The following is a 109,587-nucleotide window of genomic DNA, read 5'->3' as shown; positions in this document are numbered from 1 at the left end:
GTTCGGTGGGCAACTCGGTGGTTTCGGATGCCCCGGCGAGAGCGTTCCAGACGGTGTAAGCGGCGTGCAGTTTGTGGGTGTCGCCGTTGGGGGTGGGTATAACGATCTTGCGGGCGAGGTCGAGTCCGTCGTCGACCAGGCCGGACGCAGGGCCGCCGCCGACGGAGGGCGGTGGTGGAGACCGAGGAGCGAATATCAGGGGCGGATCGGCTGGTTTCGCAGGCGGTGGTGTGCCGGAGACCGGATCGTGGTCGGCCAAGGCGTAGAGGTGGCCGATCTGGTTGAGTGCGGTGATGTACCGGTCGGCAACGGTGATCAGGGCGGTGACGAGCTGGTCGGTGTCCTGGACGTGCTTGTTGTAGTGGTCGCCCCAGTGCTTTCCTGGGCCGATACTGCCGGCCATGGCCGCGGTTCTTTCGAGAGCTTTCAAGTGGAATGTGTAGGTGGTGAAGAATTCGCCGGCGGCGTGGTTGATGCCGGCGGCGGCCGCGTAGTAGGTGGCCGGGTCGACGTTGATGTAGTTCATCGGCCGTTATCGGCGGCCGAGGATGCGTTGCACGGTGTCGATGGCGGTGGTGTAGCGGGTGTGGGCGTCGAGGGCGGCTTGGCGCATGGCGTCGATGCCTTCGCTGACATCGGTGGCGCCGGTCGCCCATTGGCGGTACGCGTCGGCTTGGGTTCGGGCGGCGTCACCGGTCCAGGTGTGTTGCAGGCCGTCCATGCGTTGCTGGAGGCTGGTGAGGCTGTCGTTGAGGAAGCCGACGAAATTGCCTGCGCGGGCAGTGAGGTTGTCGAGTTGGTCGAGGTCGACTTGAAAGGCTTGTGAATCGTCGGGCACGATGGATGCCCCGGGGATATGGCTAAAGGTTCAGCGATGGGTAGCTCTGGGAATTGGTGTCGTCTTGTTCGACGAACCACGCGGTGGTGATGCCCAAGAGTTCGGCGATGGTCGACAACGCTTCCAGTACCTCGACCGCGCCTTGTTTGGTTTCGTCCCAGCCAACGCGGTAGGCGTTGGCCGAGTGTCCTTTCCATACCCCGAGTACGGCATCGATCTCGGTGTCGAGAGTGTGTAGGGCGTTCACCAGTTAGTCGGCGGTGAGCTGCATGAACTTACCCGCATCCAAGACGTGGCCAGGAACAACCTGCAAGCCCGGATCCGCTGTCTCCTCTGACAAAACGTCCCCCCGGACTCATCGAACAATCGCTGTACCAACAGCCCTGGCGCATGGTGCTCTGTCAACCGAGCGGATGCGACGTAAGGACGGTCTGCTGTAGATCACATTTTTTGATCTTCGCGGTGGTCATGAGAGACGGTCGGCTGGATTCTCCATGCAGAGGCCTGGTTTCCCGGCGGCCTCGAAGTACACCTATGGCGGCATTTTCTCCGGCTGGCGCGCGGTCGCAGCGCGGCGGATGCCAACACCTCGACGGCTTCGCCGGTTACCGCTCCTCCTTCCATGGACTGACGAGGGCGGATGCTCGCCGTCCAGGGTCGAATAGGCACGCAGACCGGTCGCTCAGCCGGACCGGATGGGCACCGCGGTCCGATCCCATACCGGGCAGGCCGTGTTTCATCAGTCCGTCCAGAGAGGGGGTGCCGAACGGGCCGTACGCGGGCTCCGGAACGGAGTCCACGAGATGAGGTTCCGGTGCCGCTGGTTCGCTCCGTAACTCGGCTGGTACCCGGGCCGATGCTGGTGCGAGGACACCTGCCATCGCGAGTTGGCTGGTGGCCGCTGCGGTGTGGAACCCGTCGTCATCACCGAACACCTCGGCGATGAGCGAGGGGGTCACGGCGCCGAACTCGGCGGCGCACACCATCGTGACCGCCGCCGCCCGCCGTTGCTCACCGACGATTGCTACGACAGTGTCGACCGCCTCGTCTGTGGCCCACACACTGGGGATCGCCGCCGCGCACTGATCGGCCGCCAGGGACTGATCGGCCACATACCAGCGGCCGGCCTCCCATCGGAAGCCGAAGGGCCGGACCGTGCCCTTCCCGGCCGGGCCCGTCACGGTTTCTCCCCACAACACTGCCCGTCCGCCAGGGAGTGAGTGCAGCACCGCCCCGCTGTGGTGACCGTTCTGGAACCACGCCAGCAACGGCAGGATACGGGGGCCGCGCAGGTCTCGCGCCGCGGCGAAGGCGGCCGCAGTCACCGTCCACCGGGCCCACAACTGTGGATACGGCGGCAGCGTATCGGGTCGCTGGGGAATGTGGCTGTTCATAGCGAGAGCCGTTCGGTTGATTGTCGGTTTCGGACACCGGCGTGCCGGTCGCGGAATCAGATGGGCGCGGTGAGTTCGAGTTGGATGCCGTCGGGGTCGGCGAATGCGAGAATCGCTATCCCGAACTGGTCCATTTCAGTGATCTTCCCGGGTGTTACTCCGGCCGCGGCCAGCCGGGCCGCCGCCGCGACGAGGTCCTTGCGGCTGTCGACCGTGAAACTGAGGTGATCGAGCCCGACCCGGTCGGGGTCGAATCTGTCGGTCGGCGCGGCCACCGGGCGCAGGCCCAACAGCATGCCGTTCGCCTGGAACACGACCCCGCCGTAGAGGGCGAAGGGGTCGGTACGAACTGCCGGGTCTTCGGGGCTACCGGCGGATTCCGCGGCCACCGCAAATCCCAGCACCTCTCCGTAGAAGCGACGAGAACGCTCTATGTCGGTGACGGTCAACCGAATGTGATGGGTACCAGTGGTCGAAACAAGCGGCGGCATCTTGGGCTCCGGGGTAGCGCGAGGTCGTCCGGGTGGTGCCCGGTGACCGGGATATGACGACAGTAGGACCGTTTCCCACCGATTTGAAGTGTCGGATACGACATGTTCAGTACTGTTTCCGACATGGATGTGGCAATTGTCGCTATGGACGGCGTCGCCGACCTCGGCCTCACGGCGGTGCTGGAGACGTTTGCCCTCGCCGATAGGCTCCGACACAGGCTCGTGGCGCCCCCATCACCGTGGCGGGTACACACAGTGTCGACCGGTAGCAGTATCCAGTCCGGCAACGGCTACACCGTGCCCACTGTGGCTCTGGGCGATCTGCAGTTCCACTCCGATGCGGCGGCCGTGCCCGGTGTGCTGATCGTGCCCGCCGTGCAGATCGGCGATCCGCAGGAACTCATCGCTCATGTATCGGGCGTCGGAAGCCGGCCGATACTGGACTGGATCGGCCGCGCACACTCCGCGGGGGTACATATCGCGGGCGCTTGCGCCGGTACATTCTTCCTGGCCGAAGCCGGTGTGCTCGACGGATTGCCGGCGACGACCAGCTGGTGGCTCGGTCCCGCCTTCCGCAAACGGTATACAGCAGTCGACCTGGACGAGAGCTTGACCGTGTGCCGCACCGAATCGGTTGTCACCGCCGGCGCATATCTCGCCCATGTCGATCTGGCATTGTCCCTGATCCACACGGCCAGTCCTGCCTTGGCCGAAAAGACCGCGCGGTTTCTGGTGACGGGCAGTGCCCGCGCTCAGGCCGACCATATCGTTCCCGAAGTAATGGCACAGGGCAACTCGCTGCTCGCTGGTTTCGAACACTGGGTCCGCCGGAACATCGGCGAGCAGTTCCGCATTTCGACTGCCGCACACGAGCTCGGCATAACCGAACGGAGTCTGCAACGGATCACCCAGGCGGAGCTGGGAATGTCGCCGAAGGATTTCGTTCACGATATCCGGATCGCGCACGCGGCACATCTGCTGCGAACGACATCGCTTTCATTGGAGTCGATCGCATCGCGAGTCGGGTACTTGAACGCTGGCACGCTGCGAAACTTGGTACGCCGCCGACGTGGTATGAGCGTTGCCGAATTGCGCGCGATACCCAACGTATGGTGACGCCGCCGCGCGCTTGTCTCGCTGATCAGGAACGGATCTGGCCGCTCTCGCGCCTCCAGCGCTGCTCTCGAACCCGGCGCGAAGTCGATATCTTCCCCTGGCGAACACATCGGCCGCCGGGCACGAGGATCCGAACATCTCACCCATGCTCACCGCGGCGATCGAGCCCCTGTACCCGGTGGCTGCTTACAAGCGGACGTTCGCCAGTAAACGCGACCTCGGGCGGGACTACGTCGTGGTGCCACTGGAGGGGCTGTGGTGGGCTGGCCATATGGATTCCTTCACGACGGCGCGGGACACATCCCGGTGGAACCGGACGCTGATTTCCGCCGGGTGGCGCCGGAGGAACAGCGGACGATCCTCCGGCAACCGGCCGGCTCCGCCGCTCCGGTAGTCGCTGCCTCGTATATCCGTTTGTGCGCAACGGCATTCGTCATTTCGGTTCGATCGCGTCGATACCGGCCTCGCCCCTGCTTCGCGGCGGAACCGGTTGCAGACCGCTCATGTCCGCATCGAGGAACCTGGTCCCGCGCGAATCGGCTCGTACAGTGGCGCGGCGTGGCTATACGACGGAACGGACCCGACGGATCGATGCGCCGGTTGGCGGAGCGTGAGATTGCCCGCGGATCGGGCGGCCGAGTACGCCGGCCCGCAGGTTCCACCGAGGTCGATATCGCCTATCTCCGGCCGGCACCGTCCGGCGGGATTCCGCTGGTGGTGATCCCGCACGAACTTGCCGGCTCGGACGGCGTCGACTGTGAATGCGGTGACAAGGTTGTTGGTGCCGCAGACCTGCTCGTCGTACGAGATGGCCCAGTCCTTGCCGGGGTCGGCGCTGCCCGCCATCTTGCTGGTGGATTCCAGGCCCTTGAGCTTCCCGGCGTAGGTGGCGAAAAACGCGGCCGCGGACTGGTTGCCGATTTTGGCGGCTTCGTAATACGTCGCGGGGGGTTGACGTTGATGAAGTTCATCGACCGCTATCGGGGCCCGAGTACGAATGCTGGATGCGCACGTAATACGTGCGCATCCAGCTGTGCATCGGTGCACGCCTCCTGCTGAAGCCGGAAAATTCGACTTAGGAAGTGGGATCACACGATCGGATGTCGGTGGTGAAGCTTGCCCACGCTTCGGGGGTGAAAGCCAGGGCGGCACCCGTTGGGTTCTTCGAGTCACGGACGCCGACTTGGCCGTCTTTCAGCCATGCCACCTCGACACATGCACTTTGACTGCCGCTGCGGCTGCTCTTGAACCAGGATGCTCCCGATAGATCAGGCTTGGTCACGCTCGAACTCCCTCGTAGCCCGGCGAATCAGCTCCCGGGACTGGCTTTCATCCAACGATGTGCTTCTGATTGCAGAGGCAAGTTCACTATAGAGGCGGACTTCTTCGGGCTTTTCGAGGTAAACATCCTGCGACGGGCCGCCTTCCAAGAAGACGATCGGTGGCTCAACAGATTCCCCACGGCCATCCGTGGCGAAAGACAGGATTGTGAACATGCCGTGTGGCATTCCCCATGTCATTCCTTCCTCGTATGGATGTACCTGCAGAATTATGTTGTCGCGCTTGGAGATTTCCGCCAGGTGACGTAGCTGCCTCGCCATGACCATCGAGCTGCCGATTACCCGATGGAGTGCCGACTCGTGTAGTAGAACCTCGAACATCATCGGGTTTGTCCTGCGGGTAATAATGGACTGGCGTTTGAGGCGGTGTTCCACGCGGCGGTCGATATCGTCACTACTCGTGAAACCGGGATAGGCGCCGATGATGGAGCGGGCGTACTCCGGGGTCTGCAACAGGCCAGGAACGTGCTCGTGATACGTCGTCTGCTGCTGCGCCGCTGCCTCGAGCCCGACATGCATGTTGTACGCGTCAGAGTACAAGCCGCCGTAAGCGTGGTACCAGCTCTGCGATCTGGCCAATACCGCAAGGTCCATCGCTGCGCGGGTATCGACATCGTCGACGTCGTACAGCTCGCAGAGTGCGCGGACGTCCTGCTTTCGGACCTTCTGAGTCTGTCCGGCTTCGACGCGCTGTAACGCCGAAGAAGATAAGTCGGCGAGTTTGGCCGCAGCAGCGAGCGTGAAGCCGTTCGCGTCGCGGCGTTCGCGTAGGAAACGACCGAGCTGACGTCTGGGCAGCGTCGAGGTCGGCGCCGCCTCTGCGTCGCCGTCCAGTTCTGTCATCATCAACCCCCTTGTTGCGGAATCGGGTCGGATTGACCACACAATCGGGTCAGTTGTATCTCATATCCGGTTGGCTTCGTGGGCTTTTCGGTAAGTTAGAATCGGGTACCCGATTTTACTTGGCCCGAAGTCGGTTACATGGTGTTCTGAGGTCAGCCTCCCGGCAGCTCCCGAACCGGAGCGCACGGCGCCGAGAATGACCGGCGCGGTCACCAATTGGTCAGCCCGAAGCTTCCACCTGGCACCTAACCGGGTATCGGTCTGTCGTGTCGGGAGGTCTTTTCCATCCACCGATCAGGTTCTGGAGGAGATCATGAGTCTTGCGCGCGTCAGGTGCGTTCGGACCGAAAATGGATCGCTGGCCATAGGCTTCGTGCGGTTACAGGTATCTGTCGATCGCGCACCGTGTCATGTCCGCGAGATCGAGCGTCACGCTCGCGGATCCGGCTATCGCTATCTGTCCACTATGCACCCGCCGACCAATGAACCGAACCCGCTCGCATATATCCGCGCCCGTGCAACCGAACTCGATGCCGAGGTGATCGTCGTGTTCGATCTCGCCCACGTCGACAACCAACCGCACTTGTTTTGTGACCTCGGATATCGCCTGGAAACCGTGTGCCCGCAACAGGTATGGGAGTCCAGCGTCCCATCGGCCGTAGCGGAGGTCCCGGTCATATGAGCACCTGGAACATCCTGCATTCGATCGTCCTGACCGCCGTGCTGTCCGGGATCGCCGCCACGGTTCTCGGCTGCGCGTGGCCCGCCGATCCGCCGCGCTCACTCCAGCGACTCGAACACCGCCCGCACCGCCGGCACCCATCGCACCGGCCGATCGGCGCCCTCCCCACACCGATCGCCTGGACCTGCGGGCTGCCGGGGGTACCGCTGAACCTCGACGACGCCCACGGCGCCATGCGCCGCCACCGCAATCACGACTGTCCCCGTAAGCGCGCCGCCTACGCCACCCTCGTCGCGTACGGCTGCGTGGTCCCCGATTCCGCTCGTCGTCACTACCGGCAGAAAGCCAGGTCATGAACCATATCGTCGTCACCGGCGCCGCGGGTTTCCTCGGCTCGCACCTGTGCCGCGCCCGGCTCGCGCGTGGCGACCGGGTCACTGCGATCGACAATCTCAGCACCGGTCGTATCGCCGCCGTCGCCGACCTCACCGCGCACCCGCGCTTCTCCCTGCGTATCGCCGACACCGCCGATATCGGCACCTTCGCCGACCTCGGCACCGTCACTCATATCGCGCACCTCGCCTGTCCCGGCAGCCCGCTCGCCGCGGCACGCGTAACCACCGCCACCCTGCGCTCCGCCGTCACCGGCACGCTCGCCGCTCTCGATGTCGCCGCCGCGCACGACGCTCGTTTCGTCCTCGTCACCGGGTGCGGACCGCACCAGATCGAGTCGGGAGGCATCCGGGAGCGGGCGGCGCCGTGCGTGCAGAAGGCCGCGCACCTGCTCATGGAAACCGCGACCCGCAATTTCCCCGATACCCGCATCGCAATCGTGCGGCCCTTCGAGGTCTACGGCCCGCAGCTGCGGCCGGGTGACGGTCGCCTCACTGCCCACCTTTGCGCCGCCGCGCTACGTGACCAGACAATCAACCTCACCGATCCCGGTTTCCGGTCGTTCGTTTACATCGCCGATGCGACCGAATGCTTGTCGGCAATCCTCGATTCCGATATCTCCGGTCCGATCGACCTCGGCGGTCCGTCCGCATCGATCGCCGACTTCGGCCGCACCGCATGCGAACTCGCGGGTACAGGCTGGGTCGAATTTGCTCCCGTCGACCCTGCCACCATTATTCGCCCGCCGGACCTCACCCGCACGCGCGCCGAACTCGGCTGGTACCCCACCACGGCACTACCCGTCGGCATCCACCACACCCTCGACTGGATGCGCTCCGCACTGCGCACCTGTGGGTGAGGGCGAGTGCGCTGGATACCGGAAGTCGGCTCACCAACCGTCCGGATGGCTGCCGAGGCCACTGCAAAAGGTGCTAGCGGCGTGCTCCCGAGAGCATAGAAGACCTGACCGCCGCTTTGGCGGAGTTCGAAGCGGTCGCGGCGGCGTTGGAGCAGGGTGGGGCAACAGGGTCGCCGAACTGATAGTGCGGCGCTCGGGTCAGGTGGTTCTGTCCTTATTGAGGACGAGAATTGGCCGGAAGACCCGCTACCTTGGTGTTCGTGACGGAAACCGCCCCCGCCCAACTCCTTCCCGACGACCTCGTCGCTCGCTACCACCGCGACGGCTACCTCCATGTGCGCAATGTCCTGGACCCCGCCGAGCTGACCGAGTTCCTCGCCGACGCTCGGGCCCAGTTGGACCGGCAACGCACGGTTGCCTGGGATGCCGAGGACGGGAACGTGATGGACTGGGTGGTCGAACCCGAGCGGGTCAGCGAACCGATGCGCCGCTTGGCATTACATCCTGGAATCACCGGGATCGCCGAACGCTTGGCGGGTCGGCCGCTGCGGCTCTACAAATCCGAGTTGCTCCGCAAAGGCACCTCCGGTAGCGCGCCGACCCCGTTGCACACCGATGACCCCGCTTTCCCGCTCGATGCCGCTCCGGTAACTCTCACGGCCTGGGTGGCTCTCGTCGATGTGCCCGTCGAGCGCGGATGTATGACCTTCGTCCCCGGATCGCATCAGTGGCCGGAGGGGACGGTCCCGCAGTTCGAGGACCCGTTCGCAGCCGCACCCGAAGCCCGCTGGTGGCCACAGGTCACCGTGCCGATCCGGGCGGGCGACTGCACCTTCCACAGTTCACGGCTCATCCATCGCGCCGGAGCCAACACCACCGATTCCGCTCGGATCTCGCTGGCGACGGTATACATGGACGCGGCGGCGATCTACCGCCCGATTCCGGGAATGACCTATTACGACCCGGTGCCCGACCGGGAACCAGGTCAACCGTTGGACAGCGACCGCTACCCCCGGGCCGGCTCCGCCGACGGTGCCGGATGACGGGAAAAATCGACTTCAAGAAAACCCTCGACGCCTACCAGGCGAAACGCGACCTGTTCCGGATCGTGGAGGTGCCCGGTATGCAGTACCTCATGATCGACGGCCACGGGGATCCGAACACTTCACCCGTGTTCACCGCGGCTGTCGAGGCCCTTTACCCGGTGGCCTACAAACTGAAGTTGGCCAGTAAACGCGACCTCGGGCGGGACTACGTGGTGATGCCCCTGGAGGGCTTGTGGTGGGCCGACGATATGGATTCCTTCACGGTGGCGCGGGACAGAACCCGGTGGAATTGGACGCTGCTGATCATGGTCCCGGACTGGACCGACCGGGAGATGTTTGCGGCCGCTGTCGAGCAGGCCGGGGCGAAGAACCGCCCGGCTCGGCTGGACGACGTGCGGCTGGAGTCGTTATCCGAGGGGCGTTGTGTGCAGACCTTGCATATCGGTTCGTTCGACGGCGAAGCCGAGGTGCTCGCGCGTATGCACCAGGAATTCATCCCGGACAATGGACTGCGCATGTCCGGCAGGCATCACGAGATCTACCTGAGCGATTTCCGTAAAACTGCACCGGATAAGCTGCGGACCATACTCCGGCAGCCGGTCTCGCTGACATCCCCGACCGGTGCTCGTCATCAGGCGGCGATATCCGGCAATGCCGGGTAGTCGATGTAGCCCTCCGGTCCGCCCACATACATCAGCCGGGACTCACGTATTTCGTTCAGCGGCGCGCCGCTGCGCAGGCGCCGGACCAGGTCCGGATTGGCCAGGAAGGCGCGGCCGAGGGCAATGAGATCGGCACCCGCTGCGAGCAGGGCTTCGGCCTCGGAAACGATGGCCGCCGGATCGCGGGAATCACCCGAATTCGCGGGGTTGGCGATGAGGGCCCCGGGCCAGCTGTCACGAAGCCGGCGCAGCAGCGGATCGGCCGGGTCGGTCCGGACTGTGTGCAGGTAGGCGAGTCCCCGGTCGGCGAGTGCGGTGGCGAGGGCCGGATAGAGGTCCGCGGTATCCCCTTCTTCGATCCCGTTGACGGGGTTGGCCGGGGAGATACGCAATCCGACGCGGTCCGCGCCGATGGCGGCCGCGACCGCGTCGACTACCTCCACGGTGAATCGTATTCGGTTCGCGACCGTGCCGCCGTAGGCATCGGTGCGCCGGTTGGTATTCGAGGCCAGGAATTGGTGCAGCAGATAGCCGTTCGCGCTGTGCACCTCGACCCCGGCGAATCCGGCGGCGACTGCATTGCGCGCGGCGGCCGCGAAATCGGCGACAGTCCGCTGAATCTCGGCGACGGTCAACTCTTCCGGGACCACGGCTTCCCGACGGCCGTTCGGCGTGTGAATCGTTTCGGGCAGCGCGATCGGCGAGGGAGCGACGGGTATCAGCCCGCTGTTGTCGGGATGCCCGACCCGGCCACCGTGCTGCAGTTGCAGGAACATCCGGCCGCCCCCGTGTTGTACGGCCTCGGTGATCCGTCGCCAGCCCGCGACATGTTCCTCGCGATGGATACCGGGAATGTTCGGGTAGGTCTGGCCGACGGGATTCGGGGTGGCGGCCTCGGCGATGATCAGTCCTGCCGTGGCGCGCTGTGCGTAGTAGGTCGCCATCAGGTCGGTCGGTGTGCCGTCGGCGGCCGCGCGGTTGCGCGTGAGCGGCGCCATCACCAGCCGGTGCGGCAGTTCGAGTTCGCCGAGACGGGCCGGGGTGAATAAACGGCCGGTTGCTGTGGTTGTCATGCCTGGACAGTAAGACTTCACATCAATGTGAGGTTCAAGTCCGAATGGCAAACTGCGAGGTGAGAATGCGGATCGGCGAGCTGGCGCGGCGCACCGGAGTCAGTGAACGGTCACTGCGCTACTACGAGGAACAGAAGCTGCTGACCGCCGACCGCACGCCCGGTGGTCACCGCGACTACGCGGAACCGGCGGTTGACCGGGTGATCCAAATCCAGGAACTTTTCGCGGCCGGGCTGTGCAGTAGGAAGATCGTGCATATCCTGCCCTGCATGCGGGAGTTCGACGGCGGCGCCGGCGAATACGCCACGCCCGAGCTCGTGACCGAGCTGGAGGTCGAGCGGGACCGGATCAACCGGATGATCGCCGACCTCGTCCGGTCCCGGGGTGTGCTCGACGAGGTGATCGAGCGGGCCGGCGCGGGTTATGCCCCCGCAGGGAGGTGACCTGGCTACCAGCCGCCTCCGATACGTCGATCGGACCCGCGTGCCCACCTGTCCGGGCTTCGTCTCGCGGCGGCACCTCCGGAGGGCGTCTGGCGTTCAGCCTGGCTTGTTGGGGCGATCGGTCGTCATCGGGCTGTTCACAGCAGTGATCGGACGACGACGCGGGCAGAGCTGGTAGAGCTGGCCGTCGAAGCCCGCGGCCCGGGACTGTGCCGACTGGTCGGGGAAAGCCCGCCCGGTGTCGGCGGCCGATACGCTGACACCGGGTTCCCGCCGGCCCGGCGCCCTATTCGAGCGGAATATCGACTTCGTTCTCGTGTTCGGTTCGTGGACCGTGGATCCTGCGATCGGATTCGGCTATCGCGACGTCGTTGATACTTGCCTCCCGGCGCCGCATCAGGCCGTGCTCGTCGAATTCCCACAGTTCGTTGCCGTAGCTGCGCCACCATCGGCCCGCGGTGTCGTGCCATTCGTACTGGAAGCGGACCGCGATGCGGTTGTCGCTGTAGCTCCACAAGCTCTTGCGGAGTACATAGTCCAGCTCCCGCTCCCATTTGGCGGTCAGGAACGCGACGATGTCCGCCCGTCCGGTGACGAACTGATCGCGATTGCGCCATACCGAGTCAGGGGTGTAGGCGAGGGCCACTCGCTGTGGGTCGCGGGTATTCCACGCCGCTTCGGCGGCCAGAACCTTCTGGAGCGCGGTTTCCGCGGTGAACGGGGGATACGGCGGACGGTTGTCGGTCATGGGCAAACCTCTCGTGGTGTGGAGCGGTTACGACGGTGGCCGGCCGGTTGCGGCCTGCTGCGCGGCGAGCGCCGCCTCGAGTTGGCTGATTCGTTCTCGTAGTGGTTCGGTGGCGGCCCGCATTTCGTCGACGGTGAATCGCGGGGTGATGAACTTGGGGCAATTCCAGTCGAAGGCCACCACTTCGACGGTCAGAATGCCTTCGAGCCGGCCGGTTGTCCCGAGTCGCTCGAGCACCTCGGGTGCCGGGTCCGGGTCGAACCGGGCGTGGCCGAGTACCTTGAGCCGCTTGCGGTTCGGATAGTCCATCGCGATGATCGCGACCCGGTCGTCGTGGTCGAGGTGCCCGGCGGTGATGTATTGACGGTTGCCCGTGCTTTCGACCCAGGTCAACTGTGTCGGACCGGTGACCTTCACGAAACCTGGTGCGCCACCGCGGTGCTGTACGTAGGGCCAGCCGTTGCTGCCCGTGGATGCGATGTAGAAACTGTCTCGACTCGCCAGGAACTCGGCTTCCGCCGCGCCCAGGCCCGTCGGCCCGGGCGCGGCGGAACGCGCGTGTTCGTAGCGGTCGAACGAGCCCTTGCGGCGCTGGTGCGCCTGCTCCTCCGCTCCGAAGGCGAGCGCGAAGAAATGCTCCATGTCAGAACGTGAGGATCGAGTAACCGTTGTCGGCGAGCAGGCGGAGGCTGGCCACACCGGACGTTCCCGGCAGCGGGTTGTCCTTGATCAGTTCTAGGCCGGCGGCCTGGGCGCCCTCCCCGCCGCCGAAGAGGTCGCTGCAGCCACAGGAGATACCGGCGATTGTGTGTCGTACTGCCTGGTAGACGTCGTAGGCGGGGTGGTCCGGTGATTCCAGCAGTTCGGGCCAGCGGGTGCCTGCGCCCTGGAATTGCACCCGGACTTCGGCGCCTGCCCGGTCGAAGTCGTAGGCGGCGGCGAGGGCGTTGAACATGCGGCCGAGGGCTTCGTCGCCGCCGTTCGGGTCGCTCAGTACGAGAACTGCGGTCTTGGTCGCGGTGTCGGAACTCATTGTTGTCTCCTTCGGGGCCTCGATGAGAACGATCGTTCTCACCGGCGTCTGTAGTGTAGGAGAACGAGGGTTCTCAACGCAAGGAGGTCGCTGTGGCGGCGGAAACGGAAGCGGCGCAGGTGCTCGCGGCAGCCGATCGCCTGTTCAACGATCGCGGGGTACAGGCGGTCGGAATGGACAGCATCCGTGACGCCGCGAATGTGCCGCTGAAAAGGCTCTACCGGCTCTTCCCGTCCAAGTCCGCACTGGTCTGCGCCGTGCTCGAGCAGCGCGACCGGGACGTGCGCACGGCCATCGCCGACTATGTGGGTGCGCGGGCCGAGACACCGCGCGAGCGGATCCTGGCCGTATTCGACTACCTGCTCGAATGGTTCGCCGACCCCGCGTTCCGGGGCTGCCTGTTCATCAACACTGTCGGGGAACTGGGCGGTACCTCCGACGATATCGGCCGGATCGCCCGCCGGCACAAACTGGCGATGCGCGATTACCTGGCCGAACTCGTCGCCGAATGCTCATTTCCCGCAGAGCTGGCCGATCAGCTGATGATTCTCGCCAACGGCGCTATGGCCACGGCCGCCGTGCAGGGCGACGGTCCACGCGCGGCGCAGCACGCGCGCGCCGCGGCGGTAACCCTGCTGGCCGCGGCCGAATATCGCGAGATTTCGTGAACGCTCTGCGGTCCAGGCCGATGCAGCGGATCGGTCGCCGGAACTAGAGCCAGGTGTCCAGGGTGGTGGTGGTGAGGAAATCGTCCAGGTCGGCGCGCCAAGGGGCCGGGGTGGTCTTCTCCGGTTCGATGGCGGTGTACTGACCCCGGTAGAACAGCAGCGGGCGGCCGTTCGCCGTCGCGGCGGTTTCCGTCATGGCCAGGACCCGGCCGATGACGATGTAGTGGTCGCCGCCGTCCACCACGCGGTCCACTTCGCATTCGAGGGTGGCCAGCGAGTTGTCGAGCCGGGGGAGGCCGAGTTCGGATGTGTGCCAATCGGTTCCGGTGAATTTGTCCGGTTCGCGGGACCCGAATTTCGCGCAGACAGGTTGTTGTTCCTCGGCCAGGACGTTGGCGCAGAACCGGCCGTTGGCCTCGATCGCGGCCCAGGAACGTGAGCCCTTGGTCGGGCAGAACAGAACCAGCGGCGGGTCGAGGGACAGCGATGCGAAGGACTGGCAGGCGAAACCGATCGGGGTGTTGTCGTCGGTGAATGTGGTGATCACCGTGATACCGGTGCAGAACTGCCCGATGGTATTACGGAACTGCCGGGGGTCGATGGCGGGCTGGGCAGCCGCTTCGGAGGCGCCGTCCGCCGGATCCGCTGATGCCGTCACGTTCATACCGTCCTTGCTGGTTCGCGAAAAACTGCCGGCGGGCGGGACCGCCGGATTGCGGCCGGCCCGGGGCGAGTATCGCACCGGGCCGGCCGTGGATCACTTGAATCCCACGGAGAAGTCGTGTCCCCACAGGCTCACGGCGGTGGATTCCCGCGCGATCCAGCTGTGGTCCTCGACTTCCAGTCCTTCACAGCCGAATTCGACATCGAATCCGCCCGGGGTCTTCATATAGAACGACAGCATCTTGTCGTTGATGTGCCGGCCCAGGGTGGCCGACATCTTCACCTTCTTGCGCTGCGCGCGATCCAGGCAGAGGCCGACATCGTCGGAGTTCTCCACCTCGACCATGAGGTGCACGATGCCGGTCGGGTTGGGCAGCGGCAGGAACGCCAGCGCGTGATGGCGGGGGTTACAGCCGTAGAACCGCAGCCACGCCGGATCCCCGTCCTCCGGGCGACCCACCATCTGCGGTGGTAGCCGCATGGAGTCGCGCAGCCGGAAACCGAGGATGTCCTGGTAGAACGCCTGTGCGGCCGCATCGTCGGTGCAGGTCAGGACGACGTGTCCGAGGCCTTGCTCTGCGGTGACGAACTTGTGACCGTACGGGCTGACGAACCGGCGGCCGAGGTACTGCGCGCCGTAGAACGCCTCGAGGGTGTTGTCGGAGGGGTCCTGGAACCGGATCATGCCCTCGACGCGGCGCTCGTCCAGCTCTTCCTTGGTGCCCTCGGTGTAGGGGATGCCCTCCTTTTCGAGGGTTTCCCGGAGCCGCTGCAATGCCGGACCGTCGGTGACCTCCCAGCCCGAGACCAGCAACCGGTCCTTATCGCCGGGCACGATCACCAGACGCGCGGCGAAATCGTCCATGCGCAGGTAGAGCGCATCGGGATTCGCGCCGGAGCCTTCCATCATGCCGAGCACTTTCAGCCCGTACTCGCGCCAAGCCGCCATATCCGTGGCTTCGATGCGCATATAGCCGAGCGCCTTGATACTCATTGTCATTTCTCCTTGACGCCGAGCAGGAAATCGGTGGCGAGCCGGTTGAATTCCGCGAACTTCTCGAGCTGCGCCCAATGCCCGCAGCCGCCGAAGACATGCAGCTGGGCGCGCGGAACCGACTTCAACGCGACCAGCGCACCGTCGAGCGGGTTCACCCGGTCCTCGCGACCCCAGATGAGCAGTACCGGCTGACGCAGCTTGTACGAGTCGCGCCAGAGCATGCCCTTCTCGTAATCGGCACCGGCGAACGATTTGCCCATCGCACGCATCGCCGCAATCGATTCCGGCTTCTTGGCTGCTTCGAAACGTTCGTCGATCAGCTCGTCGGTGATCAGCGCCTGATCGAACACCATGATCCGCAGGAACGCCTCGATGTTCTCTCGCGTCGGCTCATAGGTGAACTTCGACAGCAGCCGTACCCCTTCAGTGGGGTCGGGTGCGAACAGGTTTGTGCTCAGGCCGCCGGGACCCATCAGGATCAGCTTCCCGGCCCGGTCGGGATAGTCGAGCGCGAACCGCACCGACGCACCGCCGCCGAGCGAATTGCCCAGCAGGTGAACACGGTCGGTGATGTCCAGCGTGTCCAGCAGATCCTTCAGCGCCGACGCGCTGTGCGCGAAGTACTGCGGATGCTCGGTGGGCTTGTCGGACTGCCCGTATCCCGGCTGGTCCACGGCGATCACGTGGAAATCGCGGGCCAGCACCGGGATATTGCGGGAGAAGTTCGACCAGGACGACGCACCCGGCCCGCCGCCGTGCAGCAGCACGATGGTGGGGCCGTTACCGACCCCGGCCTCGTGATAGTGCAGTTTCAGATCCGGCCGGACCTGCGCGAACTTCGAGGTGGACTCGTAGGTGAGTTCGGCGGTCGAGGTCATCACACCATCCCGTCCGAAACCGGCAGGCCGAACTCGTGGGTGCCGTACATGAGGTAGGCGCGCTCCGGATCGTTGGAGGCGTGCACCCGGCCGGCGTGCGCGTCGCGCCAGAACCGCTGCAGCGGGGTGCCGTTGACCAGGGCGGTGGCGCCGGAGCTCTCGAACAGTTTGTCGATCGAGGTGATGGCCCGTCCGGTCGCGCGGACCTGGTCGCGCCGGGCACGGACCCGCAGGTCGAACGGGATTTCCTTACCTTCGAGCAGCAGTGCGTACTCGTCGGCGACATTGCCCGACAGCTGCCGCCACGCGGCGTCGATATCGCTGGACGCCTCGGCGATCCGCACCTTGGTGAACGGATCCTCCTTGGCTTTTTCGCCGGCGTAGGCGGCGCGGACACGCTTGCCCTGGTGCTCGACGTGCGCCTCGTAGGCGCCGTAGGCCATACCGACGATCGGCGCGGAGATGGTGGTGGGGTGGATGGTGCCCCACGGCATCTTGTAGACCGGATCGGTGTTGCGCTCCAGACCCGGCGACGTCAGGTCGTTCATGGTCTTGTAGCTCAGGAACCGGTGTGTGGGCACGAAAACGTCCTTCACCACGAGGGTGTTGGATCCGGTGCCGCGCAGCCCGACCACGTTCCACACGTCGTCGATCTCGTACTCCGAGCGCGGGATCAGGAAGCTGCCGAAATCCACCGGCTTGCCGTTCTTGATCACCGGTCCGCCGACGAAGGTCCAGTCGGCGTGACCCGAACCCGACGACCAGGCCCAGGATCCGCTGACCTGGTATCCGCCGTCGACCACGGTGCCCGCGCCCATCGGCGCGTAGGAGGAGGAGATCCGCACATCGGTGTCCTCACCCCAGACCTCTTCCTGGGCTTGCTGGCCGAAGAGGGCCAGATGCCAGTTGTGCACGCCGATGATCCCGGCCACCCAGCCGGTGGAACCGCAGGCGCTCGCGATTTTGCGGACCGTGTCGTAGAAGACGACCGGGTCGGCCGCCAGCCCACCCCACTGCTTGGGCTGCAACAGCCGGAAGAATCCGGCTTCCTGCAGGTCTTTGATCGATTCGTCGGGAATCTGCCGAAGATCTTCGGCTTCCTGTGCGCGGGCGCGCAGCGTGGGCAATAGCGCTTCGACCCGTTCGGTCACATCTCGCGTCATCTCCGGCCCTGCTCCTGCCTGGTCGTTTGCTAACCGGTAGTTATCTGCTCACCGCAGAATTTACCTCTGAGACTAGAACAGGTTCTTGTTCATGTCGAGAACCGGTGTCTGTATGCGGCCGAAATGGGACTTGTGCTGGAAGTGACGCGAATAGGCTGGCGTTCGGGGCGCCAGTTTTGTAACGTGTTCTAGTACAGCAGGAGGAGGAATCGCGATGGCAGTAACCCCGGCAAGCGGTGGTGCGAAGGTGCGGGAGCTCGACGTCGGTTCGGCCCCCACCCGGTACGCGCGTGGATGGCATTGCCTGGGCCTGGCGCAGAGTTTCCGGGACGGCAAACCGCATTCGGTTCAGGCATTCGGCACCAAGCTCGTGATCTGGGCCGACAGTAACGACGAATTGCACGCACTCGACGGCTACTGCCGTCATATGGGTGGCGACCTCAGCATGGGCGAGGTGAAGGGCGACGACATCGCCTGCCCGTTCCATGACTGGCGGTGGGGTGCGAACGGTAAATGCACCTCCATTCCGTACGGTCGGCGGGTGCCGCCGCTGGCACGGACACGGCGCTGGACCACCCTGGAACGGAACGGTCAGCTCTTCGTCTGGCACGACCACGAGGGCAACGAGCCGCCGCCCGAGGTGACTATCCCGCATATCGAGGGCCCGTACACCGATGCCGACGGCAATCCGGTCGAGGAACTCGACAGCGGCTGGACGCAGTGGACCTGGAACTCGTTGCTGATCGAGGGCGCGAACTGCCGCGAGATCATCGACAACGTGGTGGATATGGCCCACTTCTTCTATATCCACTACGCCTTCCCCACCTACTTCAAGAACGTTTTCGAGGGGCATGTCGCCACCCAGTTCCTGGAGACCAAGGGGCGTCCCGATATCGGGATGGGCGCCAAGTACGCCGGTGACCAGCTTCTGAAATCGGAGGCCTCGTACTTCGGGCCGTCCTACATGATCAACCCGCTGGTCAACAGCTACGGCGGCTACGAGATCACGGTCAACCTGATCAACTGCCACTACCCGGTGTCGCAGGATTCGTTCATGCTGCAGTGGGGTCTGACCGTCGAGAAGCCGAAGGGCCTCGACGACGATACCGCGCAGAAACTGGCGATGACCATGGCCGATTTCTTCGGCGACGGCTTCTTGCAGGATGTGGAGATCTGGAAGCACAAGTCCAAGGTCGAGAATCCGCTGCTCTGCGAGGAGGATGGCCCGGTCTACCAGCTGCGGCGCTGGTACGAGCAGTTCTACGTCGACGCCGCCGAGGTGACCGACAAGATGACCCAGCGCTTCGAGTTCGAGGTCGATACGACCAAGGCGAATGAAGCCTGGCAGGCCGAGGTCGACGAGAATCTGCGGCGTAAGCGGGAAGAAGAGGCCGCGGACGCCGACCAAGCGGAGGCGGGAGTCTGACATGCCCAGCTGGGCGAAAGCACCCGACTTCGCCGATCAGCCCGCGCGGCGGGACGCGGTGCGGGCCCAGACGGTCGTGGACCGGGAGCGGTACCTGGAGGAAGGTCTGACGCCGTTGCGGTGTCAGACCTGCCATACCGAGGTGCTGGTCCGTAAGAGCAGTTCCCGGCAGACCTCGGTGCAGTGGACCGGCGATCCGGCCGCCCAGTGCCCGGTCTTCGCCGAGATCAGCGCCAAAGGGCGCGGCCCGGGGCGCCCGGACACCTGCGAACGTTTGCAGAAGACGATCAAATGGGCCGTCGACGAGGGCGTGCTCGACGTCCCGGAGTAGCGGCCCGGCGCCGCCTGCACCTTTTCGGCCGGACGGTACCGAGATGATGCGATTCCCGCCGAACTAGAACGGGTTTCACTAATATGCCATCATGCGTACTGCCCGTTCCGTTGTGCGAGCGCTGCCGGTGCTCGCCATCGCGCTCGCACTGACCGCGGTACCGGCGAGTGCCGTGCCGAACTGGGGTCCGCTGGGGCCGGCGAATCCACATCTGGGTCCGCTCGGCACCGCGACCATGCACGGCGACGCGGGTTCATCGGACGTGACTCCACTAGCCGGACCGGGCGCGGACCTGGTGGTGCCCGCCGGTGATCCGATGGCGGCGGCCTGCCCCACGATTCTGCAAGGGGCGGACGGAATGATCGTCGCGCTGTGCACGGCGATCATCGATCGCGCGCCCACCGTCTATCTGTTCGATCCCGCGAAAGGTCCCATCGGTCCGGCGGCCGCGAAGATGAGTCTCACCAAGGGCAGTCTGCTGGGCGGTGTCTATGCCTATCTCGACAACGAGAACCGCTTGGTGGTCGTCGACGGGGAGCGGCGGCTGCTGCGGATTGCGCACAATCGTGACGCCTCCGGCAAATGGGGGCTGACAGTAGCCGAGAACACCGATCTGACTGCGGCGATACCGGCGGGCGACGCAGTCACCGGTCTGGTACCGGACTGGACGGGCAATGTCTGGTTCGCCACCGGCGCGGGGTTGGTCGGCAAGGTTACGCGCAACGGGGCGGTGAACACCCATCAACTGCCGGCGGGCGAGCGAGTGGCCAACAGCATCTCGGCGGCACCTGATGGTGTGGCCGTCGCGACCACCCACGCACTGTACGAATTCGCCGCCGGCGAATCCGGTGCCCCGAATGTGAAGTGGCGCGCCGCCTACGATCGTGGCCCGGCCCGGAAACCGGGCCAGCTCAGCTGGGGGACCGGCTCGACTCCCACCTACTTCGGCCCCGGCGACGGCACCGAATACCTCACGATCGTCGACAACGCCGACGACCAGGTCCATCTGCTGGTCTACCGCGCCGGCACCGGTGAACTCGTCTGCAACCGGCCCGTACTCACCGAAGGCGGCCCCGGCAGCGAGAATTCGCCCATCGGGATCGGCCGTTCGGTGTTCGTGGCGAGCACCTACGGCTACCCGTACCCGACGGTCCCCGACGACGCCGGCCCCGCCGAACCCGCCATCGCGCCGTTCTCCGGCGGGATGACGCGCGTCGATATCGACGACCAGGGCTGCCACACCGTGTGGGAAAACGATGTCCGCAGCGCGGCGGTACCGAAACTGTCCGCCGCCGACGGCAATATCTACACGGTCCTCCGGCTCGGCCTCGGCCTGACCACCCCGCTGGACGGCTACGCCTACGGGGTCATCGATCCCACCACTGGTGAAGTCACCGCCAAACAACCGATGTCGGCCACCATCGTCGCCGACACCCTCCAGATGGCCGGCCTGACAACGACGAACGGCGAACTCTGGCAGGGCACCATCACCGGCATCATGCGCATCCGCTGACCCGGTCCCGGGTCATTCGGTCTCCTTCGGATGCGCGGGTGTGCAGCGTTCCAGAAGAATTATCCCTGCGCATTTCGCACCCTTGGCCCCGGGCTCGACGAAATACCAGATGCGTGCGCCGTCGGTGAGTTTGTATTGGTACCGCTCGAAGGTTTGTCCCCGATACGTGCCGTAGCGCAGATCGCCCCGCAACCGGTAGAGCCGTAGGGATTCTGTCGTCGGCTGTGTGGTCAGCGTGTCCCAGGCATCGACGGTTGCGTTGCGCGCCATCGTCAGACAATCCGTCCAGCCCTTCTGTGCCTCGCGGGAGATGAAGGTGATGGCGTATTCGGAGCGTTTCAGCGGTCGGGGAACATCGCGGTTCTTGCTCACTCGCCGGTCCGCGGGTCCGGAACGGCCTCGGGGGCGTCGAAGTAGTGCAGATCTGAGGCATCGACGGCTACAGCCGGATCCGCGTACGCCTCGGCGGTGCTCTTCCATGCTTCGAGGGTGATCGTGAGCCGGTCGAAACGGCCCACAGCGAGGCAGGCTCGCGCGATGTTCAGGAACTCGGCGACAAAATCCGGGCGGACGTGCGCAGGCAGGAGATCTGCCCAGGGGAATGTGATGGACAGTCGAGTAACGATCCGTTCCAGCATCGCGTCGTCGATCGACAGGGCGAGCAGCTGCGACAGCGCCTCCAGCGTGCGCGTTTCGGATTCCGTATCCGCAGCGTTCGACAAGCGCAGCGCCGGGGCGGAGCGGCGGGTGAGCACGACATCGCCGGATTCCTATCTGATATCGAGATACGGCAGATATTCCTCGGCGAAGCTCTCGGTCCAGCTATAGGGATGAGCAGGTCGTAGTCGACCATGAGACGGTGGACTAATATCTTAGCTAAGGAGGTGGGTATGGCCGCCAACGCAGCAGAACAGTTCAATATCCACGAGGCGAAGACGAACCTGTCGCGCATAGTGGAACGAGTCGAACGCGGCGAGGAGATCGTGATCAGCCGGGCCGGTCATCCGGTGGCCAAGGTGGTGCCCCTGGTGCGACGGGTGAATCGGACTGCCAGGGGTTCGCTGCGCGGTGCCGACCTCGGGGCCGAGTGGGATTCCGACGAGACCAACGCGGCGATCGCGGACGATTTCGGCATTCCCCGATGAGCTTGCTGCTCGACACTCATGTAGTGCTGTGGTGGCTCACCGATGACGCGAGCTTGTCGAACGAACTGAAGGATCGGCTCGACCACGATCCGGACGTATTCGTCAGTGTCGTCTCGATGTGGGAGGTTTCGATCAAGCAGGCCGCCGGAAAACTCGGCGGCCCGCTCGATATGCCCGAGCGCATTCGCGACAGCGGTCTGGTGTCGCTCGAAATCAGCTCCGGCCATGCCATCGCAGCCGGCCGGCTGCCGCTGATCCACCGTGACCCGTTCGACCGGATGCTGGTGGCTCAGGCGAGTGCGGAAGGGCTCACGCTGGTCACCCGTGATCCGTGGTGCCACAAGTACGAGGTGCCGATCCTGGCCGTATGACGGCCGTACGGCCCGGTCGAACTCGGCACCGCAGAGGACAGCGTCGAGGTCGTCTACCGGCAGGCATGCACCGGTGCTGAACAGAACACCCGGCTGGAACCGGTTGCCGGGTGGCGCCGCCGCACCACCGCGGGTCCCGGCAGCCCGGTCAGCTGTGGACCACCGGCCGTTTCGGGGTGCCGAAGAGCTGGGCGTCGCCGTGGGCGCGTTTGAAGTACAGGTGGGCGTCGTGTTCCCAGGTGATGGCGATACCGCCGTGCAACTGAATGGCTTCGGCCGTGATCGTGGAGAAGGCCTCGGTGCACTGGCGGCGGGCGACCCAGACGTCCTCGGCTGCCGAGGGGCTTTCCTCGGCCAGAGCGATGGCGGCGGTCAAGGCCGTCGATTTGGCGGATTCGGCCAGAACATACATATCGGCCATACGGTGTTTCAGGGCCTGGAAGCTGCCGATGACCCGGCCGAACTGCACCCGCGATTTGGTGTATTCCACCGTCGCCTCCAGGCAGTACTCGGCGGCGCCGACCTGTTCGGCGGCCAGCGCGGCCCAGGCGATCTGCCGGAGCCGGTCGGCGACCGGGGCGGGGTCACCGGTGCCGAGCCGGCGGGCCGCGGCGCCGGTGAAAGTGATCTCGGACAGTGCCCGGGACGGGTCCATGGCCGCCACCTGCCGGCGCTCGACCCCGGCAGCTGAGGGCTCGACCTCGAACAGGCCGCTCGCCGTGACCACGATCAGGGTGTCGGCGATGGTGCCGCCGAGGACGTAGTGCGCGGTGCCGTCCAGGGTGTCCCCATCGGCACGCACCCCGAATTCGTCCCAGCCCGTGGCATCGGCCCAGCAGACGGCGAGGGTTCGAGTGCCTTCGGCGATACCGGGCAGCAGCCGTTCGCAGGCTTCGCTGTCACCGGACAGCAGTACCGCCTGCGCACCGAGCACCGCCGAACCCAGCATCGGCACATCGGCGAGGGTGCGGCCGAGTTCACCGACCACCAGCAAGGATTCGGGCAGCCCGGCGCCGAAGCCGCCGTACTCCTCGGGAATCGCCAGGGCGGCCACCCCGACCTGTTCGCACAGCTGTGCCCACAGCTTCGGGTCGTAGCCCAGGTCGGTGTCCATGGACTGGCGAATACCCGCCCGCGCATCGCGTTTGACCAGCAGTCCCCGCACTGCCGACACCAGCTCCTGCTGTTCCTCGCTGATCATCTCTTCTCCCGTAGGTCTGACGGACGGATGCCGAGGCGCCTACGTCCGGTTGTTGCGGTCGTGTTCTCAGGTGAGCGCGCCCGACGGGTCCACCGCTGCGCCGGCGCGCAATGCCTCGGCGACCCGGCCACGATGCAGATCGGGGGTGCCCCAGGCAGAGCGCAGGGCGGTGACCCGGGTCAGCCACAGCGACACATCGTATTCGGCGGTATAGCCGATCGCGCCGTGCACTTGCAGTGCGGCGCGGGCCGCCCGGTAGGCGGCATCGGCAGCGGCCACTGCCGCCGCGGAGATATCGCGAACCCGGTTCGCCCCTCCGGTGGTGAGCGCGGCCCGGTACAGCAGCGGTTCGGCGAGGTCGAGGCCGATGAACACATCTGCCAGTTTCTGTTTGACCGCCTGGAATTCACCGATCGGCCGGCCGAACTGTTTGCGCTGCTTCACGTATTCGGTCGAGGCGTCGAGCAGAGCCTTGCCGGCGCCGAGTAGCTGGGCGGCATTGGCCAGGGCACCGAAATCGAATCCCGCCGCGATGGCCGCGCGGGCCTGCGGTCCTTCGGCGACGGTCTCGTCGGCCTCGACGACGAACAACCGCCGGGCCGGATCCACCGACCGTATCTGTTCGCCCACTCGGCCCGTCGACAGTCGATCGCCCTGGGCCAGGAGGACGAGGTCGGCGCGGTCCGCGTCTACCGCGACCGCGGTGCCGGTGGCCCCGCCGAAGGAGATGGTGGCCGACAGGGTGCCTTCGGAGATCCCGGGCAGCCAACGTTGCGCGGGCGCGGGGTCGGTCTCGGCCAGAGCCTGGAGCAGCGCCGGTACGGCCGCCGCGGTTTCCACCAGCGGGCCGGGCGCCGCAGCCCGCCCGATCTCGATGAACGCGACCAGCTGGTCGAGCGGTTCGGCACCGAGACCGCCGAAATCCTCGGCGATGGTCAGGCCCAGGGCGCCGGCGGCGGCGAGCTGTTCGATCAGGCCGCGGCCGGGTGCGGGATCCGCGCCGCTCCACGCCCGCACCGCGGCGGGAGTCGAACCGGATTCGAAGAGTTTGCGGATACTGGCACCGAAGTCCAGATGCTCCGGGCTGAGTGCGAATTTCATCGGCTGCCTCCTCGTGGTAGGCCGAGGAGCCGCTCGGCGATGATGTTGCGTTGGATTTCGTTGGTACCGGCGTAGATCGGGCCGGACAGCGAGAACAGGTAGCCGTCGGTCCAGCGGCTCGCCTGTTCGGCGCCGGCACCGAGCAGATCGAGCGCGGTTTCGTGCATGGCGATATCGAGTTCGGACCAGAACACCTTGGTGATCGAGGATTCCGCACCGAGTTTCCCGCCTTCGTTCAACCGGGTGACGGTGCCGAAGGTGTGCAAACGGTAGGCTTCGCTGCCGATCCAGGCATCCACCACCGAATCGCGGGCCGCGGTACCGGTATCGCCGGTTTCGGTCCACAGGTCGACCAGCCGCTGCGCGGTCGCGCTGAACCGGCCGGGGCTGCGCAACGAGAGGCCGCGTTCGTTGCTGGAGGTACTCATCGCGACCCGCCAGCCCTCGTTCGGGGCGCCGATCACATCACTGTCCGGGACGAAGACATCGTCGAGGAAGATCTCCGCGAAACCGGGTTCGCCGTCGAGCTGCGGGATCGGCCGGACCGTCACACCGTCGGCGGTGAGCGGGAACATCAGGTAGGTGAGCCCACGATGCCGTTCGGCTTCGGGATCGCTGCGGAACAGGCCGAACGCCCAGTCCGCGAACGCCGCCCGCGAACTCCAGGTTTTCTGCCCGCTCAGTACCCAGCCGCCGTCGGTGCGGCGCGCGGTGGAGCGGATACCGGCCAGATCGCTACCGGCTTCGGGCTCCGACCATGCCTGCGCCCAGATATCGTCGCCGCGCGCCATCCGCGGCATGATCCGCGCCAGCTGTTCCGGGGTGCCGTGCTCGAACAGAGTCGGGGCGAGCAGGAAGATACCGTTCTGGCTCACCCGGCCCGGCGCGGCCGCCGCGTAGTACTCCTGTTCGAACAGCACCCATTCCAGCAGCGATGCGTCGCGGCCGCCGTATTCGGGTGCCCAGGAGACCACGGACAAGCGGGCCTCGGCCAGCGTGTGCTCCCATTCGCGGTGTGCTTCGAATCCTGCCGCCGTGTCCATCGAGGGCAGCGGTTCGGCGGGGACATTGGCGGCCAGGAATTCGCGGACTTCCCGCTGGAACTCCCGGGTGCTTTCGTCGAGATCGAGATCCATTCAGGCTTTCCCGTCGTTCGTCTCCGCGGCGGTGGTCGCCTGCGCTTTCATAGATTTCGCGTTCAAACCGCCGAGGGAGTCGGTGCCTACCTCGGCATTGTGGGCGTGCGCGAAATGGTGCAGGCCGAAAACCGAGTCCATCCCGGCCCGCATACCCATGAGGTCCTCGGACTGGTTGACCGCCTTCTTTGTCAAAGCCAGGCCGAATTGTGGCATCGCCGAAATCTTCTCGGCCAGGGCCATGGTTTCGGATTCCAGCTCGGCCCGGGGAACCACTCGGTTGACCATGCCCCATTCCTTGGCCTGTGCGGCGTCGAAACGATCGCCGGTGTACAAGAACTCCTTGGCGGCCCGCGGTCCCATCACCCAGGGGTGGGCGAAGTATTCGACACCCGGAATACCCATACGCACCACCGGATCCGAGAAGAACGCATCGTCGGAGGCGATGATCAGATCGCAGACCCACGCCAGCATGAGACCACCTGCGATACAGGCGCCCTGCACCATGGCGATGGTCGGTTTGGGGATCTCCCGCCAGCGGCGGCACATCCCCAGGTACACCTCCGTCTCCCGGGCGAAGCGCTGATCGCCGCCGGGGCGGTCCACATGGTCCCACCACAGCGCGGCCTTGTTGTCGTACTTCACGTGATGGTCGCGGCCCGGTGTGCCCAGATCGTGCCCGGCGCTGAAGTGCTTCCCGTTCCCGGCCAGCACGATGACCTTGACCTCGGGATCTTCCACTGCCCGTTCGAACGCGGTGTCGATCGCGTAGGTCATGACGGAGTTCTGCGCGTTGCGGTAGTCCGGCCGGTTCAGGGTGACCACCGCGACGGCGCCCCGGCGCTCATAGGTCACCACATCGGGTTCGTAGGGAATGCTCCCGTCCCCGGCCGGGGATATGTTCTCCGACATTACGAGTTCTCCTCACGTAACTGACGTTTGAGCACCTTGCCGCCGGCGTTGTAGGGCAGTTCGTCGCGGAATTCGACGAAACGCGGCACCTTGAAATTGGCCAGCACCTTGGTGGCGTAGGAGAACACCTGGTCCTCCGTGAGCGTCGCGCCCGGTGTGCGGACGATATAGGCCTTGCCCACCTCACCCATCCGGTGGTCGGGCACCCCGATCACCGCGGAGGTGGCGACACCGTCGAGTTTGGCGAGGGCCTGTTCTATTTCGGCGGGGTACACATTGAATCCGCCGCTGAGGTACATATCCTTGAGCCGGTCGGTGATCTTCAGGTATCCGCGTCCGTCGATCACGCCGATATCACCGGTGTGCAGCCATCCGGCGGAGTCGATGGTGTTGGCAGTCGATTCCGGATCATCGAGGTACCCGAGCATCACATTGGGTCCGCGCAGCAGGATTTCTCCGGCGTCGCTCAGCTTCAGTTCGAATCCGGCAATGGGCCGGCCGCTGGTCCCGGAAATGGTTTCCGCATCGTCGTCGACCCGGCACATGGTGCCGAAACCCGACGATTCGGAGAGCCCGTAGGCGGTGAGGACCACATCGAAATCGAGTTCCGCGCGCATCCGCTCGACCAGCGCGACCGGCACCTGCGCCGCCCCGGTGACCGCCACCCGCAGACCGTTCAGATCGAACTCGCCGCGGTCCGGGAAATCGAGAATGGTCTGGTAGATCGTCGGTGGGCCCGGCAGGACGGTGATTTTTTCTTGATCGATCAGGCGCATGGTGGTCGGCACGTGGAAGACGATCTGCGGCACGATGGTGGCGCCGGTCAGCAGGCAGGTGATGATCCCGGCCTTGTAGCCGAAGCTGTGGAAGAACGGGTTCACGATCAAGTAGTTGTCGGCGCTGTTCAGCGTAGCGCATTCGGCCCATGCGCGGGCTGTCGACAGTGTCTGCCGGTGCGCGATCAGTACGCCCTTGCTGCGGCCGGTGGTACCGGAGGTGAACAGGATGTCGGACAGATCCTCGGCGCTGACCGATTCGCCGCGTTCTATCACCTGCTCCCGGCTCACCGGGGCGGCGGTTGCGGCCAGATCCGACCAGTTCAGGGTGTCTTCGATCCGGTCCTGCGGGCCTTCGACGGGCAGTACCACGACAGTGTCGATATGCAGGTCGGGCGCCGCCGCACGTAGCTCGGCGACCCGATCGCGTTTCAGGAACGTCCCGGCGATGAACAGTGCCTTGGCGTCCACCCGGCGCAGCACGTCGACGACCTCGTCGGCGACGTAGCGGGTGTTGAGCGGAATCAATGTCGCGCCCGCGTAGTGCGCCCCCAGTGCGGCGACGACCCAGTGCCAGGTGTTGGGCGACCAGATCGCCACCCGGTCACCGACCTGGATTCCGCGGGCGAGCAGGGCTCGGGCCACGTCCTGGACCTCGGTGAGCAGCTGGCTCCAGTCGAGCCGGACGGGGCCGTCGCCCAGTGCGGGCGCCGAACCGAAGGTCTGGGCGGCGGCGTGCAGTGCCGCGGGGATGGTCTGTGCCACCGGCGGTGTGTGCGCAGGGGTTGTCACGGGTGTCCTCATGGTCGTGCGGCCGTGTGCGGTGCGCGCGGTCTCGAACGGAGTCTACAAAGCAAGTGCTTGGTAGGTTATCCTACCGGTGTGGGTGCTATCCAGACCTCAGAATCCGGTACCGGTCGCGACGGCGGGCGGCAATCGGCCGAATCGGCCGCTCAACCGCGCGAAACCGTCGAGCGAACCAGCGTGGCCGCGCTGAGCGACAGTGAGTTCGCCGCGCAGGTACGCGGCTGGCTCGACGAACAACTCGACGGCGAGTTCCGGGAGTTGCGCGGGCTCGGCGGGCCCGGCCGCGAGCACGAGGCATTCGACGAACGCCTGGAATGGGACCGCGCCCTGGCCGCCGCGGGCTGGACCTGCCTCGGCTGGCCGGTCGAACACGGCGGCCGGGCGGCGAGCGTAGGCCAGCAGATCATCTTCCACGAGGAGTACGCCAAGGCGAACGCGCCGGCGCGCGTCTCGCACGTGGGCGAGGAGCTGCTCGGCCCGACTCTGCTGGCCTTCGGTACCGACGCCCAGCGTGACCGGTTCCTGCCGGGTATCCGCACGGTCAGCGAACTGTGGTGCCAGGGCTACTCCGAACCCGGCGCCGGATCCGATCTGGCCGCGGTATCCACCTCGGCCCGCCTCGACGGCGACCACTGGTCGATCAACGGCCAGAAAATCTGGACGTCGCTGGCACATGTGGCCGACTGGTGCTTCGCGGTATGCCGCACCGAACCCGGCTCGAAACGCCACAAGGGGCTGTCCTACCTGCTGGTCCCGATGAACCAGCCGGGTATCGAGGTGCGGCCCATCGTGCAGCTCACCGGCACCTCCGAATTCAACGAGGTGTTCTTCGACGACGCCCGCACCGAGGCCGGTCTGGTGGTCGGCGACGCCGGTGACGGCTGGCGGGTCGCCATGGGCACACTCAATGTCGAACGTGGCATCTCCACTCTGGGGCAGCAGATCCGTTTCGCCCGGGAACTGGCGGCCATCGAGGAAATGGCCCGCGAATCGGGCGCCCTCGACGATCCGCTGCTCGCGGAACAGGTCGATCGCGCCTGGGTGGGCCTGCGTGTCCTGCGCGCGCACGCCATGCGCACGATGGCCGAAACCGCCGACGACGGGGGACAGGCCTCGGTCGGCAAACTGCTGTGGGCGGATTGGCACCGCGGACTCGGTGAACTCGCCATGGCGGTGCGCGGCGCGGCCGGCCTGGTCGCCGCCGACGGTGATCTCGACGAATGGCAGCGGCTGTATCTGTTCACCCGCGCCGATACGATCTACGGAGGTTCGAACGAAGTGCAGCGCAACATCATTTCCGAGCGTGTGCTCGGCCTGCCCCGCGAGGCCCGGCAGTGAGCGGGCCGCTGTCGGTGCCGCCGGCCCAGACCCCCGGCCACGGACTGCTCACCGGCCGTCGCGCCGTGGTGACCGCGGCCGCCGGGACCGGAATCGGCTCGGCCACCGCCCGCCGGCTGTTGAACGAGGGCGCGGACGTGGTGGTCTCCGACTGGCACGAACGGCGTCTGGAGGCGACCCGTGCGGAACTGTCCGAGGAGTTCGCCGATCGTAAGGTGCACGCGATCGTCTGCGATGTGACCAGTACCGGGCAGGTCGACGAACTCGTCCGTGGCGCTGCCGCGGCACTGGGCGGGGTCGAAATCTTCGTCAACAATGCAGGCCTCGGCGGTGAGACGCCGGTGGTCGATATGACCGACGAGCAGTGGGACAAGGTCCTCGACATCACCCTCAACGGCACCTTCCGTTGTACCCGCGCCGCGCTCAACTACTTCCGGGACGCGAAGCACGGTGGTGTGATCGTCAACAACGCGAGCGTGCTGGGCTGGCGCGCACAGTACGGCCAGGCACACTATGCCGCCGCGAAGGCCGGCGTAATGGCTCTGACCAGGTGCAGCGCAGTGGAGGCCGCCGAACTCGGGGTCCGGATCAACGCGGTATCGCCGAGTATCGCCCGGCACGCGTTCCTCGACAAGGTCAGTTCCAGTGAGCTGCTCGACCGGCTCTCCGAGGGGGAAGCCTTCGGTCGCGCGGCCGAACCGTGGGAGGTCGCCGCGACGATCGCCATGCTGGCCAGCGATTACACCACCTACCTCACCGGTGAGGTGGTCTCGGTCAGCAGTCAGCGCGCGTGAGCTGTGACCGGCCGGTGCGCGCAGCGTGCACCGGCCGGGTCAGGCCCGGGTGAGCGCGAATATGCGCAGGTCGCGGCTGGTCCGTTCGCGATACGTGGCGTACGCGCTGGTCAATTCGATGAAACGCTGAAAGATCGTTTCCTTCGCCGAGTCGTCGACGGGGGTGGCGGTTACGGGGATCCGTTCGCCGGCGACCGCCACGGTCGCGCCCGGATCGGCCAGCAGGTTGGCGGTCCAGGCCGGGTGGTGGGCTTGCCCGAAATTACTGCCGATGACGTACAGCGTGTCGCCGTCGTGGACGTACAGCAGCGGCTGGGTGCGGGGTGCCCCTGTTTTACGGCCCGTCGTGGTGAGCAGCAGTACCGGTGCCCCGACCGGACCCAGCACGGTGTACTTCGCGCCGGTGCGTTCCAGCACCCGGCGATCCAGGGGTGTGAGCTTGCGGATCACCCAGGAACCGGGGGTGGTGGCGGCGAACCTGCCTGCCACCCGGGACAGGGCGCTGTCCGGTGATCCCCACTGCCACTGTGGAAACGGCTGCGTCATGGGTGGAATGTACCCGCACCGCCTCGATGGAACCGGTTCGCGGATTTGCGCGTCCAATCAGATCGGAAAGTAGTGCGGAAGTGTTGTTCCGTGATTCGGGCCCGGTGGGTCCGGCTCCGATATCCGAGGGGGGAGCCGGAATCGCCGGGCCCTATCGGTTTTCGAACTACCATAGACCCAAGCAAATGCTTGGTTGTATTATGGTCGGGTGACCGCACCCGACCCCACCAAATCGGCCCGGCGAACCGAACTCCTCGACTTGGCGGCCGAGCTGTTCGCCGAACGGGGCGTGCGCGCGACCACGGTGCGAGATATCGCCGACGCCGCCGGGATCCTCTCCGGCAGCCTCTATCATCACTTCTCCTCGAAAGAGGGGATGGTAGACGAGATCTTGCGCGGATTCCTCGACGAACTCTTCGGCCGCTACCGCGAAATCGCCGAGGAAGGGCTGAGTGCCCGCGCCACCCTGGAAGCGCTGGTGCTGGCGTCCTACGAGGCGATCGACCGCTCGCATGCCGCGGTCGCCATCTACCAGTCCGAGGCCAAACGGCTGCAGACCTCTGAACGCTTCGCCTACATCGACGAATACAACCGCGAATTCCGGGAACTGTGGCGGCGCGTGCTCACCAGCGGTGTCGCCGACGGCAGTTTCCGTCCCGAACTCGATGTCGATCTGGCCTACCGCTTCCTGCGTGACACCGTCTGGGTGGCGGTCCGCTGGTATCAGCCGGCCGGCGGATCGGTCACAGTCGACACCCTCGCCAAGCAGTACCTCACCATTGTGCTCGACGGGCTCACCGTGCCGGGCCATACCGATTAGGAGAAAACCTATGGCTACAGCTGCCCGCCGTCCGTACACGCCGTTGAGCGAGGCCTATGTGGTCGACGCGGTGCGCACCCCGGTCGGCAAGCGCGGTGGCGCGCTGGCCGGGGTCCATCCCGCCGATCTCGGTGCGGCCGCGTTGCAGGGCTTGTTGTCGCGTCACTCGCTCGATCCGGCGAAGGTCGACGATGTGATCGTCGGCTGCGTCGACAATGTGGGCCCGCAAGCCGGCAATATCGGCCGGACCATGTGGTTGACCGCCGGATTCCCCGAGGAAGTGCCCGGGGTGACGGTGGACCGGCAGTGCGGGTCCAGCCAGCAGGCGATCAACTTCGGTGCGCAGGCGATCATGAGCGGGACCGCCGAGGTAATCGTGGCCGGCGGTGTCCAGAACATGAGCGCCATCCCGATCTCGGCGGCCATGCTCGCCGGTAAGGAATACGGTTTCGATTCCCCGTTTGTCGGCGCGAAGGGCTGGGACCACCGGTACGGCACCGGCGAGGTGTCCCAGTTCCGCGGCGCGCAGATGATCGCCGAGAAGTGGGGGATCAGCCGCGAGGATATGGAGCGCTGGGCGCTGCGTAGCCACGAGCGGGCCCGCGCCGCCATCAAAGCCGGCCGGTTCGACAAAGAAATCGTGCCGGTGGGCGATTTCTGGATCGACCAGGGGCCGCGGGAAACCAGCCTGGAGAAGATGGCAACGCTGCCCGCTCTGGAGGAGGGCAGCCCGCTGACGGCGGCGGTGGCCTCGCAGATCTCCGACGGTGCCAGCGCGACCCTGCTCGCCTCGAAATGGGCCGTCGAGGAATACGGCCTGACCCCGCGTGCCCGCATCATCCACGTCAGCGCTCGCGGCGCCGATCCGCTCTACATGCTCACCGCGCCGATCCCGGCGACCAAGTTCGCGCTGGAGAAGACCGGTCTGACCATCGACGATATCGATGCGATCGAGATCAACGAGGCCTTCGCGTCCGTGGTGCTGGCCTGGTTCAAGGAGACCGGCGCCGATCCGGAGAAGGTGAACGTCAACGGCGGTGCGATCGCGCTCGGCCACCCCCTGGGCGCGACCGGTGCGAAGCTGTTCGCGACCTTGCTCAATGAGCTGGAGCGGATCGACGGCCGCTACGGCCTGCTCACCATCTGTGAGGGCGGCGGCACCGCCAACGCGACCATTATCGAACGTATCGCCTGACGATTCCGGCGCGGGCGGTGATCACCGCCCGCCGACTGTGGGTGTTTTCGGCCCCCGGCTCCCGGCTCTTTGCCGGTAGTCGGGGGTCTTTCGCGTTGGGGTGATCATTTCGACCGGCATGTGGCCAGGCTCGCAGCGGCAGGGGCTCGAAATAGATAGTTAGCCTATGTAACAATGTTGGAGTGCAGCCGTACCCGGTGACCGAGAAGGACGACACCGTCGTCGACCTGATCGTCACCGCGGGACGGCTCACGCGATCGGTCGGGGAGATCAGCGCCGACGATCTGCCCCGCGCCACGGTGCGTGCCCTGGCGGTACTCGACCACCACGGTGCCCTGCGGGTCGGCGATTTCGCCCGGATCGATCGCTCGTCACAACCCAGCGCGACCGCATTGATCGGCCGGCTGGTATCGCAGGGCTACGCCTCGCGCCACCGCGACCCCGCCGATTCCCGCGGCGTACTCGTAGAACTGACCCCCGCCGGGCGCGCCCGGCTCGCCGCCTTCCGGGCGGCTGTGCGCAATGCACTGCACGATCGGCTCGCCGGATTCGACGCCGAACGACTTGCTCGCCTGGCGAGTGACCTTCGCGAACTGCTGGCGGCGATCGACACCACAGCCGAACAGGATTCGCTACCGAGGACACCTTTATGAGCAACACCACCGATGTGGCCACCGCACCGGCCGATACCGACTCCACACAGCCGAAGGCGGTCTGGGCGGTCGCCTTCGCCAGCGTTATCGCGTTCATGGGCATCGGCCTGGTCGACCCGATCCTCAAACCCATCGGTGAACAGCTCAACGCCTCGCCGTCACAGGTATCGCTGCTGTTCACCAGCTATATGCTCGTCACCGGCGTCGCCATGCTCATCACCGGCGTCATCTCCAGCCGCTTCGGTGCGAAGAAAACACTACTGGCCGGCCTGGCCCTGATCATCGTCTTCGCTGCAGCGGCCGGACTGTCGAATACGGTCGGGCAGATCGTCGGATTCCGGGCCGGCTGGGGGCTGGGTAACGCCCTGTTCATTGCCACCGCGCTCGCCACCATCGTCGGCTCCGCGACCGGTGGAGTCGCGCGGGCCATCATCCTGTACGAGGCCGCGCTCGGTATCGGTATCGCCACCGGACCGCTGGTGGGTGGCCTGCTGGGCGGAATCAGCTGGCGTGGGCCGTTCTTCGGTGTTTCGGTGCTGATGGCTATCGCGCTGGTCGCCATTGTCGTACTGCTGCCCGAAGGGCCGAAGGCCGCGAAACCGACCTCGCTGGCCGCCCCCTTCAAGGCGCTGCGTCATCGTGGACTGCTGGTCGTGAGCATCACCGCGCTGCTGTACAACTTCGGTTTCTTCACCCTGCTCGCCTACACCCCGTTCCCGCTGGATATGGGCACCTACGCCATCGGCTTCATCTTCTGCGGCTGGGGCATCCTGCTCGCGATCTCCTCGGTGTTCATCGCTCCGAAACTGCAGGCGCGGTTCGGTACCCTGCCGATGATCGCGCTCGCGGTCGGCCTGTTCGCCGCCGACCTGGCCGTGATGGCACTGTTCGCCGACCACAAGCCGGTGCTGATCGGCGGCGTGGTGATCGCGGGACTCTTCCTCGGCGTGAACAACACCTTGATCACCGAGGCCGTCATGATCTCCGCGCCGGTGGAACGCTCCACCGCGTCCGCCGCCTACAGCTTCGTCCGGTTCGCCGGTGGCGCCGCCGCGCCGTGGCTGGCGGGCAAACTCGGCGAAACCAGCATCTCCCTGCCGTTCTGGATCGGCGCCGCGTGTACCGCCGTGGGGGTCGTGGTCCTACTGGGCGGCCGGAAAGCACTTGCTCATATCGACGACCACGACCCCGCCCCGCACAGCGTGGAGGAAGCGCAAGCGCTGACGGTCGGAGACTGACCTCACCGAGGTTCCGAAAATGCCCTGCGTCCGCCAAGCATTTGCTAGGTTCCGCACATGAGGAAGCTGCTGGCAGTCTTCGGTGCGGTGGTGACAGGGCTGGCAGTGGTCGCCGGAGCCGGAACAGCGACTGCCGAAGACCTTCCCGTCGATTTCAATTTCTTCGCCGGTATCGCACCGGAACTCCTGAACCCGGGCGGTTCACTGCCCGGATCCAACGACTACGGGTGCGTACCCGCACCCGAGCATCCCGAGCCGGTGGTGCTGGTTCACGGCACCGGAGGGTCGCAACAGACGAACTGGGGTGCCTACGTGCCCCTGCTGAAAAATGCCGGTTACTGCGTATTCTCGATCACGTACGGCGCGCCGTCCGGTCTGCCGTGGCCGGCCACCGCGGTCGGGGGGATGGGCGAGATGACCGAGAGCGCCCGCCAGTTGGGGGTGTTCGTCGACGGTGTTCTCGCCGCGACCGGCGCGGCCCAGGTCGATATCGTGGGCCATTCGCAAGGAACGGTGGTGCCGGCGTACTACGCGAAGTACCTCGGCGGCAGGGACAAAATCGACAAGTACGTTTCGCTGGCTCCCGCGTGGAACGGCACCACCGTGGCCGGCGCGGATGTCATCTTCGAACTCGCCCGGCGGCTCGGGATACAACCGGAGCACTTCCCGATCTGTCACGCATGCGCCGAACTGGACCCTGGTTCGCCGTTCATGCACGCGATCCGGGCAGGCGGGTACTACCTGCCCGAGATCGAATACACCAATATCGCCACGCAATACGACGAACTCGTCGTTCCCTACACTTCCGGACTGCCACCGGGCGGCAGCAACGTCCACAACATCGTGATCCAGCAAGGATGCCCGGTCGACTACACGGAACACGCGGGACTGGCAGGGGCACGCCGTGCGGCCTATTTCGTCCTCAATGCCCTCGACCCCGAACATCCGCAACCCGTACCCTGCGACCGCGCCGCCCCCTTCTCGGGCGCGCCGTTCTGAGCGCCCGGCCGCGAACCCGCGGACCGGCCCCGGACGCGACTACCGGCCCGCGGCCCACACGTCCCCTGCGTCTACCCCGCTGGTTCCTCCCCGTTGACTACCCGGTCGCCGCACAGTCCTGTCCAGTTGCCGGTCACCATCTCGATCGGGAACCAGATTTTCGTTTGGCCGCTACCGTATTGAGCGTGGGAGTCGACACCGCATCGCGGCGGTATATGGTCGGCGGCCGAAGGCAGGAACAGATGTCGTTTCACGGCAATCTGCAAGAGGGGGCTTGATGAGCGGAAATATCGATCTGAATGGGTCGCCTTCGCGAATTTCGTGGATGGCTGGCGCAAGATGTGCTGCCACTGGATGACCGGGATCTGTTCGAACGGTGTCGGGACTCCTGGTGTCCAGCTGCCCGGGTCGTATGCGTTGGCGACGAGCACACCGATTCCGTTTTCCCACTCCTCGATCCGGGCAATCGCGGCATGGATGCTGCCGGGATCGGCAAGATCCATCGCCACCGGCAGCGCGCGGCCACCGGCGGCGATCACCTGCCGGGTGACGTCCTCGGCAGCGGCTCGGTTCTTGCGGTAGGTAAAGGCGACTGATGCACCTCGCGTGCTGCAGGCGATGGCGATTGCCCGACCGATGCCGGTATTGCCGCCGGTCACGAGCACAGTGTGATGCATGTCGAATTCCTTCGGTACACAGGGCCGCATCGGTCAGCCGGCTGTCATGTTCGGTGGTGGCCCGAGGATCTCGACTCCGTATCTGGCCGCCGCGGCGATGAGGGCGCCGACGTCGGGTGGACTGTCCGGAATCGGCGGAAGCGACAGATCACCTGCGGGTTCACCGGTTTCGACGAACCACTGCTCGAACCCGGCAGGCATGATCAGTGCGAGGAAACGGCATTCCTCGGACTCCGCCTGATAGAAGTGCGGCAGCCCACGCGGCGCGAACGTAATCGAACCCGGCCCGGCGCGAAAGTCCCTGCCATCGATGTGGATAGCGAGTTCGCCCTTGAGCACGATGAACGTCTCGTCCTGTAGCGCGTGACGGTGCAGGGGCGCGGCAGTGCCGCGCCGGCACCTGTGTTCGGTGAGTGCGAAACGGCCGTCGGTTTGCTCACCAGTCAGTCGTAACTGCATCAGCGCGCCCAGGTGCCAGACGGCTCTACCGACATCGTCGGTGGCTTGGAATGGCTGCGACATGAGGTCGACTCCTTCGCTCAGCTGTTGCGGTGTGTTTCCGCGATTCCGGTTACCAATGTCGCGACGACTCCGATAGCGAACTCGCGCGCCTGTTCCCGGTGGGTGTCGGCGTCCGCGACGGCCGCGCCGTGGAAGTGGTGCAGGAATGCTCGTTGGAAGCAGGCGCCCAGCAACGCGGCCGCGGCGGAGTCGGGATCGGCGCCGGAGGACATCCGGCCGCGCGCCTGTTCGGCCCGCAGCAGACCTGCCAGATCCCGCAACGGGAGGTGCGGGCCGGTACCGAGCGCGGACATCGCCTCCCGGTGCCGGCGCAGGAGTGCCGGGTCCGAGAACAGCGATACATTGATCGCGAAACTGCCCTCGTAGAACAGTGTTGCCTCCACGGCGATCTCGACGAGGCAGTCGTGCAGAGAGCGTCCTCCCGGGTCTGTGGTGTACTGCGAGATCAGCGGGCCGAAGGCCGGTAGCCGCTCCTGCAACACGGCGACGACCAGATCTTCTTTGCTCGTGAAATGCCGGTACAGCGCGGGCTCGGAACACGCGGCTGCTCGCGCGATCTCTTTGGTGGTCGTACGCGCCAGCCCGGCCTCCCGCATCAACCGCTCGGCGGCCAGCAGGATGCGGGCACGGGTATCGGCACCTCTGGACATAGCCCTCGATTCCTCACTGTTATGCGTTGTTAGTTAGTGCTCACTACCTTAGCGTAGTGAGCACTAACTAACCAAGAGGAGTGGATATGAAACTCACCGTCTTCGGTGCTACCGGTGGCACCGGCCGTCATATAGTCGACCAAGCGCTCGAAGCCGGTCATCACGTGACGGCAGTGGTGCGCAATCCGCAACGCATGCCGGTATCGCACCCACGCCTCGAGAGGGTGACTGTCGGCATCGCCGATGCCGACGCGCTGGTTCCGGCCGTGCGGGGCCGCGACGCGGTACTGTCCGCGCTGGCCGCGAGCACAAAGAACGGGAGCATCGCGACGACCGGCGTACGAAACATCCTGCACGCCATGGCCACAGTCGAAGTGCGACGATTTGTCGTCGTGAGTGCAGTCCCTGTGGGCCCCGTACCGGAGGGCGAGACGTTCGTGATGCGGGCGGTGGTCACGCCGATCATCAGCCGCGTGTTCCGCGACGTCTACACCGACCTCGCCCAGATGGAAACCGGCATCCGCAACAGTTCAGCCGAATGGACTATCGTGCGACCACCACGTTTGCTCGATACGCCCGCCACGGGCGACTATCGCGTGAGTATCGGTTCGAACGTCCCACGCGGACACCGTATCGGTCGCGCCGATCTTGCGCACGCAATGCTGTCCAGTCTCGAGAACATCGACACTGTTCGGCAGATCATCGGAGTCGCCGACTGACAGGCCAACCGACCGCCCCGGCCCCTGGCGAGCTACCCGGACCAGGCTGGATAAGTGCCATCGGTTTGAGACGCCCACCGCCGGCTCAGGACGTGAGACAGCACGATAGGAGCAGGCATTCTGCCTGATCACACGTCCCGGATGACGACCCGGTCGCCACAGAGTTTGTTCCAGTCGTCCCGGTCGGAGGTGAGTACCAGCGCGGGGCCGGGGGCCCGCAATGCCATAGCGGCGACCAGGGCGTCGATGGCGTATTTGTGGCCGTGCAACCCGCCTGCAGCGCGAAGTAGTTTCACTGCGGCCAGCGAGTCGTTCGGTAGTGCCGGTTCGACTCGCAATCGCGAAAGGTACCAATTCAGGCGGGCGATATCGGTTTTTCCGTGGGCCGCCTCGACGATCGTCAGCACCGACACACGCACTACGATTCCCGCTCGGCGAGCAGCCTCCACCCGAGCGGTGAGCGCCCGGTCCTGCTGTAACAGCAGGCCGAATGCCTGGCAGTCGAGGACGATCGATTGGACCTGGGGCTCGTTCACGCGGCGCCGCGGCCGGTGGTCGCGCCGGCCGGACCGAACATATCCCGTGCCGCCGCCACGATCTCGGCTTCGGTGAGCGGTTCGTGAGTGGATTCGTACTCTGCGACGATCTCGGCCAGTCCGTCCATTTCCAGCTGGTGGCGCACCGCTTCGGCGATATATGCCGACACATTGCGCTGACCGGCACGTTCGCGGACGGCTGTCAGCAGATCGGTGGGCATGGACACCGAGACATTGGAGGTCGAGCCTGCGCGTGTAGTCGACACCCGGCTATTGTACGACAAAAACTATTACACTCGACCTGCTTACTCGAGTCGAGAGCCTCCGGCCGCAGGGGGTGATTCGACAGGAAGAAGGCCCGCCCACGCGTGGTGGGCGGGCCTGGCGTGAATTCGATCAGTTAGCGGATTCGGCGCCCTGGGGGAGCGCAGCGAGAGTGCCGATCCGGGCGACCGCGTCCGTGACGACCCGGTCGATGAGTTCCTGGCAGGTCGGTAGATCGTCCAGGATGCCGCTCACCTGGCCGGCAGCGAGCACACCGGCTTCGGTATTGCCCTCGACCAGCCCGGCGCGCAACAGCATCGGAGTGTTGGCGGCCATGATCACCTGCGACCAGGTGAGGTCCTTGGCCTTGCGCATGGCCAGGCCGTCGCGGACGAGGGTCGACCATTTCATGCCGGTCATGCTCTTGAACTTGGTCGCGTTGCCGACCGCCGCGGTGAGTCCGCGGATACGGCCCGAACCCTCCAGCTTCTGCACGAGTTCGGTGTTGAGTACCCGGTGCGGCATACCGTCGACCTTCGTCGAGACCACCGTTTCGCCGAGCCGGCGGCGCAGGTACTCCTGTTTCACCGAATCCGGGACGCTGCTTTCCTGGGTGAGCAGGAACCGGGTGCCCATGGCGACACCTGCGGCGCCGTAGGCGAGGGCGGCGGCCAGCCCGCGTCCGTCGTAGAAACCGCCGGCCGCGACGACCGGGATATCGACGGCGTCCAGTACCGACGGCAGCAGCAGAGTGGTCGCGACCGGGCCGGTGTGCCCGCCGCCTTCGCCACCCTGGACGATCACGGCGTCGGCGCCCCACGAGGCGACCTTCACCGCATGCTTGGCGGCGCCGATCGACGGAACCACCACCACGCCGGCGTCCTTCAGCTTCGCGATGAGATCTTTCTTCGGCGCCAGCGCGAACGATGCGACTTTCACGTTCTCGCGGATCAGCAGGTCGATCCGCTCGGGCGCGTCGGAGGCGTCGGCGCGGATGTTCACGCCGAACGGCTTATCGGTCTGCGTTTTGGTTTTGGCGATGGCCGTTTCGAGCTCGGCGTAGGTCATGGTGGCCGAGGCCAGAATCCCCAGGCCGCCCGCGTTGGAGGTGGCCGATACGAGGCTCGGGCCCGCCACCCAGCCCATCCCGGTCTGCACGACGGGGTGTTCGATCCCGACCAGTTCGGTCAGCGGGGTCCGCAGCCGGGAGGTCACTGCGGAACCTCCTTCTCGCGGATCTTCTTGGGATCCAGGACCTCACGGATGATGCGCAGTTCCTCGGTGCTCGGCAACCGGCTCTCCCCGGCGGTGCCCAGGTCGGCGATTTCGAACGAGGTGTTCTCCGCGACCTCTTCGGCGGTGACTCCGGGGTGCAGGCTCAGCGCGCGCATGGTGTTACCGGGCCCGCCGAAATCGAAAACGCCCAGGTTGCTGACCACATGGTGGACCTTCATGAACCGGTAGGCGGGGTTCTCGGGGTCGATCTTGTCGTAACCGATCCCGGCGACGATATCGACGTTCTCGCAGAACACCCGCCTGGTGTGCCGCGCAACCCAATAGCTCGTCGGGTGGTTGATCGTATTGCCCGGCGCGCCACGGACCCCGAACATCTGCCGGGTCGGCTGCTGCAGCGGTCCGAAGGCGGACAGGTTCTGGTTGCCGAATCGGTCGATCTGGTTGGCGCCCATGACTACGTGGCGTCGGCCCGAGGCCAGGACATCGAAAACCCTGCGGAACGGGATCCAGCCCTCCACCGGTGCCTTACCGCCGATGGGCGGTGTTTCGGCGAGGAAGAACGCTTCGCCGTCGGAGAGCAGCAGGTCGGGTTCGAAGGTGAGTTTCGCGAGCCGGGCGCCCAACTGGGCCATCGGCGTCATCGGGCTGGCGAAGATTTCCCCGGCATCCCGGAAGATCTCGGCGCAGGCGATCGCGCAGACCTCGGCCCGGGTGATGGTTTCGGTGCTGGTCACCGCTGCTCCTCCTTGAATCGCGCGACGGCGGCCTGGTAGTCGTCTTCGGAGCCGCTGAGGTAGGTGTCGACGAAGGTCTGCCAGGTTTCCGGTGACTTGGCGGCTTCGACGTAGTGGCGCTGGAACTTCTCGTCGCGCCCGTAGCTGTCCCCACCGAGGGTGAAGTGCGCGCCGTTCGGTGCCTCGGCCACCGCGTCGACCATCATGCGGTTGAGCAGCAGCGACTGCGTCGGAACGGTTTTGACCAGTTCTTCGGTGTCCACGATGCGCTCCACCGACAGGTACCGCTTCTCGGCGGCCATGCAGAACAGGTCGTCCATATACGGGTCCACCCCCTGGTACGCGGCGTTCCCGTGCGGGTCGCCGAGGTTCAGGTGTACCAGCGCGGCATCGAGGTTCAGTGCGGGCATGGCGATCAGGGTTTCCGCCTTACCACCCGGTCCCGGGTAGGGCGAGGTGACGGTGGTCAGTTCGCCGTCCCAGAAATTCGGCACATCCGAGCCGAGGCCCGCGCGGATCGGCAGGAACGGCAGCCGCGCCGCGGCCGCCTCCAGCCCGCATTTGAGCATGCCCTCGTCCATTTCCCGGGCCACGATCTGCCCCGAGGTGCGGGCTTTGGCGAACCACGGATCGTAGAACGGCGCCGAGTCGAGGGAGACGAAACCGTAATAGGCCTTGCGGACCTTTCCGGCCGAAAGCAGCAGGCCGAGGTCGGGGCCGCCGTAGGTGACCACGGTGAGGTCGGTGACATCCGACCGCAGCAGCGCCCGCACCAGGGCCATCGGCTTACGCCGCGACCCCCAGCCGCCGATGCCGATAGTCATTCCGCTGCGCAGTTCGCCGACGATCTCGTCCAGCGATTTCCGCTTGTCTCGCATGGTTTTCCGCTCCATGTCAGTTCTTGTCTTTTTGCGCTGCCAGGTCGTCGTCGAACCGCTCGCGGATCTCGTCCGAGGCGCCCGAGAGGTTCAGTTCGAAGGTGAAGCCTTGCTCGTAGCGGTAGCTGCGGTGCACGTCCTGCACGTCGATTCCGTTGAGTGCGCGTTTGGCGGCCCGGATCACCCGTCCGTCCTTGGCGGCGATGTTCTCGGCGACTTCGAGCGTTGCAGCGTCGAGTTCGTCGCGGGGCACCACCTTCAGTACCGAGCCGTGATGGTGCAGCTGCTGGGCGGTGGCCGTGGCGGCCGTGAAGAACAGGGCGCGCATGAGGTGCTGGGGGACCAGCCGGGACAGGTGGGTCGCCGCGCCGAGCGCGCCGCGGTCGACCTCGGGCAGGCCGAAGGTGGCGTCCTCGGAGGCGATGATGATGTCGGAGTTGCCGACGAGGCCGATTCCGCCGCCGAGGCAGAAGCCCTGGACCGCGGTGACGACCGGGACCGGGCAGTCGTAGACGGCGGCGAAGGCCTCGAAGCAGCCGTGGTTGGCGTCGATCAGCGCCTGGTGGCCCGGTGTGCGCTGCATTTCCTTGATATCCACGCCGGCGTTGAAGCCCCGGTTCTCCGCACGCAGCACGACCACGCGGGTTTGCGGGTCGCGCCCAGCGGCGCGGATCTCGTCGGCGAGGGTGAACCAGCCGTCCGAGGGTATGGCGTTGACCGGCGGATAGTCGACCGTGACCACGGCGATACCGGCGGATTCCGAATGGCGGGTGATCCCCATCGCGTATCCAATCTCGCATTCTCGAGCATCTTGGCTAAGCAAGCAATTGCTTGGTAGGTTAACACGGTGGCACTCGAAATCGACCTGTCCGATCGCGTCGTTCTGGTAACCGGGGGCGTCCGCGGTGTCGGCGCCGGTATCAGCCGGGTCCTGCTGGCCGCCGGCGCAACCGTGGTGGCGTGCGCGCGCCGACCGGCGGAAACTCCGGTGGAAGTGGGCGGACGCGCTATCGACTTCCTGCCCTGCGATGTGCGTGACGCCGAGGCGGTGCGGGCGATGATCGAGGAGGTCGTGCGCCGGTACGGCCGGCTCGACGCCGCGGTGAACAATGCCGGGGGATCGCCCTATGTGCTGGCAGCCGATGCCAGCCCGAAATTCCATACCAAGATCATCGAATTGAATCTGCTCGCGGCCCTGCACGTCGCGCAGGCGGCACACGCGGTGATGAGTGAACGGGAAACCGGCGGGTCGATCATCAATATCTCCAGCCTGAGCGGTCACCGGCCCTCGCCCGGTACCGCCGCCTACGGTGCGGCCAAGGCCGGAGTGGACGCACTCACCGTCTCCCTGGCCGCGGAATGGGCGCCCCGGGTCCGGGTCAACTCGCTGGTCGTCGGCGCGGTGGAAACCGAGCTCGCCGAATTGCACTACGGCGACGCCGACGGTGTGGCCGCCGTCGGGCAGACCATCCCGATGGGCCGGATGGCGCGGCCCGACGATGTCGGCAACGGGGTGGCGTTCCTGCTCTCCCCGCTCGCGGGATACATCAGCGGCGCCACCCTGCAGATCCACGGCGGCGGCGAACCGCCGGCTTTCCTTTCGGCCGCCAACGCCGCCCATTCCACCGACGCGGCGAAAACCGCACAGCCCTGACGCGCCTCGGCGCCGCCCCGCCGGCGCGACAACACCAGTGACGACCATCGACGATAGGAACGGATATGGCAACCGAGGGCATCTGTGCCGGACGGACAGTCATCATCACCGGCGCCGGCCGGGGAATCGGCCGCGCGCACGCACTGGCCTTCGCGGCCGCGGGCGCGAAGGTCGTGGTCAATGACATCGGCACCAGCCTCAGTGGTGAATCCACCGCGGAGACGCCCGCCGAGCAGGTGGTTTCCGAAATCCGCGCGGCCGGCGGCGAAGCGGTCGCCAACGGCGACGATGTGGCGAGCTGGGACGGTTCGCAGCGGCTGATCCAGCAGGCCGTGGATACCTTCGGCGGCCTCGATGTCCTGGTCAACAACGCCGGTTTCGTCCGCGACCGCATGCTGGTCAACCTCGCCGAAGACGAATGGGACTCGGTGGTCCGGGTTCACCTGAAGGGCCATTTCGCCACCATGCGGCACGCGGCCGCGTATTGGCGCGCGGAGTCCAAGGCCGGCCGCCCGGTCGACGCCCGGATCATCAACACCAGCTCCGGCGCCGGTCTGCAGGGCAGCGTCGGCCAGGGCAACTACGGCGCCGCCAAAGCGGGTATCGCCGGCTTGACCCTCACCGCTTCGGCCGAATTCGGTCGTTACGGCGTCACCGTGAACGCTATCGCGCCCTCGGCCCGCACCCGGATGACCGAAACGGTTTTCGCCGACATGATGGCCAAACCGGGCGACGGTTTCGACGCCATGGCGCCGGAGAACATCTCGCCGATCGTGGTGTGGCTCGGTAGCCCGGAATCGGCCGGGATCACCGGCCGGATGTTCGAGGTCGAGGGCGGGCGTATCGCTTTGGCCGAAGGCTGGCGGCACGGTGTCCCGGTGGACCGCGGAACCCGCTGGAACCCGGCCGATCTCGGCCCGGTGGTGGCGGAACTGATCTCGAAGGGGAACGCGCCGGAGCCGGTTTACGGGGCGTCGTAAACCCTGCCTCGGGCACCCGGCGGGCCGCATAGTCGAGTCTGCGCCCGCCGGGTTGCTCCGGCCACGGTGAACGGTCCGCGACGGATCGTGGTCCAGCACCCTTCCGATCGCCTCGAAGCGATCTGGTGTGGCCATTGCGGAAGCCGGTCATCCAAGCCGAGGCTGCCGGTGTCCCCGGGGTCGTGCCGTTGCCTGCGTTACCGGTTCAGGGGTCCCGGCGGAACTCCACTACTCCGCGGCCGATAGCCGTATCGATCAGCGGAGGAACCGGCGTACCCGGCCGCCTCGGCGGCACGGTATGCATGATCCACATTCACCGCTCGCGGACCCACCCCGATGGCAGGCGAACCCGGATACTCGGCGCTGCGACCGGAGCGGCGCAGGGAGCCGGGATGCTCGCTGTCGTCCGCTGGTGTGGACCGGCCGATGGCGCTTTCGGCCGAGGGCTCGTGTGGGAAGACGGACACCGTTCGCCGCCCGGATCCGCCGGCGTGCAGGTGGCTCAGTTACCGCATGCGCCGAACGGCAACTGTGAATAATCACACGCCCGATTGCGGTATCACCGCTGTGGCCTGTCGCTCCACCTGCGGTGCAGTGCAGGGCAGTTGCCGTCTCGCCGCTTTGTTATGCGGCGGTCAGGGCCCTGGTTTACCATGGGCAACCATCTGTTCGTTCTGCCCGGAAGGCGTCATCACCGGGGGATCCGCAATATCGATCGAGGGGATGGCTGGCGCATGGCCGTTGGTCGCAGCAAGCGATTACTCGCAGTAGCCGGGGCAGCGGGTTGCCTGGCGCTACTCGGGGGGCCGGGATACGCAGCCGCCGAACCGGGCCGCTCACCGAAGGTGGAGCAGGGGCCGACAGGAAGCGGTGGCAACGGGTTCGCGCCGCCCGGTGACGCCGGGCCCGAATCGGGCCCCAGCGCCCCACTCGCGATTCCCGGCCGGCCGAACGAAGCGCCCGGGGCAGTCGCACCGCCCCGGGACGACCGCGCCGGGGCCGGCCTCGGTACCGGCAGTGCGGGCGTTCCCGCACCCGCTGATACGCCGCCCGCGCCGGCCGATATTCCCTCCGCCCCGGAGCTGAGCGGGCCGGGCGCCACCGGCAGAAGTGGGCCGGAGCCCGGCGAGGTCGCGCAATGGCAAACCCTGGATATCCCGGGCCGCGGTAGTTCCGCGGGGGCAGGTCCGGCAACTGAATCCTCGGCGCCTACCGCGCCGGCACCCGCACCCACCGATGTTGCCGAACCCGTGGGCCCCATCGGCCTGGGCACCGCACTCGGCACCATTCTCGGCACCGGTTCGGCAGCGGTCGGTTCGGCGGCGCTCGCCCCCTTGGCCGTTACCGGCTCCGCTGCCGCGGGAACGGGCTCGGCGGCGCTGGGCACCGGTTCCGCCGCAGTGGGTTCCGCCGGCGTGGGGCTGGGAGCCACCGGTTCGGCCGGCCTCGGCACCGGTTCCGCCGTGCTCGGAACAGGTTCGGCCGCAGTGGGTTCCGCCGGAGCGGGTGTGCTGGGCTCCGGTTCGGCGGCGCTCGGTTCGGCGGGAATCGGGGTGCTCGGTACCGGTTCGGCCGGGCTCGGTTCGGCCGCAGTGGGTTCCGCGGCCACGGGTTCGGCGGCCGCCGGTTCGGCAGCGACCGGTTCGGCGGCCCTGGGGTCCGCCGGAGTGGGTTCGGCTGCCCCGTTGCTACTTCTCCTGTTACCGGTGCCGCCGGTGCCGTCGGCTCCGGTCGGGCCGCCGTTGGCGCTGCCGGCGCCCGGTGGTGCCGGTGCGGGCCCCGGCGCACCCAGTGTGGTGGATGTCGCGGTCGGCGGGGGTCTTCCCGCTCCTGCGGCGCCGGCCCCCGCCGCACCCGGTGCTCCGGCACCGAGCGCGCCGCCGGTGGCCGCGGCGCCACCGAGTCACACCGTGCGTCCGACCAGCGCCGAGGGCCTGCTGCCGGAACCGGCGCTGCTGTCGGTGATCGGTGGGCTCGTCGCCTTGGCTATCGCCGGCGGTGGTTCGGCCGTGATGAGCTATCAGAGCGCCGCACAGGCACAGGCGCGTATCGATGCCGCGCGCTCCGAATTCTTCGGAACGGGTGCGTGATCGCGATGACACAGAGCAAAACGCAAAGTACTCGTGCCTACCGTCGCGTCGCGGCTGCCGTGGATGCGGTGTGCGCGATTGCTGCCGACGCCGACGCCACCACGCTGGACCAGGTGGTCGACGCGGTGGCCGCCGAGCGGGGCCGGCCGATCGAGATCACTGATGCCGATCTCGGCCCCGGTGTCTGTGGGCAGCGGCGGTACTACCCGGCCAAGGACATCATCGTGCTGGCCAGCGCGCTGCCGAGTCGCGACCACACGCTCGCGCACGAGCTGGGCCATATCGTCTTCGACCACGAGGGTGCTCCGGCTACCGAGGTGACGCTCGAGGTGAGTGACGATCTGATCGCCTACATGCTGAGTCAGCGTGCACATCAGACCGCCCTCGAGGACGGGGAGAACGACCAGGCCGAATGGGAGGCCGAAACGTTCGCCGCCATGCTGATGACACGTTTGCGCGTTTTCAACAGCCGGGGCGCGGGCGTCTCGGTCCTTCGATTCGATGAGGCTCTGGGATGACCTTCTGGTTGACCGCCCTCCTGGTTTGGGTCGCCGCCGGCGCTCGGGTGGGGCGTGTTCTCGTCAAGCCGGCGACCACCGCCCGAGTGGCGATCGTGGTGGCTGTTGCCGCGGTGGCCCTGGCCTGTACCGCGGCGATTCCTGATGTGGGCCTGGCGATCGACAACTTGCTCCCCGGTGGACTGGCCGGTGAGTTGCTGTCCGAAGGTGTGGTTGTCGGCGCCTGGTTACTGTTCGTCACCGCGACCTCGGTGGTCGCCTCCGCGGCCTGGCCGGTGGTTTCGCGCCGGAATCTGCGCCAGATCGCCTGGGGGATATACGGTCTCGGGATTCTGGCGAGTGTCGCCGCGCTGCTGTGGTCGTTCGTTCTCGGCTGGGCGGTGGTCGCGGCTGCCGGGATTTTCATTGTGGTGACGGGGCTGCGCAATCTCAGTTGGACGGCGCTGGGCCGCGGTATCGCCCTCTACATCGCCGGAACCGCACTGGTGATCGGGCTGGCCGCCGGGCAGATCCAGCGTGGCCTTACCGATGCCCCCGGCGCCGAACCGGGCAAGCCGACGTGGGCGTGGCCGCTGTGGCAGGTCGCCGCGCTGCTGATCGCGTTCGGTGCGGTGTGGATCGTGGTCGAGATGTGGTTGCGGGCGCGGTTGTTGCTGCGGCGCGTGCAGAGCCTGCACAGGGTGATGGTGAAGCGGTTCCCGGAGGTGGTGCAGGAGGAGACCGGGACATCGACCCAGCTCAAGGCCTCGGATCGGGTCGCGCAGATCATGGATGCGCTGTACCTGCAATCGGGCGGTGGAGTGGAGATCGTTGCCGCCGGTGACCCCCCGGCGGCGATCGCCCGGCGGGCCGAGCGTGTTGCGGAGTGGGCCAGGCATCCGCTGGGACCGGCCGTGGTGGATGCCCGGTGGATCGCGCCACCGGAGGGAATCAGCCCGCGAGGCTGGGTGCAGGCGATTGCCCAGGCCTTCGACGCGCTGCCGGAACAGGCCGCGCAACCGGAGCCCGCTTCGGGCTAGTTGCCCGAGGTATGCGGTACGTCCGTTACGTCACTGTGATAACACTCGATGTGGCTCGTGAATCATGCCGAGTGGTCGGTACGGTGATTATCGGACACTGCAAATCTTCAGGCTCGACGATACTGGTGCCGCAGAAATTCTTCCCGGCTCGGCCGCCGGTATGACGGTTACCCCGGACAGAGACAGGCGCGGTGCGATCCTGATGAGGACCGCACCGCGCCTGTTTCCGGTTCTATTCCGTTCCGTCCGGAGGAACTTCGGGCAAACCCTCGCTGGCACGCAGTTTCTCCGCCATGGAGGTCAGCAGGTTCTGCGACTCCTCGGAGAGGTCGAAAGCCCGGCTGGACAGCCGGCGCAGGCCGTAACCCTGTAGCTGCGCTAGGAGTTCGAGGTCGTGATCGATCTTCGCGGCGTAGATGTCGTTGAAGAAGTAGTCGGGCTTCACCTTGAAGAACTTCGCCAGGGCGGCGACCGTCTCATCGGACGGATTCGTCCGCTGGCCCGACCGTAACTGCGACAGATACGGTTTGGAGATCGGATGACCGGATGCCGTCAGTGCGGCCGCTACCTCTGCATTGGTGTGCGGCTTACGCCCCGGGGGATGCACGGTTTCGAACAGCTTGTTCAGCCGCGCCGCGAAATCAGCCATTGTGAGCCGCCCAATTCCCTTCACTGTACTAACAGTCGTTATCTCGGATACCTATCATTGATATTAGCGGCTCAGTAACTGAAAACCTACGCCTGATTCAGGATTTCCTTGAAGCTTCTAGGTTGTATCCGGGGAAGTGGACCGCGGTATCGCGTTTGCGGGTTACCCCGCACGGAACTTGTGGGCTCGTAATACCACCAGGTCGCCGCCCGTCCCGGGGGTCTTCCCGGGCGGGCGGCGAGTAGCCTCCGGATTGCTGATGCCCCTTCTGAAGCACCGTATAGTGCATTGTGTGGTGTACGACACGTCTGGCCAACGGTGAGATGAACGTTCAACCTACGTGTGGAATTTACCGAGATCCGGGGCCCTTGCCTGTGAAGGGGGACTAACGCCCCGGATCCGCTGGATCATCGTCGGCGAATTCGCCGGGCCGTCACAGCCGTTCGATGATCGTTCCCGTCGCGAGTGCGCCACCGGCGCACATGAGAACCATTGCAGTGCTGCGATCGGATCGCTCGAGTTCGTGCAGGGCGGTGGTGATCAGCCGGGACCCCGTCGAGCCGACCGGATGGCCCAGCGCGATCGCTCCGCCGTTCACATTTACCCGGTCGAAATCCGGCTTGTGTACCTGTGCCCACGACAATGCGACAGAGGCGAAAGCCTCATTGATCTCGAAAAGATCAATATCGTCGATGCTCATCCCGGAGCGTTCGAGCAGCCGGCTGCACGCCTGCACCGGCCCGTCGAGGTGGAACTCCGGCTCCGCACCCACGAGGCACTGGGTCACCACCCGGGCTCGTGGCCGCAGGCCCTCGCGTTCGGCGGCCTTCTCGTCCATGAGCAGGACCGCCGCGGCGCCGTCGGAGATCTGCGAGGAGGTGCCGGCGGTGTGGATACCGCCCTCCAGCACGGGCTTCAGCTTCGCCAGGCTTTCCGCAGTGGTCTCCCGCAGCCCCTGGTCTCGGCTCACTTCCTGCTTCTCGCCGGTCGGATTGCCCTCTTTGTCGACGACCGGGGCCGTGATCGTCAGTACCTCGCGGTCGAAGCGGCCCTCGGACCATGCCTGGGCGGCCAGCCGCTGCGATCGGACGCCGAGTGCGTCGATGTCTTCGCGAGTGATGCCGCGCCGTTTGGCGATCCGCTCGGCCGCCTCGAACTGGTTGGGCATATCGATATCCCAGGAAGCGGGGCGCCGCGGGCCTGCCTGCTCGCCGACATTGGCGCCCAGCGGCACCTGGCTCATCGCCTCGACACCGCATGCGACCCCGATATCGATGGCATCGGTGGCGATCAGCCCGGCGATGAGATGGTTGGCCTGTTGAGCCGAACCGCATTGGGCGTCGATGGTCGTGGCGCCGATCTGCCAGGGCAGGCCCGCGGCGAGCCAGGCGGTCCGGGTGATGTTGTTGGACTGGGCCCCGGCCTGGGTGACGCAGCCGCCGATGATCTGCTCGACCTTGGCGGGGTCGAGGTGGGCGCGATCGAGCAGTCCGCGCTGGGCGAGACCGAGGATCTCGGCCGCGTGGAGCCCGGAGAGCCAGCCGTTGCGCTTGCCGATGGGGGTGCGAGCTGCCTCGACGATAACGGGTGTGCCCATCTTGAACCTTTCGTTTCGGACAGAAAACTGGAACGTGTTCCGCACATTGGTGGAGGTAAGTTCAGTCCGGTTTCTTTCCTCGTTCTTACGCCTGTGCTTCAATGATTGTAGAACGTGTTTCAGTTTGTCGAAGGAGACATCTGGTGGTGGATACGCGCATGGGCCGGCCGAACCTGCCGGAGGGGTTCGATGTCACGGACCCCGATATGTACATGCAGCGGGTACCGATCGAGGAGTTCGCCGAACTCCGCCGTACCGCGCCGATCTGGTGGCAGGAGAAATCGCCCGAGGTCGGTGGTTTCCACGACGACGGCTTCTGGGTCGTCACCAAGCATGCCGACATCAAGGAGGTCTCGCGGCGCAGTGATGTGTTCTCGACCTTCGAGAACACCGCGCTGCCGCGGTTCAACGACGATATCGAGCGCGAGCAGATCGAACTGCAGCGTTTCATTCTGCTGAACATGGACCCGCCCGAGCACACCCGGATGCGCAAGATCATCTCGCGTGGCTTCACCCCGCGCGCGATCAACTCGCTGCGGGACGAGCTGTCGAAGCGCACCGAGGCCATCGTCAAGGCCGCTGCCGAGGCCGGGTCCGGCGATTTCGTCACCCAGATCGCCTGCGAACTGCCCCTGCAGGCGATCGCCGAACTGATCGGCGTACCGCAGGAAGACCGGATGAAGGTGTTCACCTGGTCCAACGAGATGACCGGTTACGACGATCCGGAAATCGATGTGGACCCGGTGCAGGCCTCCACCGAACTGCTCGGCTACGCCTATGCGATGGCCGAGGCGCGCAAGGCCTGCCCGGCCAACGATATCGTCACCACCCTGGTCGAGGCCGATATCGACGGTGAAGCCCTCAAATCCGAGGAATTCGGATTTTTTGTGATGCTGCTGGCGGTCGCGGGTAACGAAACCACCCGCAACGCCATCACGCACGGCATGATCGCCTTCCTGGAGAACCCGGATCAGTGGGAGCTCTACAAGAAGGAACGCCCCAAGACCACGGCCGACGAGATCATCCGCTGGGCCAGCCCGATCACCACCTTCCAGCGCACCGCCCTCGAGGACACCGAACTCAACGGTGTCCAGATCAAGAAGGGCCAGCGGGTACTGATGGTGTACCGGGCGGCGAACTTCGACGAAGATGTCTTCGAGAACCCGATGAAGTTCGACATCACGCGCGAGGACAACCAGCATGTGGCCTTCGGCGGTACCGGGGCGCACTACTGCATCGGCGCCAACCTGGCCAAGCTGGAGATCGACCTGATCTTCAACGCGATCGCCGACCATATGCCCGATATCTCCCAACTGGGTGATCCGCGGCGGCTGCGCTCCGGCTGGTTGAACGGGATCAAGGAATTCCAGGTCGACTACAAGACCTGCCCGGTGACGGGGCAGACCGCGAGCTGAGCTCGGCGGAGCAGGCCTCCGGCCCCGGGGACAGCTGGTGTCCGGGGCCCGCAACCGGAATCGAGTGTGCACCGCGCCGTTGTGGCGGCGGCGCGGCCCACAGTTCGGCCCCGCATCCACAGGGTGCGGGGCCGAAGCTTTGCCGGCGGCCCGGGGGGCGTGCCGGGCCGAACCACATGGCAAGTTCGGGCAGGCGACACGAACCGGCCCCGCACCCCTGAGGGAGTGCGGGGCCGGTCCGGTACAGAAGCTGATCGGCAGGCGGGCCGTGAGGGGCAGCCCGGAGCCGATCAGCCGACCGGGGTGGCCGTGGCCATCGCGCGATCTACTTCCCAGAACGCGCGCAGGGCGAGAATCTTCCCGGAGTCGTCCACCTTGTACGTGAAAACACCCTCGGCGTCGATGCGATGCCCGCCGATGGTGCTGCGAATCGTGCCGGTGAACGCGATCTCCGCGCCGCAGGCGAAGGAATCGCCGAAAAGGAACTCGATCGAATCGGTTCCCGCGATCGCCTTGTCCCAGAAGGCCGCAATCGCCGCGGGGCCACGATGGCCCTTGCCTTCGGGGTCGAAACCGGAGGGTCCGATCGGGTCCTCCACGATCCCGTCCGGGGCGAACAGCGCGAGCCAAGCATCCTTGTCCCGGGCGCGTACTGCGGCCTGTGAGGCCAGTCCGGCCGTCCGTGCGGGATGTTCGTCGCTGCTCATGAGTTTTCCTCTCGGCAAGCCTGTGTTGCCGCCACCCCAGCGGGTGGCGGCAACGCTCAGGTGATCGGGTTCTGGATGTTCTCTTGGGCGAATGTGCGCAGCGCGTCCTTCTTCGCCTCGATATCCCCGTCGAATCCGATACCGGCGGCCAGCCAGGGGATCACGATCGCGTCGGTGACGCCGGCGTCGTACTGCTCCTGGTAGCCGTCGCGGCCGAACTTGTCCACGCAGACCGCCTGGATCTCGAACGGCACGTCGGCGCGGTCGTGTTCGGCGCGTAGCTCGCCGAGCCGGGCGATGGTGGTCTGCAGATCGTCGAACTTCATCATCGCCGACGTCCAACCGTCGCCCACCCGGGCCGCACGGCGCAACGCCACCTCGGTATGGCCGCCGATGTAGAACGGCACCGGCTCGCTCGGTGCCGGGCTCATCTGCAGCTCATCGAAATCGAAGAACTCACCGTGATATTCGGTCATGCCGCCCTCGAGGACCTTCTTGATGACCTCGATCATCTCGTCGACCCGGGCGCCGCGGCGCGCATACGGCACCCCGCACCACTCGAATTCCTCCGGCGCCCAGCCGATTCCCACACCGAAGCCGAACCGGTTACCGGAAAGATTCGCAACCGACCCGACCTGGCGGGCCAGCAGCAGCGGATTCCGGGAACCCAGTTTGAGCACATTGGTGTAGAAGCGGAGCCTGGTGGTCACGGCGGCCATGGCGGTCGCGGCGATCAGCGGATCCACCCACGGGGTGTCGGGGCCCCAGAAGCGGGCGCCGTCCGGGGTGTACGGATACTTCGCCGCCTGGGATTTCATATAGAACAGCGAATCCGGCAGTGCGATCGAGCTGAACCCGACCTCCTCCGCCGTTCTCGCCAGTTCGGGCAGTTGTTCCAGCGGGCTGAGCGCGACCCCGAGGCTGAATTTCAGCGTCATCGGCGTTCCGATCCGACGACCCACATCGAGAAGTACTGCGAGCCACCACCGTAAGCGTGACCCAGCGCCTTGCGGGCATTCTCGACCTGGTAGTCGCCGGCGCGGCCCATCACCTGCTTTGCCGCTTCGGCGAAGCGGATCATGCCGGACGCGCCGATCGGGTTGGACGAGAGCACCCCGCCGGACGGGTTCACCGGCAGCGTGCCGCCGATTTCGGTTTCCCCTTTGTCGGTGAGTTTCCAGCCGTCGCCGGGGGCGGCGAAACCGAGGTTCTCCAGCCACATCGGCTCGAACCAGGAGAAGGGCACATAGATTTCGGCGGCGTCGATCTCGGCCAGCGGGTCGGTGATCCCGGCCTGCGCCCAGAGAGCCTTGGCCGCTTCCTGCCCGGCCTGCGGGCTCACCTGGTCGCGGCCGGCGTAGGCCAGCGGTTCGGTGCGCATCGCGGTGGCGTGGATCCAGCCGACCTTCTTACCGGACGCCTCCACCGCGGTGGCCGATTCCTCGCCGCCGATCACCACGGCACAGGCACCATCGGAGGAGGGACAGGTTTCGTCGAACCGGATGGGATCCCACAGCACCTGCGAGGCGAGGACCTCTTCCATGGTCTTGTTGCCCTGCTTGAGATGGGCGTGCGGGTTCTTGGCCCCGTTGCGGCGATCCTTCGCGGCAACCATCGCGCCCACATGCAGCGGCGCGTTCGCCCGGCGGATATAGGACCGCACATGGGGCGCGAAGTAGCCCCCCGCACCCGCGCCCACCGGCATCGTGAACGGCACCGGAATCGACAGCGCCCACATGGCGTTCGATTCCGACTGCTTCTCCCAGGCGATGGCGAGCACCTTCTCGTGCACACCGCCCTGCACCATACTGGCGGCCACGCATGCGGTGGAGCCGCCGACCGAACCGGCGGTGTGCACGCGCAGCAGCGGTTTTCCGGGCGCGCCCAGCGCATCCGCCAGGTACAGCTCGGGCATCATCATGCCCTCGAACATGTCCGGGGCCTTGCCGATCACGATGGCGTCGATATCGGCCATGGTCAGGCCGGAGTCGGCCAGCGCTCGGTCGATCGCCTCCCGGCACATCCCGGCCATCGATACATCGCCGCGTTTGGCGACGTGGTGGGTTTGTCCGGTGCCCAGCACCGCGGCGGGGAAACTCATCGGCGGGCCTCCGAATCCAGGACTGTCACAAGGTTCTGTTGCAGGGCCGGGCCGCTGGTGGCGTGCGCCAGCGTGCGCTCGGCGGTGCCCGCCATGATGGGCAGCGCGGCGTAGCCGATGCGTTCCAGCCCGGTGGCGAACATGGGGTTGGCGGCCAATGCGCCACCGTTCGGATTGACCTTGGTCTCCGGTTTCAGTCCCAGCGCCTCGGCGAGGATGAGCTGCTGGTGGCTGAAGGGTGCGTGCAGTTCGGCCACGTCGATACCGCTGGTATCGCCGTTCGTCACTGCCTGCCCGGCGGTGGCCGCCGAGGGGGAGACTGTCAGATCGCGGGCGCCGAGCACGCTGGAATCGATCCGATGCGACATCCCGGTGATCCACGCGGGACGTTCGCACAGTTCGCGGGCGCGGTCGCCGGCGGCGAGCACGATCGCGGCGGCACCATCGGTGATGGGGGCACAGTCGTGTTCGCGCAGGGGGTCGGCGACGTAGGGCGCGGCGAGCAGATCGTCGACCGATTTACCGTCGACGGTGTGTGCGGCCGAGACGGCGGCCATATCGCGTTCGGTCCAGCGTCCGGCGTCGAGCCCGGCTCGGGCCTGCAACCCGGCGACGGCCAGCGAATCCGGCCACAGCGGAGCGACCAGGTAGGGGTCGAGCTGGGTGGTGAGGACCCTGCGCAGGGTGCTCGCGGAGGATTTCCCGAAGCCGTAGACCAGGGCGGTCTGTACCTGTCCGGAGCGGATTTTCACCCACGCCTCGTACAGGGCCCAGGCGGCGTCCATCTCCACATGGGATTCGTTGATCGGCGGGACGGCGCCGATCGAGTCGATCGCGGAGATGAACGAGAAGGACCGGCCGGCCAGGTAATCCGATGATCCGGAGCACCAGAAGCCGATATCGGATTTGGTGATGCCCAGCTGGTCGTAGAGCTGCTGGAAACAGGGCACCAGCATCTCCACACCGTTGGTGGTGCCATAGGTCTCCGGCACATGCGGTGCGTGCGCGAAGCCGACGACGGCGATCTCGGTGGCGTTATCGTTGGAACGCTCGGTGATGGTCACGCGGGGAGCCCTCTCACAGGTGATGCTTGTAGGTGTCGTAATCGGCATCCGGCTCGCCGGTCGGCTCGAAGTGGTCGATATTGGCCATGGTGTGGCCCCACTCCTCGCGCGGCTTCCAGACCACCTTGACCCGCATACCCATCCGTACCTTGTCGGCATCGATACCGAGAACAAGATGCAGGAAGGGGATATCCGCGCCGTCGAGCAGCACATACGCGGCCACGTAGGGCGGTTTGAGCCGCTGGCCCATGAACGGCACGTTCACGACGCAGAAGGTGGTGACGGTGCCGGACTCGGCCAGTTCCACCATGTCCGCGGTGGACCTTCCGTCGACCGGGTCGACACCGCGCGGCGGGAAATACACCTTGCTGTTCGCGTCGGCACGGCCGCCGATCAGCTTGCCCTCCTTCAGGCCGCGCAGGAACGCGGACTCCTCGGGGGAGGCGGTGTGCTTGTAGTCCATCCCGATCGGGGTGGTGATCATCGTGACCGGTTCGGCGTCCGAGGCCGCCGCCGGCTCCGCCGTCGGGGCGTCGCCGGGTTCGAAACAGGCGATGTCGTGGATCGTTCCGGTGAGCTCTTCGGCCCAGCGAACGGTGACCTGCATACCGGTGCTGATCTGCTCCGGGCTCCGCACGTCCACCGCGTGCAAGAGCGCGGTGTCGGCGCCGTCGAGCTGGATCAGCGCATAGGCGAACGGCCGGTCGAAGGGCTGGCCCGGCAGCACATCACGGACCCAGGTCCAGGATTTGACCGTGCCGGTGGTCGCGACCTCCACGAATTCCGACAGCGGTTCGGAAGTCACCGGGTCGAATTCGGCCGGTGGTACCAGCACCCGGCCGTCCGAACCCCGGTTCCCGAAGATGCGCCGCTCGCGCAGACCGGTGAGGAACTTGCCGATGATGGGTCCCACGGAGCGCGTGTAGTCGAACTCCATTCGCAGGGGCGCACTGAGCACATCGCCCGGTTTCAGTCCCGGCGGGCGTTCCTGCGTAATTACCGTGGGTGGAGTATTCCCATGAGTCACGATATCGAGTAGAACAGGTTCTTATTCTGCTGGCAAGCAGTAGGCCGGAAAGGGGTCGGTTGTGAAGTTCGGATTGCAGCTCGGGTACTGGGGCGCCGCGCCGCCGCAACACGCCGCGGAGGTCGTGGTGGCCGCGGAGGAAGCCGGGTTCGACGCGGTGTTCGCCGCCGAATCCTGGGGATCGGACGCCTTCACCCCGCTGGCCTGGTGGGGTTCGGCAACCGAACGGGTAAGGCTGGGCACCTCGGTGGTGCAGCTGTCCGCACGCACCCCCACGGCCACGGCCATGCACGCGCTGACCCTCGACCATCTCAGCGGCGGCCGGGCCATTCTCGGGCTCGGCGTATCCGGTCCTCAGGTGGTGGAAGGCTGGTACGGGCAGCCGTTTGCCAAACCGTTGCAGCGCACCCGCGAATACGTCGATATCGTGCGCAAGGTGCTCGCCCGAAACGGGCCGGTGACCAACGACGGGCCGAACTACCCGCTGCCCTACAGCGGTGCGGGCGCCACGGGCCTGGGCAAACCGCTCAAGCCGATAACCCACCCGCTACGTGCGGATCTGCCGATCTGGCTGGGCGCCGAAGGCCCGAAGAACGTGGCGCTCACCGCCGAGATCGCCGACGGCTGGCTCGCGATCTACTACACGCCCCGCATGGCCGGCGTATACAACGAATGGCTCGACGAAGGCTTCGCCCGCCCGGGTGCCCGGCGTTCGCGGGAAGACTTCGAAATCGCGGCCACCGCCCAGGTCATCATCACCGACGATATCGCCGCCGAGATCGAACGGATGCGCTGGATCACCTCGCTGTACATCGGCGGCATGGGCGCGCCTGAACTCAACTTCCACGCCCAGGTGTATCGCCGGATGGGCTATGAGAAGGAAGTCGACGAGATCGGCACGCTGTTCCAGGCGGGCAAGAAAGCCGAGGCGGCGGCCGCCGTCCCCGACGAACTGGTGCTGGAGACGGCGATCATCGGCAACGAGGCGCAAGTCCGCGAGCAGATCGGTGTGTGGGAAGCCTCGGGTGTCACCATGCTGCTGGTCTCGGTGCCCGACGTAGATCAACTGAAGCGTGTGGCTCCACTGCTCGACGCCGGGTGAACTTGTTTCAGAAATCGCCCCACGCTACCCGCTGTGCGCGCCTGTGGGGAGCGTGTGGCGAAATCGCCACATCCGAACCAGCCTGTTCGGATGTGGTGATTTCTTGACAGTGGAGCGAACTACCGTCTTCTGACAGGATCGGCCACCGCCCGGACGGTCGCTTACGGGCGGACGAGCCGTTCATAGTGCGGAGACAACCGGTACTTACGGGTTCGGCGGGCCGGGTCTTCGATTTCTAGGAAGTCGGCCTCGAGCCATTCGCGCGCCAGCAGGTTCGCGGTACGCGGTGAAATGCCCAGGTGCGTAGCAATTTCGGGGCCCGTGATCACCACGCTGGTGCGGAACAGTTCGAGCACCCGGCGTTGGCGAGGGTCGAGAGTACGCAGGACTGCCGCGTCATCGGTGTGCCGGGCGGTGGGGGTGGTGACGGTATCGGTTGCGCGGGCTCGAACCGAACTCAATGCGGCCGCCATGCTGTCGCAGAAGAATTCGAGGAAGCCGGTCAGATCGGCTTCGACGCGGCCGAGGTAGTAGTTGTGCGAAGGGCCGACGGTGAGGGCAGCGTAGTACTGGGACAGGTTCCGGGCGTAGTGCTCGTCGAGCGAGTAGATTCCTTTGAGGCCGTAGCCTGCGCGGTGCAGCACGAGGGTTGTGAGTAGCCGGGCCGTCCGTCCATTGCCGTCGTAATACGGATGGATAGTCGCGTACTGGTAGTGCGTGAGCGCGGCAATCAGTGGGGCCGGGAGTTCACGGGTAGCCATCTGGGAGTTGATCCAGTCGAACAGGTCCGCCATCAGAACGGCGACGTCCCCCGCTTCCGGCGGCAGATAGACGACCTTGCCGGTCGCGGCCTCACGGATGACATTCTGGCCGTCGCGGTAGGGAGTAGGTGTCCGCCTACCGTGCATCACGAGCCCGTGTACGCGCCGGAACTCGGTTTCGCTGATCGGGCTGTTCGCTGCTACGATGGATTCGATGTGCTCGAGGGCCTTGTAGTAGTTGCGGACCTCGGCCTCGTCGCGTTCTCGCCCAGGAAAATGGGTGCCTGCCAGCGCTTCGACTACCTGCGCCTGCGTCAGTCGGTTGCCCTCGATCTGGGTGGAGTAGTGGGTTGCCGCGAGCTTTGCTGTCTCGCGGAGGCCGGCAAGGACATCGATATTGATCGGCAACTCCATGATCACCTGGCGGTCGGCCTCGATCGCCATCAACGCCGTCGCGGTCGCGGGATTGATCCCGAAGTTGGGTTCGAACACGCACCTAGTCTACCGATAGATTACTGATAAACCGACATTGAGCTACCGATATTTTGTCGATCGGCTATCTGGCATCGCCGATATGCTCGAACAACGGAACTTTCGCTCTGGAGGCGGTCTCCTGCCCGGGGCGACCACCGTCGGGGGCGGCAGGTCTGCGATCGACGGTCCACTCCGTGCCGTTCCAGTACCTGCTGAGGTGGTTGTTGTCCGGGTCCGGATACCAGCCTGCCGGTGGAGTGGAGTTCATGGTCCCCCTGCCTGTCAATGGCGGTGCGACTCAGCTCGACAGCTGAGTGCCGTGCCGGACAAGTATATCGATGGACTACGAAACCTACATAGCAACAGCGTGATTCGAGGCAGTGTCGTCGACGGTCGGTTCGACAGCTCCACGCCCACCGTTGGGGCGATGGGACGCCGCGGTGGCGGCCCACCGTCGGGAGCGCGGCGCAGCGCGAGTACCGCAGTACCGCACGAAGGAGGGATTCGCGCTCGGTTTCTGGCTCGGCACGCAACAGATCGCCGCGCTCGACGAGCTCGGTATGGGCTGAGGGTCTCACTCCGAGAGATTCCAGGATGGTTCCCGCCGAATAGAGGAAAGCTTCGCTCGGTTCCAAGTCCGTGGAGTGGCTCCGGAACGGGAGGCCGGTAAGGGCTGGTTCTGGTTGCGCACGTGGTCAAATGTCCGATACCGTCGCTGCAAGCTCGCGGGGGCGGAGGAGCCGGTCCAATCCTGCGGTACCAGTTCCGAGATCGGCGCAGGGGAACGAATTGGGCATCTGGCGTAGATCGGCGTATGCGGTGGTGGCCGGGGCGAGTGTCGTCCTGGTGGCGACGGGATGCCAGACATCTGCTGAGGGCAGCGCTGAGCCTTCGGATACCTCGGTGGCGGGGCAGTCTGTGGCGCCGGAGATACCGGACAAGTTCGACCCGTGTGTAGACATCCCCCAGTCGGTTTTGGATACGGAAGGCCTACACGCCGCGGGCAGCGAACCGGACAAGGACGAGATGCGGCGTGGCGATATCGCGTGGAACGGTTGCATCTGGGTGGTGTCCGACGGGTACAGCGCCACCATCAGTGCAACGAACCTGACGATCGACATGGTCCGTGATAAAGCAGTTCCAGGTACGCGGGCAGCCGTCGTGCACGAGCGACCAGTCATCTTCACTCAGCCCAATGGGGCGACATCGAGCGATTGCACCGTGAACGTGGAGCTGGTGGGGGGAAGCTTGGAGTTCCTGGTGGACAATCCGCCGTCTGGCCGTTTGACCGGGGATCAGGATCCGTGTGACATCGCGACGCGATTGGCGGAGAAGGTGCTGCCGCTGGTTCCGGCGGACGCGTAGGGGGAGTGGCAATGATGTATTCGAGCACCACGACAGGGGTGGGCCATGGCGGACGATGGTAAACGTCCCTTTCAGAGTCAGATCGATGCGGCCCGTGAGGGCCAGTTGTCGATGTCGTTCAGCGACGATATCCGGGTGAACGCCGAAGAGTTCGTCTACATGGACCGAGACTGCGCGGCGATGAAAGACAGGATCCGCGTTTACCAGGGCATCGCGAAGGGGATTGCGAACCGCGAACTGTGGGGTTTGGGTGAGGACCCGGCGACGTGGCCCCGGTCGGGAAAAGTCCTGGTCCAGCGGTTCCGTGACAAAGCCATGGGTGATGAATCCGGCAACAGCGTGCACGCCATTCTGGAACGTCACTACCAGATCATCGACGGTATTCAGGAGTTGCATCGGGTGATCGCGCAGCGCTATCTGGACACCGACAGCGAGTTCGCCTCGCGCTACAACGAGGTCATGGCGTCGGCGCCGCAGGGATTTCAGGGGCAGCAGTGAGTGACATCGGCTACGAACAGCCGCAGATCGATAAGCAGGGCGCGCGAGATAATCTCGCGGCGCATTCGCATACCGAGATCATCCGAGCCTTCGACGATATGACGCCCACGGAGGCTTCCGCCGCGAGCGACGACTACGCGAAGATCGCGGACGGTTGGGAAGACGACATCACCACGTTCGCCGCCCGGATCCGGCGTTCGAGTCAATCGGCGTGGGATGGCCCGGCGGGGGAGGCTGCCCGGCAGGCGGTCAACGATTACGCGACCGATGCCACGAACCTGTCGCTGGCGTTGCAGGGTTTGGCGAACCGGGTCGACGATGCGGCGAATGCGGTGTTGAACACCAAGAACGGTATGCCGCCGGTCAAGCATGATGCGCAGAGTTGGTGGAACCCCGGGGACTGGTTCGACGGTGACGGTGGGGTGTCGGAAGCCGAACAGAATGCACGGGTGCATGTCACCAACACCTACGGCGCCGGTATGGCCGCGGCGGACGCCCAGGTCCCAGTGTTGCCGCAGCCGAAGGACCCGGTGGCAGTGGAGCAGCCCGGCACAGGTGATCCAGGAGTTCCGGGTGGTACCGGCCCCGGTGGCCCAGGGACTTCCCCCGCGGGCAATCCGGCCGGCTCGGAGGCACCGGGGCAGGAGCCCCTGGATGAACAGCCCGGCGAACAACAACCGGCCAGTGCGGAGACGACGACCGGCGAGCCCGCGTCGACCGATACCGCAGCCACCACACCGGAACCCACCGTGCCGAGCACCACCGGGAGCCCCGCGGTGACCCCTGCGTCGACCACAACCGGTGCACCGCCGGGTGCCCCCGGGATGCCGTCCGGAACGCCTGGTGCGCCCGGCGGTCCGTCCGGTACTCCGGCCGCGCCTGTACCGGGCCGGACGGTGCCGGGTACGCCCAGTGGTATGCCCGGTGCGCTGCCCGCCTCCGCTGCCGGTGCGCCGTCCGGTTCGTCGGCGGCTCGTGGCGGAATGCCGATGATGGGTGCACCGGGCGCCGGGCGCGGTGGATCGGGAGGCGACGAACATGACCGGCAGACCCCCGATTACCTGATCAACGAGGAGAACACCCACGAACTCCTCGGGGAGGAACCGCGGACGATTCCCGGTGGTGTGCTGGGCGCGGATATCCCCGCCGCGCAGCCCGCCGAAGGGCCTCCCAGTTCCTGACCGGCCGGTCCGCCCGGAACCGCCCGCACCACCGCCGGACCCGCCCGCCGGTCGGTGCGTTGAACGCGCGACCGCAATACCTCGCTTCCCGCACTTACCGGGTGCCGCCCCTTCGGCACCGCGTACCCGCGACCGGCGACCACCCGATAACGCTCTACCGGAACGGATTTCACCCACATGGCCTGGACCTGGGAACCGGATACCTTCGCCGCGCACTGGTTCAGCGAAGGCAACGACCGCATGCCCGCACCCCTGCGCTACCGCAGCCGGTTCCCTACCCTCGACGGATTCGACGCGCACCGCGACGCCGTCCGCGCAGCCCACGACGCCGAGGAACGGGAGCGGATCGCCCTGCTCGTGCACACCCTCGCGCACTGCGATATGCGTATCGAGATCCTGTGCGGCTCGGTGAAACACCGCGGCGGCGACGGCAGCACCCGCAAGGACCTGCGTCTCGTAGGCGCCCGCACTCACGCGCACGCCGCCGTGCTCAGCCAGACGGCGGTGCACGGTACCGATAGCGATATCCGTGCCCAGTTGGTGCGCGCCGACCAGCTTCCCGCCGCGCTCGCCGCCGCCCTTCCACCGTGTGAACCCGGCCGGGACAAGCCTGTCACCTTCGATCTCGGGGATGTGAAGCCCGCCGCGCCCACCGGCTACGTCCCCGACACCGACCCGCGAAACCCGCGCCGGCAATTCTCGCAGCTCGCCCGTCGCCCCGCGGACGGCGGCGGGCACGCGATCCTGCGACTCGGCAATTTCCACGCAGCCCACAACCGGCACCGTGCCCTGCAATGGTTCGATATCACCAGCGACGGCCGTTACCTGGAACAACGTAACCGCACCCATCTCGAGCTCCGGCCCGCGACCGCGCAGGGATTCACCGCCGTGTTCGCCGGATGGATCGAACAGGCTCAGCGAACACTGCGTGAGATGGCGGACGACGCGGCCTACTGACCGCCGGTCGGGGCCGGGCGCGCGCCAGGTGCGTTCGCCGGTGCGCCGGTCGGTGGCTCGGGGACTGTCTCCCGCTCGCATGAGGCTCACCGATAGTCCTGGGCGCACAGTAGCGGTGGATGCAGACCCTGGTCGACCAGGCGGATACCGGTCCAAGGGCAGGGGCGGTATCCGTGTGGGGCGATCCGGCCGGCCTGGATCGGTGCGAATTCCCGGCATCCGCCGGGGCAGGCGATCGAGGCGATCGGCCCCCATGGTGTCGCGCCGGGACGCGTCACGATACGGAGTTGCCGGGTGGTGATGAACGGCGTGCATCCACATGGGGGTGCGGTGTCCCGTACCCCGACCCCGATCCATGGGCACAGACCGGCGACATTCCGGAAATGTGGTGCGATCCGCCCACCGGTGACCAGTGCACCGCGCAGGCAGTGCAGCGACTCGGGGCATCGGATGATGAGTTCGCTGTCGTCGCGGCGGGCGATATCGAGCGCGGTCAGCGGGACCCAGGGTTCGGTGTGCAGATCGCAGGTGTCAACGGCCATATCGCGCCTCGGGGTGGGTCGCGCGGTATCGGGCGATGACCCCGTCGATTTCGTATTGGGTGCGAATCGCGGGTCCGCTGCCGGTGTCGAGATCGCGTAGGCCGCGGGCAACTCGTTCGAGAACGTCGAGATCGGCGCATTCGGCCGCCCGCCACAGCCACGCCGCCGCCCCCGTTGCCGCGCGGCTCGGTCTCTTGCGCTGCGGTAGCGCGGTTGCCCCGGTCTGGGACATTTCGGTGTGGATAGGCGGCATCGGTGCCTCCGATCGTCGGTCGATTCGCTTGGGGCCGTGCTGTTCTGGCCGACTCAGTAGAGCGGATGGATTCGCGGATTCAGCGCCGATGCGGATGATCCGATCGAATCGATCCGCAGGCCGAGGACGTGATCCGGTGGTCGCTCGGCAGTCATCCGTAGATCCGGGTGGTCGTATCCAGAGAGAACGGGGTCGAATTCTGGATATCGACTCGGCGTTTGTTCTCCACCGGGAGCGTCGGGCAGATTCGGCACGATTCTCTGTGAGGCGGTGTTATTTCCGCGGGTAAGGTGCCGGGCATCGGCTGACGACGGCGCCGCGGGCGCACAGTCCGATGAGTTTCTTCAGACCGAATTCGAGGGCGTGATCCGGGGAAGCAGGTTGTCATGGCAGATATCGGCTCGACTCTCCCGCGTCGCCAAGTCGGGCGATACCTGCGAGAGCTACGGCAGGGGGCGGGGCTGACGATCGCGGAACTGGCCCGGCGTATCGAGCGCGGGGCGACCACGGTGCAACGGCTGGAAACGGGGACGGCCGAACGTATCCGGCTCTGGGATATCGACGCCATCTGCCGGGTGTGCGGTGCCGACGAAACTACCGCAGTAGCATTGAAAGGCCTTGCTCAGCAAGGAAATTCCAAGAATTGGTGGCATCAGTTCGGCGACTTGATCCCGCTGAAATTCGACGTATACATGGGCCTGGAAGCGGGGGCCGTGAAACTGGCATACTTCGCTGAACTCGTGCCGGGCCTGCTCCAGATCCCCGATTACGCGCGGACATTGACCCGGCTGGCTCATCCCACCGAACCTGATAGTGAGATCGTTCGACGGGTTGAGATGCGGGTACGGCGTCAGGTTCAGATAACCAAGAAGTCGAGACCGCTGCCGATCGATGTCATCCTGGACGAATCAGCCCTGTACAGGGTTATCGGTAGCCACCGCATCATGGCAGCCCAGCTTCGGCATCTTGCGGACACGGGAACTCGTCCGAATGTTTCGGTCCGCATTCTTCCCTTCGCTGCGGGGCTTCCGTTCGGCGACCTGACCGGACCGTTCATCATCCTTGATTTCCCACCGGGGTCCACGGGAGAGTCAGCAGAGCCGCCGGTGGTGTACGCGGAGGGTTACACAGGGGCGATGTACTTCGATGATCCAGAACTTCTCCACCGGTATCGCACTGCGCATACGAGCCTGCGGCGGGTAGCGTTGGACGAGCAGGAGAGCAGGAAATTGCTTCGTGAGAGGGCAAGGGAGTTCGCAGGGTGAGCACTGATCTATCCGAAACCCGGTGGTTCAAGAGCAGTTACAGCGGCGGCAGCCAAGAGTGCGTCGAGGTGGCGTTTATCGACGGCGATGCAGTAGGTGTGCGCGATTCCAAGGATCGTGGCGGCTCGGCGTTGTCCTTCACCCCTGCGGCTTGGGAAGCCTTCACTGCGAGTGCCCGTTCCGGCCGGTTCGACCGGCCGTAGCCCACTACTGGGCGGTGGAGCCGAACACGGGGGTGCCGACTTCGGGTTCGGCCCGACGAGGCTCGGCCGGGCAGCTTCGTTTCGGTTGAATCGAGCGGTGACCGACTTCCGGCAGCGGGCTTCTCGGTAAGCCCCCGGTGTATCGCGAGGTTGTCCGTATCGAACGCTCATGGTTCACTGGTTCGGCACTATGGGAGGGGGGCAGTGCATGCAGGCGGCGGCGGCACTCCGCGCGCTCGGCGTAATCAAACATGGGATCACTCTGCACGGCCAGTTCGGCATGTGGTTCGCAGCCTCCGAAGGGATCCTTGGGGCAGTGGAGGCAGGTATGAATGCCGTCGTCGAATTCCCTGAGATACCCGGCATCACAGCTGCCGAGGGTTATGACCATCCCGGAGCAATCACGGCATGAATAACCCGGAGCAACCAATATTGGACGTCGCGCACGGCGACAAGGCGCTCTCCCAGCAGGCCACTCGCGCCCTTCGGGTATTGGCCCAGCATTCTTCGGATCCGGACCTGAAGAATCAGATCAGCGATATCGCCAGTGGCCGATCGAGTGCGCGCGAACTGATGAACAACCCGGCTTTCAACCGTATTCTCGATAATGTGGCCCCGGCGGCGATCCGCTGGGCTGCCGAAACACCCGCCGCCGAGCGTGAGCGACTTGCCGAGCAGGGCCAGGCCGATCTCGACCGGCTGAGCACGGAGTCCACGGTCGCTGAAACACAGCAAACACCACCGGTAGATGTAGCTGACCGTCCGTCAAGCGATTCGGCGGGGAATGCCCCGGAAGCGTCCCGTTCCCACAAAGCCGAACCGGTACGCGATCCGAAGAAATCGTGGCGCGATATTGTCGTCACCCCCGACGAACCGGACGAGGACGACCTGTACTTCCAGGAACGACAACGCCGCGGCTGGCTGGAGTGAAGTGAGCATGGCCAGCCGGGGGCCGGTGGCAATCGCGATCCGTCCCGATCGGGTATACGGCGGCAGGACTGACAGAAGTCCGTCGGTCTTCGTGGTGGCCGAATCACTACCGGATCTGTGCAGTCGGCACGGATTCGAAGTGGCGGAACGACTACCGGTCGAAGCGATGTTCGCCGAGCCCGATCCGGAATCCCAGCAATTGACCTTCATCCATGACGTAGTCGACGCCCCCGGCCGCGGCTCGTTGGTGAATGCCTTCCGAGCCCCTGCCGCTGATGCGATGGTTACCGCGGAATGGCCCTGTTGCCCGTCGTGCCTGCGTCATATGCGGTTCTTTCGCTGGACGGGCCGTGTGCTCGTCGGAGTCGCGATGCTGATCCTGATTCTGCCATTCGCCCCGATAGTCGCGCCGGACTGGTTTCGCTCGCTCGCCATCGACGACAACACGGTGGCGCTCCTCCAACTGACTTCGTTCCTTGCGTCTACCAGTGCTGTGCTGCTCATGGCCGCGCGGGGCGCATTCAGCTACACGCGGCCGATACTGCAGGCCCGGCTGAACGAAAACCGGACAAGTCTGATCGTGTCGGCCGCCCACCCGGAATTCGCCGCGGAATTGGATGACCTCCGCGCGCAGCAGAACAGGACGGCGGGGTCGTAAACGAAGCGAGTGATCCTCCGGACGGTGGGTGCTGGTCATTTGGACGGTAGGTTGCTGGTCATTTGGACGGAAACGACCGGCGACGGTGGTGCAGGGCGTTCGGTGTCGGGCCGACACGAGTATGGCCGTTCGGCACCGACTCAGTGCGGTCCGGTCGTTTCCCAAGGATTGATGATGTCGAGACCTAGATCGGTGAAGTCCTTGACGTTGCGGGTCGCCACCGGGCAGTCGTTGGCGAGGCAGATCGCGGCAATCTGTGCGTCCGCGTATCCGATCGGCCGGCCTCGGCGACGGCGTTCGGCGAGAATTCGACCGTAGATACGAGCCGCACGGAAATCGTAGGCCTCGACCTCGTCGCCGAATTCGTCGAACAGTTCCGTCGCCAATGTGGCCAGGCCAGTATGAACAGCTCCGACACCACGGTTGCATCGGCGATGATCACAGCTGTGCTGCCCCGGCTTCGGGCTGCTCCGGGATGTCCAGCTCGGCGGCGTAGGGCCGACTGCGCTCATAGAGCTCGTGCAATAGCCGTTTCGGACGTACTGCCGCGGCAAGTATGGCTCGGGCTTCGGCTTCCATGGTTCGTCCGTGTGCGGCGGCTCGTCGGCGCAGGTGTTCCTTTACGTCGCTGTCCAGGTCGCGGATGGTTATTGTTGCCATGCAATCAATGCAATCAATGATTGCGTCGAGTTGTCACCGCCGGGGCCGGCGATCGATACCGCGGGACCGAGCATTCTCAGGCCGGTTCGCCGGCCGGTTCCTCCGTCCATTCCGGCGGCAGATCGAACAGCGGGAAAAGCCGTTCGGTATCGAGGAAGAAATTCAGGCCCGCGATCACGCCGTCCTGCATTTCCAGCACTGTCACCGACCAGGGCACCCAGCGGCCGGGTTCGCCGCTCGGCTTGTAGTGGCCGAAGGCCGGATGGCCGTTGGCGCCTCCCAGTGGGACCAGCCGGGAATTGCGGCAGGCGGCGCCGGTGCCGAGCATGAAGGCAGCCACATTCTCCGGGCCGGAGATCCAGAGATCGAACGGGGGCATGGACAGCGCCACATCGGTTTTCAGCAGTGCGGTGAGCGCGTCCATATCGTAGGACTCGAAGGCGGTGACGAAATCGTTGATCAGTTTGCGCTGGTCGGTATCGGTTTCGTCGTAGCTGTCGGTGTCGGCCGGTTTGACCTTGCTCATGGTGGCGCGGGCGCGCTGTAGGGCGCTGTTCACCGATGCGGTGCTCATGGTGAGTGCTTCGGCGGTTTCGTTGGCCGAGAAACGCAGCACCTCGCGCATGATCAGGATGGCGCGCTGGGTGGCGGGCAGATGCTGGCAGGCGGCGACGAAGGCGAGGCGCAGGCTGTCCTTGGCGCTGGCGTGATCGGCCGGGTCGGCTCCGAAGGCGAGCGAGTTCGGGATGGGTTCGACCCAGACATAATCCGGTTTCGGCGGGCCGAGTGGGTGATCAGGAGTGCCGGGGCCGGACAGGTCCATCGGCCGGGCCCGGCGCTGCGGCCCGTCGAGCATATCCAGGCAGATATTGGTGGTGATCTTGTAGAGCCAGGAGCGCAGACTGGACCGGCCCTCGAACGAGTCGTAGGACTTCCAGGCGCGGGTGAAGGCGTCCTGGACGGCATCCTCGGCCTCGAAGGACGAACCCAGCATGCGGTAGGCGTAGGCGCAGAGCTCACGCCGATGTGATTCGAAGGATCTCAGTACGTCGGCGTCGATCGTGCCGGTCTGCTCGCTCATGGGTGTCACTTTGACACAAGCCCCCGACATGTGAGCAGAGGATGAAAAAGCCTGTTCACAGGTGCGCCACTGCAGTCCCGTCAGGCACAACCGCCACATGTGTGTCCCCCGTCGAGGCTCGGGTCCGGCGGTATCCCGGTTCGGTGGTTGCGCCGCGAAACTGCCGGTCTCGCGCTTCCTGCGGCGGTGCGACGGGCCGTCCGGCCGCGAGTTGCCTCGCTGAAGTGGCTTGCGGGCCGGAAACCATTCGCGGCCGGTCGTCGTCCACCCCTGTAGACGCGAGGCAGCCCTCGAGCCGGTGCCCGGCGGCCCCTCGGATGCGTGGGCTGCCGGGTGGAGTGGAGAGCGCGGTCCGCCCGGGTTCCGGAGATCGGCGGGGGTTCCCGGACGCGCTGAAAAGTTTCCGTTGGGCGCCGATGACTTTCCGAAGCGGGTGCCGTCTCTATCCATAAGCCGGCCGGAGACCGAACCGCCATTTCGAAAGGACCGAAACCGTGAGCAGCAAAATGATTTTCGTGAATTTGCCCGTGACCGACCTGGTGCGTTCCAAGAGTTTCTACGAATCGCTGGGCTGGAAGGTGAACGACGATTTCACCGACGAGAATGCCGCCTGCATCGTCGTCGACGACAATATCTGTCTGATGCTGCTCACCCACGACCATTTCGGGGTGTTCAGCAAGCGGCCGATCGCCGACACCAAGGCCGCCACCGGAGCCGCTTATGCGCTATCGCTCGGCAGTGCCGATGAGGTGGACCGGCTCACCGATGCGGCCGTCGCCGCCGGTGGTACCGAAGAGGTCAATACCGATAAGCAGGCGCAGGAAGCGCAGGTCGGGATGCACGGCCGCACCTTCCTGGACCCGGACGGACACCAGTGGGAGCCCTTCTACATGAACTACCCCGGCGCCGAATAACAGCGCGTAGCGGAAGAAATGTCCCGGTCGACAGCTGTCGACCGGGACATTTCTGCTGTCTCGCCGGCCGCACCGGGCGGCGGCTATGCGTGAACCTGCAAGTTCACTTTCCGCTGAAGGTGGGCTTGCGCTTCTCCTTGAATGCCTTCGGGCCTTCTTTCGCGTCCGCGGACTGGAAGACCGCCATGCCGAGCTTGGCGTCGATCTGGAACGCCTCTTCCTCGGGCATGGCTTCGGTATCCCGGATGGTCTGCAGGATCGCCTGCACCGCGAGCGGGCCGTTGGCGGCGATCAGGTCGGCCAGTTCGAGGGCCTTGTCCAGAGCCTGGCCGTCCGGGACGACATGGCCGACGAGGCCGATCTCCTTGGCCTCCGCGGCGCTGAGATGCCGGCCTGTCAACAGGATGTCGGCGGCCACGGTGTACGGGACCTGGCGGACCAGCCGGACCGCGGAGCCGCCCAGCGGGAACAGGCCCCAGCGCGCCTCGGAGACGCCGAACTTGGCGCTCTCGGCGGCGACCCGGATATCGGTGCCTTGCAGGATCTCGGTGCCGCCGGCGATGGCAGCCCCCTCGACAGCCGCGATGAGCGGTTTGGTGAGGCGGCGGCCCTTGAGCAGTGCCTCGATCTTGGACAGGTCCCAGCCGCCGCCGGCAAACGAGTCCCCGGGGTGCTGCTGGGTCATACCCTTGAGATCGGCGCCCGCGCAGAACGCGCCGCCGGCCCCGGTCAGGATCGCGACCCGGATCTCCGGATCGTTGTCGACCTGATCCCAGGCGTCGCGCATGATCGCCATCATTTCGCCCGAGAGTGCGTTACGGGCCTCGGGGCGGTTCATGGTGACGATGAGGACGTGGCCGCGCTTCTCGACGAGGCATTGAGGCATCGTTGTTTCTCCTGTTACTCGGACCCTTGCCAGAAACAGTAACACGTTCTATTTTTGACCTTGTGACGTACAACATAGCCGACCTCGTCGAACACACAATCGATCTCGTGCCGGACCGGGTTGCGCTGGCTGACGACCACCGCTCGGAGACCTTTGCCCAACTGGAGGACCGCGCCAACAGGCTGGCGCACTACCTGCTGGAACACGGAGTGCAGCCGGGCGACAAGGTCGGCATCTACTCGCGCAACACCATCGAAGCCGTCGAGTCGATGCTGGCGGTCTTCAAAGCGCGGGCAGTGATGGTCAATGTCAACTTCCGTTACGTCGAGAACGAGTTGCAGTACATCTTCGAAAATTCGGACATGGTGGCGCTGATCCACGAGCGCCGCTACACCGACAAGGTGGCCAATGTCCGGTCGAAGGTGCAGGAGTTGAAGACCGTGCTCGTGGTCGACGACGGCACCGATGCCGCCACCGCCGAAGGCTCGGTGGATTACGAAGCGGCCCTGGCGGAATCGTCCGGCGAACGCGACTTCGGCGACCGTTCCAACGATGACATCTTCATGCTCTACACCGGCGGCACCACCGGGATGCCGAAGGGCGTCATGTGGCGGCACGAGGACTGGTGGCGTGTGCTCGGCGGCGGAATCAACTTCATGACCGGCGAATACGTGCAGGACGAATGGCAGCAGGCCAAGAACGGCGCGGCCGGCGGCCAGATGGTGCGGTACCCGATCCCGCCGATGATCCACGGTGGTTCGCAGACCGCCGTCTTCCACGGTCTGTTCGACGGCGGTAAGACCATCATGATCCCGGAATTCGACGCCCACACCGTGTGGCAGGCCGTCGACGCACACGGCATCAACATGATATTTATCACCGGCGATGCCATGGCCCGGCCGATGCTGGACGCGCTCGAGACCGGCCACCCGGAAAAGGGTGAGCCCTACGCGCACACCACTCTGTGGGCCATGGCGAGCAGTGCGGCGCTGTTCTCGCCATCGCTCAAGGATCGCTACCTCGAGCTGCTCCCGAATACGGTCATCACCGATTCGATCGGCTCGTCGGAGACCGGGTTCGGCGGTATCTCCATCGCCGCCAAGGGCGCTACGCACACGGGTGGGCCGCGGGTGAAGATCGACGCGTCCACCGCGGTGATCGACGACGACGGCAACCCGGTGCCGCCCGGTTCCGGGCAGGTCGGTCTGCTGGCTCGTAAAGGACATATCCCGGTCGGTTACTACAACGACCCGGTCAAGACCGCGGCGACGTTCAAGGAGTTCAACGGCGTCCGGTACTCGATTCCCGGCGATTACGCACGGGTCGAGGAAGACGGCTCCGTCACGATGCTGGGCCGCGGCTCGGTGAGCATCAACAGCGGCGGCGAGAAGATCTACCCCGAAGAGGTCGAGGGCGCGCTGAAATGCCACCCCGAGATCTTCGATGTGCTGGTGGTCGGTGTTCCCGACGATCGCTGGGGTCAGCGGGTGGCGGCCGTGGTGCAGTGCCGCAGCGATAAGCGGCCCACCCTAGAGGAGCTGCGCCCGGTCCTGACCCAGGAGATCTCTTCCTACAAGATGCCACGCAGCCTGTGGTTCGTCGACGAGATCAAGCGGTCCCCGGCCGGTAAGCCCGACTACAAGTGGGCCAAGGCGTACACCGAGGAGCGCGACGCGGACGAGCATTCCCAGGCGGGTAGCTCGTCGTAGTTCGGACGACTCGAGGGGCTGCCGCATGGATGGGGCAGCCCCTCGTCTCATGACATCTGATGGTACCGCATGGTACCGTCCGGTATGGCCGGTTTGAATGTCAGGTTCAGCGACGAGGAACTGGAAGCCCTACGAGAGCGGGCCGAACGGGAGGGGAGGAGCATGCAGCAGTTCGCGCACGACGCAGTGATCACCGCGATAAACGAGCATTCGCGCTTGTTCAACGAGGCTGCCGATCATGTGCTGGCGGCCAGTGAAGAGCTGAACCGGAGACTCGCTTGATCAAGTACGTCACGCTTGTCGAGTTGATGAATCTTGCCGACCGTCTCGGGACACCGGAGGTACGCGACTACGGGCTGTTGGAGTCGGCACTGGCGCGGCCGCAAGCGAGCGTTTTCGGCCAGGATGCGTACCCGGATCTATGGCAGAAGGCCGCTGCACTGATGGAGTCGATTGCGCGGAACCACGCGATGATCGATGGGAACAAGCGGTTGGCTTGGTACGCGACATGGGTGTTCCTGCATATGAACGGGCATCCGCTGGCCAGGAACTTCGATGTGGACGAAGCCGAACGGTTCGTATTGGCCGTTGCCCAAGGCCAGCTCGATCTGCCGAAGATCACCGAGCAGCTGACGAGGTTCGAGCAGTAACTCTAAGGTTTCGAATCGGCGCGGCAGGAGCTCGGACTGTGGTTCATCGCTCAGGTCGGTCGCCGCGAAGCAATTCCATGATCTCGTCGGTACTCATACCTTCGACCTCTGTGCTGTTCAGTATCACCGCGCGGCCGCTCCGGTGTGCGCCAGTCGGGCGGCGGCGATATCGCCCGCATGATTCACTGCCCAGCCGGCGATGGCCGAGAGTGGATCGAGGAGGGTTTCGCCCAGGGGTGTGAGGCTGTATCGGACCGTTGGTGGGACGGTCGGGTAGGTCATCCGGTCGACGAGGCCGTCGGCTTCCAGGGTGCGCAGGGTCCGGGTCAGCATGCGGCGGCTGATGTTTTCGATCGAGCGGTGTAGTTCGTTGTAGTGGTAAGGGCGGCGGGCCAGTCGGGCGATCACCAGCAGGGTCCATTTATCGCCGAGGAGTCGGACGATATCGGTGACCGGGCAGGCCTGATAGTCGGCGCTGGGGACGGTCGCGGGGAGTTCCGCCGTGACGAAGGAGGGGGTCTGCGCTGGGGTGGGGAACATAGAAGTGCCTTCTTCCGGGGTCGGTAGCCGTTGTCGAGGATGGGATCGACAGGTGGACCGATGGAGGTGCAATGACGAAAACTATTGTTATCAGTGGTGGTACCGATGGTATGGGGCGCGCGTTCGCGCTGGAGCGGCTCGCTCGGGGCGATCGGGTCGTGGTGATCGGCAGCAACGCTGCCAAGGGTGATTCGTTGCTTGCTGCCGCCGGGCCCGACGCGGACCGTGCGCGCTTTCTGCGGGCGGATCTGAGTTCGGTGGCGGAGACGCGAAAAGTCGTCGCCGAAATAGAGTCGGAGTACCAGGCAGTCGATGCGCTGCTGCTGTTCGCGAACCGGACTTCACCGAAGCGCATCCAGACCGAGGAGGGATTCGAGCGCACCTTCGCGCTGTACTACCTCAGCCGGTATCTGCTCTCTTACGGGTTGGTTCCGCTGCTCGAGCGCAGTGCCCAGCCGGTGATCGTGAACATTGCCGGAGTCGGTGTTCGGAAAGGTGCGGTGACCTGGGACGATCCGCATCTCACGCACGGCTACAGCGTGGTCCGTGCCCAATTGCAAGCCGGGCGGGCGAACGACCTGTTGGGAGTTTCGTTCGCCGGACGATACGGCGGGAAGATCGGATACGTCCTCTACCACCCTGGATTCACTCGCAGCGGCGACCTCTCACCACTGAATCCGGTCGCCAGGACGGCCATCAGAACGCTCGCCGCGCTCGCCGCCCGGCCCGTACGCACCGCGATTCACCCGATCCACGATTTCGTCGATACGCCGGCCGCGACCCCGCTCCGCGCAATCGATCGCGGCCGCTCCCTGGAACTGTCGCTGCCCACCCTCGACCCGGGTGCAGCCGACCGCCTTTCCCGGCTCACCGAAGAGCTGCTGGCAGCGCAGGCATGAAGGATTGCCGGATGCCCTGGAGGTGATCACGCGGTCCGCCAACCGCCGCGCTCCGGAGTGTCACCGGGGGCTGGATGCTGCCTGTTGCCACTCTGCTCGCATCGCGCGGGACTCACTCGTGGCTTCGCCCGGGACTCGGGCGAAGGTCTGGCAGTCCGCGGTATAGCCGGGGCCGCTCGTGCTGATTGCGACGCGACGCCGCGCGGTGCGAGTACGGTGCCGCAGGGGGCCGGTGTTCCGCGTTCGGCTGTCCGATTCATCGGTCCCGGGCTCGGTGTGGCGCTGCCGCCCCCGACCGGCCCGTTCCCCGTCGGGGTCCAGACTTCCACCTGGTCGACGATCGGCCCGATCCGTGGGTTCCGGACCGCGACCGCGAGTTGATGGTCTCCGCCTGGTATCCCGCATTGGCACCGCTCGGCCGGCCGGACGCCTATGCCACGCCCGAGGAGTCGGCGCTCATCCTCGCGTCGCTCGGCTTGGCGGGTTTCGCGCCGGACTCGCTCAGCAAGATCCGAATGCACGCCTATGTCGACGCGCCGAGAGCGGGGCACCCGCTGCCCACGGTTGTGCTTTCGCCCGGTTTCAGCATGCCGCGTGCATCGCTCACCGGCCTTGCCGAGGAACTCGCCGGCCGTGGCTATCTCGTGCTCGGTATCGACCACACATACGAGGCCTCCGCCGTGACCTTCCCGGATGGTCGCATCACCGAATGCGAGCAGCAAGTTCGCGCCGCCGACCCGTTGGGATGCCCCGGGCTGGTCAGCCGCAACTCCGCTGACCAGCCCGCGGGCACTAAGCGGATTCGGGAACGAACCGGGCCAGCGGGAGCAGATGGTTCGTTGCTCCGCCGAGAGCGAATTCGTTGTGTTTGGCGGCGGTGAAGTAGTTGTGCGCGATGTGGTCGCGGTCGATCCCGACCCCGCCGTGTACATGGACCAGCGTGTGCGCCACCTGGTGACCGGCCTCGGCCGCCCAGAATTTCGCGGTGTGGATCGCGCCGGTGGCATCGAGGTCTTCGCTGAGCTGCCAGGCCGCCTGAGTGGTGGTGAGCCGCAGGCCCTGGACGCTGATGTAGCCGTCGGAGAGGCGCTGGGCCACGGCCTGGAAGCTGCCGACGGCGCGGCCGAACTGCTCGCGTTCGCGGGCGTACCCGGCGACCAGTTCCAGGGAGCGTTCGAGGGTCCCCAGCTGCTGGGCGGCCAGGCCGAGCCAGGCGCGGTCGAGTAGCCAGGCCAGGATCTGTGCGCCGTCGGCGACGGTGCCGAGCAGTTCCGCGGGGGAGCCGGCGAATTCGACCAGTGATTCGGCACTGCGGTCGGTGACCTGTTGCGCGGTGACTGTAACGGATTCATGGGCCGGATCGACCAGGAAAACGGCCGGCCGGCCCGATACCGAGGCGGGCACCAGGATCCGCGCGGCGCGATCGGCGACGGGGACGGTGGTCTTCACACCGGTCACCTGCCAGTTGCCGCCGGATTCGGCGGCCGTGGTGCTGGGCCGGGCCGGATCCCAGTTGTGTTCCTCGGCCACAGCGGCGGTGAGAATCGATGTGCCGGCGGCGGCCGCGGCGGCGAGTTCGCGCTGCGGCGCGGAGCCGAACCGGGCAAGTGCGCCCGCGCCGAGAACGATCGACCACAGGTAGGGGACGGCCGCCACGGCCTTACCGAGTTCGCGCAGGATCGCGGTCTGTTCGAGCGTGCCGAAACCACTGCCGCCGATTTCCTCGGGCAGCGCGGCCGCGAGCACGCCGGTCTCGGCGAGCGATTTCCACAGCGGTTCGTCGAATTTGGCGGTGCCGCCGTCCAGTTCGCGCAGCCGGTCGGCGGTGACCAGTTTCTCGCAGACCTCGCCGGTGAGCCGGGCCAGGTCCAGCTGGGCTTCGGTGGGAGTGAAATCCATGGTGAACTACCTACTTCTGGAATCGGGCGAGGTCAGCGGGCGGAGGCAGGCTGCTTCAGCGCGGTCATGGCGATGATGTCGCGCTGTACCTCGTTGGTTCCGCCGCCGAAGGTGAGGATCAGGGCGGAGCGGTGCATCCGCTCCAACCGGCCGCGCAGTACCGATCCGGGGGAGTCCTGGCGCAGCGACGCCTGGGGGCCGAGCACCTCCATGAGCAGCCGGTAGGCCTCGGTGGACAGTTCGGTGCCGTACACCTTGCAGGCCGAGGCGTCCCACGGCCGGGGTGCGGCGTCGCCGCCGGCATCGGCCCGGCTGGCGATCTCCCAGTTCATGAGTTTGAGGTATTCCACCTTGGCGTGCACGCGGGCCAGGTTCAGTTGGACCCATTCGCGGTCGAACACCCGCGATCCGTCTGCTGCCTTCGTCTCCTTCGCCCACGCGGTCGTCTGTGCCAACGCCAGTTGCAGGGCCGCGGCGGAGGTCAATGCGACCCGTTCGTGGTTGAGCTGGTTGGTGACCAGCGGCCAGCCGCCGTTTTCCGGGCCGACGAGGGACGTCACCGGGACGCGCACATCCTGGTAGTAGGTGGCGCTGGTATCGGGGCCGGCCATGGTGTGCACCGGGGTCCAGGAGAAACCTTCGGCGGTGGTGGGCACGATCAGCATGCTGATGCCCTTGTGCTTCTTGGCGGCGGGGTCGGTGCGCACGGCCAGCCAGACGTAGTCGGCGTAGGCGATGAGGCTGGTCCACATCTTCTGGCCGTTGATCACGTAGTCGTCGCCGTCGCGGACGGCGGTGGTGCGTAGCGAGGCCAGGTCGGTGCCGGCGCCGGGTTCGGAGTAACCGATGGCGAAGTGCAGTTCACCGGCGGCGATCTTGGGGAGGAAGAATTTCTTCTGTTCCTCGCTGCCGTAGTGCATGATCGTCGGCGCGACCGAGTTGATGGTCAGGAACGGTACCGGGGCGCCGGCGATGGCGGCCTCGTCGGTGAAGATCAGCTGGTCCAGCATGGGCCGGTTCTGGCCGCCGTACTCCTCGGGCCAGCCCAGCGCGAGCCAGCCGTCGCGGCCCATCTCGGCGACGACCTCGCGGTACACATTGCCTTCTCCGTACTCGCCGGTCTGCGCGCTGAGCGCGGCCCGCCGTTCCGGGGTGATCAGGCGCGCGAAGTAATCGCGCAACTCGGCGCGTAGCTGGTCGTGTTCCGGGGTATACGCAATGCGCATGGCGGTACCTCGAGCCTTCGTTTTGCGGGTTGGAGATGTGCCTGGAGGTGGGATCGTGCCGCGCTCGGCCTCGCAGAGCGTGGAATGGATCTCCGATACCTGGCTCCGATCATTGCATATGCACTGAAACATGTTCCAGTATTGAAAGGTAATCAGCCCATGTAGCCCGCCCGCGCGAGCCCTGCTTGTTAGGCTTGCGCCATCGGGCGGGAAAAGGAGTTTCGATGAAGGTCAGCGTTGACTTCGACCAGTGCGAAGCAAACGGAATCTGCGCGGGAATCGCTCCCGACGTCTTTGAACTCGACGACGAGGACATGCTGCACGTCGCCGAGGGCGAGGTGGCGCCCGAGCAGGAGTCGGCAGTCGCGGATGCGGTTGCGCAATGTCCGAAAGCGGCTTTGCGTTTGCTGTGAATCTGCTCTTGCCGTGAATAAGAACACGTTCTAGAGTCGGCCCGGTGAGCGATACAGATACCAGCCTTGCCGGGCGAGTTGCGATCGTGACCGGAGCGGGTGCGGGCCTGGGGAAGGCCGAAGCGCTCGCTCTGGCCGGAGCCGGGGCCTCGGTGGTGGTCAACGACCTCGCCGAGTCCGACGCCGTTACCGAGACGCTGGAGCAGATCCGGGCCCTCGGTGCCAAAGCGGAGTTCGTCGCAGGCAGTGTCGCCGAGCGGTCCACCGCCGACGCGTTGATCGCCGCCGCCGAGGAATCCTTCGGCGGCCTGGACATCGTGGTCAACAATGCGGGCATCACCCGCGACAAGATGCTGTTCAACCTGTCCGACGACGACTGGGACGCGGTCCTGGCGGTGCATCTGCGCGGGCATTTCCTGTTGACCCGCAATGCGGGCGCCTACTGGAGGGCCCGGTCCAAGGAGGCCGGCGCCCCGGTATACGGCCGGATCGTCAACACCTCTTCCGAAGCGGGACTCCTCGGGCCGGCGGGGCAGGCCAATTACGCGGCCGCCAAGGCCGGGATCACCGCGCTGACATTGTCCGCCTCCCGGGCGCTGGAGCGCGTGGGTGTGCGCGCGAACGCGATCTGCCCGCGCGCGCGTACTGCCATGACCGAGCAGGTCTTCAGTGCGGCGCCCGAGGACGAGGTGGATCCGCTGTCGCCCGAGCATGTGGCGCGCCTGGTGGCCTACCTCGCTTCCCCGGCCGCCGAGCGGGTGAACGGGCAAGTTTTCGTGGTCTACGGGCCGATGGTTGCGTTGATGGCGGCGCCGGAGGTCGAGCAGCGCTTCGATGCGGCGGGTGCGCAATGGTCTGATGACGATCTGGCCACCACGCTGACCGGTTACTTCGCCGGGCGCGACGAAGGCCGTACCTTCTCTGCAACGGCGCTGCACGAGCTCGGTTGAGCCGATTCTGCCGAGCCGGGTTACGCAACTTTCCGCGCGACCCGGACGGTCAGAGTTGTACAACCGTCCAGTCATTGGTAAACAATGGGTCGTACTGTGCCCGGCTTCACACAATGATGCCCAAGGCGTATGAAACCTGTTCCAGTCCAGCTGTCTGAGATTGCAACAAGTCAACAGTTCACAAGCCTCAAAATGGCCCCAAATAGGAAATGAACGTGTTCTACTTAGCGGGGCGTGTCCCGGGGTGTAGCCCCATCGGCCGCCAGCGGGACCAGTCAGGCAAGGAGGATCCACAGTGAACAACGTCCTTGCCGTCCCATTGCGGGCCGTCGGCGGATTTTTCGAACTCACCGCGGCGGTGGCCCGCGCGAGTTTGCGACGTCCTTTCCAGTTACGCGAATTCATCGATCAGTCGTGGTTCGTGGCGCGAGTATCGATCCTGCCGACCATCCTGGTCGCCATACCGTTCACCGTGCTGGTCGTATTCGTTCTGAATATTCTGCTACGCGAAATCGGCGCCGCGGACCTCAGCGGCGCCGGCGCCGCTTTCGGTGCGGTGACCCAGGTCGGACCGATCGTCACGGTGCTCATCGTCGCCGGTGCCGGCGCGACCGCTATCTGTGCGGATCTCGGCGCCCGCACCATCCGGGAAGAAATCGACGCCATGAAGGTGCTCGGTATCGATCCCATCCACCGGCTGGTGGTGCCCCGGGTGCTGGCCTCGATGTTCGTGGCCCTGATGCTGAACGGCCTGGTATGCACCATCGGCATCGTCGGTGGCTTCCTTTTCTCGGTTCATTTGCAGGACGTGAACCCGGGTGCATTCGTCAACGGCATCACGCTGTTGACAAATCTTCCGGAGTTGATCATTTCCGAGGTCAAGGCCGGTCTGTTCGGCCTGATCGCCGGATTGGTGGCCTGCTACCTGGGTTTGAATGTCAAAGGTGGTCCCAAAAGTGTCGGTGATGCGGTGAACCAGACAGTGGTTTTCGCCTTCATGGCGCTGTTCGTGGTGAACGTCGTGGTTACGGCGGTCGGTCTCAAATTCTCGGTGCGGTGACGCGATGTCGGCATCGGTGATCATTCAATCCCGCTTCCCCAGGGTTACCCGGCGCGTCCGCAGATTCTCGAATTCGTTCGACGAGCTCGGTAAGCAGGCCGTGTTCTACGGCCGGGCGGTCGGCTCCATGCCGCGCGCGCTGACGCACTACCGCACCGAAACCATCCGCCTCATCGCCGAGATCAGCATGGGTACGGGTGCCTTGGCGGTCATCGGCGGGACCGTGGTGATCGTCGGCTTCCTGACCCTGTTCTCCGGCGCCACCATCGCTGTCCAGGGCTACAGCTCCCTCGGCAATATCGGCGTCGAGGCACTGACCGGCTTCTTCGCGGCATTCCTCAATGTCCGCATCGCGGCACCGGTCATCTCCGGAATCGGCCTCGCCGCGACCATCGGCGCGGGTTCCACCGCGCAATTGGGCGCGATGCGGGTCGCCGAAGAGATCGATGCGCTCGAATCCATGGCGATCCGGCCGATGCCGTACCTGGTGGGCACCCGGGTACTGGCCGGGATGATCGCGATCGTGCCGCTGTATTCGCTGGCCGTGATCGCCTCCTTCATCGCCAGCCGGTTCGCCACCGTCGTCATCTATGGGCAGTCGGCCGGCGTGTACGACCACTATTTCTCCACATTTCTCATCCCGAGCGACATTCTGTGGTCGTTCGTTCAGGCCATTGTCATGGCGTTGGCGGTGATGATGATCCATACGTATTACGGCTTCACAGCGAAGGGCGGCCCGGTCGGGGTCGGTATCGCCGTGGGTAATGCGGTCCGTACCTCGCTGGTCGCGGTCGTCTCGGTGACCCTGCTGATCTCCCTGGCCCTCTACGGCACCTCCGGCAACTTCAACCTTTCCGGATAGGCGCCATGACTGAAATGATGCGATCGGACAGCAAACAACCAGGGCACAATCCCGGCGCCACGAACGGTCTCCAGGATCCCGGTGAGCCCGCGGCGGCGCTGCGCCCGGTGAGCGGCTGGGCCGGCTTCCAGAAGAAGTTCGGGTTCAAGCTGGCCGGCGGAGCCATGATCCTCGCCCTGGTGGCGGCGGTGTTCGTCTCACTGACGATGTTCTTCGGCGGCTTCACGCCCAGCGTCACCGTCACCGTGGCGGCACCGCGCAGTGGTCTGGTACTGGACCCGGACGCCAAGGTCAAGGTGCGCGGTGTGCAGATCGGCCGAGTCGCCGCGCTGGAAACCACCGACGGCGGTACCGACCTGCGCTTGGCCCTGGACCCCGACAAACTGAGTCTGGTTCCCGCCAATGCCACCGTCGATATCCGCTCGACCACGGTGTTCGGTGCAAAATACATCAACTTCGTGATCCCGCAGGAGCCGCAGGAACAATCGTTGCAACCGGGTGCCCGGCTGGCGACCGACAAGGTCACCGTCGAGTTCAACACGATATTCCAGCATCTCAGCGATGTCCTGGCACAGGTGGAACCGGAGAAACTGAGCGCCACGCTCACCGCGCTGGGTACAGCGTTGCAGGGCCGCGGTGAATCCCTCGGCGAGCTGCTGGTGAACGGCAACGCCTATCTCGGCGAGATCAACCCCATGCTGCCGACCTTGCAGCGCGATTTCCAGGCCACCGCGGCGGTGGGCAACCTGTACGCGGACGTCTCCGGGGATCTGCTGCGGACCGTCGACAATGTCACGGTCAGCGGCCGCACCATCACCGAAGCCGAATCGGATGTCGACTCCTTGCTGGCGAATCTCACCGGCCTCGCCGACACCACCGGCGCGGTCCTGCACGAGAACGAGGCGCAACTCGACACCGCCCTGGAGTTGCTGCGCCCGACCACGGAACTGCTCAACGAGTACAAGCCCGCGCTGGCCTGCCTCATCGGTGGCGCGGCCAAGGCGATGCCGGTGGGTGAGCAGATCTTCGGCGGCGGACAGGAGGGCGTGGCCCTGAACACCGGTTTCATGTACGGCACGCCCGGCTACACCTACCCGAACGACCTGCCCAAGGTGAATGCCACGGGCGGACCGCGGTGCGCCGGGACAACCGACCGCGTGCCGGGCAGCAATGCCGACTATGTCGTCACCGATACCTCCGAAGGGCATCCCTACATTCCCTCCACCAAGCTGAATCTCAACGCTCCCACGGTTTTCCAGGTCCTGTTCGGCGGACTCCCGGGGGTGGGACGGCCATGAAAAACACCGCAACCACAGTCAAACTCGCCATCTTCACCCTGGTGATGACACTCGTCTTCGCCGGTTTGGCGATTGTCTTCTCCCAAGTGCGCTTCTCCAGCCAGAACGGTTACGACGCCGTCTTCACCAGCGCCTCGGGCATGCTGCCCGGGGACAAAGTGCGCATTGCCGGGGTACCGGTCGGATCGGTCTCGTCGGTGAAGGTCGACGACAATTACCACGCGCACGTGGAATTCGATGTCGACACCAAGTACCAGCTGCTCACCAGCACCAAGGCCACCATCCGCTACGAGAACCTGGTCGGCGACCGCTACCTGGAACTGCTGGAAGGCCCGGGGGAGGCGACCACCCTGCACAAGGGCGGCACCATCGGCCTGGACAAAACCGCGCCCGCCCTCGACCTCGACCTGCTGCTGGGTGGGTTCAAACCACTGCTGCGCGGACTGGATCCGGCGCAGGTCAACGACCTCACCAACGCGCTGCTGCAGATCTTCCAGGGACAGGGTGGCACCCTCGTCGAACTGCTCAACAGCAGCGGCTCGTTCACCAAAACTCTCGCCGACCGGGACGCGCTCATCGGCAGCGTGATCAACAACCTGAACTCGGTGCTGAAAACCCTCGACGACCGGGGCGACCAGTTCGCCACGACGATCGACGAACTGCGCCGGCTGGTCAGTGGTCTCGCCGAAGACCGCGACCCCATCGGCGCCGCGCTGCCGCGGATCGCCGATGCCACGCGCGCGACGAACGATCTCCTGGTGCAAGCCCGTCCCGATCTGGCCGCGACCATCGCCCAGACCGGCCGGTTGGCCACCAACCTCGACAATGGTTCGGACACTGTGCAGTACGTCCTCGACGAACTGCCGGGCGCCTACCGGATGCTGAACCGCATCGGCGCCTACGGCTCGTTCCTGAACATCTATGTTTGCGCGGCCAACTTCCTGGTCGACGGCCCGGACGGTAAGCCCTTGTTACTCGAACTGCCCGGTGGACAGACGACCGGAAGGTGTGCGAGCGAATGAAGGAGCAATCACGCTCGGTGACAATCGGCGTCGTCGGATTGGTACTGGCGGTCGCGGTGGCACTGTCGGCGCTGCAGTTCGAACGTCTTCCGTTCATCCGCGGCGGTGCCGTGTACACCGCGTATTTCGCCGACGCCGGCGGGTTGGTGACGGGTGACGACGTGGAGGTTGCCGGAGTGAAATCCGGCCGGGTCGAAGACGTAGGCCTCGACGGTGCCCAGGTACTCGTCCGGTTCAGCGTCGACGATTCGATCGCGCTGGGTGACAAGACCTCAGCCGCCATCAAGACCAATACTGTTCTGGGCCGTAAATCGCTGGCAGTGAACCCGGACGGCGAGGGGACCCTGACGGTCACCGAAACCATTCCGGTCGAGCGCACCACCTCGCCGTACTCACTGAACGAGGCGCTCGGCGACCTCGGTCAGACGGTGCAGGATCTGGATCTGCCGAAGGTGAACCAGACACTGGACGAACTGTCGGCGGCCTTCGCCGATACGCCGGCGCCGCTGCGTTCGGCACTGGACGGTGTGACGGCGCTGTCGCGCACCATCAACGCCCGCGACCAGGCACTGTCGGATCTTCTCTCCCGCGCGCAGAACGTCACCAAGATCCTGGCCGACCGTGCCGACTCGATCAATGCGCTACTGGTCGACGGGAATCAGTTGCTCGGCGAGCTGGACCGGCGGCGCACCGCGATCAGCCAGATGATCACCTACGTCAATTCGCTGGCCCAGCAGCTGTCCGGACTCGTCCACGACAACGAAGCCCAGTTGAAGCCGGCACTGGACAAACTCAATTCGGTGCTCGATCTGCTGGAGCGCAACCGGGACAACATCACCGAGGCTCTCGACGGCCTCGGCCCGTTCTCCGCGGCGCTGGGCGAACAGGTCGGCAGCGGGCCGTACTTCAACGCCTACGTCGTCAACGCCAGCAGTGAAACCCTGCACCCGCTGGTGGACGCGCTGGTCTGGCCGCAGCACCTGCCCGAATCGCTACGCGCCTATCTGCTCGAACCCGGTCCCAAGATCGGCCCGTCCGCACAGGAGCCGCCTCGATGAGCACGGTCAAGGACACACTTCGCGCACTGCCGAAGAAATGGGTAGGGATCGTCGCCGGGGTACTGGTGATCGCGCTGGTCGCCACCGGCGGTTATCTGGCGTACAACCAGCTCACCAAAAACGAGATCACCGCGTACTTCACCTCCACCGCCGGTATCTACCCCGGTGACGATGTGCGAGTGCTGGGCGTACCCATCGGCAAGATCGACTCCATCGAACCCGGTAAAGAGCAGGTGAAGGTGACCATGACGGTCGACGGCAGCGTCGACCTGCCCGCCGACGCGCGGGCCGTGATCATCGCGCCGTCGCTGGTCTCCGCCCGCTTCATCCAGGTCGCCCCCGCCTACACCGGTGGGGACACGCTGAGCGACGGCGCGGAGATCCCCATCGAACGGACCGCCGTCCCGGTGGAATGGGACGACATCAAAACCGAACTCCACAAACTCTCCACCGCGCTCGGCCCGGTCGGCGACGACCCCCAGGGCTCCTTCGGCCGCTTCGTGGACACCGCCGCAGAAAACCTCGACGGTAACGGCGAAGCATTCCGCAGCACCCTGCGGGAACTGTCGGCCACCCTGACCACTCTGTCCGACGGGCGCACCGACCTGTTCGGCACCATCCGTAATCTGCAGAAATTCGTGGACGTGCTCTCCAAGAGCAACGAGCAGATCGTCCAGTTCGGCGGGCGGCTGGCCTCCGTATCGTCGGTACTCGCCGGAGTCTCCGAGGATCTGGGTGCCGGCCTGGACAACCTCGACCTGGCGCTGGCCGATGTGAAGCGCTTCCTGGACGGCGGCGGAACCGAACTCACCGAAGGCGTCCAGCGCCTTGCCGACGTGACCCAGATCCTGGTCGACAAACGACCGGAACTGGAACAGGCACTGCATTCCGGGCCCAACGCGCTGGTGAACTTCTACCAGATCTACAAGCCTGCCCAGGGCACCCTGACCGGCGCCATCTCGCTGAACAATGCCGCCGATCCGATCAGCTTCCTGTGCGGTTCGGTACGGGCCGTGGAACAGCACGAATCCGATACCAGTGCCGACCTGTGCGCCGAATTCCTCGCTCCGGTGATCAGTTCGCTGGCGATGAACTATGTGCCCATCATGGCCAACCCCGCGACCGGTGTCACCGCGTTCCCGGACCAGTTGGACTACACCACCCCGGACCTGCCCGGCAAGGTGGATCCGCAGAAGGTGGGGCCCCCGGCGGCGCCCGCGCCCGCACCCGTCACGGTTCCGGCCGGTGTCGCGGGGCTGGCGATCCCGGGCATTCCGCTTCCCGAAATTCCCGGCCTGCCCGGAGGAGGACGATGATGCGCCGACTCGCGCTGCGGGTACCGGACATCCGGCCGAAGTTGCCCGCGCCGGGTTTCCGGCGCCGGGCGGCCGCACTCGCCGTCGGGCTCGCACTGGCCCTCCCGGTGACGGGCTGCCAGTACGACGGGCTCAACTCGTTACCGATGCCGGGCACCGAAGGTACCGGCGAAGATTCGTACACCGTGCAGATCCAGATGCCGAACGTCACCACGCTGACCCGCAATTCGCCGGTGCGCGTCGACGACGTCTCGGTCGGGGCGGTCACCGATATCGAGGTCGAGGACTGGCACGCGCTGGTGACGGTCTCGCTGAATCCCGATGTGGTGCTGCCCGCCAACGCGACGGCCAAGATCGGCCAGACCAGTCTGCTCGGCAGCAACCATGTGGAACTGGCGCCACCGGCCGATATCGCCCCCGAGGGCCGGCTCGCCGCCGGTGATGTGATCCCGCTGGACCGGGCCGGTGTCTTCCCCACCACCGAACAGGTGCTGTCGTCGCTGTCGGTGGTGCTGAACGGTGGCGGTATCTCGCAGCTGGAGAACATCACCCGCGAACTCAACTCGGCCCTCGTCGGCAACGAGGAGGAGATCCGGGATCTGCTCCCGCAGATGAACGATCTGATCGGCAACCTGAACGCGCAACGTGACGACATCATCTCCGCGATCAGCGGGCTGGACCGGCTCTCCGGCCAGTTCGTCGAACAGACCGACGTGGTGGAAGCGGCGATCGAGGAAATCCATCCCGCGCTGACCGTGCTGGCCGATCGCCGGCAGAACATCACCACCACCATCACCAAGCTCGGTGATCTCAGCGATGTGGTGAACCGGTTGATCACCAACAGCGGTGACGATCTCAAAGCAAACCTGGCCAACCTGGCCCCGGTCCTGCAGACGCTGGCCGATACGGGCGCCGACCTGACCGAATCGCTGAAAATCATCGCCTCGTTCCCGTTCCCGTTGACGAACCTCGGCAACGCGATCAAGGGCGACTACTTGAACCTGTTCATGACGATAGATATGACCGCCAAGCGGCTCGACTCCAACTTCCTCACCGGTACCGGGCTCGGTGGCACGTTCGGCGGCGTGGAAGTCGCACTCGGCCAGATGGCCGGACCCGCCGGCGAACAAGGCAACCCGCTGACGACACCGCTGGCGCCGCCTCCCGGCGCGCCGCCGAGCGACCAGCCGCAACCGACCATTCCCGGGCTGCCGCCGATTCCCGGCCTGCCCGCCATTCCCGGGCTGACAGTGCCGCTGCCCGGGCAGCCGCAAGGGGGCGAGGGCCCGTGACGCTCAGCCGTTTCGTCCGCATCCAGCTGATCATCTTCTCCATCCTCACGGTGGTCGGCCTGGCCGTCATGGGCGGTACCTACGTGGGCGTACCCGCCATGCTCGGCATCGGGCGTATCGGGGTCACCCTGCAACTCGCCGCCACCGGCGGGCTCTACCAGAACGCCAACGTCTCCTACCGGGGGACGAACGTCGGTGTGGTCCGCGAGGTCCGGCTCACCAGCGAAGGTGTGGAAGCCCAGCTGTCGGTCGACAGCGATTACAAGATCCCGGCCGATTCCAAAGCGCTGGTGCGCAGTGTTTCGGCGATCGGCGAGCAGTATGTCGACCTGGTACCACCGGAGCAGCCCGGGGACGCCAACCTGTACGACGGCAGCGTGATCCCCATGGACCGCACCGAACTGCCCCAGGATGTGGGCGCCCTGCTGGACCAGGCCGACCGGCTGCTGGCCAGCGTCGCCGACACCCGGCTGCGCCAGGTCATCGACGAAGCGTTCCGGGCGTTCAACGGCGCAGGGCCGGATCTGCAACGGTTCCTCGATTCCGCCGCCCTGCTGGTGCAGGAGGCGAACGACAATGTCGCGCCGACCAAACAGCTGATCGAACAGATCGGCCCACTGCTCGACACCCAGGTCGACTCGGATGCCGCGATCCGATCGTGGACCCGCGACCTGGCGGTCGTCACCGATCAGTTGCGCGCCCACGACCCGGCTCTGCGCAGTATTCTCGCCAACGGTCCCGCGGCGATGGAACGGGTCACCCAGCAGTTCGACGAACTGCGGCCGACTCTGCCGCTGCTGATGAACAACCTGGTGAGTGTGGGGCAGGTCGGTGTTACCTACCATGCCGGCCTGGAACAGATCCTGGTGGTGTACCCGCCGCTGATCGCCGCGCTGCTCACGGCCGTACGCGGCCCCATGGAGTACGGCGCTCTCGTCGACTTCATGACGGTCCTCAACGATCCACCGGCCTGTACCACCGGGTTCCTGCCGCCCGATCAGCGCCGCGGCCCCGACCAGGTCGATACGATTCCGACACCCGAGGGCCTGTACTGCAAGACCCCGCAGAACGACATCAGCGCGGTGCGCGGTATCCGCAACACGCCGTGTATGGAATTCCCCGGCCGCCGTGCACCGACCCCGGAACTGTGCCGCACCGGGTTCGTTCCCGAGGGCACGAACCCGCCGTTCGGGCCGCCGCAACCGGTAGCCCCGGCCGCCGAGCCCGCACCCGGTGTCGCCCCGGCCGCTGCGCCCGACACGGGCCCCGGGGTTGCGGGAGTACCCCCGGCACCTGCTAGTTTCTCGGGCGCAAGCACCCCCGCCGCCGCTCTCTCGTACGATCCGGCCACCGGGGTCTATACCGGCACCGACGGTCGCAGCTACCGTCAGGGCGATATCGCACCCGGCGGATCAGGCGCCGTACCCGCGGATTGGCAGGCAATGTTCGAGGAGCAGCAGAAATGAGCGAGACCAAGGACCCCCGCCGTACCCGTAGGCGGGCCAGCCGGACGGCGGGTCCACCGGTCGAGGATGCGACCGAGCAGCTCACCGAGGCGTCGGTGGCCCCCGGGGCCACCGCGGACAAGGCCGCCGGCGACGCCACGGGTAGGTCTGCGGATACCGTCGCGGAGAAGCCGGTGGATGTCACTGCGGCGAAGTCCGAGGATGTCACCGAACGGATCGATACAGCCGCCGATTCGGCCGCCGTCGACCCGGACGCGACCGTGCGGATCAACGAGTCCGCGGCGGAAACCGTGGCACTGGGCAAGACCGGAACCTCGGCGGAATCCGCCGGAAAATCGGCCTCCGGTGACGAAGAAACCGCCGCGGCCGTCGTCTCGATGGATAAATCCGCCACGACCGAATCCGGTGGCGCCGAATCCGCCACGAAGGGCGGCTCGAGCTCGTGGAAACGGATCGTCGCGCTCGCCGCCGCTGCCGTGCTGGCGATCGGCCTGGTCGGTGCCGCGGTGGTCTCCATGATCGCTGTCCAATCCACTGAGCAGCGTGACGAACGCCGGGCCGAATATGTGGCAACCGCGCGTCAGACGGTCCTCAACCTGACCACCATCCGGGCCGATACGGCCAAGGAGGATATCGACCGCATCCTCACCATGGCCTCCGGTGACTTCAAAACCGAGTTCGACGGCCGGATCGACCCGTTCACCGAGATCGTCAAACAGGCGAAGGTGCAGTCCACGGGCGAGGTCGTCGAGGCCGCCGTGGAACGCGACGACGAGAACTCCGGGGTGATTCTGGTGGCCGCGAAACAAACCCTCACCAATGCGGGTGCCGAAGGTGAACAGCAGCGGCACTACCGCTTCCGGGTGACCGTGCAACGTGCGGACGACGGCGCTCTGACCGCCTCGAACGTGGAGTTCGTGGCATGAGCGAAGAAAAGCGCCCCGCCGAGAGGACCGGCATGAAACTGCGCAACAAGATCCTGCTCGGTGCCACCGCGGTGGTGATCGTCGCCGCTGCGGTGGTGGCCGGAATCGGCGGCTACCGGTACTGGGACTACCGCCAATCGGAGCAGTCGCGCACCGACGCCGTCGCCGCCGCGGGCCGCACGGTCTCGGCCATCTTCAGCTATGAGCACCAGACGGTGGAAAAGGAACTGCCCAAGGCCGCCGAAAGCTTGGCCCCCGATTTCCGGGCCGACTTCGTCCAGCTCATCGAGAAGGCGATCGTGCCGGGCGCCAAGGAGAAAGAACTGACCGTCAAGGCCACCACCCAGGCCGGCGGCGTGGTCTCCGCCGACCGGGCCCACGCTGAGGTACTGCTGTTCCTGAATCAGGTCACCACCAGCAAGGAAGCTCCTCAGGGCACCACCACCGGCAGTCGCGTCCGGGTCGCCCTGGACAAAACCGACAACCAGTGGCTCGTCGCCTCGGTTACCCCGATCTGACGGCGATCATCCCGCTCGTACGCAAACGAAAGGCCCCCACCGGTACCGGTGGGGGCCTTTCGTATGGAGCCCCCTGTCAGGATTGAACTGACGACCTTTCGCTTACAAGGCGAGTGCTCTACCACTGAGCTAAGGAGGCGTGGGCGCAGCCATCATACCCGGAGCCATCCGCTGCGCGACACCGGATTACGGTGCCGCGCAGCGGTAGTCCGTTCAGCAGATCAGAAACTGCTACTTGCGGGCAGCTTCGTCGGCCGCCATGGCGTCGCGCAGGCTCTTGGGCCGCATATCGGTCCAGTTCTGCTCCACGTACTCCACGCAGGCCGCGCGGCTGTCCTCACCGAAGACCACGCGCCAGCCGGCCGGGACCTCGGCGAAAGCCGGCCACAGGGAATGCTGTTCTTCGTCGTTGACCAGAACGAAGAAGCGGCCGTCCTCGTCGTCGAACGGGTTGGTGCTCATTTCACCTCACAGGGGTGCTCGCGCGTATGTGTACGGATCTGTCCGGGTCCGGCACGGCAGTGAGGGTGAACCTCGGGCTGCCGTTTCGCGAACCCAACGATGTGTCGACCCTAGCAAGGCCGGCGTTAACTGTGGGCTCCCCCTCAGGAAGCGAAGAACTCCAGGAGGATCTTGTTCACTGTATCGGGTCGCTCCAGGTAGCCGTAATGGCCTGCATCCGGAACCTCCTGGTAGCGGCCGCCCGGAATGGCCTCGGCGACCTCTCGCGACAGGTACGGCGGAATCATCCGGTCATCGGCGAAACCCACAGCCAGGCACGGCACCCGGATGGCCCGGTAGGCGTGCACCCGATCGAATTCGTGGTCCATCCTGCGCTGGGCCCGGACCCCGGGGGTCGCCGGACCGCCGGTGAATTCGAACAGATCCAGCCAGTCGCGGGCCGCATTGGCGTCGGCCATGGTGGCGGGGGAAAGATTCATCACCGCGGTGAGGGCGGCCTCGTACTTCGCCGGCAGCTTCACTTCGCTCGCGTCGAGTTCGTGTTCGCCCAGTGAGAGGGTCTTCTGGAACTGGTCCAGCCGGCCGTGCCCGGCCAGGAACACAGCCTTACGCACCAGTTCGGGCCGGGCCAGGGCGAGTTCCTGCGCCACCCGGGCACCCATCGAAGTACCGGCCACCAGCGCCGGGCCCTCGTCCAGGAACTCGATCAGCCCTGCCGTATCGGCGACCATTTCCGCGAGGGTCATCCCGTCGGTGGCCTCATAGGAGGGTGCGATGCCCCGGTTGTCGAATGTGCAGACCCGGTAGCCGGCGGCGACCAGAGCCGGTACCTGATGCAGCTCCCATACGCGGCCCGGGCTGCCCGTCCCCATGATCAGCACGACCAGCGGGCCGCCGCCTTTCACATCGGTGCCCTTGGAACGGTCTCCTTTGACCTGATAGTTGAGCGATATTCCATTCACCGTGGCCAACGGCATGCTGACGGCCCCTTCCTGATCGTTTCCGGTGCCCACGGTATAGCCCTCGGGACGGCGTTGTGTTACCGCGGCCGCAGCGACCGCTACGTGGGACAGATACCATTGACATTTCACATAGCAGCGCACCTGCCGGGAGGATTGAGATGGCCGCGAAAAGCAGCGCCAACGGTATCGCCGACGACGAACTGGAACCCCTCGCCGACGAGACTGCTCGTCAGGCGCAGCGGGTAGTGGCCGCGTATGCCGCCGATGCCGATGAATGCCGGATGCTCCTGTCGATGTTGGGGATCGGCCCGGGCGGTCGAACCGAATAAGCTGAGCCTTATCCGCATGACCGAGCGCCTGGTCACGCAAGCTACCGCCTCCGGGCGCTGACGGTCATGTGGGCCGCCGGCGCCAACGGCGACGTCCGCGGATCCACACAACTACATGGCGTACAGCGCCGCGTGAAGGATGCGTGAGTGGACCAGATGACAGATCAGCCGTCCAGCGATTCCACCCCCCAGGATGAAACCGGCGTATCCACGGATCCATCCGGAACCGGTAACGGTTCCGGACCGGTCACGGCTCCGATCGATCTGGTGGAGGCCCAGCCCGAGGCGGTGGACGCCGAGCCGCTGCGGGAACGCGGGGCGGGCTCCGGTTTCGTCGTCGTGGCCAACCGGCTGCCGGTGGATCTGGAGAAACTGCCGGACGGGAGCACCCGCTGGAAACGTAGCCCCGGCGGTCTGGTGACCGCACTGGAGCCGGTGCTGCGCAGCAACCGCGGCGCCTGGGTGGGATGGGCCGGCGTGCCCGACGTCGAGGTGGATCCGATCGTCGAAGACGGGCTGGAGTTGCATCCGGTACCGCTGTCGGCGCAAGAGGTCGCCGACTATTACGAGGGTTTCTCCAATGCGACCCTGTGGCCGCTCTATCACGATGTGATCGTCCGCCCGGTGTACAACCGGGCCTGGTGGTCGGCCTATGTGCAGGTGAACCGGCGTTTCGCCGAGGAGACGGCCAAGGTCGCCGCCGAGGGGGCCACGGTATGGGTGCAGGACTATCAGCTGCAGTTGGTGCCGAAAATGCTGCGGATGCTGCGACCAGACCTCACCATCGGTTTCTTCTTGCATATCCCGTTCCCGCCGGTCGAACTGTTCATGCAGATGCCGTGGCGCACCGAGATCGTGGAAGGTCTGCTCGGGGCGGATCTGATCGGGTTCCATCTGCCCGGCGGCGCCCAGAATTTCTTGTATCTGGCCCGCCGGCTGGCCGGTCAGCCCACCTCGCGTGGCACGGTCGGGGTGCGGTCGAAGATGGGTGTGGTGCAGGTCGGATTCCGGACGGTGCGGGTGGGCGCCTTCCCGATCTCCATCGACTCCGCGGGGTTGGACGAGCATTCGCGGCGGCGTTCGGTACGGGAGCGCGCCGCCCAGATCCGTGCGGAACTCGGTAGCCCCAAGCATGTCCTGCTCGGCGTCGACCGGCTCGACTACACCAAGGGCATAGATATCCGGCTCAACGCGCTGGAAGAACTGCTCGCCGAAGGCCGGATCGACCCGGCCGACACCGTGATGGTGCAGCTCGCCACGCCGAGCCGGGAACGGGTCGAAAGCTATATCCAGATGCGTGGCGATATCGAACGCCAGGTCGGGCGTATCAACGGGGAGTTCGCCCGGGTCGGCTATCCGGTGGTGCACTATCTGCATCGTCCGATCGCCCGCGAGGAACTGATCGCCTTCTTCGTCGCCGCCGACGTCATGCTGGTGACCCCGCTGCGTGACGGTATGAATCTGGTCGCCAAGGAGTATGTGGCCTGCCACAGCGGCCTCAACGGCACCCTCGTCCTGAGCGAGTTCACCGGCGCGGCCGCCGAACTACGCCAGTCCTACCTGTGCAACCCGCACGATCTGGACAGCGTGAAGGACGCCGTCGTCGCCGCCCTCACCGACGACCGCGAAACTCGCCGTCGCCGTATGCGCGCCCTGCGCCGCCAGGTCCTCGCCCACGATGTCGACCGCTGGGCCCGCGCCTTCCTCGATGCCCTCGCCAAGGGGCAGGTCGCCGGGAAAGCCCTGGTCGCGGACTCGGACGACGACTACGAATAGGTCCACGCTCTGTTCCGAGCCCAGTGGGGTTTTCCGGGATTCGCCCGGCCGTGACCTGATGCAACCGGCGGCGGCGCCGCGTTCGGCGCAGCTCTGAAGGGTTATGGACTGTCTCTGCCGTCCGCGCTCGATGCGATGCGCAGTCGTGAGTGCGCCGGGTCCGAGTCGGCTCGGCGACCGCACACAGCGTGTTCACAGCGAGTACGCAGAGAAGTACCAGTGCGTTCGTTCAGGATGGGGGATATGAGTGGTGCACCGGATACCGCAGCGCAAGCACGGGTGCTGGTGGTCGATGACGAGGCCATGATCGTCGAGCTGCTGACCGTGAGTTTGCGGTTCCAGGGCTTCGAGGTGGCATCCGCGTCCGATGGTGCGCAGGCGCTGGATGTGGCGCGCGGCTTCCGGCCGGATGCGCTGATAGTCGATGTGATGATGCCGGGGATGGATGGGTTCGGGCTGCTGCGGCGGTTGCGGGCCGACGGGGTGGATGCGCCGGTGCTGTTCCTGACCGCCCGCGACGACGTGCAGGACAAGGTCGCCGGGCTGACCTTGGGCGCGGACGACTATGTCACCAAACCGTTCAGTCTGGAGGAGGTGGTGGCCCGGTTGCGAGTGATCCTGCGGCGTGCGGGTGGGGCCGCACCCGAGCGGGAGCGTTCCCGGATCCGGTTCGCCGATATCGAGCTGGACGACGACACACATGAGGTCTTCAAGGCCGGCGAGCCGGTGGCGCTGTCGCCGACAGAGTTCACCCTGCTGCGGTACTTCATGGTGAACGCGGGAACGGTGCTGAGTAAACCGCGGATTCTCGATCATGTGTGGCGATACGACTTCGGCGGCGAGGTCGGGGTGGTGGAAACCTATGTCTCCTATCTGCGGAAGAAAGTCGATACCGGCCCGCAGCGGCTGATCCATACTTTGCGCGGGGTCGGCTACGTTATGCGGGAATCGCCTGCGGGCCGGCCGTGAGTACCGAGGTGGTGCCGGCGGGTCCGCCCCCGAAGGGCCCGGCCGGCCGGCTCGCGGCGTTACCGCTGCGGGTGACGCTGGTGCTGGCGTTGGTGGCATTGGCCGCGGTGGGGTTGCTGGCCTCGGGGGTAGCGGTGACATCCGCGCTGCGGACCACGTTGCTCGATCGAGTGGATCAGCAGCTCGAGGAGGCGGCACACAGCTGGGCCCGGCCTGGTGGGCGGCCTCCCGTTCTGCTGCCGGGGGAGCCCGGCACGGAACGTCCGCCGGTGAAGTTCTACACCCGCGTGCAGGACACCAACGGCCGGGTGTTCCTCCAGGACGACCGAAACGGCGCTCCGGAACTGCCCGGCGATCTGCGGCCGGGCACGTTCACCACCGGATCGACCGGGGGCGCTTCCGGCGAGTGGCGGGTCCGCTACACCGAGAACGAATACGGCACCAGTGTGGTCGCGCTGCGGCTGGACGAAACCGAGGCGATCGTCGAGCGGCTTGTGGTGCTGCAGGTGGTGATCGGTGCGCTGGTGCTGGTGGTGCTGGCGGTGGCCGCGTATTTCGTGATCCGGCGCAGTCTGCGCCGGATGGAACAGGTGGAGGAGATCGCCGCCGATATCGCGGCCGGTGATCTGCACCGCCGGGTCCCGGTGCGCCCGACGAATACCGAGGTGGACCGGCTGGGGCGGTCCTTGAACACCATGCTCGCGCAGATTCAGCGGGGTTTCGCCGCGACCGAGGCCTCCGAGGAGGCGGCCCGGCATTCGGAGGAGAAGATGCGCCGTTTCGTCGCCGACGCCAGCCACGAACTGCGCACCCCGCTGACCACGATCAAAGGTTTCGCCGAGCTGTATCGGCAGGGCGCCACCCGCGATACCGATATGCTGCTCGACCGCATCGAACGGGAATCGAAGCGGATGGGCTTGCTGGTCGAGGACCTGCTGATGCTGGCCCGGGTGGATGCCGAACGGCCGGTGGAGTATGCGCCGGTGGATCTGTTGTCGCTGGCCAGCGATGCGGTACACAGTGCCCGCGCGGTGGCGGCGACGCAGGGCGGTACGCGGCGGTCGATCGAGTTGGAAGTACGGCCGGGCATCGGGACCACCGAGGTGCCGGGCGATGCGGCCCGGCTGCGCCAGGTACTGGCGAATCTGCTGAACAACGCCCTCGTGCACACGCCACCCGATACGGCGGTGACGGTGCGGCTCACTCCCTGCCCGGAGGAGGTGCTGCTCGAGGTCACCGATACCGGTCCGGGAATGTCGCGTGAGCAGACCGAGCGGGTCTTCGAGCGGTTCTATCGCGCGGACGATTCGCGGAGCCGGGCCAGTGGTGGGGCCGGCCTGGGGTTGTCGATCGTGCAGGCGCTGGTCGCGGCGCACGGTGGTGTCGTAGCGGTGGACAGCGAGCCGGGCCGGGGGGCCACGTTCACGGTGCGGCTGCCGCGTGAGTGCAGCACATGAGCAACCCACCCGCACGGCACAGCTCGCAACCAACAGGTCCTGGCAATACGTGAAGCCCGTCCGCCGCGGCTCGACTCCACTTCGAGGCGGCGGTCGCCGGTGAAAATACCTGCTGTGCGCCGATCAGGCGGGGACGTTCGTGCCGTAGCCGAGGTCGCGCAGGGCTTGTTTGATCCGGTTCTGTGCGTCGTCGAGTGATTCCGGGGCCGGATTCTGATCCGCTCCGGAGATATCGAAATTGCCCATGGTGAAGGCCGGGAAGACGTGTACGTGCAGGTGGGGAACCTCCAGCCCGGCGATCAGCAGACCGGCTCGAGGTGCGTCGAACGCTGCCCGTACGGCCTGCCCGACCTTCTGCGCCACACCGTTGAGGCGATTGAAGACCTCGGGGTCGATGTCCTGCCACTGGTCGATTTCCTTGCGGGGGACCACCAGGGTGTGCCCCTGGGTCACCGGCGCGATGGTGAGGAATCCGACGAATTCGTCGTCTTCCCAGACGAACCGGCCCGGCAGATCCCCGGCGATGATCGCACTGAAAACAGAAGCCATACGGTGAGCTTATGGCGCGCCGGGGCCGGCCGGGCAGGGCCGGGTGCTCTACACGCCGACGAAGTGGGACAGGATGCCCTGGACCTCGTAGATGTCGACCTGGCGGTTGAACCTCTTCTGCAGGGGCGTGTCGGAACCGGAGATCCACACCACCAGTTCGGCGTCCAGGTCGAAGGTGCCGGCGGTTTCCACCGAGAAATGGGTGATCGAGCGGTAGGGGATGCTGTGGTAGCTCACCTTTCGGCCGGACAACCCCTGCTTGTCGACGAGGATGAGGCGGCGATTGGTGAACAGCATGGCGTCGCGGACCAGGATGTAGGCCGAATAGATCTGTTCGCCGTTGCCCAATAGCCGCTGGAATTCCTGTTGCGCCTGCGCCGGCTCCATTTGCCCGGCATTACCCATGATCCCGTCCATCAGACCCATGACGACCGTCCTCCCGTCCGCGCGTTGACCCCAGCGGGCGGTGCGCGAGTTACCTACCCGCTTCGGGTGTTTCACCACCATCATCCACAAGGTCGCGCGGGCGGGCGGCGATCGGCGGGAACGCGCTGGTGTAAGGGCTGCGATTCGGTGGAACCGGAGGTGCCGTGGGACCGGCACACCGGCTTTCCGGCCGCTTTCCGGTCGCGGCGGCCGAGACCGCCGTGCGCGCGGCGGTGAGCGTCCGGCACTGCGCGGGCCGTTTCGCGGCACGCTCTAAGCTGTCCGGGTGCGAGTACTCGTCATCGGTTCCGGAGCCCGTGAACATGCCCTCGTCCTTGCGCTGCGCCGTGACCCGGCGGTGAGTGCGCTCATCGCGGCACCGGGGAACGCCGGTATCGCCCAGCATGCGCAGGTGCGCCCGGTGGACGCCGGATCCGCGGAGGCCGTGGCCGCGCTGGCGCGGGAAGTGGCCGCGGATCTGGTGGTCATCGGTCCTGAAGTGCCGCTGGTCCTGGGCGTCGCCGATGCCGTGCGGGCGGCCGGTATCGCCTGTTTCGGGCCCTCGGCCGAGGCTGCCCGGATCGAGGGTTCGAAGGCATTCGCCAAGGATGTGATGGCCGCGGCCGGCGTACGTACCGCGCACAGCGAGGTCGTGGACACTCCGGCCGAACTGGATGCCGCGCTGGACCGTTTCGGCCCGACCTGGGTGGTGAAGGACGACGGTTTGGCCGCCGGCAAGGGGGTCGTGGTCACCCAGGATCGCCTGGCCGCCCGCGATCATGCCGCCGAACTGCTCGAACAAGGGCATCCGGTGCTGCTGGAATCTTTCCTCGACGGCCCGGAGGTATCGCTGTTCTGCCTGGTGGATGGGGAGGCGGTGGTGCCGCTGCTGCCGGCGCAGGATCACAAGCGGGCGGGCGACGGCGACACCGGGCCCAATACCGGCGGGATGGGCGCGTATACACCGCTGCCGTGGCTGCCCGATGGTCTGGTCGGCCAGATCGTCGACGAGGTGGTGGCCCCGGTCGCCGCCGAAATGGTTCGGCGTGGCTGCCCTTTCAGCGGTCTGCTGTACGCCGGCCTGGCGATGGGTGCGGCGGGTCCGGCCGTGGTGGAATTCAACTGCCGCTTCGGGGATCCGGAGACGCAGGCGGTACTGGCGCTGCTGGACAGTCCGCTGGGTGAGCTGCTGTTCGCCACCGCGACCGGCACTCTCGCCGAGGCGCCGGCACCGCGCTGGCGCGGTGGGGCAGCGGTCACTGTGGTGCTGGCCGCGGAGAACTATCCCGGGCGGCCGCGTACCGGCGATGTGATCGCTGGGGCGAGCGATCCGGCGACCGACGATCCGGCGACCGTCCTGCACGCGGGGACATCGCAGCGCGCGGACGGTGCACTGGTCTCGGCGGGCGGCCGGGTGCTGAGCATCGTCGGCACCGGTGTGGACCTGACGGCGGCGCGCGAGGCAGCCTACGACCGGCTGGCGGGGATCAAATTGCCCGGCAGCCACTACCGCTCGGATATCGGACTCGCCGCTGTCGAGGGTCGTATCGAGCTCTGACCCCGGGATAGGACGCCGGGTTCTTCCGGGCGCGCGACGTTCGGTTTCCCGGGTGCGCGCCCCTGGAGTTCCCGGACTGCATGATGCCGAATGAATTCCCGGTGCACAGCGCCGGGGTTCCCGGAGACGAGATCGGGTTCCGGGGCGCGCCGCCGGCCGATCAGAAGGCTGCGGCGTCGCGCCCCGGAATCCGGTGCGGTCAGTATGCCCCGAAGACGTTGTCGATCGAGCCGTACCGAGCGGCGGCGTAATTGCAAGCTGCGGCGATATTGGCGACCGGGTCGTAGATGTCCCACGAGGTGCCTTCCACGTGGTAGGCGGCGAACGTGGGGTCGATGACCTGCATGAGCCCCTTCGAGGGGATACCGGCCGCGGCATTGGAATCCCAGAGATTGATCGCCTGCGGGTTTCCGCCGGATTCCCGCATGGCGTTGCGGTGGATACCTTCGAAGCTCGCCGGGATACCGCGCTGGCCGAGGATATGCAGCGCGTTGTGGATCCAGCCGTCCAGATTGTCGGAGAAGCTCGGCGGCAGGAGTTGCGGTAGTGGTTGCGGCAGCGGCTGGACGAACTGTTGTAGCTGATCCCGCTGCGATTGCGGCAGCTGCTGTTGCCATTGCTGGGCCTGCTGTTGCAGTTGTTGCGCGGGGGCCTGCAGCTCCGCGGGCACGCCGGCGACCGGGCTTTCGGCGGCGGCCGGTACGGGGACCGCGAGGGCGGCGGCAACAACGGCCAGGGGCAACAGTTTGCGTAGATGCATAACGAACTCCGGCAGCGCGGGATCACCACGCCGCCGCTATCTTGCCGGCGCCGTTGTTGCGCTGTTTCCTTTTTGTGATTGCGTTGTGGAATCTGAGGATTCAGTTGTCCGCGGCCAGTGGCGCGGTAATCCCCTGCGCCGCCGGAGATCGGCGGGCGCAGGGCGGGCGAATATTTTCGCCGCACGATATTCAGGCTTGCGGCCTGTTCTCTGGCGAATCACAGAATGATTGCGAAACATTAACAAAAAGTGAACGCATGGCGAATGGAAGGTTCTATTCTGCTGAGAGAAACGGCCGTACCTGGGGATTTTGAGATATCGATCACGCTGCGGTGCCTCCGGGCCGTGTAGGGATCCGGCTACCGAATATTTGCCGCGTGGAGATCAACCGTAGGAAAGGCCGTGTAGTGCAAGCCAGCGCTGAGGATCCACGTGCTGACCGTCCATGATGATCTCGAAATGCAGATGTGGACCGCTGGAATCGCCGCGATTACCCATCCGGGCGATCTGCATCCCGGCGGGCACCCGCTCGCCGACCGAAACGAAAAAATCGTACATATGGCCGTAGACGGAAATGGTGCCGTCGGTGTGCCGGATCCGGACCCACAGGCCGAACCCCTGGGCCGGGCCCGCATCGATGACCGTGCCGTCGGCGACCGCATAGATCGGTGTGCCGATCGGCCCGGCGATATCGATACCACGGTGGTAGGTACCCCAGCGGCTGCCGAAACCGGAGGTGAACGTGCCGGGAGCGGGGAGAACGAAGCCGCCGGGCCCGGGTGGGATGGCGCCGGGGGGCAGCGCGCCCTCGGGAGTGGGCGCGCTGTTGATCCACGGTTGTACCTGGCCCGCCGCCGCCGCGGCGGCCTCCGCCTTCGCGCGTTCGAGGGTCGCGCGGGCGGCGGCGGCCACCACGGCCTGCTCGCGGAGTCGCTCACCGTTGTCGATGGCGTCGATATAACGGCGTACCGAGGGGACCGGGGTGGACAGCTGCAGCGGGTGGGCGACCGCGACACGGTGGGCAATACCCGGCGGGGGCGGCTGCTCGGTCACCAGTAGACCCGCGCCCGCATCGCCGGCGGCCAGCAGCAGGGTGAGAACCAGACCGCCGAGGAGAAAACGATGCCGCCGCGCGGAATCGGCGATGTCCTGCGCCGACGGCCGGCGGTCGAGGAGGTCGGTGAGTTCGGCGCGAGTCGGGATCCGGTAGGGCAGCGCGGTGAGCTGCCGGCGTGTCCACCGGTGGGCGGCCGCCGGCCGCTGCCGGGGTGTCAGGTGTGGTTCCCGATCCTGCGCGGTGCGTTCCCGCCAGTCGGGTGCGATGAGCCGGCCACCGCCGAGCACCACCGCGCGCCGCAGGAGCGCGCGAGGTGCTGGGCCCGCCGGTGGGCTGTCGTCCTCGGGGGTGTCCGGGAGCGGTGTTTCGAACGCGATCTCTGACTCGGCGGACAAGATCCCGACACTCGGGGTGCTCACGGATTCCTGCCCGCCCGCGCTCGCCGGGCGCCCTTCATTTCGAATTCCGGCTGACGAACCGGTCTGTTCGGGCTGAGTGTGCGCCGTGCTGGGGCCGGGTTCCGGTATCCGCTCGGCGGAGGCCGCCCCGCGCCGGGTGGCCCGGCTCCAGCTACGCCGGAGGAGCCCGGGACCGCTACGGGAAGCGGTGGATCCGGGCTCGGCGGATGGCGGGCCGGCGGCCGGCCGGCTGGCCTTGTCGAGCATCAGAGCAGACCATAGCCGTCGAAGCGTCCGATGTGGTGTTCTACCGTCGGTCGGGTGTCCACTGAATCTCGGCGCTCGACCATCCCACCTTTTTACGTGATGGATGTCTGGAAAGCCGCCGCCGAACGCGCCCGAACGCACGGTGATGTGCTGAGCCTGGCTGCAGGCCAGCCCTCCACCCCGGCCCCGGCGCCGGTACTGCGTGCCACGAAGGCGGCGATCGATGCCGAATTGTTCGGCTACACAGAGACTTTCGGCATCCTACCGTTACGTGAGGTCATTGCGGACCATCATCGGCGCACCTACGGTTACCCGGTCGACCCGGACGATGTCGTGGTCACCACCGGATCGTCGGGGGCATTCACACTGATCTTTCTGGCGGCCTTCGACCCCGGCGATACGGTGGTGGTTGCGCGGCCGGGCTATCCGGCATACCGCAATACGCTGACGGCGCTGGGCTGCCGGGTGGTGGAACTGGACTGTCGTGCCGAAACGCGGTTCCAGCCCACCGTCGCGATGCTGGACAGTCTGCCCGAAGCACCGCGCGGATTGATCGTGGCCAGCCCGGCGAACCCGACGGGCACCATGATCGAGCCCGCCGAACTCGCCGCGGTGGCCCGCTGGTGCGATGCGCACGGCACTCTGCTGATCTCCGACGAGATCTATCACGGCATCACCTATGGCGGGGAGCGCACCGCGTCGGCCTGGGAGACTTCCCGGTCGGCAGTGGTGATCGGGTCGGTATCGAAATACTTCTCGATGACCGGCTGGCGGCTGGGCTGGATGCTGGCTCCCGCGGCGATCCGGCCGGCGCTGCAACGTCTGGCCTCGAACATGACCGTCTGCCCGCCCGCCATCTCGCAGTATGCGGCGGTGCATGCCTTCGATGCCGAGTCCCGCTCCGAGCTGGACGGCCATGTTCGCCGATACTCGACCAACCGGCAGATCCTGCTCGACGGGCTGGCCGCGCTCGGGATCACCGATCTCGCACCCGCCGACGGCGCCTTCTACGCCTACGCCGATATCGGGCACCTCACCGAGGATTCGATGGCGTGGTGCGCGGACGTACTGGCGCATACCGGGGTGGCGCTGGCGCCCGGCCTGGATTTCGACACCGTGAACGGGACTCGGACCATCCGCCTCTCCTTCGCCGGTGCCACCGCTGATATCGAATCGGCACTCACCCGCCTGGCGAGCTATCTGCAACGGCGGTCTTGACACAATCTCTCTGCCCGGCAACAACTTTGCACAGTACGACACCATCGCTGCGAGGATGCTGTAGAAACATCGATGGTTGTTCCCCCTTTCCCTCATTTCGCACGGGTGTACTGATGGCCGAGAGATTTAGAGCGCATGCCCGGTTGTTCGGCGGCGGCCCGCCGCGCGGTTTGTGTGACACGAAAGTGAGCTACTGTGTTACGCATGGGCGTGCAGGTGGTGAAGCGGTCGTACCGGTATCGCTTCTATCCCACAGGCGAGCAGAAAAATCGGCTCGTTCGTACGTTCGGCTGTCGGGCCGGCTACCCGTAGTCCGGGAAAAAGGGCATGTCGAAGGATTCGGCTACCTACTTCGCCAACTGTTCCACCTACCGCAGCGGGCAGATCGAACTCACCGAGCAGTCGTAGCCGCTGAACATCCGATGGTCGCGTCCGCTGCCGGACCGGGTAGTTCCGTCGCAGGTAGCCGTATCGCCGGGCGCGGCGGGCCGCTATCACACAGCGGTGCTTGCCGAGGACACAATCGTGGCGCGGGCGGTCTCGGAAGCGTCGTGGGCACGCTTCCGGATGAGGCCGGCGTACAAGTCGGATCGGTACGGGCGCAATGTGGTTGCGGTGGACCGGTTCGATCCGTCCGGCAAGACCGGTTCGGTAGGTGGCCGGATCAACGATTCGATGCCGTTGCACGTCCGGAACCCGGGGCGCCCACGCGGTGCATTTCACGACCGGGACGTCGATGCTGCGAAGAATACTCGGGCCGCTGGGCTGGCGGTCCTGGCCTGCGGAGATGGTGTGAGACCACCCCGCAACTGATGTGGGGAGGCAACTGTCGATGAAACAGGAAATCCTGGGTGTGAACCCGGGAATCCTCCGCTTTCGGGCGAGGGTAGAAGCCAAGACTGGCACGATGGCACGGTGATAACCGCGACGACTCCGAAAGGTGAACGGCGTCGCCGGGCGCTGGTGGCCGCGGCCGCCGAACTACTGCTCGAAGGCGGTTTCGACGCGGTGCGGCATCGATCGGTCGCGACCCGCGCCGAACTCCCGCTGGCTTCGACGACGTACTACTTCGAATCGCTCGAGGACCTGATCGCGCGCGCCGTGGAGTTCAGCGGTAACGCCGAACTCGAGTCGATGCGGCGGCGCGTCGGTGAGGTGACCCACCGCCGCCGCGGTGCGGAGGCGACCGTCGACCTGGTGCTCGACCTGCTGATCGGCTCCGACGGGGTGGACGAGGGCGCGTGGGCCCGGTTGATCGCCCGCTACGAGCGCACTGTCGCCTCCGCGCGGCATCCCGAGCTACGTGAGGTCCAGCTCCGACTACGCGGGCAGCTCGACGAGCTGCTTGCCGATGTGCTGCGCCGATCCGACCGGATCGTCCGGCCCGAACAACTTCGCAGGCTGGTCGCGGTGGTCGACGGCGCCGCGGTTGCCGCCCTGAGCGAACCCGACCCGCAACCCCGGCGGCTGGCCCGCGGGGCCCTGCTGGAGGTCATCGATATCGTCGCTCCGGCGACGCACCAGCCGATGGACCGATACCGGTCATTAGACTGACCGGACGTGACCTCCGACCTGATTCCCAACGTCCTCGCCACCCGCTATGCCAGCCCACAGCTGGTGCATCTGTGGTCTCCCGAGCACAAGATCGTGCTCGAGCGGCGGCTGTGGCTGGAGGTGTTGCGCGCCCAGTCCGAGCTGGGTGTCGAGGTACCGCCCGCAGTGGTGGCGGACTACGAGCGGGTTGTCGAACAGGTCGACCTGGCTTCGATCGCCGAACGCGAGCGGGTGACCCGCCACGATGTGAAGGCCAGAATCGAGGAGTTCAACGCCCTCGCCGGCCACGAACACGTGCACAAAGGGATGACCAGCCGCGATCTCACCGAGAACGTCGAACAGCTGCAGATCCGGCTGTCGCTGGAACATATCCACGCGCACGGGGTCGCGGTGGCCGCCCGGCTCGCCGAACGCGCCGCCGAATACCAGACCTGCGTGATGGCGGGCCGCTCGCACAATGTGGCCGCGCAGGCCACCACCCTCGGTAAGCGTTTCGCCTCCGCCGCCGACGAACTGCTCATCGGCCTCACCCGGCTTCGGGAACTGATCGAACGCTATCCGCTGCGCGGGATCAAGGGCCCGATGGGCACCGCGCAGGACATGCTGGATCTTCTCGGGGGCGACGCCGCGAAACTGGCCGCCCTGGAGCAGCAGGTGGCGCGGCACCTGGGCTTCACCAGCGTGTTCACCAGTGTGGGGCAGATCTATCCGAGATCGCTGGACCACGATGTGCTGTCCGCGCTGGTACAGGTCGGCGCCGCACAGTCCTCGCTGGCGCACACTATTCGGCTGATGGCGGGGCATGAGCTGGTCACCGAGGGGTTTCAGCCCGGTCAGGTGGGCAGTTCGGCCATGCCGCACAAAATGAACACCCGGTCCTGTGAACGGGTCAACGGGTTGCAGGTGGTGCTGCGCGGGTACGGGTCGATGGCGGCCGAACTCGCGGGGGCGCAGTGGAACGAAGGCGACGTGTTCTGCTCGGTGGTGCGCCGGGTCGCGCTGCCGGACGCGTTCTTCGCTCTCGACGGTATGACCGAAACCTTCCTGACCGTGCTCGCCGAATTCGGCGCCTACCCGGCGGTGGTCGCCCGCGAACTGGATCGCTACCTGCCGTTCCTGGCCACTACTCGCATCCTGATGGCCGCGGTGCGCGCCGGGGTGGGCCGGGAGGCGGCCCACGAGGTGATAAAGGAACACGCCGTCGCGGTGGCGCTGGCGATGCGCGAACAGGGGCGGGAGCCCGATCTGCTGGACCGCCTCGCGGCCGACGACCGGTTGCCGCTGGACCGCGCCGCCCTGGACGCCGCGCTGGCGGACAAATCGGCGTTCATCGGCGCGTCCGACGCGCAGGTCGCCGAGGTCGTCGCCCAGGTGGGCAAGCTGACAGATGCCTACCCCGGAGCCGCCCGCTACACGCCCGCCCCCATCCTTTGAGGGGCGCCGCCACCGCGGGGAAGTCGCTGAACCTCTGTGACCTGGGCCGGTTCATGTGCGCTCGAGTCGAGTCACATAGTGGTGCTATGGATCCGTATTCGATTTTTGCCGACATCATCGCCGGGCGCGCCCCGGCCAGCCGGGTGTACGAGGACGACGATGTGCTCGCATTCATGGATATCCGCCCGCTGACCCCGGGGCATCTGCTGGTCGTTCCGAAGATCCCGGCCCGCGATCTCGGTGAACTCGATCCGGAAATCGGTGGCAAGTTGTTCAAGGTGGGGCAGCGGCTGGCGGCAGCTCTACGGGCGAGTGAGGTGGCCTGTGACGGCGTGAACTTCTTCCTGGCCGACGGTGTCACGGCCGGTCAAGAGGTCTTTCATGTGCACCTGCACGTGATTCCGCGGACACCTGGGGATGGATTCGGATTGCGCGCCCGCGCGCAGACCCCGCCGCGCGCCGACCTGGATTACCTGGCCGGTTCCATCCAGGGGGCTCTGGAGCGTGGATCCCGCTAGGAAGTGGCGTCGTGTCCATATCGGCGGCCGGCCGGGGGCGGGATTCCCACTCCCGGAGCGGTTTCGCGGGGGACGGATGTCCAAGGCCACGTAAGGTCGTGATTGATAACTTTTGAGCGTTCGCTGGCCGAATGCTGAATGTCGACTACATCACCGGGGCATGATGGTGTGAGTTGGCCTACGCCGAGTTCTGGGTGGGGATACGGAGGTGTGGACATGCGGTTGTTCCGGTTAGCTGTTCTCATGCTGGCGGTGGTCGGATTGGTTGCCGGTCTTGCTGTTCTCCGGCCTGCTCCCGCAGCCGCGGCCGAAGTAGTCGGGATCGACGCGCTGAGCCCCACCCGGTCCGCGGTGTTCATCGCTTCGCCTGCGATGAATCAGGTCGTGCAGGTGCAGGTGCTGCATCCGGCCGGAGGTGGTTCGCGGCCCAGCTATTACCTGCTCGACGGGCTGGACCCCGGGGTGGGGCAGAGTACCTGGACCAACGCCACCGACGCGGAAGCCTTCTTCCGGGGCAAGAACGTGAACGTGGTGCTGCCGGTGGGCGGTAAGGCCAGCTATTACACGAACTGGCAGCGGGAAGATCCGGCACTGGGCCGGTACCAGTGGGAAACATTCCTCACCCGGGAGCTGCCTCCACTCATCGATGGCCATTTCTCCGGTAACGGGGTGAACGCCATCGGCGGGCTGTCCATGGGCGGGCATGCGGCCTATATCCTCGCTGCCCGGCATCCGGCCCTTTACACCACGGTCGCCGGATACAGCGCGTGCCCGGATACGGGGATGGCCACCGGTGCAGTGCAGTTCTCGATCCTGACCCGCGGCGGCAATCCCGACAATATGTGGGGTCCGGGTGGCAGTCCGGAATGGGCGGCTCATGATCCGGCGCTCATGCTGGACCGGTTGCGCGGTAAAACCCTGTACCTGTCCACCGGGACGGGCCTGCCGGGGCCACACGAGCTGGAACTGAAGCCGCAGCTGCCGGAGAATATTGTGCTCGGCGGCCCGATCGAGTTCGCTGTCGATGCCTGTGTGATCGCCTTCGAGCAGCGGGCGAGGGCGGCCGGCTTGCCGATCCAGGTCGACTACAGCCCGGTCGGCACCCATTCCTGGTCGTACTGGAACGACCACCTGAAGGCGTCCTGGCCGGTTGTCGGCCGCGCGATCGGAGCATAGGGCCGGGCCGCTACGGTGGTGGCCATGGCTGACACTGGTGGTCCGATGACCGAGGCGGTGACGGCGCCGACGGCGAAGACGGTGCCGCAGGAGCGAGTGCATCACGGCGATCGTTTCGTCGACGAATACGAGTGGTTGCGGGACAAGGACGACCCGGAGGTCATCGCCTACCTGGAGGCCGAGAACGCCTACACCGAGGCGCAGACCGCGCAGCTGGCCCCGCTGCGGGAGAAGATCTTCGACGAGATCAAATCCCGCACCCAGGAAACCGATCTGTCGGTGCCCACCCGGCTGGGGGAGTACTGGTACTACTCGCGCAGCTTCGAGGGTAAGCAGTACGGCGTGCAGTGCCGTTGCCCGGTCGACGCCGCCGCGACCGGGATCGACGCCTGGACCCCGCCGAAGCTGGAGGCCGATACCGAGATCCCCGGTGAACAGGTACTGCTGGACAGCAACGAGCTGGCCGAAGGCCACGATTTCTTCGCTCTCGGCGCGTTCTCGGTGAGCCACGACGGCAGCCGGCTGGCCTTCTCGGTGGATACGGCCGGCGACGAGCGCTACACGCTGCGGTTCAAGGATCTGCGCACCGGTGAACTGCTCGGCGACGAGATCGCTCGGGCCGCGCCCGGCGCCACCTGGTCGCTGGACGGCAGCCATGTCTTCTATCAGACGGTCGACGAGTCCTGGCGGCCCGATACCGTCTGGCGGCACCGGCTCGGCACCGGCACCGAAACCGATGTCAAGGTTTTCCACGAACCCGATGAGCGGTACTGGGTGAGTATCGGCGGCACCAGGTCCGAGAAGTACCTGATGATCTGGGTGGGCTCCAAGATCACCACCGAGGGCTGGGTGCTGGAATCGGATAACCCGACCGGTGAGTTCCGGGTGCTGCTGCCCCGGCGTGAGGGCGTGGAGTACGCCGCCGAACACGCGGTGGTGGCGGGACAGGACCGATTCCTGATCCTGCACAACGACGTCGTGGACGGGGTGAAGGCGGAAAACTTCGTCCTGGCCGAAGCCCCGGCCGACGATCCCGCGCAGCTGCGTACGCTGATCGGCCACCGCGACGATGTGCGGCTCGAGGATGTCGACGCGTTCGCCGGGCAGCTGGTGCTCAGCTACCGCCGGGAAGCGCTGCCGCGGGTGGCTGTGTGGCCGCTCGGCCCGGACGGATACGGCGAGCTGCGTGAGATCGAATTCGATCTGGAGCTCTACAGTGCCGGGCTCGGATCCTGCCCCGAATGGGATCAGCCCACCCTGCGGGTCGGGTTGACCTCGTTCATCACCCCGACCCAGGTTTTCGATTATGTGGTGGACACCGGGGAACTGCTGCTGCGCAAGGAGCAACCCGTGCTCGGCGGCTACGACGCCGGAGATTATGTACAATACCGGGATTGGGCCGAGGCCGAGGACGGTACCCGGATTCCGATCTCCATCGTCGCCCGCCGCGATACGGACCTGAGTACCGGCCCGAAACCGCTGCTGCTCTACGGGTACGGCTCCTACGAGGCCAGTATGGATCCCGGCTTCTCGGTATCGCGGCTGTCGTTACTGGATCGTGGAATGGTTTTCGCCATCGCCCATGTGCGGGGTGGCGGTGAGATGGGCCGGCTGTGGTACGAGAACGGGAAGACCCTCACCAAGAAGAACACCTTCACCGATTTCGTCTCCTGCGCACGGCACCTCGTGGACAACGCGACCACGTCGGCGGACCGGATGATCGCCGACGGCGGCAGCGCGGGCGGCCTGCTGATGGGCGCGGTGGCGAATATGGCGCCGGAGCTCTTCGCGGGTGTATTGGCCAATGTGCCGTTCGTCGACCCGCTGACCTCCATCCTCGATCCATCGCTCCCGCTGACCGTGATCGAATGGGACGAATGGGGAAACCCCTTGGCGGACAAGGACGTCTACGATTACATGAAATCGTATTCGCCCTACGAGAACGTGGTGGCGCAGGACTATCCGGCCATTCTCGCGATCACCAGCATCAACGACACCCGGGTGCTGTACGTGGAACCGGCGAAATGGGTCGCGAAACTCCGCGCCACGAAGACCGGGGATGCGCCGCTGCTGCTCAAAACCGAGATGAGCGCGGGGCACGGCGGGGTCAGCGGCCGGTACGAGAAATGGCGTGAGGTCGCGTTCGAATACGCCTGGGTGCTCGATACCGTGGGAGTCGGGGACCGGTAGCCGAAGCGGCCGCCGGACGGCGCAACCGGGCGGTGCCCGGATATTCGCCCGGCGGCCGTACCCCACTGCACGCGGTGGTCACCGGGCCTGCACGTATAGGTCATCGGCATGGCATTCGGCCGCCATCTGCGACTGCCACCGTTGGTGTATGAACGCTGAGCTACTCGTATCGGTGTCCGGGGTCCGGGAAATCACCCGTGACGCGGCGATCGGGTTCGCCGAGGAGATGGATCAGCGCGGTGTGCGGTTGTCACTGCTGGTGGCGCCCCGCCTGAAGGGCAAGTACCGGCTGGCCGACGACCTCACCACACAGACCTGGCTGCGCGGCCGCCGAGAGCGCGGGGACGCCATCGTGCTGCACGGTTACGACCAGGCCGCCACCAAACGGCGTCGCGCCGAATTCGCGACCCTGCCCAGGCACGAGGCGCTGCTGCGGCTCACCGCGGCCGATCGGGCGATGGAACAGGTGGGGTTGCGCACCCGGCTGTTCGCGGCCCCACGCTGGGATGCCTCCGTGGGCGCCGTCGCGGCGCTGCCCGAACTGGGGTTCCGGGTCTCCCTGGGGCTGACCGGTATTCATGATCTGCCGCGCAATACGGTGCAGAAGGCGCGCGTGTACGGCATCGGCGAAGGTTTCCGGGCCGAGCCCTGGTGGTGCCGGGCCCTGGTGCTCGGCGCTGCCCGGACTGCCCGGCGCGGCGGGGTGTTACGGCTGGCGGTCTCGGCCGCGCAGCTGGGCCGGCCGGGTCCGCGGCAGGCGATTCTGGATGCGGTCGACCTCGCGCTTTATCACGGGGCGTGCAGCGAGGTGTACCGCTGGGAAGTCGTCGCCGCGGTGCGCGCGGCCTGAGAGTCCGCCGCCCCCGGATCGGCGATAACCGGGGGCGGCGGGTTCGAGTGACAAGGAATTCCGGGGAGGGGTGGTTGCCCCTGGTCTCGGGGTAGGCGCCTGGCCTCGGGGTAGACCATCCGCAAAGGGTGGGCTGTAATTTTGGAGACGCTCCGCGTCTCGAGGGTGGGGCCC

125 protein-coding genes, 1 tRNA gene and 1 pseudogene (1 of these 127 only partly in view) are annotated in these 109,587 nt (G+C 66.1%); 70 read left to right on the top strand and 57 right to left on the bottom strand.

What is annotated here, in order from left to right; translation table 11 throughout:
• The 5 genes from NS6_RS24095 to NS6_RS24075 form a co-directional block, all read right to left on the bottom strand.
• Nucleotides 1-526: the 5' portion of a hypothetical protein gene (locus tag NS6_RS24095; protein WP_068045669.1), read on the bottom strand. 38 nt of this gene lie to the left of the window's left edge; 526 of the gene's 564 nt are visible here — the first part of the coding sequence; the start codon lies at nt 524-526; the stop codon falls past the left edge of the window.
• 6 nt (nt 527-532) lie between these two features.
• Nucleotides 533-838: a WXG100 family type VII secretion target gene (locus NS6_RS24090; protein WP_068045667.1), complete on the bottom strand. Its 306-nt coding sequence runs from the start codon at nt 836-838 to the stop codon at nt 533-535.
• A 22-nt stretch (nt 839-860) separates the two neighbouring features.
• Nucleotides 861-1,085 (bottom strand): WXG100 family type VII secretion target, encoded by a 225-nt coding sequence (locus NS6_RS24085; RefSeq protein ID WP_168443494.1) that lies wholly within the window; start codon nt 1,083-1,085, stop codon nt 861-863.
• A gap of 358 nt (nt 1,086-1,443) precedes the next feature.
• Nucleotides 1,444-2,232 carry a hypothetical protein gene (locus tag NS6_RS24080; RefSeq protein ID WP_068045665.1) on the bottom strand — a complete coding sequence of 263 codons (789 nt, stop codon included), beginning with the start codon at nt 2,230-2,232 and terminating at the stop codon, nt 1,444-1,446.
• A 56-nt stretch (nt 2,233-2,288) separates the two neighbouring features.
• Entirely contained in the window at nt 2,289-2,723 is a 435-nt protein-coding gene (locus tag NS6_RS24075) for a VOC family protein (protein WP_068045662.1), read from the bottom strand.
• A 123-nt stretch (nt 2,724-2,846) separates the two neighbouring features.
• On the opposite strand from NS6_RS24075, the gene NS6_RS24070 reads away from it, so the two are divergent.
• Both NS6_RS24070 and NS6_RS36015 read left to right on the top strand, forming a co-directional pair.
• Nucleotides 2,847-3,839, top strand: coding sequence for a GlxA family transcriptional regulator (locus NS6_RS24070; protein WP_068045886.1), 993 nt, complete (start codon nt 2,847-2,849; stop codon nt 3,837-3,839).
• A gap of 118 nt (nt 3,840-3,957) precedes the next feature.
• A pseudogene (locus NS6_RS36015) lies at nt 3,958-4,164 on the top strand (GyrI-like domain-containing protein); the annotation flags it as partial.
• A 750-nt stretch (nt 4,165-4,914) separates the two neighbouring features.
• On the opposite strand, the gene NS6_RS34205 reads toward NS6_RS36015, so the two are convergent.
• A complete protein-coding gene (locus NS6_RS34205; protein WP_084471357.1) occupies nt 4,915-5,121 on the bottom strand; it encodes a DUF397 domain-containing protein in 207 nt (68 codons plus the stop codon).
• A complete protein-coding gene (locus NS6_RS24055) occupies nt 5,108-6,025 on the bottom strand; it encodes a helix-turn-helix domain-containing protein (RefSeq protein WP_084471356.1) in 918 nt (305 codons plus the stop codon). The genes NS6_RS34205 and NS6_RS24055 overlap by 14 nt, the downstream gene beginning before the upstream one ends.
• A gap of 193 nt (nt 6,026-6,218) precedes the next feature.
• Here NS6_RS24055 and NS6_RS34920 point away from each other — a divergent pair, with 193 nt between their 5' ends.
• The 5 genes from NS6_RS34920 (at nt 6,219) to NS6_RS24030 (ending at nt 9,664) form a co-directional block, all read left to right on the top strand.
• A complete protein-coding gene (locus NS6_RS34920) occupies nt 6,219-6,704 on the top strand; it encodes a hypothetical protein (protein ID WP_157112918.1) in 486 nt (161 codons plus the stop codon).
• Nucleotides 6,701-7,060: a hypothetical protein gene (locus NS6_RS24045; protein WP_068045649.1), complete on the top strand. Its 360-nt coding sequence runs from the start codon at nt 6,701-6,703 to the stop codon at nt 7,058-7,060. Before NS6_RS34920 ends, NS6_RS24045 begins: the two co-directional genes overlap by 4 nt.
• The gene (locus tag NS6_RS24040) at nt 7,057-7,956 is read left to right on the top strand and encodes an NAD-dependent epimerase/dehydratase family protein (protein WP_068045646.1); all 900 of its coding nucleotides are present in this window, start codon (nt 7,057-7,059) and stop codon (nt 7,954-7,956) included. The genes NS6_RS24045 and NS6_RS24040 overlap by 4 nt, the downstream gene beginning before the upstream one ends.
• Nucleotides 7,957-8,216: 260 nt before the next feature.
• The gene (locus NS6_RS24035) at nt 8,217-8,999 is read left to right on the top strand and encodes a phytanoyl-CoA dioxygenase family protein (protein WP_168443493.1); all 783 of its coding nucleotides are present in this window, start codon (nt 8,217-8,219) and stop codon (nt 8,997-8,999) included.
• Complete coding sequence (locus NS6_RS24030; RefSeq protein WP_068045640.1) at nt 8,996-9,664, top strand: GyrI-like domain-containing protein; 669 nt, start codon at nt 8,996-8,998, stop codon at nt 9,662-9,664. The genes NS6_RS24035 and NS6_RS24030 overlap by 4 nt, the downstream gene beginning before the upstream one ends.
• On the opposite strand, the gene NS6_RS24025 is transcribed toward NS6_RS24030, so the two are convergent.
• Nucleotides 9,634-10,737, bottom strand: a complete 1,104-nt coding sequence (locus tag NS6_RS24025; RefSeq protein ID WP_068045637.1) for an alkene reductase — start codon at nt 10,735-10,737, stop codon at nt 9,634-9,636. The two genes, NS6_RS24030 and NS6_RS24025, sit on opposite strands and share 31 nt — an antisense overlap.
• Before the next feature lie 65 nt (nt 10,738-10,802).
• On the opposite strand from NS6_RS24025, the gene NS6_RS24020 reads away from it, so the two are divergent.
• A complete protein-coding gene (locus NS6_RS24020) occupies nt 10,803-11,180 on the top strand; it encodes a MerR family transcriptional regulator (RefSeq protein WP_068045634.1) in 378 nt (125 codons plus the stop codon).
• Nucleotides 11,181-11,466: 286 nt separating this feature from the next.
• On the opposite strand, the gene NS6_RS24015 is transcribed toward NS6_RS24020, so the two are convergent.
• From NS6_RS24015 to NS6_RS24005, 3 genes are read right to left on the bottom strand one after another with little or no spacing between them, the layout of a single operon-like run.
• Entirely contained in the window at nt 11,467-11,928 is a 462-nt protein-coding gene (locus NS6_RS24015; protein ID WP_068045631.1) for a nuclear transport factor 2 family protein, read from the bottom strand.
• A 27-nt stretch (nt 11,929-11,955) separates the two neighbouring features.
• Nucleotides 11,956-12,570 (bottom strand): pyridoxamine 5'-phosphate oxidase family protein, encoded by a 615-nt coding sequence (locus NS6_RS24010; protein WP_068045628.1) that lies wholly within the window; start codon nt 12,568-12,570, stop codon nt 11,956-11,958.
• A gap of 1 nt (nt 12,571) precedes the next feature.
• A complete protein-coding gene (locus NS6_RS24005) occupies nt 12,572-12,961 on the bottom strand; it encodes a hypothetical protein (protein WP_068045625.1) in 390 nt (129 codons plus the stop codon).
• Between the two features lie 92 nt (nt 12,962-13,053).
• On the opposite strand from NS6_RS24005, the gene NS6_RS24000 reads away from it, so the two are divergent.
• Complete coding sequence (locus NS6_RS24000) at nt 13,054-13,629, top strand: TetR/AcrR family transcriptional regulator (RefSeq protein ID WP_068045622.1); 576 nt, start codon at nt 13,054-13,056, stop codon at nt 13,627-13,629.
• A gap of 43 nt (nt 13,630-13,672) precedes the next feature.
• Here the strand turns inward: NS6_RS24000 and hsaB are convergent, their stop codons facing one another.
• From hsaB to hsaA, 4 genes are all read right to left on the bottom strand, one after another.
• Complete coding sequence (hsaB, locus tag NS6_RS23995; protein ID WP_281211432.1) at nt 13,673-14,287, bottom strand: 3-hydroxy-9,10-secoandrosta-1,3,5(10)-triene-9,17-dione monooxygenase reductase subunit; 615 nt, start codon at nt 14,285-14,287, stop codon at nt 13,673-13,675.
• Nucleotides 14,288-14,386: 99 nt separating this feature from the next.
• A complete protein-coding gene (hsaC, locus tag NS6_RS23990; RefSeq protein WP_068045619.1) occupies nt 14,387-15,286 on the bottom strand; it encodes an iron-dependent extradiol dioxygenase HsaC in 900 nt (299 codons plus the stop codon).
• Nucleotides 15,287-15,288: 2 nt separating this feature from the next.
• Nucleotides 15,289-16,167 (bottom strand): 4,5:9,10-diseco-3-hydroxy-5,9,17-trioxoandrosta-1(10),2-diene-4-oate hydrolase, encoded by an 879-nt coding sequence (gene hsaD / locus NS6_RS23985; RefSeq protein ID WP_068045616.1) that lies wholly within the window; start codon nt 16,165-16,167, stop codon nt 15,289-15,291.
• Complete coding sequence (gene hsaA, locus NS6_RS23980; protein ID WP_068045613.1) at nt 16,167-17,330, bottom strand: 3-hydroxy-9,10-secoandrosta-1,3,5(10)-triene-9,17-dione monooxygenase oxygenase subunit; 1,164 nt, start codon at nt 17,328-17,330, stop codon at nt 16,167-16,169. The genes hsaD and hsaA overlap by 1 nt, the downstream gene beginning before the upstream one ends.
• Before the next feature lie 214 nt (nt 17,331-17,544).
• Between hsaA and NS6_RS23975 the strand changes: the two genes are divergently transcribed.
• The 3 genes from NS6_RS23975 to NS6_RS23965 all read left to right on the top strand — a co-directional run bounded on the left by NS6_RS23975 (nt 17,545) and on the right by NS6_RS23965 (nt 20,600).
• Nucleotides 17,545-18,756, top strand: a complete 1,212-nt coding sequence (locus NS6_RS23975) for a 3-ketosteroid-9-alpha-monooxygenase, oxygenase component (protein ID WP_068045611.1) — start codon at nt 17,545-17,547, stop codon at nt 18,754-18,756.
• A 1-nt stretch (nt 18,757) separates the two neighbouring features.
• The gene (locus tag NS6_RS23970) at nt 18,758-19,087 is read left to right on the top strand and encodes a hypothetical protein (RefSeq protein WP_068045608.1); all 330 of its coding nucleotides are present in this window, start codon (nt 18,758-18,760) and stop codon (nt 19,085-19,087) included.
• 91 nt (nt 19,088-19,178) lie between these two features.
• Entirely contained in the window at nt 19,179-20,600 is a 1,422-nt protein-coding gene (locus NS6_RS23965) for an NHL repeat-containing protein (RefSeq protein WP_068045605.1), read from the top strand.
• A gap of 12 nt (nt 20,601-20,612) precedes the next feature.
• On the opposite strand, the gene NS6_RS23960 is transcribed toward NS6_RS23965, so the two are convergent.
• Together NS6_RS23960 and NS6_RS23955 are read right to left on the bottom strand one after the other, a co-directional pair.
• Nucleotides 20,613-20,972: a hypothetical protein gene (locus NS6_RS23960; protein WP_174552626.1), complete on the bottom strand. Its 360-nt coding sequence runs from the start codon at nt 20,970-20,972 to the stop codon at nt 20,613-20,615.
• Nucleotides 20,969-21,355, bottom strand: a complete 387-nt coding sequence (locus NS6_RS23955; RefSeq protein ID WP_157112917.1) for a hypothetical protein — start codon at nt 21,353-21,355, stop codon at nt 20,969-20,971. The genes NS6_RS23960 and NS6_RS23955 overlap by 4 nt, the downstream gene beginning before the upstream one ends.
• Nucleotides 21,356-21,490: 135 nt before the next feature.
• On the opposite strand from NS6_RS23955, the gene NS6_RS23950 reads away from it, so the two are divergent.
• A complete protein-coding gene (locus NS6_RS23950) occupies nt 21,491-21,745 on the top strand; it encodes a type II toxin-antitoxin system Phd/YefM family antitoxin (RefSeq protein WP_068045874.1) in 255 nt (84 codons plus the stop codon).
• Nucleotides 21,742-22,116, top strand: a complete 375-nt coding sequence (locus NS6_RS23945; RefSeq protein WP_068045602.1) for a type II toxin-antitoxin system VapC family toxin — start codon at nt 21,742-21,744, stop codon at nt 22,114-22,116. The genes NS6_RS23950 and NS6_RS23945 overlap by 4 nt, the downstream gene beginning before the upstream one ends.
• A 148-nt stretch (nt 22,117-22,264) precedes the next feature.
• Here the strand turns inward: NS6_RS23945 and NS6_RS23940 are convergent, their stop codons facing one another.
• From NS6_RS23940 to NS6_RS23920, 5 genes are all read right to left on the bottom strand, one after another.
• Nucleotides 22,265-23,317: an acyl-CoA dehydrogenase family protein gene (locus tag NS6_RS23940; protein ID WP_068045599.1), complete on the bottom strand. Its 1,053-nt coding sequence runs from the start codon at nt 23,315-23,317 to the stop codon at nt 22,265-22,267.
• A 66-nt stretch (nt 23,318-23,383) separates the two neighbouring features.
• Nucleotides 23,384-24,418, bottom strand: a complete 1,035-nt coding sequence (locus NS6_RS23935) for an acyl-CoA dehydrogenase family protein (RefSeq protein ID WP_068045594.1) — start codon at nt 24,416-24,418, stop codon at nt 23,384-23,386.
• Complete coding sequence (locus NS6_RS23930; RefSeq protein WP_033244025.1) at nt 24,415-25,554, bottom strand: acyl-CoA dehydrogenase family protein; 1,140 nt, start codon at nt 25,552-25,554, stop codon at nt 24,415-24,417. Before NS6_RS23930 ends, NS6_RS23935 begins: the two co-directional genes overlap by 4 nt.
• Nucleotides 25,555-26,466: an enoyl-CoA hydratase gene (locus NS6_RS23925; RefSeq protein WP_068045590.1), complete on the bottom strand. Its 912-nt coding sequence runs from the start codon at nt 26,464-26,466 to the stop codon at nt 25,555-25,557. It lies immediately after the preceding gene.
• Nucleotides 26,466-28,046 carry a FadD3 family acyl-CoA ligase gene (locus NS6_RS23920; RefSeq protein WP_068045587.1) on the bottom strand — a complete coding sequence of 527 codons (1,581 nt, stop codon included), beginning with the start codon at nt 28,044-28,046 and terminating at the stop codon, nt 26,466-26,468. Before NS6_RS23920 ends, NS6_RS23925 begins: the two co-directional genes overlap by 1 nt.
• A 180-nt stretch (nt 28,047-28,226) precedes the next feature.
• On the opposite strand from NS6_RS23920, the gene NS6_RS23915 reads away from it, so the two are divergent.
• Together NS6_RS23915 and NS6_RS23910 are read left to right on the top strand one after the other, a co-directional pair.
• Nucleotides 28,227-29,387, top strand: a complete 1,161-nt coding sequence (locus NS6_RS23915; RefSeq protein ID WP_068045871.1) for an acyl-CoA dehydrogenase family protein — start codon at nt 28,227-28,229, stop codon at nt 29,385-29,387.
• Nucleotides 29,384-30,181, top strand: coding sequence for an SDR family oxidoreductase (locus tag NS6_RS23910; protein WP_068045584.1), 798 nt, complete (start codon nt 29,384-29,386; stop codon nt 30,179-30,181). The genes NS6_RS23915 and NS6_RS23910 overlap by 4 nt, the downstream gene beginning before the upstream one ends.
• A gap of 39 nt (nt 30,182-30,220) precedes the next feature.
• On the opposite strand, the gene NS6_RS23905 is transcribed toward NS6_RS23910, so the two are convergent.
• Nucleotides 30,221-30,727 (bottom strand): nitroreductase family deazaflavin-dependent oxidoreductase, encoded by a 507-nt coding sequence (locus NS6_RS23905; RefSeq protein WP_068045581.1) that lies wholly within the window; start codon nt 30,725-30,727, stop codon nt 30,221-30,223.
• A gap of 208 nt (nt 30,728-30,935) precedes the next feature.
• Here NS6_RS23905 and NS6_RS23900 point away from each other — a divergent pair, with 208 nt between their 5' ends.
• The 5 genes from NS6_RS23900 to NS6_RS23880 all read left to right on the top strand — a co-directional run bounded on the left by NS6_RS23900 (nt 30,936) and on the right by NS6_RS23880 (nt 35,632).
• Complete coding sequence (locus NS6_RS23900) at nt 30,936-31,547, top strand: TetR/AcrR family transcriptional regulator (RefSeq protein WP_068045868.1); 612 nt, start codon at nt 30,936-30,938, stop codon at nt 31,545-31,547.
• A 43-nt stretch (nt 31,548-31,590) separates the two neighbouring features.
• On the top strand, nt 31,591-32,742 hold the full coding sequence (locus NS6_RS23895) for an acetyl-CoA C-acetyltransferase (RefSeq protein ID WP_068045865.1): 1,152 nt from the start codon (nt 31,591-31,593) through the stop codon (nt 32,740-32,742).
• Between the two features lie 182 nt (nt 32,743-32,924).
• Nucleotides 32,925-33,395 (top strand): MarR family winged helix-turn-helix transcriptional regulator, encoded by a 471-nt coding sequence (locus NS6_RS23890; protein ID WP_084471353.1) that lies wholly within the window; start codon nt 32,925-32,927, stop codon nt 33,393-33,395.
• Nucleotides 33,392-34,633 carry an MFS transporter gene (locus NS6_RS23885; protein WP_068045578.1) on the top strand — a complete coding sequence of 414 codons (1,242 nt, stop codon included), beginning with the start codon at nt 33,392-33,394 and terminating at the stop codon, nt 34,631-34,633. Before NS6_RS23890 ends, NS6_RS23885 begins: the two co-directional genes overlap by 4 nt.
• A gap of 57 nt (nt 34,634-34,690) precedes the next feature.
• Nucleotides 34,691-35,632 carry an esterase/lipase family protein gene (locus NS6_RS23880; protein ID WP_068045575.1) on the top strand — a complete coding sequence of 314 codons (942 nt, stop codon included), beginning with the start codon at nt 34,691-34,693 and terminating at the stop codon, nt 35,630-35,632.
• 71 nt (nt 35,633-35,703) lie between these two features.
• On the opposite strand, the gene NS6_RS23875 is transcribed toward NS6_RS23880, so the two are convergent.
• Genes NS6_RS23875 through NS6_RS23865 form a run of 3 tightly spaced genes read right to left on the bottom strand, consistent with a single transcriptional unit; the run spans nt 35,704 to nt 37,481 of the window.
• Nucleotides 35,704-36,291, bottom strand: a complete 588-nt coding sequence (locus NS6_RS23875) for an SDR family NAD(P)-dependent oxidoreductase (RefSeq protein WP_168443492.1) — start codon at nt 36,289-36,291, stop codon at nt 35,704-35,706.
• Nucleotides 36,292-36,342: 51 nt separating this feature from the next.
• Nucleotides 36,343-36,831 carry a cupin domain-containing protein gene (locus NS6_RS23870; protein WP_068045569.1) on the bottom strand — a complete coding sequence of 163 codons (489 nt, stop codon included), beginning with the start codon at nt 36,829-36,831 and terminating at the stop codon, nt 36,343-36,345.
• 17 nt (nt 36,832-36,848) lie between these two features.
• Nucleotides 36,849-37,481, bottom strand: a complete 633-nt coding sequence (locus NS6_RS23865) for a TetR/AcrR family transcriptional regulator (RefSeq protein ID WP_068045566.1) — start codon at nt 37,479-37,481, stop codon at nt 36,849-36,851.
• An 86-nt stretch (nt 37,482-37,567) separates the two neighbouring features.
• On the opposite strand from NS6_RS23865, the gene NS6_RS23860 reads away from it, so the two are divergent.
• On the top strand, nt 37,568-38,200 hold the full coding sequence (locus NS6_RS23860; protein ID WP_068045860.1) for an NAD(P)-dependent oxidoreductase: 633 nt from the start codon (nt 37,568-37,570) through the stop codon (nt 38,198-38,200).
• A 128-nt stretch (nt 38,201-38,328) separates the two neighbouring features.
• Here NS6_RS23860 and NS6_RS23855 read toward each other — a convergent pair whose 3' ends face one another.
• The 6 genes from NS6_RS23855 to NS6_RS23830 all read right to left on the bottom strand — a co-directional run bounded on the left by NS6_RS23855 (nt 38,329) and on the right by NS6_RS23830 (nt 42,629).
• Nucleotides 38,329-38,736 carry a PIN domain-containing protein gene (locus NS6_RS23855; RefSeq protein WP_068045563.1) on the bottom strand — a complete coding sequence of 136 codons (408 nt, stop codon included), beginning with the start codon at nt 38,734-38,736 and terminating at the stop codon, nt 38,329-38,331.
• Complete coding sequence (locus NS6_RS23850; protein ID WP_068045560.1) at nt 38,733-39,002, bottom strand: hypothetical protein; 270 nt, start codon at nt 39,000-39,002, stop codon at nt 38,733-38,735. The genes NS6_RS23855 and NS6_RS23850 overlap by 4 nt, the downstream gene beginning before the upstream one ends.
• 130 nt (nt 39,003-39,132) lie before the next feature.
• A complete protein-coding gene (locus NS6_RS23845) occupies nt 39,133-40,215 on the bottom strand; it encodes an NAD(P)H-dependent flavin oxidoreductase (protein ID WP_068045558.1) in 1,083 nt (360 codons plus the stop codon).
• Complete coding sequence (locus tag NS6_RS23840) at nt 40,212-40,970, bottom strand: CoA-transferase subunit beta (RefSeq protein WP_068045555.1); 759 nt, start codon at nt 40,968-40,970, stop codon at nt 40,212-40,214. The genes NS6_RS23845 and NS6_RS23840 overlap by 4 nt, the downstream gene beginning before the upstream one ends.
• A complete protein-coding gene (locus NS6_RS23835; RefSeq protein ID WP_157112915.1) occupies nt 40,967-41,848 on the bottom strand; it encodes a CoA transferase subunit A in 882 nt (293 codons plus the stop codon). The genes NS6_RS23840 and NS6_RS23835 overlap by 4 nt, the downstream gene beginning before the upstream one ends.
• 16 nt (nt 41,849-41,864) lie before the next feature.
• Complete coding sequence (locus tag NS6_RS23830; protein ID WP_068045549.1) at nt 41,865-42,629, bottom strand: enoyl-CoA hydratase family protein; 765 nt, start codon at nt 42,627-42,629, stop codon at nt 41,865-41,867.
• Between the two features lie 66 nt (nt 42,630-42,695).
• Here NS6_RS23830 and NS6_RS23825 point away from each other — a divergent pair, with 66 nt between their 5' ends.
• From NS6_RS23825 to NS6_RS23805, 5 genes are all read left to right on the top strand, one after another.
• Entirely contained in the window at nt 42,696-43,502 is an 807-nt protein-coding gene (locus NS6_RS23825) for an SDR family oxidoreductase (RefSeq protein WP_068045546.1), read from the top strand.
• A 65-nt stretch (nt 43,503-43,567) separates the two neighbouring features.
• Nucleotides 43,568-44,482, top strand: a complete 915-nt coding sequence (locus tag NS6_RS23820) for an SDR family oxidoreductase (protein WP_068045543.1) — start codon at nt 43,568-43,570, stop codon at nt 44,480-44,482.
• Between the two features lie 734 nt (nt 44,483-45,216).
• On the top strand, nt 45,217-46,572 hold the full coding sequence (locus tag NS6_RS23815; RefSeq protein ID WP_157112914.1) for a hypothetical protein: 1,356 nt from the start codon (nt 45,217-45,219) through the stop codon (nt 46,570-46,572).
• 5 nt (nt 46,573-46,577) lie between these two features.
• On the top strand, nt 46,578-47,090 hold the full coding sequence (locus NS6_RS23810; protein ID WP_068045857.1) for an ImmA/IrrE family metallo-endopeptidase: 513 nt from the start codon (nt 46,578-46,580) through the stop codon (nt 47,088-47,090).
• Nucleotides 47,087-48,109 (top strand): hypothetical protein, encoded by a 1,023-nt coding sequence (locus NS6_RS23805; protein WP_068045539.1) that lies wholly within the window; start codon nt 47,087-47,089, stop codon nt 48,107-48,109. Before NS6_RS23810 ends, NS6_RS23805 begins: the two co-directional genes overlap by 4 nt.
• Nucleotides 48,110-48,341: 232 nt before the next feature.
• Here NS6_RS23805 and NS6_RS23800 read toward each other — a convergent pair whose 3' ends face one another.
• Entirely contained in the window at nt 48,342-48,758 is a 417-nt protein-coding gene (locus tag NS6_RS23800) for a helix-turn-helix domain-containing protein (RefSeq protein ID WP_033244044.1), read from the bottom strand.
• Between the two features lie 433 nt (nt 48,759-49,191).
• The gene (locus NS6_RS23795; RefSeq protein ID WP_068045536.1) at nt 49,192-50,355 is read right to left on the bottom strand and encodes a steroid 3-ketoacyl-CoA thiolase; all 1,164 of its coding nucleotides are present in this window, start codon (nt 50,353-50,355) and stop codon (nt 49,192-49,194) included.
• Nucleotides 50,356-50,513: 158 nt separating this feature from the next.
• Between NS6_RS23795 and NS6_RS23790 the strand changes: the two genes are divergently transcribed.
• Entirely contained in the window at nt 50,514-51,770 is a 1,257-nt protein-coding gene (locus tag NS6_RS23790) for a cytochrome P450 (RefSeq protein ID WP_068045534.1), read from the top strand.
• A gap of 290 nt (nt 51,771-52,060) precedes the next feature.
• Here NS6_RS23790 and NS6_RS23785 read toward each other — a convergent pair whose 3' ends face one another.
• Genes NS6_RS23785 through NS6_RS23765 form a run of 5 tightly spaced genes read right to left on the bottom strand, consistent with a single transcriptional unit; the run spans nt 52,061 to nt 56,669 of the window.
• Complete coding sequence (locus tag NS6_RS23785; protein ID WP_068045531.1) at nt 52,061-52,477, bottom strand: nuclear transport factor 2 family protein; 417 nt, start codon at nt 52,475-52,477, stop codon at nt 52,061-52,063.
• A gap of 56 nt (nt 52,478-52,533) precedes the next feature.
• Entirely contained in the window at nt 52,534-53,409 is an 876-nt protein-coding gene (locus NS6_RS23780) for a TIGR03619 family F420-dependent LLM class oxidoreductase (RefSeq protein ID WP_068045854.1), read from the bottom strand.
• Between the two features lie 2 nt (nt 53,410-53,411).
• Complete coding sequence (locus NS6_RS23775) at nt 53,412-54,578, bottom strand: thiolase family protein (protein ID WP_068045527.1); 1,167 nt, start codon at nt 54,576-54,578, stop codon at nt 53,412-53,414.
• Nucleotides 54,575-55,642 carry a thiolase family protein gene (locus tag NS6_RS23770; RefSeq protein WP_245669482.1) on the bottom strand — a complete coding sequence of 356 codons (1,068 nt, stop codon included), beginning with the start codon at nt 55,640-55,642 and terminating at the stop codon, nt 54,575-54,577. The genes NS6_RS23775 and NS6_RS23770 overlap by 4 nt, the downstream gene beginning before the upstream one ends.
• Nucleotides 55,643-55,655: 13 nt before the next feature.
• A complete protein-coding gene (locus NS6_RS23765) occupies nt 55,656-56,669 on the bottom strand; it encodes a Zn-ribbon domain-containing OB-fold protein (protein WP_371859354.1) in 1,014 nt (337 codons plus the stop codon).
• Nucleotides 56,670-56,730: 61 nt separating this feature from the next.
• Between NS6_RS23765 and NS6_RS23760 the strand changes: the two genes are divergently transcribed.
• Nucleotides 56,731-57,771, top strand: coding sequence for an LLM class F420-dependent oxidoreductase (locus tag NS6_RS23760; protein WP_068045522.1), 1,041 nt, complete (start codon nt 56,731-56,733; stop codon nt 57,769-57,771).
• Between the two features lie 161 nt (nt 57,772-57,932).
• Here the strand turns inward: NS6_RS23760 and NS6_RS23755 are convergent, their stop codons facing one another.
• Nucleotides 57,933-59,024 carry a Fic family protein gene (locus tag NS6_RS23755; protein ID WP_068045519.1) on the bottom strand — a complete coding sequence of 364 codons (1,092 nt, stop codon included), beginning with the start codon at nt 59,022-59,024 and terminating at the stop codon, nt 57,933-57,935.
• Between the two features lie 64 nt (nt 59,025-59,088).
• Complete coding sequence (locus NS6_RS36485; protein ID WP_084471351.1) at nt 59,089-59,274, bottom strand: DUF2510 domain-containing protein; 186 nt, start codon at nt 59,272-59,274, stop codon at nt 59,089-59,091.
• 172 nt (nt 59,275-59,446) lie between these two features.
• Here NS6_RS36485 and NS6_RS35485 point away from each other — a divergent pair, with 172 nt between their 5' ends.
• From NS6_RS35485 to NS6_RS23735, 5 genes are all read left to right on the top strand, one after another.
• The gene (locus tag NS6_RS35485) at nt 59,447-59,575 is read left to right on the top strand and encodes a helicase associated domain-containing protein (protein WP_210747211.1); all 129 of its coding nucleotides are present in this window, start codon (nt 59,447-59,449) and stop codon (nt 59,573-59,575) included.
• Between the two features lie 220 nt (nt 59,576-59,795).
• The gene (locus NS6_RS23750; RefSeq protein ID WP_168443491.1) at nt 59,796-60,371 is read left to right on the top strand and encodes a DUF3558 domain-containing protein; all 576 of its coding nucleotides are present in this window, start codon (nt 59,796-59,798) and stop codon (nt 60,369-60,371) included.
• Nucleotides 60,372-60,416: 45 nt separating this feature from the next.
• Complete coding sequence (locus NS6_RS23745) at nt 60,417-60,869, top strand: hypothetical protein (RefSeq protein ID WP_068045514.1); 453 nt, start codon at nt 60,417-60,419, stop codon at nt 60,867-60,869.
• The gene (locus NS6_RS23740; protein WP_084471350.1) at nt 60,866-62,050 is read left to right on the top strand and encodes a WXG100 family type VII secretion target; all 1,185 of its coding nucleotides are present in this window, start codon (nt 60,866-60,868) and stop codon (nt 62,048-62,050) included. The genes NS6_RS23745 and NS6_RS23740 overlap by 4 nt, the downstream gene beginning before the upstream one ends.
• A gap of 177 nt (nt 62,051-62,227) precedes the next feature.
• Nucleotides 62,228-63,007 carry an ESX secretion-associated protein EspG gene (locus tag NS6_RS23735; RefSeq protein ID WP_068045511.1) on the top strand — a complete coding sequence of 260 codons (780 nt, stop codon included), beginning with the start codon at nt 62,228-62,230 and terminating at the stop codon, nt 63,005-63,007.
• Nucleotides 63,008-63,093: 86 nt separating this feature from the next.
• Here the strand turns inward: NS6_RS23735 and NS6_RS23730 are convergent, their stop codons facing one another.
• Together NS6_RS23730 and NS6_RS23725 are read right to left on the bottom strand one after the other, a co-directional pair.
• A complete protein-coding gene (locus NS6_RS23730; RefSeq protein WP_068045508.1) occupies nt 63,094-63,549 on the bottom strand; it encodes a hypothetical protein in 456 nt (151 codons plus the stop codon).
• A complete protein-coding gene (locus NS6_RS23725) occupies nt 63,539-63,781 on the bottom strand; it encodes a hypothetical protein (protein WP_157112913.1) in 243 nt (80 codons plus the stop codon). Before NS6_RS23725 ends, NS6_RS23730 begins: the two co-directional genes overlap by 11 nt.
• Nucleotides 63,782-64,188: 407 nt before the next feature.
• Here NS6_RS23725 and NS6_RS23720 point away from each other — a divergent pair, with 407 nt between their 5' ends.
• The 5 genes from NS6_RS23720 (at nt 64,189) to NS6_RS23700 (ending at nt 66,858) form a co-directional block, all read left to right on the top strand.
• Complete coding sequence (locus NS6_RS23720) at nt 64,189-65,067, top strand: helix-turn-helix domain-containing protein (RefSeq protein WP_068045504.1); 879 nt, start codon at nt 64,189-64,191, stop codon at nt 65,065-65,067.
• Nucleotides 65,064-65,270: a DUF397 domain-containing protein gene (locus NS6_RS23715; protein ID WP_068045501.1), complete on the top strand. Its 207-nt coding sequence runs from the start codon at nt 65,064-65,066 to the stop codon at nt 65,268-65,270. The genes NS6_RS23720 and NS6_RS23715 overlap by 4 nt, the downstream gene beginning before the upstream one ends.
• A gap of 169 nt (nt 65,271-65,439) precedes the next feature.
• Entirely contained in the window at nt 65,440-65,682 is a 243-nt protein-coding gene (locus tag NS6_RS23710; protein ID WP_068045497.1) for a hypothetical protein, read from the top strand.
• A complete protein-coding gene (locus NS6_RS23705) occupies nt 65,679-66,200 on the top strand; it encodes a hypothetical protein (RefSeq protein WP_068045494.1) in 522 nt (173 codons plus the stop codon). Before NS6_RS23710 ends, NS6_RS23705 begins: the two co-directional genes overlap by 4 nt.
• A 166-nt stretch (nt 66,201-66,366) precedes the next feature.
• Complete coding sequence (locus tag NS6_RS23700) at nt 66,367-66,858, top strand: hypothetical protein (RefSeq protein WP_157112912.1); 492 nt, start codon at nt 66,367-66,369, stop codon at nt 66,856-66,858.
• Between the two features lie 140 nt (nt 66,859-66,998).
• Here NS6_RS23700 and NS6_RS23695 read toward each other — a convergent pair whose 3' ends face one another.
• The 3 genes from NS6_RS23695 to NS6_RS23690 all read right to left on the bottom strand — a co-directional run bounded on the left by NS6_RS23695 (nt 66,999) and on the right by NS6_RS23690 (nt 68,599).
• Nucleotides 66,999-67,244: a PIN domain-containing protein gene (locus tag NS6_RS23695; RefSeq protein WP_068045489.1), complete on the bottom strand. Its 246-nt coding sequence runs from the start codon at nt 67,242-67,244 to the stop codon at nt 66,999-67,001.
• A 52-nt stretch (nt 67,245-67,296) separates the two neighbouring features.
• The gene (locus NS6_RS36010) at nt 67,297-67,518 is read right to left on the bottom strand and encodes a FitA-like ribbon-helix-helix domain-containing protein (protein ID WP_084471349.1); all 222 of its coding nucleotides are present in this window, start codon (nt 67,516-67,518) and stop codon (nt 67,297-67,299) included.
• A 76-nt stretch (nt 67,519-67,594) separates the two neighbouring features.
• Complete coding sequence (locus tag NS6_RS23690; protein WP_068045486.1) at nt 67,595-68,599, bottom strand: sigma-70 family RNA polymerase sigma factor; 1,005 nt, start codon at nt 68,597-68,599, stop codon at nt 67,595-67,597.
• 506 nt (nt 68,600-69,105) lie between these two features.
• Here NS6_RS23690 and NS6_RS23685 point away from each other — a divergent pair.
• Nucleotides 69,106-69,513: a VOC family protein gene (locus NS6_RS23685; protein ID WP_068045483.1), complete on the top strand. Its 408-nt coding sequence runs from the start codon at nt 69,106-69,108 to the stop codon at nt 69,511-69,513.
• A 103-nt stretch (nt 69,514-69,616) separates the two neighbouring features.
• On the opposite strand, the gene NS6_RS23680 is transcribed toward NS6_RS23685, so the two are convergent.
• A complete protein-coding gene (locus NS6_RS23680; protein WP_068045480.1) occupies nt 69,617-70,399 on the bottom strand; it encodes a crotonase/enoyl-CoA hydratase family protein in 783 nt (260 codons plus the stop codon).
• 62 nt (nt 70,400-70,461) lie between these two features.
• Between NS6_RS23680 and NS6_RS23675 the strand changes: the two genes are divergently transcribed.
• The 3 genes from NS6_RS23675 to NS6_RS23665 all read left to right on the top strand — a co-directional run bounded on the left by NS6_RS23675 (nt 70,462) and on the right by NS6_RS23665 (nt 72,758).
• A complete protein-coding gene (locus NS6_RS23675) occupies nt 70,462-72,108 on the top strand; it encodes an acyl-CoA synthetase (RefSeq protein WP_068045477.1) in 1,647 nt (548 codons plus the stop codon).
• 84 nt (nt 72,109-72,192) lie between these two features.
• Nucleotides 72,193-72,390, top strand: coding sequence for a ribbon-helix-helix protein, CopG family (locus NS6_RS23670; protein ID WP_174552625.1), 198 nt, complete (start codon nt 72,193-72,195; stop codon nt 72,388-72,390).
• Nucleotides 72,391-72,416: 26 nt separating this feature from the next.
• Nucleotides 72,417-72,758 carry a type II toxin-antitoxin system death-on-curing family toxin gene (locus NS6_RS23665; protein WP_174552628.1) on the top strand — a complete coding sequence of 114 codons (342 nt, stop codon included), beginning with the start codon at nt 72,417-72,419 and terminating at the stop codon, nt 72,756-72,758.
• A gap of 123 nt (nt 72,759-72,881) precedes the next feature.
• On the opposite strand, the gene NS6_RS23660 is transcribed toward NS6_RS23665, so the two are convergent.
• The gene (locus NS6_RS23660; protein WP_068045472.1) at nt 72,882-73,298 is read right to left on the bottom strand and encodes a winged helix-turn-helix transcriptional regulator; all 417 of its coding nucleotides are present in this window, start codon (nt 73,296-73,298) and stop codon (nt 72,882-72,884) included.
• A 71-nt stretch (nt 73,299-73,369) separates the two neighbouring features.
• On the opposite strand from NS6_RS23660, the gene NS6_RS23655 reads away from it, so the two are divergent.
• Entirely contained in the window at nt 73,370-74,197 is an 828-nt protein-coding gene (locus NS6_RS23655) for an SDR family NAD(P)-dependent oxidoreductase (RefSeq protein WP_068045468.1), read from the top strand.
• 792 nt (nt 74,198-74,989) lie between these two features.
• Here NS6_RS23655 and NS6_RS23650 read toward each other — a convergent pair.
• Both NS6_RS23650 and NS6_RS23645 read right to left on the bottom strand, forming a co-directional pair.
• Nucleotides 74,990-76,096, bottom strand: a complete 1,107-nt coding sequence (locus NS6_RS23650; RefSeq protein WP_068045465.1) for an acyl-CoA dehydrogenase family protein — start codon at nt 76,094-76,096, stop codon at nt 74,990-74,992.
• Between the two features lie 32 nt (nt 76,097-76,128).
• Nucleotides 76,129-77,322, bottom strand: coding sequence for an acyl-CoA dehydrogenase family protein (locus NS6_RS23645; protein ID WP_068045462.1), 1,194 nt, complete (start codon nt 77,320-77,322; stop codon nt 76,129-76,131).
• 224 nt (nt 77,323-77,546) lie between these two features.
• Here NS6_RS23645 and NS6_RS23640 point away from each other — a divergent pair, with 224 nt between their 5' ends.
• The 12 genes from NS6_RS23640 to NS6_RS23585 all read left to right on the top strand — a co-directional run bounded on the left by NS6_RS23640 (nt 77,547) and on the right by NS6_RS23585 (nt 89,503).
• A complete protein-coding gene (locus tag NS6_RS23640; protein WP_068045459.1) occupies nt 77,547-77,735 on the top strand; it encodes a ferredoxin in 189 nt (62 codons plus the stop codon).
• A gap of 44 nt (nt 77,736-77,779) precedes the next feature.
• Nucleotides 77,780-78,685, top strand: coding sequence for a 3-oxoacyl-ACP reductase (locus NS6_RS23635; RefSeq protein WP_084471347.1), 906 nt, complete (start codon nt 77,780-77,782; stop codon nt 78,683-78,685).
• Between the two features lie 295 nt (nt 78,686-78,980).
• On the top strand, nt 78,981-79,745 hold the full coding sequence (locus NS6_RS23630; RefSeq protein WP_068045453.1) for an MlaE family ABC transporter permease: 765 nt from the start codon (nt 78,981-78,983) through the stop codon (nt 79,743-79,745).
• Nucleotides 79,746-79,749: 4 nt separating this feature from the next.
• Nucleotides 79,750-80,607, top strand: coding sequence for an MlaE family ABC transporter permease (locus NS6_RS23625; RefSeq protein WP_068045450.1), 858 nt, complete (start codon nt 79,750-79,752; stop codon nt 80,605-80,607).
• A 164-nt stretch (nt 80,608-80,771) separates the two neighbouring features.
• A complete protein-coding gene (locus tag NS6_RS23620) occupies nt 80,772-81,905 on the top strand; it encodes an MCE family protein (protein ID WP_068045845.1) in 1,134 nt (377 codons plus the stop codon).
• The gene (locus NS6_RS23615; protein WP_068045447.1) at nt 81,902-82,927 is read left to right on the top strand and encodes an MCE family protein; all 1,026 of its coding nucleotides are present in this window, start codon (nt 81,902-81,904) and stop codon (nt 82,925-82,927) included. The genes NS6_RS23620 and NS6_RS23615 overlap by 4 nt, the downstream gene beginning before the upstream one ends.
• Nucleotides 82,924-83,985, top strand: coding sequence for an MCE family protein (locus NS6_RS23610; RefSeq protein WP_068045445.1), 1,062 nt, complete (start codon nt 82,924-82,926; stop codon nt 83,983-83,985). Before NS6_RS23615 ends, NS6_RS23610 begins: the two co-directional genes overlap by 4 nt.
• A complete protein-coding gene (locus tag NS6_RS23605; RefSeq protein ID WP_068045442.1) occupies nt 83,982-85,301 on the top strand; it encodes an MCE family protein in 1,320 nt (439 codons plus the stop codon). The genes NS6_RS23610 and NS6_RS23605 overlap by 4 nt, the downstream gene beginning before the upstream one ends.
• Nucleotides 85,301-86,593 (top strand): MCE family protein, encoded by a 1,293-nt coding sequence (locus NS6_RS23600; protein WP_084471346.1) that lies wholly within the window; start codon nt 85,301-85,303, stop codon nt 86,591-86,593. The genes NS6_RS23605 and NS6_RS23600 overlap by 1 nt, the downstream gene beginning before the upstream one ends.
• Nucleotides 86,590-88,059: an MCE family protein gene (locus tag NS6_RS23595; protein ID WP_068045439.1), complete on the top strand. Its 1,470-nt coding sequence runs from the start codon at nt 86,590-86,592 to the stop codon at nt 88,057-88,059. Before NS6_RS23600 ends, NS6_RS23595 begins: the two co-directional genes overlap by 4 nt.
• Nucleotides 88,056-88,985 (top strand): Rv1363c family protein, encoded by a 930-nt coding sequence (locus tag NS6_RS34190; RefSeq protein ID WP_084471345.1) that lies wholly within the window; start codon nt 88,056-88,058, stop codon nt 88,983-88,985. The genes NS6_RS23595 and NS6_RS34190 overlap by 4 nt, the downstream gene beginning before the upstream one ends.
• Complete coding sequence (locus NS6_RS23585) at nt 88,982-89,503, top strand: h domain protein (protein ID WP_068045435.1); 522 nt, start codon at nt 88,982-88,984, stop codon at nt 89,501-89,503. The genes NS6_RS34190 and NS6_RS23585 overlap by 4 nt, the downstream gene beginning before the upstream one ends.
• A 64-nt stretch (nt 89,504-89,567) precedes the next feature.
• On the opposite strand, the gene NS6_RS23580 is transcribed toward NS6_RS23585, so the two are convergent.
• The 3 genes from NS6_RS23580 to NS6_RS23570 form a co-directional block, all read right to left on the bottom strand.
• Nucleotides 89,568-89,642, bottom strand: a tRNA-Thr gene (locus NS6_RS23580).
• A 92-nt stretch (nt 89,643-89,734) separates the two neighbouring features.
• Entirely contained in the window at nt 89,735-89,965 is a 231-nt protein-coding gene (locus NS6_RS23575) for an MbtH family protein (protein WP_030522889.1), read from the bottom strand.
• A gap of 143 nt (nt 89,966-90,108) precedes the next feature.
• Nucleotides 90,109-90,942: an alpha/beta fold hydrolase gene (locus NS6_RS23570; RefSeq protein ID WP_068045433.1), complete on the bottom strand. Its 834-nt coding sequence runs from the start codon at nt 90,940-90,942 to the stop codon at nt 90,109-90,111.
• Nucleotides 90,943-91,085: 143 nt separating this feature from the next.
• Here NS6_RS23570 and NS6_RS35245 point away from each other — a divergent pair, with 143 nt between their 5' ends.
• The 4 genes from NS6_RS35245 (at nt 91,086) to NS6_RS23555 (ending at nt 95,458) form a co-directional block, all read left to right on the top strand.
• Nucleotides 91,086-91,256 (top strand): hypothetical protein, encoded by a 171-nt coding sequence (locus NS6_RS35245; RefSeq protein ID WP_168443490.1) that lies wholly within the window; start codon nt 91,086-91,088, stop codon nt 91,254-91,256.
• Nucleotides 91,257-91,412: 156 nt separating this feature from the next.
• Complete coding sequence (locus NS6_RS23565; RefSeq protein ID WP_245669486.1) at nt 91,413-93,032, top strand: alpha,alpha-trehalose-phosphate synthase (UDP-forming); 1,620 nt, start codon at nt 91,413-91,415, stop codon at nt 93,030-93,032.
• 234 nt (nt 93,033-93,266) lie between these two features.
• Nucleotides 93,267-94,001, top strand: a complete 735-nt coding sequence (locus NS6_RS23560; RefSeq protein ID WP_371859357.1) for a response regulator transcription factor — start codon at nt 93,267-93,269, stop codon at nt 93,999-94,001.
• Nucleotides 94,002-94,012: 11 nt separating this feature from the next.
• Nucleotides 94,013-95,458, top strand: a complete 1,446-nt coding sequence (locus NS6_RS23555) for a sensor histidine kinase (protein WP_157112922.1) — start codon at nt 94,013-94,015, stop codon at nt 95,456-95,458.
• A gap of 123 nt (nt 95,459-95,581) precedes the next feature.
• On the opposite strand, the gene NS6_RS23550 is transcribed toward NS6_RS23555, so the two are convergent.
• Nucleotides 95,582-96,007 (bottom strand): HIT family protein, encoded by a 426-nt coding sequence (locus tag NS6_RS23550; RefSeq protein ID WP_068045430.1) that lies wholly within the window; start codon nt 96,005-96,007, stop codon nt 95,582-95,584.
• Between the two features lie 48 nt (nt 96,008-96,055).
• Nucleotides 96,056-96,433: a PH domain-containing protein gene (locus NS6_RS23545; protein ID WP_068045826.1), complete on the bottom strand. Its 378-nt coding sequence runs from the start codon at nt 96,431-96,433 to the stop codon at nt 96,056-96,058.
• 286 nt (nt 96,434-96,719) lie between these two features.
• Here NS6_RS23545 and purD point away from each other — a divergent pair, with 286 nt between their 5' ends.
• Complete coding sequence (purD, locus tag NS6_RS23540; protein WP_068045426.1) at nt 96,720-97,991, top strand: phosphoribosylamine--glycine ligase; 1,272 nt, start codon at nt 96,720-96,722, stop codon at nt 97,989-97,991.
• 199 nt (nt 97,992-98,190) lie between these two features.
• Here the strand turns inward: purD and NS6_RS34185 are convergent, their stop codons facing one another.
• Both NS6_RS34185 and NS6_RS23530 read right to left on the bottom strand, forming a co-directional pair.
• Nucleotides 98,191-98,751 carry a transglycosylase SLT domain-containing protein gene (locus tag NS6_RS34185; RefSeq protein WP_084471343.1) on the bottom strand — a complete coding sequence of 187 codons (561 nt, stop codon included), beginning with the start codon at nt 98,749-98,751 and terminating at the stop codon, nt 98,191-98,193.
• A gap of 384 nt (nt 98,752-99,135) precedes the next feature.
• Nucleotides 99,136-100,227 (bottom strand): M23 family metallopeptidase, encoded by a 1,092-nt coding sequence (locus NS6_RS23530; protein ID WP_245669481.1) that lies wholly within the window; start codon nt 100,225-100,227, stop codon nt 99,136-99,138.
• 345 nt (nt 100,228-100,572) lie between these two features.
• Here NS6_RS23530 and NS6_RS23525 point away from each other — a divergent pair, with 345 nt between their 5' ends.
• The 9 genes from NS6_RS23525 to NS6_RS23490 all read left to right on the top strand — a co-directional run bounded on the left by NS6_RS23525 (nt 100,573) and on the right by NS6_RS23490 (nt 109,413).
• Nucleotides 100,573-101,691 carry a pyridoxal phosphate-dependent aminotransferase gene (locus tag NS6_RS23525; RefSeq protein ID WP_068045423.1) on the top strand — a complete coding sequence of 373 codons (1,119 nt, stop codon included), beginning with the start codon at nt 100,573-100,575 and terminating at the stop codon, nt 101,689-101,691.
• Between the two features lie 204 nt (nt 101,692-101,895).
• Nucleotides 101,896-102,003 (top strand): helix-turn-helix domain-containing protein, encoded by a 108-nt coding sequence (locus tag NS6_RS36005; RefSeq protein WP_245669480.1) that lies wholly within the window; start codon nt 101,896-101,898, stop codon nt 102,001-102,003.
• A gap of 192 nt (nt 102,004-102,195) precedes the next feature.
• Complete coding sequence (locus NS6_RS36000) at nt 102,196-102,504, top strand: zinc ribbon domain-containing protein (RefSeq protein ID WP_307648296.1); 309 nt, start codon at nt 102,196-102,198, stop codon at nt 102,502-102,504.
• 102 nt (nt 102,505-102,606) lie between these two features.
• Nucleotides 102,607-103,245 carry a TetR/AcrR family transcriptional regulator gene (locus NS6_RS23515; protein WP_068045418.1) on the top strand — a complete coding sequence of 213 codons (639 nt, stop codon included), beginning with the start codon at nt 102,607-102,609 and terminating at the stop codon, nt 103,243-103,245.
• A 6-nt stretch (nt 103,246-103,251) separates the two neighbouring features.
• Nucleotides 103,252-104,679, top strand: a complete 1,428-nt coding sequence (gene purB, locus NS6_RS23510; RefSeq protein ID WP_174552624.1) for an adenylosuccinate lyase — start codon at nt 103,252-103,254, stop codon at nt 104,677-104,679.
• 86 nt (nt 104,680-104,765) lie between these two features.
• Complete coding sequence (locus tag NS6_RS23505; protein ID WP_068045416.1) at nt 104,766-105,197, top strand: HIT family protein; 432 nt, start codon at nt 104,766-104,768, stop codon at nt 105,195-105,197.
• Between the two features lie 216 nt (nt 105,198-105,413).
• Nucleotides 105,414-106,373 carry an alpha/beta hydrolase gene (locus NS6_RS23500; RefSeq protein ID WP_068045412.1) on the top strand — a complete coding sequence of 320 codons (960 nt, stop codon included), beginning with the start codon at nt 105,414-105,416 and terminating at the stop codon, nt 106,371-106,373.
• A gap of 24 nt (nt 106,374-106,397) precedes the next feature.
• Nucleotides 106,398-108,563, top strand: a complete 2,166-nt coding sequence (locus NS6_RS23495) for a S9 family peptidase (RefSeq protein ID WP_245669479.1) — start codon at nt 106,398-106,400, stop codon at nt 108,561-108,563.
• A 148-nt stretch (nt 108,564-108,711) separates the two neighbouring features.
• Nucleotides 108,712-109,413, top strand: a complete 702-nt coding sequence (locus tag NS6_RS23490; RefSeq protein WP_068045408.1) for a DUF2334 domain-containing protein — start codon at nt 108,712-108,714, stop codon at nt 109,411-109,413.
• Nucleotides 109,414-109,587 lie beyond the last annotated feature (174 nt).

It is taken from the genome of Nocardia speluncae NBRC 108251, from assembly GCF_001613245.1.
GTDB lineage: Bacteria > Actinomycetota > Actinomycetes > Mycobacteriales > Mycobacteriaceae > Nocardia > Nocardia speluncae.
This window is presented reverse-complemented; position numbering and strand designations above follow the sequence as displayed.

What these genes read in the sequence shown, in the direction of transcription:
- NS6_RS24080 (WP_068045665.1), bottom strand. Translation starts at nt 2,232, where the DNA reads ATGAACAGCCACATTCCCCAGCGACCCGATACGCTGCCGCCGTATCCA.
- NS6_RS24075 (WP_068045662.1), bottom strand. Translation starts at nt 2,723, where the DNA reads ATGCCGCCGCTTGTTTCGACCACTGGTACCCATCACATTCGGTTGACC.
- NS6_RS24070 (WP_068045886.1), top strand. Translation starts at nt 2,847, where the DNA reads ATGGATGTGGCAATTGTCGCTATGGACGGCGTCGCCGACCTCGGCCTC.
- NS6_RS24055 (WP_084471356.1), bottom strand. Translation starts at nt 6,025, where the DNA reads ATGATGACAGAACTGGACGGCGACGCAGAGGCGGCGCCGACCTCGACG.
- NS6_RS34920 (WP_157112918.1), top strand. Translation starts at nt 6,219, where the DNA reads ATGACCGGCGCGGTCACCAATTGGTCAGCCCGAAGCTTCCACCTGGCA.
- NS6_RS24045 (WP_068045649.1), top strand. Translation starts at nt 6,701, where the DNA reads ATGAGCACCTGGAACATCCTGCATTCGATCGTCCTGACCGCCGTGCTG.
- NS6_RS24040 (WP_068045646.1), top strand. Translation starts at nt 7,057, where the DNA reads ATGAACCATATCGTCGTCACCGGCGCCGCGGGTTTCCTCGGCTCGCAC.
- NS6_RS24030 (WP_068045640.1), top strand. Translation starts at nt 8,996, where the DNA reads ATGACGGGAAAAATCGACTTCAAGAAAACCCTCGACGCCTACCAGGCG.
- NS6_RS24025 (WP_068045637.1), bottom strand. Translation starts at nt 10,737, where the DNA reads ATGACAACCACAGCAACCGGCCGTTTATTCACCCCGGCCCGTCTCGGC.
- NS6_RS24020 (WP_068045634.1), top strand. Translation starts at nt 10,803, where the DNA reads ATGCGGATCGGCGAGCTGGCGCGGCGCACCGGAGTCAGTGAACGGTCA.
- NS6_RS24015 (WP_068045631.1), bottom strand. Translation starts at nt 11,928, where the DNA reads ATGACCGACAACCGTCCGCCGTATCCCCCGTTCACCGCGGAAACCGCG.
- NS6_RS24010 (WP_068045628.1), bottom strand. Translation starts at nt 12,570, where the DNA reads ATGGAGCATTTCTTCGCGCTCGCCTTCGGAGCGGAGGAGCAGGCGCAC.
- NS6_RS24005 (WP_068045625.1), bottom strand. Translation starts at nt 12,961, where the DNA reads ATGAGTTCCGACACCGCGACCAAGACCGCAGTTCTCGTACTGAGCGAC.
- hsaC (WP_068045619.1), bottom strand. Translation starts at nt 15,286, where the DNA reads ATGAGTATCAAGGCGCTCGGCTATATGCGCATCGAAGCCACGGATATG.
- hsaD (WP_068045616.1), bottom strand. Translation starts at nt 16,167, where the DNA reads ATGACCTCGACCGCCGAACTCACCTACGAGTCCACCTCGAAGTTCGCG.
- hsaA (WP_068045613.1), bottom strand. Translation starts at nt 17,330, where the DNA reads ATGACGCGAGATGTGACCGAACGGGTCGAAGCGCTATTGCCCACGCTG.
- NS6_RS23975 (WP_068045611.1), top strand. Translation starts at nt 17,545, where the DNA reads ATGGCAGTAACCCCGGCAAGCGGTGGTGCGAAGGTGCGGGAGCTCGAC.
- NS6_RS23970 (WP_068045608.1), top strand. Translation starts at nt 18,758, where the DNA reads ATGCCCAGCTGGGCGAAAGCACCCGACTTCGCCGATCAGCCCGCGCGG.
- NS6_RS23965 (WP_068045605.1), top strand. Translation starts at nt 19,179, where the DNA reads ATGCGTACTGCCCGTTCCGTTGTGCGAGCGCTGCCGGTGCTCGCCATC.
- NS6_RS23950 (WP_068045874.1), top strand. Translation starts at nt 21,491, where the DNA reads ATGGCCGCCAACGCAGCAGAACAGTTCAATATCCACGAGGCGAAGACG.
- NS6_RS23945 (WP_068045602.1), top strand. Translation starts at nt 21,742, where the DNA reads ATGAGCTTGCTGCTCGACACTCATGTAGTGCTGTGGTGGCTCACCGAT.
- NS6_RS23940 (WP_068045599.1), bottom strand. Translation starts at nt 23,317, where the DNA reads ATGATCAGCGAGGAACAGCAGGAGCTGGTGTCGGCAGTGCGGGGACTG.
- NS6_RS23935 (WP_068045594.1), bottom strand. Translation starts at nt 24,418, where the DNA reads ATGAAATTCGCACTCAGCCCGGAGCATCTGGACTTCGGTGCCAGTATC.
- NS6_RS23930 (WP_033244025.1), bottom strand. Translation starts at nt 25,554, where the DNA reads ATGGATCTCGATCTCGACGAAAGCACCCGGGAGTTCCAGCGGGAAGTC.
- NS6_RS23925 (WP_068045590.1), bottom strand. Translation starts at nt 26,466, where the DNA reads ATGTCGGAGAACATATCCCCGGCCGGGGACGGGAGCATTCCCTACGAA.
- NS6_RS23920 (WP_068045587.1), bottom strand. Translation starts at nt 28,046, where the DNA reads ATGAGGACACCCGTGACAACCCCTGCGCACACACCGCCGGTGGCACAG.
- NS6_RS23905 (WP_068045581.1), bottom strand. Translation starts at nt 30,727, where the DNA reads ATGACGCAGCCGTTTCCACAGTGGCAGTGGGGATCACCGGACAGCGCC.
- NS6_RS23885 (WP_068045578.1), top strand. Translation starts at nt 33,392, where the DNA reads ATGAGCAACACCACCGATGTGGCCACCGCACCGGCCGATACCGACTCC.
- NS6_RS23880 (WP_068045575.1), top strand. Translation starts at nt 34,691, where the DNA reads ATGAGGAAGCTGCTGGCAGTCTTCGGTGCGGTGGTGACAGGGCTGGCA.
- NS6_RS23870 (WP_068045569.1), bottom strand. Translation starts at nt 36,831, where the DNA reads ATGTCGCAGCCATTCCAAGCCACCGACGATGTCGGTAGAGCCGTCTGG.
- NS6_RS23865 (WP_068045566.1), bottom strand. Translation starts at nt 37,481, where the DNA reads ATGTCCAGAGGTGCCGATACCCGTGCCCGCATCCTGCTGGCCGCCGAG.
- NS6_RS23860 (WP_068045860.1), top strand. Translation starts at nt 37,568, where the DNA reads ATGAAACTCACCGTCTTCGGTGCTACCGGTGGCACCGGCCGTCATATA.
- NS6_RS23835 (WP_157112915.1), bottom strand. Translation starts at nt 41,848, where the DNA reads ATGCGAGACAAGCGGAAATCGCTGGACGAGATCGTCGGCGAACTGCGC.
- NS6_RS23830 (WP_068045549.1), bottom strand. Translation starts at nt 42,629, where the DNA reads ATGGGGATCACCCGCCATTCGGAATCCGCCGGTATCGCCGTGGTCACG.
- NS6_RS23820 (WP_068045543.1), top strand. Translation starts at nt 43,568, where the DNA reads ATGGCAACCGAGGGCATCTGTGCCGGACGGACAGTCATCATCACCGGC.
- NS6_RS23815 (WP_157112914.1), top strand. Translation starts at nt 45,217, where the DNA reads ATGGCCGTTGGTCGCAGCAAGCGATTACTCGCAGTAGCCGGGGCAGCG.
- NS6_RS23810 (WP_068045857.1), top strand. Translation starts at nt 46,578, where the DNA reads ATGACACAGAGCAAAACGCAAAGTACTCGTGCCTACCGTCGCGTCGCG.
- NS6_RS23805 (WP_068045539.1), top strand. Translation starts at nt 47,087, where the DNA reads ATGACCTTCTGGTTGACCGCCCTCCTGGTTTGGGTCGCCGCCGGCGCT.
- NS6_RS23800 (WP_033244044.1), bottom strand. Translation starts at nt 48,758, where the DNA reads ATGGCTGATTTCGCGGCGCGGCTGAACAAGCTGTTCGAAACCGTGCAT.
- NS6_RS23795 (WP_068045536.1), bottom strand. Translation starts at nt 50,355, where the DNA reads ATGGGCACACCCGTTATCGTCGAGGCAGCTCGCACCCCCATCGGCAAG.
- NS6_RS23790 (WP_068045534.1), top strand. Translation starts at nt 50,514, where the DNA reads ATGGGCCGGCCGAACCTGCCGGAGGGGTTCGATGTCACGGACCCCGAT.
- NS6_RS23785 (WP_068045531.1), bottom strand. Translation starts at nt 52,477, where the DNA reads ATGAGCAGCGACGAACATCCCGCACGGACGGCCGGACTGGCCTCACAG.
- NS6_RS23775 (WP_068045527.1), bottom strand. Translation starts at nt 54,578, where the DNA reads ATGAGTTTCCCCGCCGCGGTGCTGGGCACCGGACAAACCCACCACGTC.
- NS6_RS36485 (WP_084471351.1), bottom strand. Translation starts at nt 59,274, where the DNA reads ATGAACTCCACTCCACCGGCAGGCTGGTATCCGGACCCGGACAACAAC.
- NS6_RS23745 (WP_068045514.1), top strand. Translation starts at nt 60,417, where the DNA reads ATGGCGGACGATGGTAAACGTCCCTTTCAGAGTCAGATCGATGCGGCC.
- NS6_RS23735 (WP_068045511.1), top strand. Translation starts at nt 62,228, where the DNA reads ATGGCCTGGACCTGGGAACCGGATACCTTCGCCGCGCACTGGTTCAGC.
- NS6_RS23730 (WP_068045508.1), bottom strand. Translation starts at nt 63,549, where the DNA reads ATGGCCGTTGACACCTGCGATCTGCACACCGAACCCTGGGTCCCGCTG.
- NS6_RS23725 (WP_157112913.1), bottom strand. Translation starts at nt 63,781, where the DNA reads ATGTCCCAGACCGGGGCAACCGCGCTACCGCAGCGCAAGAGACCGAGC.
- NS6_RS23720 (WP_068045504.1), top strand. Translation starts at nt 64,189, where the DNA reads ATGGCAGATATCGGCTCGACTCTCCCGCGTCGCCAAGTCGGGCGATAC.
- NS6_RS23710 (WP_068045497.1), top strand. Translation starts at nt 65,440, where the DNA reads ATGGTTCACTGGTTCGGCACTATGGGAGGGGGGCAGTGCATGCAGGCG.
- NS6_RS23705 (WP_068045494.1), top strand. Translation starts at nt 65,679, where the DNA reads ATGAATAACCCGGAGCAACCAATATTGGACGTCGCGCACGGCGACAAG.
- NS6_RS23700 (WP_157112912.1), top strand. Translation starts at nt 66,367, where the DNA reads ATGTTCGCCGAGCCCGATCCGGAATCCCAGCAATTGACCTTCATCCAT.
- NS6_RS36010 (WP_084471349.1), bottom strand. Translation starts at nt 67,518, where the DNA reads ATGGCAACAATAACCATCCGCGACCTGGACAGCGACGTAAAGGAACAC.
- NS6_RS23690 (WP_068045486.1), bottom strand. Translation starts at nt 68,599, where the DNA reads ATGAGCGAGCAGACCGGCACGATCGACGCCGACGTACTGAGATCCTTC.
- NS6_RS23685 (WP_068045483.1), top strand. Translation starts at nt 69,106, where the DNA reads ATGATTTTCGTGAATTTGCCCGTGACCGACCTGGTGCGTTCCAAGAGT.
- NS6_RS23680 (WP_068045480.1), bottom strand. Translation starts at nt 70,399, where the DNA reads ATGCCTCAATGCCTCGTCGAGAAGCGCGGCCACGTCCTCATCGTCACC.
- NS6_RS23670 (WP_174552625.1), top strand. Translation starts at nt 72,193, where the DNA reads ATGGCCGGTTTGAATGTCAGGTTCAGCGACGAGGAACTGGAAGCCCTA.
- NS6_RS23665 (WP_174552628.1), top strand. Translation starts at nt 72,417, where the DNA reads ATGAATCTTGCCGACCGTCTCGGGACACCGGAGGTACGCGACTACGGG.
- NS6_RS23660 (WP_068045472.1), bottom strand. Translation starts at nt 73,298, where the DNA reads ATGTTCCCCACCCCAGCGCAGACCCCCTCCTTCGTCACGGCGGAACTC.
- NS6_RS23655 (WP_068045468.1), top strand. Translation starts at nt 73,370, where the DNA reads ATGACGAAAACTATTGTTATCAGTGGTGGTACCGATGGTATGGGGCGC.
- NS6_RS23650 (WP_068045465.1), bottom strand. Translation starts at nt 76,096, where the DNA reads ATGGATTTCACTCCCACCGAAGCCCAGCTGGACCTGGCCCGGCTCACC.
- NS6_RS23645 (WP_068045462.1), bottom strand. Translation starts at nt 77,322, where the DNA reads ATGCGCATTGCGTATACCCCGGAACACGACCAGCTACGCGCCGAGTTG.
- NS6_RS23640 (WP_068045459.1), top strand. Translation starts at nt 77,547, where the DNA reads ATGAAGGTCAGCGTTGACTTCGACCAGTGCGAAGCAAACGGAATCTGC.
- NS6_RS23625 (WP_068045450.1), top strand. Translation starts at nt 79,750, where the DNA reads ATGTCGGCATCGGTGATCATTCAATCCCGCTTCCCCAGGGTTACCCGG.
- NS6_RS23620 (WP_068045845.1), top strand. Translation starts at nt 80,772, where the DNA reads ATGATCCTCGCCCTGGTGGCGGCGGTGTTCGTCTCACTGACGATGTTC.
- NS6_RS23615 (WP_068045447.1), top strand. Translation starts at nt 81,902, where the DNA reads ATGAAAAACACCGCAACCACAGTCAAACTCGCCATCTTCACCCTGGTG.
- NS6_RS23610 (WP_068045445.1), top strand. Translation starts at nt 82,924, where the DNA reads ATGAAGGAGCAATCACGCTCGGTGACAATCGGCGTCGTCGGATTGGTA.
- NS6_RS23605 (WP_068045442.1), top strand. Translation starts at nt 83,982, where the DNA reads ATGAGCACGGTCAAGGACACACTTCGCGCACTGCCGAAGAAATGGGTA.
- NS6_RS23600 (WP_084471346.1), top strand. Translation starts at nt 85,301, where the DNA reads ATGCGCCGACTCGCGCTGCGGGTACCGGACATCCGGCCGAAGTTGCCC.
- NS6_RS34190 (WP_084471345.1), top strand. Translation starts at nt 88,056, where the DNA reads ATGAGCGAGACCAAGGACCCCCGCCGTACCCGTAGGCGGGCCAGCCGG.
- NS6_RS23585 (WP_068045435.1), top strand. Translation starts at nt 88,982, where the DNA reads ATGAGCGAAGAAAAGCGCCCCGCCGAGAGGACCGGCATGAAACTGCGC.
- NS6_RS23575 (WP_030522889.1), bottom strand. Translation starts at nt 89,965, where the DNA reads ATGAGCACCAACCCGTTCGACGACGAGGACGGCCGCTTCTTCGTTCTG.
- NS6_RS23570 (WP_068045433.1), bottom strand. Translation starts at nt 90,942, where the DNA reads ATGCCGTTGGCCACGGTGAATGGAATATCGCTCAACTATCAGGTCAAA.
- NS6_RS35245 (WP_168443490.1), top strand. Translation starts at nt 91,086, where the DNA reads ATGGCCGCGAAAAGCAGCGCCAACGGTATCGCCGACGACGAACTGGAA.
- NS6_RS23565 (WP_245669486.1), top strand. Translation starts at nt 91,413, where the DNA reads ATGACAGATCAGCCGTCCAGCGATTCCACCCCCCAGGATGAAACCGGC.
- NS6_RS23560 (WP_371859357.1), top strand. Translation starts at nt 93,267, where the DNA reads ATGGGGGATATGAGTGGTGCACCGGATACCGCAGCGCAAGCACGGGTG.
- NS6_RS23550 (WP_068045430.1), bottom strand. Translation starts at nt 96,007, where the DNA reads ATGGCTTCTGTTTTCAGTGCGATCATCGCCGGGGATCTGCCGGGCCGG.
- NS6_RS23545 (WP_068045826.1), bottom strand. Translation starts at nt 96,433, where the DNA reads ATGGGTCTGATGGACGGGATCATGGGTAATGCCGGGCAAATGGAGCCG.
- NS6_RS34185 (WP_084471343.1), bottom strand. Translation starts at nt 98,751, where the DNA reads ATGCATCTACGCAAACTGTTGCCCCTGGCCGTTGTTGCCGCCGCCCTC.
- NS6_RS23525 (WP_068045423.1), top strand. Translation starts at nt 100,573, where the DNA reads ATGGATGTCTGGAAAGCCGCCGCCGAACGCGCCCGAACGCACGGTGAT.
- NS6_RS36005 (WP_245669480.1), top strand. Translation starts at nt 101,896, where the DNA reads ATGGGCGTGCAGGTGGTGAAGCGGTCGTACCGGTATCGCTTCTATCCC.
- NS6_RS23505 (WP_068045416.1), top strand. Translation starts at nt 104,766, where the DNA reads ATGGATCCGTATTCGATTTTTGCCGACATCATCGCCGGGCGCGCCCCG.
- NS6_RS23500 (WP_068045412.1), top strand. Translation starts at nt 105,414, where the DNA reads ATGCGGTTGTTCCGGTTAGCTGTTCTCATGCTGGCGGTGGTCGGATTG.
- NS6_RS23495 (WP_245669479.1), top strand. Translation starts at nt 106,398, where the DNA reads ATGGCTGACACTGGTGGTCCGATGACCGAGGCGGTGACGGCGCCGACG.
- NS6_RS23490 (WP_068045408.1), top strand. Translation starts at nt 108,712, where the DNA reads ATGAACGCTGAGCTACTCGTATCGGTGTCCGGGGTCCGGGAAATCACC.